Raw genomic sequence first — 115,343 nt, forward strand, 5'->3', positions numbered from 1 at the left:
GGCCGGGGACAAGGTTTCGTTGTGCGTACTGCCTGCGTGCCGATTGGCGGTGTGCCAGGCGTCGATGTTGCATTCGCCTGGCGCATTGATCGCGCCATCATCTACCACGTAGGCGCCGCCGGCAGCATTCGCCTTGGAAACCAGGGCGAGGATTAACAGCGCGCCCAGCGTCACGCCGATAAAGATCAGGTTGCGCTGCAAGGCGCGGCGCTTGGCCGGTGGCAAGAGCAGCAGGGTGGGACGCGCCCTGCGCAAATGGCGCGCGCGATATTTGGCAAACCCGTCCGTGTGCTTCGGGTTGTGTGGGTTGTGCATGATGCACCTCGCTTGAATTCAGCTTTCTACGGTCAGCACCGAAATGCCGCTGGCTTTGGCCTGGCAGACCAGCTCCGAGGTATTGTCACCGCCGGGCAGGGCGATGATCAGGTCGGGGCGGCTGTCGGCCAGCATGAAGTGGTTGCGCTGGCGTTCCGCCTGTTTGCCGTGGCGCTGCCAATTGGGTGGGTAGCGCACCACGTCGATACCGATTTCCCGCGCCCATTCCTCGATCTCGCTGCCGAGGAACTGGTTGCCGCCGTGGATCAACACCTGCACTGGGTGCAGGCGGTGGTAAGCGTCCAGCACGTGGCGGGACTTTTTGGTGTCGGCGTAATGACGACCTGCACAGATCAAGACGCGCATAGGGAGCATCCTTGTATTGCACGGCGGCGGCCGGGCGACCACCACCGTTTGAATGGCGGGGGATCAGTACCACTGCTTGAAGCGGCGGATGTAGATCGTTTTCATCAGTTGAGCGACGCAGCAGTAAGCCAGCAGGGTGCCTACCAGCCATGGGAAGTACGCCATCGGTAGCGGTTGCAGCCCCACCAGGGTGCCCAGCGGCGAGAACGGCACGTAGATGCCCAAGGCGATCACAATGCAGGTCATCATCAACACCGGCCATGCGGCCGTGCTCTGGAAGAACGGAATCTTGCGGGTGCGCAGCATATGCACCACCAGGGTTTGCGAGAGCAGCCCTTCGATAAACCAACCTGATTGGAACAGCGTCTGCATTTCCACACTGTTGGCCGAGAACACGTACCACATCAGGGCAAAGGTGGTGATGTCGAAGATTGATGAGGTCGGCCCGATCCAGATCATGAAGCGGCCGATGTTTTTCGCATCCCACTTGCGCGGTTTGGCGAGGTATTCCTTGTCCATCTTGTCCCACGGCAGAGCCAGTTGGGAGATGTCGTACATCAGGTTCTGCAGCAACAGGTGGATCGCCAGCATCGGCATGAACGGAATGAACGCACTGGCTACCAGCACCGAGAACACGTTGCCGAAGTTGGAGCTGGCGGTCATGTTCAGGTACTTCATGATATTGCCGAAGGTTTCGCGGCCCTTGAGCACGCCTTCTTCCAGCACCATCAAGCTCTTTTCCAGCAGGATGATGTCGGCCGACTCCTTGGCGATATCCGTGCCGCTGTCCACCGAAATACCCACGTCGGCATCCCGTAGCGCCGGTGCATCGTTGATGCCGTCGCCGAGAAAGCCCACCGTATGGCCGTTGGCTTGCAGCGCCTTGAGCACACGGGATTTTTGCAGCGGCGTCAGCTTGGCGAACACCGTGCGTTCTTCCACGCGGCGCAGCAGGGTGGCGTCGTCCATGGCTTCGATTTCCACGCCCAGCAGCGGCTGGCCGGGTTCGAGGCCAACCTGGCGGCAGATCTTGCTGGTGACCACCGCGTTGTCGCCGGTCAACACTTTGACCGCCACGCCAATCTGTTGCAGCGCGGCAATTGCCGGGCCCGCGGTTTCCTTCGGCGGGTCGAGGAAGGTCAGGAAGCCCTGGATCACCAGGTTGCGTTCATCGGCAGTGGTGTATTGCTGACGCGCCAATGCCTTGGGGATATGGCGGGTTGCGACCACCAGTACCCGGAAACCGTCTTCGTTGTAGTCGTTGGCAATCGCCAGCAGTGCCTCGCGACGGCGATCGTCCAGAGGCACGGCAGCGCCGTCTTCCAGGGTGTGGGTCGAGATGCTCAGCATCTCTTCCACGGCCCCTTTGCACACCAGCAACTGGTCACCGGCGGCATCCTTGACCACGATCGACAGGCGACGGCGTACAAAGTCGAAGGGCAATTCATCGACCTTGCTGTAGGCAAATGGCATCTGGAACTTGGGGTTTTGCGCCGAGAACTGCACCACGGCCTGGTCCATCAGGTTCTTCATGCCGCTCTGGTGAAAGCTGTTGAGCCAGGCCAGGGACAGCACCGCGTCGTCGCGCTGGCCGAAGGCGTTGACGTGATGCTCAAGGATGATCTTGTCCTGGGTCAGGGTGCCGGTCTTGTCGGTGCACAGCACATCCATTGAACCGAAGTTCTGGATCGCGTTGAGGCGCTTGACCACCACTTTGCGCTTGGCCATGGCTGTAGCGCCTTTGGCCAGGTTGGCACTGACGATCATCGGCAGCATTTCCGGGGTCAGGCCGACGGCCACCGCCAGGGCAAACAGGAAGGCATCGCCCCAGTCCCCCTTGGAGAAGCCATTGAGGAAGAACACGATCGGCACCATCACCAACATGAAGCGGATCAGCAGCCAACTGACACTGTTCACGCCACGGTCGAAGGCGGTTTGCACCCGCGAGCCGACAATCGCCTTGGCCAGGGAGCCGAAGTAAGTGCGCGGTCCGGTAGCCACCACCACCGCCTTGGCGCGGCCGCTCACCACGTTGGTGCCCATGAAGCAGATGTTCGGCAGGTCCAGTAGATTGCCTTGGTCGGCGGCGAGGTTGGAGGCGGATTTTTGCGTGACATCGCCCAGGGTGTCGTACTTCTCCACCGGCAAGGCTTCACCGGTCAGCACGGCCTGGCTGATAAACAGGTCGCGGGACTCGATCAGGCGGATGTCGGCGGGGATCATGTCGCCTGCCGACAACTGCACGATATCGCCGGCCACCAGATCGCGCATCGGCACTTCGCGCAAGGTGGGCTGGGCGCCGACCTGTTCGCGACGTAGCACGGTGGCGGTAGTGCGTACCATCGCCTTCAGGGCCTCGGCGGATTTGGCCGAACGGTGTTCCTGCCAGAAGCGCAGCAGGCTGCTGAGCAACACCATGGTCATGATGATGATGACTTTGGTCAGATCGACTTCTTCACCTGCCTGCAGTGGCAACCAATAGTCGGTGACAAAGCTGATGCCGGCCAGGGTCAACAGCACGTAGATGAACGGGTTGTTCAGTGCCTGCAGGAACTGGACGATGGCGTGTGGCGGCTTGTCATGGGCGACTTCGTTATAGCCTTCCCGTTGCAGGCGGGCCGAGGCGTCCAGTTCGGTCAGACCGTCCTGGGTGGCTCGTACATTGGCGAGGGTGGCCGCCAGCCCATTCTGGGCTTCACGGGCGGCGCGCATCGACAGCTTGGTGTCGGCAGCGGTGCCATTTTTCTTGTGCAGAGGCGTGTTTTTTACGGCGCTCATTGTCTGTACTCCTGTCGCCAATTCTCGACAAAACATACCCGGTACTTACCTGCATACAGGCGAGCGAAAGCATGCCGAGCCGCGGACTTCGCGATCGGTTTAAATAAAGTGTTCAGGTAACTTCTACAATGCCCGCTAACAGCGCATTAATTAACTTGCGCGCAGCGGGCTCCTACTGGACTTGTTCATAAAGAACTCCAGGGCATCAATAAGAAAGTTGTTGTTTCCAGCCAGGTCAGGCGGCGCGAGCGCTCACGTAAAGACCGAGCATCAAGCTGGCTTGCGCCAGGCGGGAAACCTTGGGTCTCTGTGGGTCTTGAGGGTCGGCGTGATCCCAGTGCTGCACCAGTTGGCCGCTGTCAGGGCAGATACGCCAGTGCGCCAGCGGCGGTACCGGGCGTACTTGGGAGGAGGGTGCAGCAAAGGCCGGGCGGGTTGGCATGAAGCCCACGGGCTCGCGGCACAGCTTGGCGCGCAAGGCTGCGGCCAGTGTAGGTACATCGGGTAAAGCAATGAGTTGGAAGGTCATAACACACCTCGGGACCGGACACGCGACCGGTGAGGCAGTTACGGTGGAGCATCAAGCTCTAGCGCAGCTTACCGGACCTGGAAGGCGAGTCCTGTCATATTCTGGGTTTGGCGCCCGATGCCCGCAGAGGCGGTGCTCGGACAGCGACTAGATACTGTGTCCATTGGCTTCTTTTGTGAGGTTTAAAAAAGGCCCCAGTTGCGGGCACGGGCAATCTACTCAGAGCGTTACAGAATGTCAACGCATGATTAACTAAATTAGTCCGCGTTCAGAGTTTGTTCAGACAAGAGGCATGTGCAAGTTGCTGACCAGATAACTTTATATACCTTGCGCGGCGAGTATCGCCAGATAGATCAATACTAAACCGCACGCCGCATAACTCACGCGTTGCCAGGTCGGTGAAGCGTTCTTGCGCAGCAGGTTCACCAACGCGGCGGTGAGAAAACACGAGAGCACCGACGCCAGCATGAATCCGGCAAAAAACGTCAGGGTCTGCCCCTGGCTGGGGGTTGCGCCGACGATGCCGGACAGGGCGCTGCCCAGGGCGCCCCAGTAGACAATATTCTTCGGGTTGGCCAGGGAGATCGCCGCGCCTACGGCCAACGCATTTTTGCCTGAGCTGGCAGGGACGTTGTCGGTTGCGGGTAACTGCCAGGCATCAATCAGGCTGCGGATGCCCAGCCAGGCCAGGTACAGCGCACAGACGATCGTCAGTGGCACTCGCACCGCATCATGCTGAATCAGCAGTGCGATACCGGTGAGGCCGATCACCGCCCAGACGGCATCGCCTACGAGGGAACCAAACTGCACCATCAGGGCCGGTGTGAAACCATGGAGCAAGCCGCGACGCAAAGTCTCTGCCAGCACCGCGCCAGGAGACAGGCAAAACACAAAACCGAATACCAGCGCATAGACAAAGATCGACAGCATGCCCGTGTCCTTTCGAGAAAGTGCGAAAGCATACGTCAGCGCAGGGTTAAGAAACCATGCAGATTTGAATGGTCCACGATCCAAATGTGGGAGGGGGCTTGCCCCCGATAGCAGTGTGTCAGTCAGCTCATCTGTAGCTGACCCTCCGCTATCGGGAGCAAGCCCCCTCCCACATTGAGGCTATACGCTCAAGTTCAGCCTTCAATTCATCCGGCGATAAATGTGCAAAGGGCAGCGCAAAAAACGCTTCGCAGCGTGCGGCGATAATGTCGAGGGTGGCCTTGAATGCAGTGTCTACTTGCGCCTCATCACCCTGCACCTCGGAAGGGTCTGCCAAGCCCCAATGCGCCTTCAGCGCCGGGCCGAAATACACCGGGCACGCTTCACCGGCTGCTTTATCGCACACCGTGATGACCACATCCGGCGGGCTGCCTTCAAAGGCGTCATTGCCCTTGCTGTACAAACCTTCGGTGCTGATGCCGGCTGCCTGCAGCGTGCTCAGGCTGCGGGGCAAAACCTGGCCCTTGGGGAAACTACCGGAGCTGATCGCTTCGAAGCCCTCAGGCGCCATGTGATTGAACATCGCTTCGGACAAGATGCTACGGCAACTGTTGGCGGTACACATGAACAGCACTTTCATTGCAGGCTCCTTTAAACGCTCAGGCGCAAGGCGAGGGCAGCGAGGGTGATCAACAGCACCGGCAAAGTCAGCACGATCCCGACCTTGAAGTAGTAACCCCAAGTGATAGTGATGCCTTTGCGTGCCAGGATATGCAGCCACAGCAAGGTGGCCAAACTGCCTATGGGGGTGATTTTTGGGCCCAGGTCGCTGCCGATCACATTGGCGTAGATCATTGCGTCCTTGACCACGCCCACAGCATGGCTGGACTCGATGGAGAGTGCGCCGATCAGCACCGTCGGCAGGTTATTCATCGCCGATGAGAGCAGTGCCGTCAGCACCCCGGTGCCCATAGCCGCGCCCCACACACCATAGGTGGCGAAAGTGTCGAGCCAGGTCGCCAGGTAGTCGGTCAGGCCGGCGTTACGCAGCCCATACACCACCAGGTACATGCCCAGGGAAAAGATCACGATCTGCCAGGGCGCTTCCTTGAGGACTTTACGTGTGGAAATCTTGTGGCCCTTGGCGGCAATCACCAGCAGCAGTACGGCGCAGACGGCGGAAATCGCACTGATGGGAATGCCCAGAGGTTCCAGGGCGAAACAGCCGATGAGCAGAATACCCAGTACCCACCAACCGGCGCGGAACGTCGCGGGGTCGTGGATGGCACTGGCGGGCTCTTCCAGGTCGGCCGGGTCGTAGGTCTGGGGAATGTCCCGGCGAAAAAACCACAACAGCACTGCCAGGGTTGCGGCCACACTGACCAGGTTCACCGGCACCATCACGGCGGCATATTCGTTGAAGCCGATCTTGAAGTAGTCCGCCGAGACGATGTTTACCAGGTTCGACACCACCAATGGCAGGCTCGCCGTATCGGCGATAAACCCGGCGCCCATGACGAATGCCAGGGTCGCCGCCGGTGAAAAACGCAGGGCCAGCAGCATCGACATCACGATGGGCGTGAGAATCAACGCCGCACCGTCATTGGCGAACAGCGCCGACACCAGCGCACCGAGCAGCACCATATAGGCAAACAACCGCCGTCCGCGGCCACGGCCCCAACGCGCCACATGCAGGGCGGTCCAGGCAAAGAAGCCGGCTTCGTCCAGCAACAGGCTGATGATGATCAGCGCGACGAAGGTACCGGTGGCATTCCAGATGATGTGCCACACCACGGGGATGTCCGCCAGGCTGATCACCCCGCAACCCAGGGCCAGCATTGCGCCCAGGCTGGCACTCCAACCCACGCCAAGGCCCTTGGGCTGCCAGATGACCAGTACGATGGTGACGAGGAAAATCGCAATTGCGACAAGCATGAATAAACGCTCCGATGGCTCAGCAGCAGGTGCTGGCCCGTTGTGGTCTGTCGCCCATTGCATCCAGACGCAGCGCGTCGTTCTGCAACCATGGCTGGTTGGCTTGCAGGGTGGTGTCCAACACCTGTGTGACCCAGGCGGGCAGTGCCGGGTTGATGCGGTAGTAGATCCATTGCCCTTGACGGCGGTCCAGCAGCAGCCCGCAACTGCGCAGTTGCGCCAGATGACGGGATATCTTCGGCTGGCTATCGTCCAAGGCATGGATCAGTTCGCATACGCAAAGTTCGCCTTCGCGCAGGATCAATAGGGTCATCCGAGCGCGGGTGGCATCAGCCAGGCACTTGAACAGGCTGGGAGGAGAGAGGAGATCCGACATGATCAGGGTATCCATATATGGTTATTCGAATATACGTATTTCCATATGTTTTGGTCAAATCCGGTTTCAGTTGATATGGGTCAAATGCCCGTGAAACAGCCACAACTGTTTGAAATTAAAATGAAACACAAAGGTCCTACAGTGCCTGCTCATTGCTCATGAAGGAAGAACCCGCGTGACCCGTGCCACTCGCAACCTGCGCAAGACCTTGGATTCCGTCGCGGAAAATAACGAAACCGCGGCGTTCGACCTGATGCGCGCCGTGGAAAAACTCGGTGACGAAGTGCTGCGCCAGCGCCTGCTCAACACCATCCACCGGCTGAACCAGGACGCGTACGAACTGCGTGAAGCGCGGGATTCGGTGGAGCAGGTTTCGGTGAGGCTCGCCTGAGCAAGATCGTTCAAGACAAGCCCCTGGTTGCGCTGGCATGCTTGTCGACTGTCCGTCGATGAGCCGTTTCCATGCCCACTGCATTACCTCATTACGCCTTCACTCGCGGCGCCATCGCCGTTATTCCCTTGTCTCTTGCCTGCGCCCCGTGGGGGTTGCTCGCCGGCTCCATGGCCATCGATGCGCAATTTACCCCGCTGCAAGCCCAAGGCTTGTCTGCCATCGTGTTTGCCGGCGCGGCGCAGTTGGTGGCCATCGGCATGGTCAAGAGCGGTGCCAGCCTGATATCCATCGTACTCACCACTTTGTTACTGACCTCCCAGCATCTGCTCTATGGCATGCACATGCGTCCCACGTTGTCGTCGCTCAATGTCCGGTGGCGCATGAGCCTGGGTTTCCTGCTGACCGATGAATTCTTTGCCCTGGTCAACCACTATGACCGCCAGACCTTCAATCGCTGGTACGCATTGGGCGTCGGCCTGACGTTTTACATCATCTGGAACCTGTTCACCCTGGCCGGCATTGTGTTGGGCAAAAGCATTCCGGGCCTTGATCAGTTGGGGCTGGAGTTTTCCATTGCCGCAACCTTTATCGCCCTGATCACTCCGGTGGTGCGCGATGTGCCGACCGTGGTGTGCGTCGCGGTCTCGCTGCTGTGTTCGGTGTGGTTGAGTTATTTGCACTGGGAGTCGGCGGTGGTGGTCTCGGGTGTACTGGGGATGAGCGCAGGTTTTGCCTGCAAGCGATTGGGAGTTGGGCAGCGATGATTTACCTGATGATTGTGGCCATGGGCCTTGTGGTGTTTTTCAACCGCTACCTGTTTATCGAGCCACGTTTGCCGGTGAGGCTTAATCGTGGCGCCCGTGAGTTCCTGGGCTTTGCCGTGCCGGGGATGCTTACGGCGATCTGCGGGCCGATTATTTTCCTGGCAGATCATCGGCTCAACCTGAGCCCGAGCAACCCTTACTTGCTCGCAGGTATCTGCGCCGTGGCCTTGATGTTCTGGACGCGCAGTGTGCTGATCACTGTGCTGTTGAGCATGGCGCTGTTCTATCTGTTTCGCTGGTGGTTCTGACGCCAGGGCAAAAAAAAACCCGCGGGAGGGCGGGCAGAAGGGAGACTTCCAAAAAATGAGCTTGGCCACTATAGACAGCAGGTTGGCCCGTCACAGTGAAACAAAGTTCATGGGCGCGTCAGTTGGCCGCGGCACAGTGGTAGAGTCACGGTTTTTCCAAGGAAGCACAGGCATGTTCAAGATGGTAATCGGCGCATTGGTACTGGCCGCACTGGCCGGTTGCGCGGGCTCGAAGATGAAAGAGGCGCGTGCAGGCAGCCCCTATAAAACCCTAGCATCGGACAAGGCCACCCTGGTGGTCGCCCAGTGCATTCAGTTCGGCTGGCAGGATGAGCGCGTGTTCGGCGTTGATGCCGGCGGTTTCAAAGAACCCACCGAGGCAGGTGGCTACACCGTCTACACCACGGCCGGCGACTACTTTGTTGACATACAAAGCACAGGAGCGGGTTCTACCGTCAAATACTATGCCGTGGAGGACAACATGCCAGCCAAACGTCGCCTGGCAGCGCTTGCCACTTGTCTGTAATACCTTGCCTTGACCCGATTCCGAAACGCCTGGCGGGACAGCCGCCGGGCATTGCCTTATGATTCAATCGCTCGCTCGACGTGATGGCTCTTTACCGGTACACGGATGTCGAGGCTTAAACGTCGAGCGAGCACCTCTTTGTTCAACCTCAACGCGGCATAAAACCCAAGTGCCAGCGCCGCGGAATCATCAATGTCGCCAGCCCCAATAACCCCGCCAATGCACCACTGACCCACAGTGCGCGCAGTCCCATTTGCTGCTCCAGCAGTGCGCCGATCACGGCACCGACAAACATTCCGGCCCACGGAATCAATTGCACGCGCCAACCATTGCGACGCTCGCCCATTACCCAGCGCCCCAGCCCGCGACCAAAGCGTGAGAGCGCCCCGGTGACGTAAGTGAGCCCCACGGGTAATCCGTTCACTTCTTCGACCGCCGCGTTGAGCATGCCCATGGCAATAATTGCCGCGAGCAACGCGGGCAAGGTGTCGGTTGCCGGCAACAGCGCCGCGCCGCAGAGCAAGGCGCCGATGCACAGCAACAACGGCAGTGCGTGGCGCTTGCTGAAACGGCTGACCACTACACCCAAGGCATTACCGACCACAAAGGTGGCAACCAGCAACACCAGACGCCCGGTGAGCCCCAGGTCACCCGCGCTGATGGCCACCGCCAGGCGCGTGGTGTTGCCGCTCATGAACGAGACGAAATCGCCGCTGGCCATAAAGCCAATGGCATCGGTCATGCCCGCCAGCACTGACAGGCAGGCCACCAGCATCAAGCCCACGCGGCCACGCCAGCGCTGGCGATGGGCGAGCGTGGCATTGGTGTAAGGCTTGCGGGACGAAGGCAGCATGGGGCTGGTTTCCACGATGAGATTATTCGGCCACTACCGTAGGACGCTTTGCGTGTATGCGCAATGACCTCAGGCACGTTCCAGTTGCCAGCCTGTGGGGTGCCAGGTCAGATGATGAGTCGGCTCGATCGCCTGCAAGAATGCAGGGTCGTGTGACACGGCCAGCATCGCGCCGGTAAATCCCTTCAAGGCCTGCTCAAAGGCAAGCACCGACTCCAGGTCCAAGTGGTTGGTGGGTTCATCCAGGAGTAACAATTGCGCCGGTGTATCACGCCACAAGGCAACGGCCATGGCGGCTTTCAAGCGCTCGCCACCGCTGAGTTGCCCGGTCGGCCGCGTGACCCGCGAAGCATCCAGCTGCAGCAGCGCCAGGCGCGTGCGCAGTTCGGCTTCGGCCAACGGCGTGTCGAGCAGGTTGAGCTGCTCGACAATGCTGCACCGGTCATCCAGCAACGCCAGCTGCTGATCGATATAAGCGCTGGGCACCGCCACTGTGCACTCGCCACTGACCGCCTGCCACTGGCCTGCAAGTAATTTGAGCAGGGTGGATTTACCGCAACCGTTCGGCCCGCGTACGGCAACGCGTGCGGCCCCCGACAGGCTGATCGTCAGGTAGGTGCCCGACGCCTTGGGGTCGAGCCAGGGCAATTGCGCATGTTCCAGCGTCAGGACCTGCCGGCCGTTGGGTACTGCCGAGCCTGGCAAGGCGAGCAGGGTCGGCGTCTCATCCACTACGCGCGCGTAGGCTTGGCGTACCTGGGCGTCGAGTTGGTGTTTGTGATCGTGGTGGGCACTGCGCACCGTGCTGACGACTTCCTTGGCAGCGCTTTTCCAGCGGGCTTTGGTAAAACGGTCGACGTTGGCGGTCTCGGCCTGCTTGCGTGAGCGCGCAGCATGACGCTGGAGGTTGTCATGGTCTTTTTGCAAGCGCCGACGCTCACGGCTACGTTCCTGGCGCGCATGTTCCCATGCGGCGATAGCGGCGTGCTGTTGGGTATCGTGTTGCTGTCGATAGGCAGCGTAGTTGCCGCCATACACCTGAACGCCAAGGGGCGATAATTCGATGATGCGCGCCATGGTGTCGAGTAATTGGCGGTCATGGCTGACCACCACCAGGCCGCCGCGCCAATCAGCCAGTTCTCGCAACAGCCACTCGCGCCCGGCGCTGTCGAGGTGGTTGCTGGGTTCGTCCAGAATCAACAACTGCGGCGCCGCCAACAGCGCTCCGATCAGCGCGACCCTGGCCAGTTGGCCGCCGCTGAGTCGGTCGGCTTGAGTGTCGGTGGCAAGTGTTGGCAAGCCTGCGGCATCCAATGCCAGGCGCAGGCGCTCTGCGAGGTCCCAGCGATCATCGATCAGTTCCAGATCGCCCAGGCGGCCGTCGCCGCGCGCCATACGCTCCAGGGCGGCCAGCGCAGGGGCGGTGCCAGTGATATGGGCGACAGTTTCTCCCGCTTGAATCGTCAACGCCTGGGGCACATAGATCAGGCTGAGTGGTCTTTTCAATGTGCCTGAAGACGGTTGCAGGATGCCGGCCATCAACTTCGCCAGGATACTTTTGCCACGGCCATTGCGCCCGACGATGCCGGTGTGGGTGCAATCAATGGACAGGTTCACGTCCTCCAGCAAGGTTTCGCCATTGGCGAACTGGAAAGACACATGTTGCAGGGAAACAAGAACGGGCAGCCGGTTGACGTCAGTCATCAGCACCTCCAAAAAAATGTCGAACAGGCCAACAAGCGCGCCAGGCGGCTCGTTGCGGATACATTCTGGAAGGCTTAGTTGTTCACGTCGGCGCTCGTCCCGTAAATCAGAAGGGGCGCAAAGGCTACCCCACCTTGGCTTTGTGCGGCAAGTCTTCGGCCAGCTTCTCCAGGAACATCGCCAGGGCGACTTCCTCGGCTTTCAGACCCTTGCGCACTCGTGGCTTGGGCAGTTTCGACAGTTCACCGAGGCTGAAATGCTCAAGCACCGCGGGGTGGATGTAGCACTTGCGGCACACGGCGGGCGTGTTGCCCAACTGCCTGGCCACGTCCTTGACCATTCCTACCACGTGCCGCTTGGCGTCTGACTCCGGCTGCCACGCCAACTCGCGCAACACCGCCAATGCCATCGCCGTGCCCGCCCAGGTGCGGTAGTCCTTGGCGGTGAAGTCTTCGCCGGTGAGTTCGTGCAGGTAAGCGTTGACGTCATGGGAACTGACGGTGTGGCGTTCACCGTCTTCGTCCAGGTACTGGAACAGGTTCTGCCCGGGCAATTCCATGCAGCGCTTGACCACGCGGGCCAGGCGTCGGTCCTTGACGCTCACTTGGTGCTCGACACCGCTTTTGCCGCGAAACTGAAACTGGATTTCGCTGCCCTTGATGTCCACGTGGCGATTGCGCAGGGTGGTCAGGCCGTAGGATTTATTCTCGCGGGCGTATTGGGTATTGCCGACGCGGATCAGCGTGGCGTCCAGCAACGTCACCACCGTGGCCAGCACCTTTTCGCGGGTAAAGCCGGGCTCGGCGATTTGGGCTTCCAGCTGTTTGCGCAATTTTGGCAAGGCGCTGCCGAATGCCTGCAACCGCGAATACTTGTCGCTGTCACGCACTTCGCGCCAGCGTGGGTGGTAACGGTATTGCTTGCGGCCACGGGCGTCGCGGCCGGTGGCTTGCAGATGACCGCGCGGGTCTGCGCAGATCCACACATCGGTGTAGGCGGGCGGTACAGCCAGCGCGTTCAGACGTTTGATTTCATCGGCATCGGTAATGCGCTGGCCTTTTGCGTCCAGGTATTGAAACTTGCCCCGCAGCTTTTTACGGCGGATTCCAGGCTGGGTGTCATCCACATAATGCAGGTCACGGGGCAGGTCGGCGGGCAACGAAGAGTCGGGCATGGTGCGGGTTCCTTGGCAACAAATCAGGCCGGTATGTCTGATTGACCGCAGCGTTTTGCGGTCGTGCCAATTGCTTAAGCCAGCACCGCCACCGCCTTGATTTGCGCCCACAGCACCTGGCCCGGATGCAGTTGCAGCTGGTCGCGGGAGAAACGTGTGATACGTGCCAGCAATGGTGTGCCGCCGGCATCCAGGCGTACCAGAACATGGGCGCTGTTATCCGCCCCCATGTCCTGGATGACCGTTACGGGCAAACGATTGAGGATGCTGCTGTGTTCGTCCGCTTGCAGGTTGAGGCTCACATCCCGTGCCTGGATCTTGACCCGCAACGGTTTACCCACCGCCACCGGCGCATGGGCCACGCGAATCTGCAATCGGCAGTCAGGCAGTTGCAGGGTGAGCAACTGATAGTGCGCGTCGTAGGCAATGACGCTGCCGGCGATCACCACGCCGGCATCGTCGCCCAGGGCCAGGGGCAAATCGAGACGCGCCAGGGTTTCGCCGATGGGGCCGCTGGCCAGGGCCTTGCCGTCGCTGAGCAGGACGATATGGTCGGCCAGCCGGGCGACTTCGTCCTGGGCATGGCTGACGTAGAGCACCGGGATATCCAGCTCGTCGTGCAGGCGTTCCAGGTAGGGCAATATTTCGCTTTTGCGCTGGCTGTCCAAGGCCGCCAGCGGTTCATCCATCAATAACAACTTGGGGCTGGTGAGCAAGGCGCGGGCGATGCCGATGCGCTGGCGCTCGCCGCCGGACAAGTGTTGCGGGTGACGCTCAAGCAAGTGCCCGATGCCCAACAGCTCGGTGGCCTGAGCCATGTCCACACGCCGTTGCGGGCGTGGAATACGCTTGAGACCGAATTCCAGATTGGCGCGCACCGACAGGTGAGCAAACAGGCTTGCCTCTTGGAATACATACCCCAAGGCGCGTTTATGCGGTGGTACGAACAGCCCGTTGCGGCTGTCTTGCCAGACCTCATCATTGATCTGTACAAAACCCTCCTCGGCGCGCTCCAAACCGGCTATACACCGCAGGCAAGTGGTCTTGCCGGAGCCGGACTGCCCATATAACGCGGTCACCCCACGCCCCGGCAATTGCAGGTCCACGTCCAGCGCGAAGGCGGAATATTTCAAGTTCAGACGTATATCAATCATCGCGATCAGCTCCAGCCCATCCTGGTTTTACGGCTGGAATAGAGCGCCAGCAATACGAGGAACGCGAACACCACCATGGCGCCGGCCAACCAATGGGCCTGGGCATATTCCATGGCTTCGACGTGGTCGTATATTTGCACCGAGACTACTCGGGTCTTGTCCGGGATATTGCCGCCGATCATCAACACCACGCCGAACTCGCCGACGGTATGGGCAAAGCCGAGGATCGACGCGGTGATAAAACCCGGGCGTGCCAGGGGCAGGATCACTGTAAAAAACGTGTCCCACGGATTGGCGCGCAAGGTCGCGGCTACTTCCAATGGGCGTGTGCCGATGGCGGAAAAGGCGTTCTGCAACGGCTGCACCACGAACGGCATGGAATAGATCACCGAGCCGATCACCAGCCCGGCGAAACTGAATGTAAGCGTGCCCAGGCCCAGCCATTGGGTGAACTGGCCGAAGTAACCGTTGGGGCCCATGGTCAACAGCAAGTAGAAACCGATGACCGTTGGCGGCAGCACCAACGGTAATGCGACCACTGCACCGACGGGGCCGCGCCACCATGAGGTGGTGCGCGACAGCCACAGGGCTATCGGAGTGCCGATGATCAACAGGATCACAGTCGTCAGTGACGCCAGTTTGATGGTCAACCAGATCGCGGAAAAATCAGCACTCGACAGGGGCATTTACAGCTCGTAGCCGTAGGATTTGATAATGGCAGCGGCTTTCGGGCCTTTCAGGTACTCAACCAGCGCCTTGGCAGCGGCGCTGTCCTTGCCTTTGTTGAGGATCACGGCGTCCTGTTTGATCGGGTCATGCATCGATGCCGGAACAATCCACGCCGAACCGCTGGTGACTTTGCCGTCTTTATAGATCTGCGACAAGGCGACAAAGCCCAGCTCGGCATTCCCGGTGGATACGAACTGATAGGCCTGGGTGATGTTCTGGCCCTCGACGAGCTTGTCCTTGACCGCGTCGGTCAAGCCTTGCTTGGCCAGCACCTGGGTGGCCGCCAGCCCGTAGGGCGCGGCTTTGGGGTTGGCGATGGACAGGTGCTTGAATTGATTGTGCTTGAGCACTTCACCTTTGGCGTCCACGTAGCCTGCTGTTGCCGACCACAGCGCAAGGGTGCCGACCGCGTAGGTAAAGCGCGACCCCTTGACCGTCTGGCCTTCGCTTTCGAGCTTCTGCGGGGTAGTGTCATCGGCGCTGAGGAACACCTCGAACGGCGCGCCGTTCTTGATCTGGGTGTAGAACTGCCCGGTAGCACCGTAAGCCGCGACCAGTTTATGGCCAGTGTCTTTCTCGAAGTCGACGGCAATTGCCTGGATCGGCGCGGTGAAGTTGGCGGCCACGGCCACCTGCACTTCATCGGCATGGGCCGAACCCAGCACGAACACGGCAAGCAGGGGGGCCAGGCGCGAGATACGGTTCATCGTGAAGCGACTCCTTGGGCTGTACGGGGCGTTCAGGTAGAAGGCTCTACCGCTATGTATGGGAATATATAGCGGTTGGCCATTGCCGGTACAGTGCAAAGTTGCCGCTGATGTCAGTGGCGCGCGAGTCGGGTCAACGCCTGCTCGGACAATTGACGCGTCAGGTCATAAGTGGACAAGTCTTTGCCAAGCCCCAGTGCCTGGCCCGCCCACAGGTTGCTGAAGCCTGCTTCATCCTTGGCCTTAAGCGGCATTAGCGCGCCACCGGCTTTGGGGAATGCCGGGGCGCTCGGGTTGATCGGGCCGAGTTCCCGCATCACGCGGTTGACGATGCCCCGCGCCGGGCGGCCAGTGAAGAGGTTGGTCAGTGCCGTTTCACTGGCCTGGGCATGGCGCAGCGCGTGGTGGTGCGAGGCGGTGATGCTGGCTTCGGGCGTGAACAGGTACGCCGTGCCAATCTGGACTGCCGAGGCGCCCAGGGCAAGGGCCGCGACGATGCCACGCGCATCACCGATGCCGCCTGCGGCAATCACCGGTACGCTGACTGCGTCGACCACTTGCGGCACCAGTGCCATCAACCCGATCTGGCTGTTCAGGTCATCGCTGAGGAATAGGCCACGGTGCCCACCGGCTTCAATGCCCATGGCAATAATTGCGTCGCAGCCGTGTTTTTCCAGCCAGATCGCTTCCTCAACGGTGGTGGCCGAGGACAGCACTTTGGCGCCCGTGGCTTTTACCCGATCGAGCAAGGACTTTTCCGGCAGGCCAAAATGAAAGCTCACGACTTCCGGGCGCAGTTGTTCCACCAACTGGCACGCCGCGTCGTCGAACGGTGCGCGATTGGACACGGGGGTGGGCGCATCAAAATCGGCACCAAGTTCGTGATAGTAGGGTTGCAGCACATCCTTCCAATGGCGGTCACGCTCTTCATCAGCTACAGGCGGCTGATGGCAGAAGAAGTTCAGATTCAACGGCCGTGTACTGGCCTGGCGGATGACAGTGACCGCTTCACGCAGTTGCTCGATACTCAGCGCTGCGGCAGGCATGGAACCCAGCGCCCCGGCGCGTTGGGCAGCGATGACCATGGCGGTGGTCGTCGCGCCGGCCATTGGCGCCTGGATGATCGGCACGTCGATGCCCAGCAGGTCGAGAATTCGGGTGTCTGGCCAGGTGCTCATGGGATGCGTCTCCAGCGTTAGTAGGGCATTTCGCTGTTTTAGCAGGGCCGTTGGCGCCGGGCCACTCTGTTTTATTCACTGGACGAGTAGGGCGTTTTATGAAGGCGGGGTTTCGCGCTTCAGCAACTCACGTTTGCGTTCCACCCCCCAGCGGTACCCCGAAAGCTCACCATTGCTGCGCACCACACGATGACAGGGAATCGCCACCGCCAGGTGGTTGGCACCACAGGCCTGGGCCACGGCGCGAAAGGCGGTGGGCGCGCCGATGTGCTCGGCTATCTGGGCATAGCTGGCGGTACTTCCTACCGGGATTTCGCGCAATGCCTGCCATACCCGTTCCTGAAAGGCAGTGCCGCGCAGGTCCAGAGGCAGATCCAGGCCCAGGGCAGGGGCTTCGACAAAGCCCACCACCTGGGCGACCAGTTGTTCGAAATCCTGATCCGCGCCAACCAACTCGGCCTTGGGAAACTGATCTTGTAGATCGTGCACCAGCTTATCCGGATCATCCCCGAGCAAAATCGCACACACGCCACGCTGACTCTGCGCCACCAGAATTGCGCCCAGCGAGCATTGGCCGACGGCAAAGCGAATGGTGTTATTGACGCCTCCGCCTTTGTAGTCCTTGGGTTTCATGCCGAGTAGCTGGTCAGCCGCTTCATAAAAACGGCTGTTGGCGTTAAAGCCTGCGTCATACAGGGCGTCTGTCACCGACTGCTGCCCCTTGAGGCCATCGCGGACCTTGCGTGAGCGCAGGGCGCTGGCGTAGCGCTTGGGGGTCAAGCCGGTGCCGGCTTTGAACACACGATGGAAGTGGAACGGGCTCAACCCGGCCTGGCCTGCCAGTACATCCAGGCTCGGGGGCGTTTCAGCCTGTTCGATCAGCCGGCAGGCGTCGGCGACTAACTGCGCATGGTAAGCCGCCAGTTGCGTCTGATCGCCCGCAGCGCGTTTGCTGGCACGATAACCCGCGGCTTCGGCCTGGGCCGGTGTGTCGAAGAACTCGATATTCTCAGGGCGTGGCAAACGCGAAGCACTGCTGGGGCGGCAATATACGCCCGTGGTTTTCACGCCGTAGACAAACAGGGTATCTGCCTTGGCATCGCGGGCAATGATGGCGGCCCAGCGCGGATCGTGTTCGTTGTTCATGGCCTGCACTCCAGACGGTTCAGGGGCAGATTAAGCGGGTCGCCCACCGGTAAAACTCCGAAGCTTGCGGTCAAATTAGCCGGCGGTGCGAAAGGTCAGGTTGATGCGTTGCGCGCCCATGACCGGATGCTCGCCGGCCTTGATCGGCATCACCCCATGAAAGCGCAGGCGATCAACCCCGCCCCACACCAGCACATCGCCATGGAACAGCGAGACTTTTTGCGTTTTGTCACTGCGCTCATGGCCGCCGAACAGGAAAATCGCCGGCAGGCCAAGGGACACCGAGACCACCGGCGCGCTGTAGCTGCGCTCGTTCTTGTCCTGGTGCAGGGACATCTTTGCCCCTGGCACGTAACGGTTGATCAGGCAGGCGTCAGGCAGAAAGTCGCGGAAGCCGGCCTCGGTTGCCGCCGCCATGGCCAGTTGGCGCAACGCATCCGGCATGGCCGGCCAGGGTTGCTGGTTGCGCGGGTCGAGTGGGCTGTAGCGGTAGCCGCGGGTATCGGTGGTCCAGCCCAGTGCGCCGCAACTGCTCAGCGCTGCCGACATGGTAAAGCCACCGGGCGTGACCATTTGCCGAAAGGGGGACTGGGCCAGCACGCGCCGCAACTCAGGTAGCAACCGCTCAATCCAGGGCAGGGCATAGCCCCTTAGAACGTAGGATTCTTCACCGATCTGCTCGCGCCCGGCAGGTTGTTGCAGGGCAGCATCGGCGAACAAATCGGCAGTAGGGCCCGGCATGACTTACAGCGCCTTGCTCACGGTGATGTCGGTAATCACGTCGCTGGCATCGTGAATTTTCGCCAGGGCTTGCTTGGCTTCTGCGACGCTGTTGGCGGTCAACTGGGCAAATTCGAAGCGGCGTTCGCCGTTGAGCTTGTACTTGATGACGTATTTGGTCGTATGGGTCACTGCTTTTTTCCTGTCAGTTGCTGGTTCAGCTCAGCTTGGTGCTGGTGCGACGAACGATGCGGATCTTGTGGGACAGCGCTGGCTTGCGGGTCACGCTGATGGCGCGACGGGTGACCACATCAAGGGTGATGTTCCAGAAGCCGGTGCTGGGTGCAGTGATCTTGGCCGGGAATTTATCGAATGCACCGCCGTGGTAGGTATGGCGCCCGCCATTTTTGAAGCTGCGAAAGTTCGCATCGCTCATCAAGCGGATGTTGCAGGTCTGTGAACATTCGATAACGACAATGTCTCCCTCGTTGAGGTGCTCACGCTGGTGAATGAATTTCATGCGGGTGTCTCCAGAAGGGCTTTTTCTGAAAAATCAGAACGATACGTAGGTTAAGATGGAGTTTATCAGCCCCAGCGCGTTTATTATCGGGCCGTCGTCGACGACTTCGACAATTAAAAACAGTTATTTACCGTGTTATCAGAGATAAATCCTACGTTGCTGGGAGAAATTTACCATCCCCGCTGTCGTAGGGTCTTTATCGGAGGTTTTTGTATGAAGTGGAGTGTGTTGGTGCTGGCCTTGGCAATTGCTGGGTGTGCTTCGGTTGCAGATATCAAGCAGACCCCGCCAACGTTGGTGGTCATCTCAGGGAAGAAACCGCAGGAATATGCGGCGTGTGTTGTGCGCAAACTGGAGGCGACCCGTCGGCCGCCGCAGATCGAACCCCATAAAGACGGTATCCAGGTCATCGTGCCGCAGAAGTTTTCGGCGGACCCTTCTGCGATCTTCGAAATCGAAGACCGCTCCAGTGGTAGCAGCATCAAGCTCTATGAAAGCATGTCCAACGTGCCGATCCGGCCGGGCGACGTGAAGAAAGCCGGGGAAGAGTGCATTTCCGGCTGAGGCCGAGGCTCATCCTGAGCTACGAACCCGATAAAAAGTCCAACACCGCGCAGGCGCGGTATGCATCCAGGGCAGGGCATCCGTTAAACTGCCGGGCATTCACTACAAAGATGCCGCTCCAATCTTGGGATTGAGCGGCATTTGTTCTTTCTGGAAAGCCTGTTATGAAACGAGAAATCGTCAAAGCCCGCCACGCCGAAGGTCAGATTGCAGCGACCCATGTCATCCAGAACCCCGCCGACTTGGGCGAGTGGATCGTGTTCTTCAAGAAAAGCGGCGGTCGCAGCTACTTCCTGGTAGACGATCAGGATGAGGTCGAGTCATTCCCGCGGCTGGATGACCTGATTGAAATATTGCGTGGCCTTGGGATCAAGTTCGCCGAAGTGCATCTATAGCGCAACGGCTTACTTGCACACGACCACCACACTGCGACCTTTAAAGTTGCCCACGTCCTGGCCCAGGGTCTTGTCGCTTTCCTTGAGGGCTGGGGTGCCATTGGTGCCGACGATGCGGTAACCGGTGCCGGCACAGGAGGCGTCGGCTTTCTCGTAGCAACTGGCCCATGAGTTGGCCTCGCCCGAGCAGTCGATGGTCAAGCCTTGCTCGCCATTTTTCAGCAGGGTGTCTGAAGTGGTGGTGCAACCGGCCAGTGCCAGTACTGCGGTCAGTGCCAGGATTTTGTTCATAGAAGTCATCATCGAGAAGAAGTGGAGGGCGCTGACACTGTCGTGGGGCGTTGGCGCGGATTATAGCGAACTGCCACCTGGTGCGCAGTCCCAGATACAAGATCTTCGACTGCTCACTCCAGAGTGCCTCAGCCTCGCACCTGTATCATGGCACGCCCATCACGAGCACTCCGCTGCCGCTTGTGGCCCCGGGGGTGGGGAGGGATCCCGCGCGCCGAGCCAGGGAAAACGTCACGTCATCGCCGCCCACGCTGTTGGTAATCCGGGTCAGGAACGAGCCATTGACTGGCACTGCGGATCCGCCTCGTACAAGGGCAGTACCCACATTCGGATTGGTCATCATCAGGAGCCGATTATCGAACGACGACGGTATCCCTTTGTAGGTAATGGTGATGGGCGTGGTAATGCCGCCATCCGGGCAGGAATAGGTGAGCCTGCGGTTGACGCGGATGGCGCTCGTGAGGGGGTCGCTGCCGATCGCCCGCTGATTGACGTCACCAAAGTTGATCTCGATCGGGTTGTTATTGTTGATGGTGCAGGTTGACGGTGAGATGGAGAAGTTGTTGGCAGCGGTATAAGTCAGTGCGAGCGCCGTACCGTAGGCGTTGTAATTGTTTGTCTGGTAGAGACGCAAGACCCCTAGGGTGTCTCCGATTCGAATGTCGATAGGGTTTGTCGGATTGTTGCGTATCAAAATATACGGGGTTACGTTGATCGGAACTCCCAGGCTGTTATTGGGCATTGTTGACACACGAATACCATAGGGGACCGGGGTGTTCTGGAATGTCCCGTTTATCCGTAGGCCCGTACCCTGGTTGACGAACTTTGGCCCAGGCGTCCAGGGGGCACCGGCTTGTACACCGGTTGACCAGTAGTCCGTGAGATGAGGCGGGAAACCGGGGTAAGGCGTGAATCGGCATTCCAGGTTCGCCCCCTCAAGAAGAATGCGGGTGGCATCCGAGCCTAGGCGTACGTCTACCGGGACCTGCAAATTCAGGGTTCCGCCGATGTCTATTTGTATCCACGGCCCGCCGTTCACACGGCATTGAGCTGCTTTCACATTCATGGTGATACCAAGCAGTGCAAGAAACACAATGGCGCCATGTAGTCGTTTCATTTTGATCTCTCGTTGATTCTTTGTCCGAGCTCTACCCCGGCGAGCGTTCAGCCCGCCTGTCAACGCGAGCTCGGATAAAGTGGGGATTTGCCAGGCAGGTTTACGGATAGTCCAGCGTGAACGTGGACGTCACTGTGTAGGCACCATGTCCGATGGTCTGGTCCTGGATAGCCCGTGGCTCGCCCTGCACATAGGCCTTGAGCTCGATCACATTATTGCCATCGCTCAACACCTGCCTGTCGCTGACGGTATTAAGTGGCAGGGGGTTGTTAGCCGGCGTCTCCAGGCCCACCGCAATGCCGGAGGCGCCGCTGCCGCCATCGAGCGCGAGCAATCCGGGGAGCTCGGGGTTTTCCCTGCCGCCGAACGTGATCGTGACTGTGTTGCCAACCGTGGTGTCGCAGTCCTCCAGGTGCAGCTTGAAAACCTTTCCGAGTGAGCGGGTGTTGAGGTAGAGGTACTTGCTGGTCAGGTCCCAGAGTTCCAGGGTAATGGCTTCGTCGCCGGGACGAATCGTGCAGGCTTCTTCAACCAGATTGCCTCTGAAACTCAGGTTGTCCGCTGCGTTACCTTCGGCGATCAAGCCCAGGCTCAGTACCAGCGCGGCACAGGCCCAGACCGGGTGGATGCGTTTATATCCCATGGACTCAACTCCTACTGGTATTCGGCCAACAACGTGGCCACCGCGGTAAACCGGGCGGGTGTCAGGGTTGCGCCAGGTTGTTTGACCGGAACCACTTCCAATACCGGTGGCGACGACAGGCTGATTTCCAGCGGGGAGTTCAGGACAAATGGCTGGTTGTTCTGGAAAACCCGGATACCCAGTGCCGGTACGCTGGTCTGTACCGCCGAACTGTCAAACGTTGTCGCGGTACCGTTGACGCTCAACTTAAGCTCCCAAGGCAGCGTGTCGGTGCCACAGTTGATGGTGTAGCCGACGCTCTGGCGGTATTTCACTCCATCGACGCGCTTTACGCCGACATCGCCAAAATCCACTTCAATGGTATTGCCGGCGTCGATGGTGCAGGGCGGGGGCTCGTTCAGTGTTCCGCTGAAGGTCAGGTTGGCCGACACGCCGCTGCAAAGGCTGATGGCGCACAAGGCGAGCAATGCTTTCTGCGGCCAAAAGGTCATGGATCGTTTCTCTTCATGGGTAATCGACTTCATTGGTAATCCACCACCAGAGTGGCGGTCGCATCGAAGGCCCCGCCTGTCAACGTACTGCCGACGCGCTTGACCGGTACCGCCTGAACCACCGGTAAATTGGGATAGGTAAAGTTCACCGCCGTGTTCAAAGGCCAGTCAGTGCCATTGACGAACAGCTTCACCCCAAGGTCTGGTTTGCGGGTCACGAGCACACGACTGTCAAACGCAGCCCCGGTGCCCTTGAGTTCCAGTGTCAGCGCGTTGCTGTACGGCGCATTACAGGTAACGGTGTAGGGCACACCACGGCGGTAGTTGATTCCGTCGATCCTTGAGGTCAGCAGGTCATTGCCGAATGGCACATCAAGCGTACTGCCGCTGTTGATGACGCACGGCGGCGGCGCAATGATCACCGCACGGATGGTCAGGCTGGTCTCGGCCAAAACCGCCTCGCTGACGGCCCACATCAGGGCGCCTATAAACACGGCCCACGAGCCGTTTGACTTCGCCATTTTTCTGCCCTTACTCATAATTGAGCCTGAAATCCACCACGGCCCGGAATGCCCCGCTGGTCAACGGCGCGGAGGTGCGTGTGGGCCGAACGTTCCAGGTCTGGGTGGCGCCACCCAGGGGCAGGAACAAAGGTTCTCCCCGCTGCCCCAGGTTTACATCCCGGCCACGCACATCCGTTAATTGCAGGCCCATCCCGGTAATGCCTTGCACTTTGACCAGGCGTGGATCATCGGCATCGGCCGGAGCGAGGAACGCGACCGACAGCACCGGTTGAAAGGCACTCCACGTCAGATTGCCTGTGCGTTCACTGCGGATGCTGCCGGCGGTGCGGTGGCAATCGGTGAAGCGCAACTGGAATGCCACTGACCTTGCCTGATCGCCAGGACGACGCAGTTCGCTGGTGGAGACGTCGCCCAAGTCAATGGTTTGATGCACCGACGTCATCTCCAGGTTGCAGGGGGTTTCATGCATTGATCCGGAGATATTCAGTCGTCCGCTCATGCCTTCTATATCGTCTCCATCCTGGGCCTGCGCGCTCCCGACAAGGGCCAGTAGCAGGCCGCCCAAGACCTTCACATAGTGCGATTTCATGGCTGACTCCGGTCGGTATTACTGTGTGAGCGGGGCTGCTTGCAGGTTCACCTTGCACGTCTCGCCACTGCAGGTGAACGCCAGCAGCGGCCGCCCGCCGTAGTCATTCACGTAGGCCAGATAAGGCGATGTTCCGAGGGCCTTGGCGGTCGGGCCCAGGGTCAGCGAGCTTTTGGGTGGCACCATCAGCGGTTCGAAACCTGACACGGTCTTGCCATCCTTGGTGCTGCGTGCATCCACCAGGGTCACGAAATACGGCGTTGGGTTGTTCACCTGGTAATGTTCGCCCTGCCGTGAAAGGGTCAGCTTTTCCTGCCAGGGGTTGGACAGATCTTGCTGGGTCGGTGTGATGGCTTGCGGTCGATAGAACAATTTGATCCGGGTTTGCAGCGCGATTTGCAGCGTGTTGGCCTTGTCGCTGCGCGGCGGAATTTCCCGCAGGTTGAAGTAGTAGACCGTCTCCCGATCCTGCGGCAAGGATTTGGCCGCGGGCAGGGCCTGGACCTTTACCTGGCTTTGTTTGCCGGGCTCCACACGCTGCACCGGTGGCAGCACGATCAAGGGCGCGGTGATTTTCTGACCCTGTTCATCCTCAATCCATCCTTGGGCCAGGTACGGCAACTGCGTGTTGTTGTTGGTGATATTCACGCTGGTGGCGTCCTTGCCTCCGTCAAAGATCACGCGTGTACGGTCCAGGGCAATCGCGGCGTGGGCGCTTTGGCTCAGGCTGAAGGCCAGCAATGCGATGGACGAGAGGGTGAGGCGTGTATTGAGCATCATGAGGATGTGTTCTCCGTGGCGGTGTGCTGGCCGGTCAGCTCGGACGGCGCGGGCGAGGTTTGATCAGTGGCTACCATTCGGCAATCCAGTTGCAGGGCATGGGTCAAGCCATCAGCCGGCAAATCCAAAGGCAGCGTAAGAATGCAGCGCGAACTTTCTCCCCAGGTGACGAACATCTGCTCACCCGCCTGGATACCGCTGAGGTACACACTGCCGCCATCATTCACAATGCCGGTGTCCTGCTGCTTGGCGTTCTTAACCATTGCGCCGAAGGGCGGTGTACTGCCATCCGGCAGGCGCAGTACCGCCATGGCTTTCTCACCGGAAATCACTTCCAGGGATCGGTAGCCGATGGCACCTTCGGTGAGCGTCACTTGCGTGACAGATTGTGTGGCTTCGACGTTTTTCGGCAGGCGCTCCAGATCCACGCTGGCCGCCGTACGCTGGTAGCTGCTCAAATCGGAAATCACTGCTTTACCAAAGGCGTTGCTGCGCGTCGGCGTGCCGTAACCGCGCACTGGCACATCGGCTACACCGCCGGTATCGACCATCAGACGCGTGCCGCCCATGCTGCTGGTTCGATGCAGTGCTGCGCCGTGGGGCGTGAGGGTGCCGCCACCGCGGGCCGACATGCTCAGGCTGGTGTTGCCCTGTTGACGGCTGGCGGCCAGCGTCAAGTCAGCCTGATCACCCATGTGGCTCAGGTAACCGCTGGCGGAATTGTCACTTGCACTGAGCTGGTAGTTGTTGCGTTCATCCAGGCGATCGCTGTAGCGCGTTGAAAAGCCGCTCTTGCCTGCAGTTCTATTTGCGTCCAGCGATAACGTGCCACTGCGTCCCAGCGGCAGGCTGACCGTCAGCGCCATGCCGTTATCCTTATAGTTGTAGTCCTGGGTGCGATAGACATTCAGGGACAGGCTCAGATTCTTGACGGTGCCGACATTGAAGTAGCGAGACACCGACAAGTTCCAACGCTGGCTGGACGGCCGCGACCAGTAAGTTTGTTTGTTGTAACTGGCGTACACCGTGGCACCCAGGTCGCGAAACTGTTTGTTGATCGTGGCGGTATACAGCGCCTTACTGCCCCCTATAGGTTTGAATTCGCCAGCGTATTGACCCAACTCGTCGTATTTTCCGCGCCCTGCGAGTTCGCCGTTCATTCCATAATGACGAGCATCCAGGTATTCGCTCATGCTTAAGAAGTTCTTATCGGAAAACCGATAACCTGCGAAGGTTATTTGGCTGTCGTATTGTTCGAAGTTCTTGGAGTATTGCAGGCGATAGGACTTACCCGAGAGGGTCTGATTCCACACGTTCGCATGGGACTGGGTCACATCCAGGGATAATGCTCCTAACACCAGCAAGTCACGACCTGCACCGACAGTGGCCGCATGGTAGTTGTTATCGGTAATGGCGCCGCCGAACAACGACCAGCCGTTGCTGATCCCCCAGGAGAATTCGCCGGTGCCGAAAAAGTCACCGTCAGCCCCGTATTGAAGATCGGAAGGCCGTCCGGTCGCGAGTTTGTAGCGGATTTGCCCGGGGCGCGTCAGGTAAGGAACACCGGCGGTGTTGAGCTTGAAGGTTTGCACCGAGCCGTCCTGCTCTTCCACACGCACATCCAGCGTACCCGTGACGGCGTCGTTGAGGTCCTGAATGCGAAAGGGGCCGGCCGCCACCAGGGCTTCATACAGCACGCGGCCTTGCTGGCTGACGACGACCCTGGCGTTTGTCTTGGCAACCCCGACAACCTCCGGCGCATAGCCGCGCAAGTTCGGTGGCAGTTGGCTTTCGTCCGAATTCAGCGCGGCACCGGTAAAACGGAAGCTGTCGAACAGGTCCGAGTAAAGGTAGTTCTCGCCGACCACCAATCGGGCCTTCAGCGAAGGAATGGCACGGTAAGCGTAGTAGCGGCTCCACTCCAGCTTCTGCTCCCCGGCGGATCGGTCCCTCGCGCTGTCGACGCGTCCCTGCCAATCGGCACGCAGGCGCCAGGCCCCGGCATTGGCCCCCAGGGTTCCGTTACCGCTCAGGTGATTGCGTGTACTTTGGTTTTTCTGGGCGTTGGACTGTGCCGTCAGGTTGTAGTCAACCAGTAATCCTGGCACTCCCTCATCCCAGCGCGCGGGTGGATCCCAGTTGAGGGCGCTGTATTCAAGGTAGGCATGGGGCAGGTTGATGTTCAGCGTGGAGGTGGCCAGGTCAGCACTCACCTCTGTGCCTGGCAGGCCTTGGGTATCCAGGCACTCGCCGTTTTTCCACGCGATGAGTTTGGTAGCATCCGACGCCTTCAGCCCCAACAGTTCCACCAGGCCAGGGGACAAGCATGCCTGGCTGCCCTTGGGATCATGCTCGGGAGGGTAGAAAGCCACCGTTTGCTCGGAAACAGGCTGGCCATTGATCTGCACAAGCATCGTGTAGGTGCCGGGCAGAATGAAACCGCTACGGGCGAAGCGGGACAAATCAATATTGGTGCGATCATTCAAATCAAGCACGTCGGTATTGAATTCGATATCCCCGGCGCCCAACGCGGTTCCGGCCAGCGACATCAGCCCGCCTACCAGGCTGGGGCGAAGCGTATTTTTGATCTTCGACGTATTCAGCATGAAAGCAACCCATCAATGTTCAAAAGTATTCCAACCTGAACCGCACTGCGACCCGGTGAGCCCCCGGTGCCAGTGGCAGCCCGTTGCCGACCAGCCGAAGCGTGTAGTGCAGTGTCATGTCACCTTCAGCCAGGGGGTGCGGAGCCATGGGCTCGCCCGGCACACTCTCTTGGCCAGCCGAATCCCAGATATGAAAGGCAGCCCCCTGTGAGTCTCCAAAGGCGGCAAAGGAGCGGCCGTCCCTGTCGCGAGGGCCGTCGAAGGTCACCCGCAGATGCTCCCAATCAGGCAGCGTGGCCCCGGGCCGCGATGGGTCCGGGCGCGTCAAGGAGCAATTGACCAGGCGTAATTCGAAGGGGTGTGGCTCGCCCAATGCATTGCGCAATAGCCTGCCTATGGGCTCGGGTGTCATCTCGATGGACTGATCGGCACTGACCAGTTCCAGCCCGCATGCGGAGTCGACGATCACGCCACCCAGCGTGACAATGCCTTCGCCCTGAGCAGGTGGCTGGGCGAAACTCCAAGGACTGATGAACATCGTCAACGAGGAGGTGACTACGAGATTCAAGAATGTTTTCACCGGTATCTCCCACCCGTCCCCCCGTCACCCTCAGGTGGCGGGGGGAACAACTTACTGATAGGCCAAGGTGAAGTTGGTGACGGCGCTGAAATCACCGGGGACGATGTCGCCGGTAGCCGCGCCTTGAACGTAGGCACCGAATTCCAGGGTGTTATCACCCGTGGAAATGGCTTGCGGGGTTGTCGCGACGCCCAGCTCAACGGGTTTGCCGCCGTGGGTCATCATGATGCCGATGAGGCCTGCACCACCGACGGTACCGATTGCACCTGGGACATCGTTTGAGGGGGCGGCAGTGAAGGTGGTGGTTACCGTGTTATCGGTAAGGTTCGTCAGGTCGCAGCCCTCCAGTTCGATTTTCACGCTTCGGGCTTCCGACTTGCCGCCGGCCTGCAATTGATGCTTTGCGATGGCGCCGAGGTTAACGGTCTGGTCGATGGATTCAGGCTTAATGGAGCAAGCACCCGAGTGGACCGATCCGAGGAAGGTGACTGTTCCATCTGCGGCATGAGCTCCTGAGATCGAGCCGGCGAACAGCCCAAGGGTAAACAGCGCAGTTTTAAACTTAGTTTTCATTTGCAGACGCCCACATAAAAATGTCATTGAAAAGTCCCGCCGCTATTGGGTCTGGGACTGACGGTTTCACCGCAAAAGTGGCGCCCGGTAAATCCCGATGTCGTCAGCCGAGTCGGCCTTCTGATAATCAGGTTTTCCAATTAATTGCATTGCAATCAGGCGGCACGTTTGAGGCGGAAATGATTGTGTGGCTTTGCACTGTTGAAGTAAGTCGGCGCATTCGTTTAGTGATGTAGCCGTAACGTGTAGTGATATATAGGAAGGATATGGCAATTTGCCAAAAGTTTTATTTTGACTGTAAGAGTTGGACTACATGCCGCCAAATGAGAATGCTTTAGTTGGGGTTTTGGATGTAAGAATGGGATTACGCGAATTGAAAAACAATAGTCGTTTACCAGGCGAAACAACTAAGTGTCGGGGGCGCAGAGGTCGCAGGGCGCCGACAAAAACAGACGTCCACAAAAAAGCCCCGTCGACCGGGGCTTTTTTGTGGCGGTGTGGCGAGGCTTACTTGTTTTTCGGACGCTTGCTCGACGCGTGGCCTGCTTCATCCACAAACACCTCGGCTACTGCAATGGCTTGGCTTTCGGTCGCGAATGCTCCAGCAACGCTGTCGCCGTGAAAATTGATCAAGTGCCAGCCGTCTGCACGCTGGGTGATCAGGTAGCCGTTTACACCTTTGGGTTCTGACATCTATTGGGAATCTCATGGTCTGGTACAAGGCGCCCATGATACCGCCAAAAGCCTGGGGTAGCGCGCACGTTGTTGCAGGTCCGTGCTGGCAGGCGAAAAGCGTGCTAAAACAATTGCAGATGTTATAAGCAGGGTGCGTTCTGCCTGACCGTTGATGAAGCCCTTTGCAGGATCAGCGGAACTTACTGCGCCATTTTTTCTCTATGATGACATCGCAACGCCAGCAGGAGCCATTGTAAGGTGACTGCGGCCTGATTAGACTGCGCCGAATTCCGTACGCACAGCCCTTTGTAAGGACTCATATGATCAAGAAATGCTTGTTCCCAGCAGCCGGTTACGGCACTCGCTTCTTGCCAGCGACCAAAGCCATGCCCAAAGAGATGCTGCCGGTGGTGAACAAGCCACTGATTCAGTACGGCGTGGAAGAAGCCCTGGATGCCGGCCTGAACGAGATCTCCATCGTTACCGGCCGCGGCAAACGCGCCCTGGAAGACCACTTCGACATCAGCTATGAGCTGGAAAACCAGATCAAAGGCACCGACAAGGAAAAATACCTGGTCGGTATTCGCAAACTGCTTGACGAGTGCTCGTTCTCCTACACCCGTCAGACTCAGATGAAAGGCCTCGGCCACGCTATCCTTACCGGTCGCCCGCTGATCGGTGACGAACCGTTTGCCGTGGTTCTGGCGGATGACCTGTGTGTGAACCTGGAAGGTGATGGTGTGCTGACCCAGATGGTCAAGCTCTACCAGAAATACCGCTGCACCATCGTTGCGGTGATGGAAGTCAACCCAACCGAAACCAACAAGTACGGTGTTATCGCCGGCGACGATATTGGCGATGGCTTGATCCGCGTGCGTGACATGGTCGAGAAGCCAGCGCCGGAAGATGCTCCGTCGAACCTGGCGATCATCGGTCGTTACATCCTCACCCCGGACATCTTCAAACTGATCGAAGAAACCGAGCCGGGCAAGGGTGGCGAAATCCAGATCACCGATGCGCTGTTGAAGCAAGCCAAAGACGGTTGCGTAATTGCCTACAAGTTCAAAGGGCAGCGTTTTGACTGCGGTGGCGCCGAAGGCTACATCGAAGCAACCAACTTCTGCTACGAGCACTTCTACAAGACTGGCAAGGCCTACTGATTTACACTTGCCGCACTGTTTCAAGAGAAAGCCACCTTCGGGTGGCTTTTTCGTTTTTCAGCCCCATGTAAGTCGGTATGCTGGTGTTCTGCCGAGGAGAGTGAAATGGCCTACGATTTTGATCTGTATGTAATTGGCGCCGGTTCCGGCGGTGTTCGTGCGGCGCGCTTTGCCGCAGGCTTCGGTGCCAAGGTGGCTGTTGCGGAAAGCCGCTATCTGGGCGGCACCTGTGTGAACGTCGGCTGCGTGCCGAAAAAGCTGTTGGTGTACGGCGCGCATTTTGCCGAAGACTTCGAGCAAGCCAGTGGCTTTGGTTGGTCATTGGGCGAAGCGAACTTTGACTGGGCAACCCTGATTGCCAACAAGGATCGCGAGATCAACCGTCTTAATGGCATCTATCGCAACCTGCTGGTCAACAGCGGGGTGACCCTGCATGAAGGTCATGCGCGTCTGGTAGATGCGCATCAGGTAGAGATCAACGGCGAGCGCTTTACTGCCAGGTACATCCTGATCGCTACCGGCGGCTGGCCGCAGATCCCGGAAATTCCAGGGCGTGAACACGCGATCGGTTCCAATGAGGCGTTCTTTCTTAAAGAGCTACCCAAGCGCGTACTGGTGGTGGGTGGTGGTTACATTGCAGTGGAATTCGCCGGAATTTTCCATGGTTTGGGTGCCAACACCACCTTGCTGTATCGTGGCGACCTGTTCTTGCGCGGCTTCGACGGTTCGGTGCGCACCCATCTGAAGGAAGAACTGACCAAGCGCGGGCTGGACCTGCAGTTCAATGCCGATATCGAGCGTATCGACAAGCAAGCCGATGGCAGCCTCAAGGCCACCTTGAAAGATGGCCGCGTGCTGGAAGCCGACTGTGTGTTCTATGCCACCGGCCGCCGCCCGATGCTGGACAACCTGGGGCTGGAAAATACCGGCGTGAAGTTGGACGAGCGCGGCTTCGTTGAGGTGGACGATCTTTACCAGACCGCCGAACCATCGATCCTGGCCATTGGCGATGTGATTGGTCGGGTGCAACTGACGCCGGTTGCTCTGGCTGAAGGCATGGCTGTGGCGCGGCGCCTGTTCAAGCCGGAGCAGTACCGTGCGGTGGATTACGCCAACATCGCAACGGCGGTGTTCAGCCTGCCGAATATCGGCACCGTCGGGCTGACGGAAGAAGACGCGCGCAAGCAAGGCCACAAGGTGCAGATCTTTGAAAGCCGTTTCCGGCCGATGAAGCTGACCTTGACCGACTGCCAGGAAAAGACCCTGATGAAACTGGTGGTCGATGCCGACACCGACAAGGTCTTGGGCTGCCATATGGTCGGTCCGGATGCAGGCGAAATCGTGCAGGGGCTGGCGATCGCGCTCAAGGCGGGCGCGACCAAACAGCATTTTGACGAGACCATCGGCGTGCACCCGACGGCGGCCGAAGAGTTCGTCACCATGCGCACGCCTGTGGCCGATTGATCAGGATGGTTGTGCTGTTTCTGGCGCCGTTGCAACGGCGGCGGCCAGGCGCAGCGCGTCGATGCTGGCCTGGGCCTTGATCAGGTCCAGTTCCAGTGCCTTGTTGCGCTGCTGATTTTCAAGTAGCGCCTCCTGGCGTGCCTGACTGTCCAGTGCTGCAACCCGCAGGCGCTCCTGAAGCAGGGCGCGCTCGCTGTCGATCTTGCTCAGATGCTCGTTGAGCTTGAGTTGTGCGGCCTGATCTTTGCGGCTCTGATCCTGCAATGCGTTCAGTTCCTTGGTGGTTACTCGCTGCTCAATCAGCAGGCGTTCATTATCGCGATGCAGTTGGGTGATTTCATCCTGGCGTACGAGTGCGCTTTGCTGAGCCTGACGCAATTCGGCTTGAATCTGCTGCAGCTGGCCTTCATGGCGACGCTGCTCTTGCTCGCGCTGTTCTTTTATCGCGTTGCGGTAATGCTCAAGCGCGTCGCGTGCGTGCAGGTGTTTCTCTTCCAGTGAGCGAATCTGCTCGTCTTTGTCGTTGATCCGCAACTCGTAATCACTGCACGCCTGGCTCAACCCGGCGTTACGGGTTTGCTCGGCTTGCAGGCTGGTGCTGGTGGTTTGCAGCGCAGCGCTTTCTTCCGCCAGGGCTGCGGCCTGGATATCAAATTGCTGCTTGAGCTGAGTGTGTGCCTCTTCAAGCGCCTCAACCTGGGCGAGCAGGGCGGTTTTCTGCTGTTCGAATTGCGCCAGCGCCAAGTCAATCGGCTCCTGAGCCTTCTCTTTCAAGCGCTGGGCCAGGCGTGCGACCAGCTCGCCGAGCTCGTCGTCAATCGGCGCCTCGGTAATGGTCAGCCGGGTTTCACTTTCGTCCAACTCTTTCAAATAGCGATGAATGGTGGTTTTCGAGCCGGTATTACCCATCTCGATCCGTACTGCGTCGATGCTGGGGTTTTCACCGCGGGCAAGGATTGCCAGGCGTGCCGTCTGAACTACTGCTTTGTTTATGCCGCCGCGAGCCATGGAGTCTCCGTCGATTTAGTACTGTGGTACATGGTATGTATATACGTACTATAACACGTATAAAAACTCGTTGAGATTCATGATTTAAGAGATGGGATATTGGCGTATTATCCCGTGTCATAACGGTTTTAACCGCCACTTCCCCTGACAGCAGTACGAAACGACACCCATGAGCGACCTGGATCGATATATCAACGCTGCGACCCGCGATAACACGCGCCGCAGCTACCGTGCGGCGATCGAGCACTTCGAAGTGAGTTGGGGAGGGTTCCTGCCGGCCACCAGCGACAGCGTGGCGCGTTATCTGGTGGCGCACGCCGGAGTGTTGGCGGTAAACACCTTGAAACTGCGGCTTTCGGCACTGGCGCAGTGGCACACCAGCCAGGGCTTTGCCGATCCGACGAAAGCGCCCGTGGTGCGCAAGGTGCTCAAGGGGATTCGTGCCGTGCATCCAGCGCGCGAGCGGCAGGCTGAGCCTTTGCAGCTACAGCATCTTGAGCAGGTCGTCACTTCACTGGCGCTTGAAGCAAGCCTGGCCCGCGAAAACCAGGACCCGCCCCGCTTGCTGCGCGCCAAGCGTGATACTGCGCTGATCCTGCTGGGCTTTTGGCGGGGGTTTCGCAGTGATGAGCTGTGCCGATTAAGTATTGAACACGTCCAGGCTGTGCCCGGCGCCGGGATCAGCCTGTACCTGCCGCGCAGCAAAGGCGATCGGGAAAACCTGGGCAAGACGTACCAGACGCCGGCGCTGCTGCGCCTGTGCCCGGTGCAAGCTTACAGCGACTGGCTCAGCGCCTCGGCGCTGGTTCGCGGCCCGGTCTTTCGCGGCATCGACCGGTGGGGCAACCTGGGCGAGGAGGGGCTGCATCCCAATAGTGTCATCCCATTATTGCGCCAAGCCCTGGAACGCGCAGGCATCCCCGCCGAGCAATACACCAGCCACTCCCTGCGGCGCGGCTTTGCCACCTGGGCCCATCGCAGTGGCTGGGACTTGAAGTCGCTGATGAATTACGTCGGGTGGAACGACATGAAATCCGCCATGCGCTATGTTGAAGCGACGCCATTTCTCGGCATGACCCTGGCGACCCAGCCGCTGATTTGAAATTTCTTCTATTAATACCGCCACTTGATAGAGAAAGCCAATCGTCAGCATCAGGTTTGCCAATGGGCCATCGACCGAAAGAGTCGGTAGGATTCATCTCATCAACTTCTTAACCCCTGACGGAGAGTCAACGATGCCTATCATCAACAGCCAAGTAAAACCGTTTAAAGCCACCGCTTTCAAAAACGGCAGCTTCCTGGATGTGACCGACGCTGACCTGAAAGGCAAGTGGTCGGTAGTGTTCTTCTACCCAGCCGACTTTACCTTCGTTTGCCCAACCGAACTGGAAGACCTGGCTGACAACTACGCCGAATTTCAGAAGCTGGGCGTCGAAATCTACAGCGTGTCCACCGACACCCATTTTGCCCACGCTGCCTGGCACAACACTTCGCCAGCCATCGGCAAAATTCAGTACACCATGATCGGTGACCCAACCCTGACCATCTCCCGCAACTTTGACGTGCTGATCGAAGAAGCTGGCCTGGCTGATCGCGGTACTTTCGTGATCAACCCGGAAGGTCAGATCAAGATCGTCGAACTGAACGACGGTGGTGTTGGCCGTGATGCTTCCGAGCTGCTGCGCAAGATCAAGGCTGCTCAATACGTCGCTGCCCACCCAGGCGAAGTGTGCCCAGCCAAGTGGAAAGAAGGCGAGGCTACCTTGGCTCCGTCCCTGGACCTGGTCGGCAAGATCTAAGTCTGTGAAGACGTATCAAGGGCGGGAATCCGCACCTCAGTAAGCTGCATCCGCCCTCGAAACGCCCGGGCGAGATTCGCTCGGGCGTTTTTTTGTCTGCAATAAACCGAATGAACAGGAAATCGCCCGTATGTTGGACGCCAATCTTAAAGCTCAGTTGAAGTCATACCTGGAACGGGTCACCCAGCCGATCGAGATCGTCGCCTCCCTCGACGACGGCGCGAAATCCCAGGAAATGCTCGCTCTTTTGCAGGACGTTGTCAGCCTGACGACGTTGATTACCTTGAAAACCGATGGTGATGATGCGCGCAGGCCATCGTTCTCCATCAACCGCCCGGGTGCCGATATCAACCTGCGTTTCGCCGGCATCCCCATGGGCCATGAATTCACTTCGCTGGTGCTGGCTCTGTTGCAAGTCGGTGGCCACCCGTCGAAGGCCAGTGTCGAAGTGATTGAACAGATCCGCGCCCTTAAAGGCGAGTTCAGCTTCGAGACATACTTCTCGCTGTCGTGCCAGAACTGCCCGGACGTGGTCCAGGCCCTGAACCTGATGGCGGTGCTGAACCCCAATATCCGTCACGTGGCCATCGACGGCGCGCTGTTCCAGGCCGAAGTCGACGAGCGCCAGGTCATGGCGGTGCCCAGTGTCTACTTGAATGGGGTGAACTTCGGCCAGGGCCGCATGGGCCTGGAAGAAATTCTTGCCAAGCTCGACACTAGCGGTCTCGAAAAAGCCGCCGAGAAAATCAGTGCCAAAGAGGCGTTCGATGTATTGGTTGTCGGCGGCGGCCCAGCCGGTTCCTCGGCGGCCATCTACGCAGCCCGTAAAGGTATCCGTACCGGTGTAGCGGCTGAACGTTTTGGTGGCCAGGTGCTGGACACCATGTCCATCGAGAACTTTATCTCGGTACAGGAAACCGAAGGGCCGAAACTGGCCATTGCGCTGGAAGCGCATGTGCGTCAGTACGACGTGGACATCATGAACCTGCAACGCGCCAGCAGCCTGGTGCCGGCGAAAAATGCCGGTGAGTTGCATGAGATTCGCTTCGAAAGCGGTGCGACCCTCAAGTCCAAGACCGTTATCCTGGCCACTGGCGCCCGCTGGAGAGAGATGGGTGTGCCGGGCGAGCAGGAATACAAGGCCAAGGGCGTGTGCTTCTGCCCGCACTGCGATGGGCCGCTGTTCAAGGGCAAGCGCGTTGCGGTGATCGGCGGCGGTAACTCCGGTGTGGAAGCGGCTATTGATCTGGCCGGGATCGTCAACCATGTCACGCTGCTTGAGTTTGACAGCAAGTTGCGCGCCGATGCGGTGCTGCAACGCAAGCTTTACAGCTTGCCGAACGTGGATGTGATTACCAGCGCGCTGACCAGCGAAGTCAAAGGCGATGGCCAGAAAGTCACCGGCCTTGCCTACAAGGATCGCGACAGTGGTGAGTTCAAGACTATCGACCTGGAAGGTATCTTCGTGCAGATCGGTTTGTTGCCCAACACCGACTGGCTCAAAGGCACGGTGGAGTTGACGCCTCGCGGCGAGATCATCGTGGATGCCCGTGGCGAGACTTCACTGCCGGGTGTATTTGCGGCCGGTGACGTCACTACCGTGCCCTACAAGCAGATCGTCATTGCGGTGGGCGAGGGTGCCAAGGCCTCCCTGAGTGCATTCGATCACTTGATTCGCACATCAGCCCCGGCATAAGTGACACGCGAAAAACCAAAAAAGCCCCATGAGCAATCATGGGGCTTTTTTATTCCTGCGTACTGCGCGAGACGCGCCGCGTGTTACATCGGCGCCGGCTGGATGATCTCGACCCAGTAACCATCCGGGTCCTTGATGAAGGCCAGGCTCTTCATGCGGCCATCCGTCAGGCGCTTCTGGAAATCGCAGCCCAGCGCTTCGAAACGCTCGCACGCAGCGACGATATCCGGTACCGAAATACAGATATGGCCAAAGCCACGCGGGTCGGTATTGCCGTTGTGATAGGCAAAGTCGGCGTCGTTTTCGGTACCGTGGTTATGGGTCAGCTCAAGGATGCCCGGAATCGATTTCATCCACTGGGTGCGCTCGGCGGCGTCGGCCGGGATTTGGGCCTTGTCCACCAGGGCGAGGAAATACAGGCTGAATTCGGCTTCCGGGAAGTCGCGCTTTTCAACCAGGGAGAAACCCAGCACGCGCGTGTAGAAGTCCAGCGATTTGGTGATGTCCTTGACCCGCAACATGGTGTGGTTAAACACAAAGTTTGCAGTGGCGGTGTCAGGCTGGGCAGTGACGCCCGGGAAGGTGTTCAGTTCGTGCAGGCTCATGGGCCCTCCAGAAAAATGGGGCAAAGCGGTCCCTTGGCGTGCGGCAAGCATCCGTGCTGCCGGCTCATGATACGCAAGGGCTACCTGCCGCGCCAAATGAAAAAACGCACGCGGCCCTTGCGAGCGGCGGGTCTGGGGCCGCAAACTTTGCGGCTTGAACCCTGGGCGTTTTTCATAATGATCGAGTTTCGTAAATCGCTGTTGAGTACGTTGTGCCTGATGCTGGGGAGTTCGTTCGTATTGGCGGCCGACCCGGAGATTCATTGGCCCAGCGGCTGGCAGGTCGAAGAAGTCATACCTGACGACGAAGTCCCCGCGAAGGCTCAAACAGTGTCTCGCCAGCGCGCGATCAAAAATGATGAAAACGGCGCAACCCTGATGGTCATGGAGTTGACCGGCACGCCAATTGAGCCCGGGCATAAAGTTAATCTTCCAAGCGTGTTACTGGAGATGCGCAAATCGATTCAGAAAGATTTCGCCCGGGGCGGTTATCAAAGCGTGTGCAGCAAGATGCATCCTACGACACTGAGTCGCCTTGAAGCGTTGGAGACTACTTGCGTGATAACCGAAAACGGACGGCACGTGTTGTCACAAACATTAGTCGGCGCGGTGGATACAGATAAGGCCTATGTATTTTCTTACGCGGGCCAGGCGCAAGCCTACGAGGCGAGCAAGGACGAAGTCAGTTCGGTGCGTAACAGCCTGAAACTTTGAATCGACCCATTTTAGTGGTTTTGAACAAAATGAACGGCTGGTTAAGTTCGATTTCGAACCGTCAACTGCAAAAAAGCCCCGCATGTGCGGGGCTTTTTTAGTGTGGGGTGATTAGCCGCGCAGCCAGGAATCTACTGTGGCAGCGCCGTACTCTTCTTTCCACGCTTTCAGGCCGCGGTGGTTGCCGCCTTTGGTCTCGATCAGTTCACCGGTATGCGGGTTGTGGTAAACCTTGACGACCCGTGCACGGCGCTGCTTTGGCGCTGCGGCGATGGTTGCACCCGCCTTGCGCGGGGCTGGATCAAGAATGGCGATGATATCGCGCAGACTTTTGCCGTAGCTGTCCATCAGCTTTTTGAGCTTTTCTTCGAATTCGATTTCTTTCTTCAAGCCTGCGTCGTTCTTCAAGGATTCCAGCTGGGCCAGCTGCTCTTGAAGGGCTTTTTCTGCTGCGCGAAATTCGGCGAGTCTGGACAAAATCTGTACTCCAATAGTGTAGTGGCTGATATCAACTGCAGACAAAGCTATAAGCCAGGAACGTTAACACGACGTCAACGAAGAAGACCCTTCTGCGAGTTCTGCACAGGCAGAAAAATTGTAGTAGTTAATCCCTCTGGAGTAAATCATGTCTTCTGTCCAAATAACAATCTTTCATCGGCTGCCTAACGATTTAATGAACTCATCGCAGGGTAGCGGCTTGCCGAACAGGTAACCTTGTAAGAAATCCACACCTTGGGCGACGAGGTATTCACACTGTTCTGCTGTTTCCACGCCTTCGGCAACAATGCCAAGGTCAAGCTTGGCTGACAGTTCTATGATGCTGTCCAGAATATGCCGTGACAGTGCATCCACCCCAATCATGGCGACAAAGCTCTGATCAATCTTCAAGTAGTCGACATTGAAGTTGCGCAAGTAACCGAGGCTGGAATGGCCGGTGCCGAAGTCATCGATCGCGATCATCACCCCCAACTGATGCAGGGCGTCAAACAGGCTCCGGGTGGTCTCGGTGGGCTCGATCAGTTCGCGTTCGGTCAGCTCCAGTACCAGGGTGACCTGGCCGGCCGGGAAGGCCGCGAGAAACTCCTGGCAATCGTTCACCAGTTCAAGGTCCTGGCAATGCCGCGCGGTAATGTTCACGCCAATATGAAAACCGGGGTTGAAGCGTTCGGCATGGGGCGCCAGTTGCGCGGCGGTCTGGCGCAGCAGGGCGCGGGTCATCGGCACGATGAGGCCGGAGTCTTCGGCCAGGGGAATAAACAAATCTGGCCGCACCAGGCCCTCTTTGGGATGTTTCCAGCGCATCAGCACTTCGCAACCGGCCCACTGACGCGTATCACCGCGCACCACGGGTTGGAAATACGGGATAAATTCGTTGGCGCTTAATGCACGTTGCAGTTCGTGGGTGGGTGCCGACGAGCGTTTTTGCAGCCAATGGGCGAGGATGCCAGCCAGCACACCAAAGAACGCCACCAGGCTGAACACCGCCGGATAGCGGGCCTGCATATAACGCCAGGTTTCTCCGGCAGGCATCCCGGCCTCGACGCTGTAGTGATAGCGCGCGGATGCAAGGTGATGATGGGCTACGGCAAACACGGGCACTGCGTCGTTATGCACTTTGCCGTCGGCATCCAGCCAATTGGGCCCGACTTGCAAGATCAGGTGGGCGTAACGACTGATCAGGCGCAAGGCATTGGTGAGGTGGTAGCTGTCGATCGAGGCAAACGCGCCTCGCTCACCCTCCACCAGGCGGTAAACCAGTAACGCAGTATCTGGCGTGACAGGGTTGCCATTCATCAACCACAACCGGCCATCTACATAGTCGTCCGGGTTGACCGGCGATTGGTAGTCGCCGCCAAACAGTGAGCTGCAATAAATGTTTTTCTGCCAGGACAACGTGGTGGCGCGTACGAACGGCCGGCGCGTGACTTGTTCGCGCAGCGCCAGTTTCGCCGCGTTATCGCACGGCTTACCTGCCAATGGCAGCAAATCCCGGGCGGCGAGGGCGGTATTGTCGAGCATCAAATCAAACTGGCGCACTGCTTCCTGAGCTGTTTGTGTGGTGCTTTGTTCAAGTGTGCGTTCAGCTTGCCAGTAAAGAATCGCGACCCCCAGCAGAATCGGGAGCAGTCCACAGGTTGCGCTGATGACGTAACGTGTGGCTCGGCCTCGTGGGCCTTTGGAGGTCAGGGGCATAGGGACAGTCAGTCGCTGAAAAAAGAAGGGTATGTGCCGATGATAGATGGCATTGCCCAAGTACGCTCGCCACCGATTGTTGATTCTGGGCTGAGGGCCTATTCACGCGTGTCCCGGGTGCTCAACCAGCCGGCGCGCTTGCTACAAACCTCTTGCACGAAACAGGGCAATGGGGATTTGATAAGAGTACGGACAAATCTGTTTACGCTGTGTAGAATCGGTTTACGCATACAAGAATATGGACTTGCGCTCACGCAAGCCTCGGCCGTCAGAGACTGATGACACCATGAAGCTACTCGGCTCCCCCCTCATCTTTGGTGACTTCCTCGCCCGCAGCGTGCGGGGTCTTTCCTGTGCGCCACCCTCGAACCTCATCCTTGCTCGCAACTGATCAATTGCTACCTACAAGAATGATGAGGCATCGAAATGACCGACCAATATGAAAACCCAATGGGCCTGATGGGCTTTGAATTTATCGAATTCGCATCGCCGACGCCTGGCACACTGGAGCCGATCTTCGAGATCATGGGCTTCACCAAGGTGGCGACCCACCGCTCCAAGGACGTGCACCTGTATCGCCAGGGCGAGATCAACCTGATCCTCAACAACGAACCCGGCAGTCTCGCCGCCTACTTCGCGGCCGAACATGGGCCGTCGGTGTGCGGCATGGCATTCCGCGTCAAGGACTCGCAAAAAGCCTACAACCGGGCCCTGGAACTGGGCGCCCAGCCGATTCATATTGAAACCGGGCCGATGGAGCTGAACCTGCCGGCGATCAAGGGCATCGGCGGTTCGCCGCTGTACCTGATCGACCGCTTCGGCGAAGGCAACTCGATCTATGACATCGATTTCGTCTATCTCGAAGGCGTTGACCGCAACCCGGTAGGCGCGGGTCTCAAGGTCATCGATCACCTGACCCATAACGTCTATCGCGGACGCATGATCTACTGGGCCAACTTCTACGAAAAACTGTTCAACTTCCGCGAAGCGCGCTATTTCGACATCAAGGGCGAATACACCGGCCTGACCTCCAAGGCCATGAGCGCACCGGATGGCAAGATCCGCATCCCGTTGAACGAAGAATCGTCCAAGGGCGCCGGGCAGATCGAAGAGTTCCTGATGCAGTTCAACGGCGAGGGCATCCAGCACGTGGCGTTCCTCACCGACGACCTGGTCAAAACCTGGGACGCGTTGAAGAAGATCGGCATGCGTTTTATGACCGCACCGCCAGACACTTACTACGAAATGCTGGAAGGCCGCCTGCCGAACCACGGCGAGCCGGTGGACCAGTTGCAATCGCGCGGCATCCTGCTGGATGGCTCCTCGGTTGCAGGCGATAAGCGCCTGCTGCTGCAGATCTTCTCGGAAACCCTGATGGGGCCGGTGTTCTTCGAATTCATCCAGCGCAAGGGCGACGATGGATTTGGCGAAGGCAATTTCAAGGCGCTGTTCGAGTCGATTGAGCGCGACCAGGTGCGTCGCGGCGTACTGACTGCCGAGTAATTCAATGGATAACGAAAAAGCCCGGTTTTTACCGGGTTTTTTTGTGTCGGTTATATCGGGTTGCAATTGCCGGGCGGTGGAATAGGAACAGATGTTTTTTCAAGTATCACACAGAGGCGAGGAGCGCAGAGAAACCTGCGCTTCCATTCCGAAGAGGTCCGCTTATGAATGTGAATTCTCCTACCCATCAACGCCCGATCGAGCCCAGCCTACCAGCGGAACAGGCCGCGCCAGTTCGTAATGTGCGTTCATCCGATGATGCAGACCCGGTCAATCAGGCGCGTAAGAAGTTTCTGGATGATGGTGAAACCGAGTTCCTGGGCGACACCCTCAGCGCCGAGGGTTATCAGTTGGTGAAGGCTGTGGTCTCACCCAACAAACCGGGTGCGCCTGGGGTGCAGGTCTCGACATTCGCGGTTGATGGCGCTCAGTCCAATGACATGATGGTGATCAAGCGGGTGCCGCCTACCGAAGATGGGCCTAATTTCGTGCTGTATATGCCGGAAGATGACGTAACCTCGTTTCATGAGTTCAAGAATGCAGAGGAAATGACGGCCTGGCTCAAGGACGTAGCCAATGACCTGACTGAGCGAAAGCGATTTACCCAGCATTTTTCCAATCCTGAAGCACCCAAGCAGCAGGAACGGGTCAACAAGCAGTTCGGCGAGTTCGCGGCTGGTGATATTAATGCGGTCGTGGGTAGTTTCGGCCATGAGCGGGGGGATATTTTCGAGCGGTTGAACAAAGACGCTTCGGTCCCACCCGCTCAGGTCGACGAGCTGGTGCGAACGCAGCTCTATAAACTGGAACCAGATGGCAAGGCGTTTTATGTCGGGTATCGGCCAGATGGTGAGGCCATCGTCTATAGCTACGACGCTTATGGAAACTTGCAAGGCGGCGGCCAAAAAAAGGACGCCAAGGCGAGGAGATTTTATTTCGTCCAAAACGGGTTGAACCAAAACCAACCGCTTGAACCCATGACCTTCAATGAGTTCCGCAAGAAAATAACCAGTGTCTCCCTGAACAACGTGCGCGCTAATGACCTAATGGGTCTTTACGACGAGTTCCTGAAGCAACTCCGAAGTCCTGGGCATGGCCTGGCTACCGCGTTGAAAGCGCTGAGTGTTCCTGACAACATGGCGAATTCCATCGAAACCATCCTGAAAGACCCCATCAAAGGAACACTGCTTGAATTGAATCACGATAATCGTATCGGCAAGCTGTTTGGTGTTGATAAGGCAGAGATGGATGCCAACTTGGAAAGGGTGGGCAGTCAAATCCAGAGCAACATCCCCTATTACGGTAAGTGGAGGGAAAGGCTGGAGAGCACAGCCGACGTTATTGAACAAAGCGTAGGTAAGCCTGAATTACCGACGACCGAAGTCAGGACCTGACTCGACAAAGGGGAATGGATACCCCCACGCCATTGCGCCACTTCCATCCAGCCATTCAAGCTCGGTGCTGACGCACTAGATGTTTGAACCCTTCATACACCAGTACCATCACCGCCAGCCAGATCGGGATATAGGTCAGCCATTGCCCGCCTTGGATGCCTTCGCCCAACAGCAGAGCCACCGCCAGCAGCAGCACCGGTTCTACGTAGCTCAGCAGCCCGAACAGACTGAAGGCCAGCAAGCGACTGGCAATAATGTAGCTCACCAGCGCCGAAGCGCTGATCAAGCCCAGCATCGGAATCAACCCGTATAGCTTGGGATGCACATCGAGCACAGCAAAGCCCTGTTCACCGCTCTGAACAAACCACCAAGCCACCGGCAGCATCAGCGCCATATCCAGCCACAGCCCGCCCAAATGGTCGGTGGTCAGGTATTTGCGCACCACGAAATACACCGGGTAGCCGATGATCACCACCAGCGTTGCCCAGGAAAAACCACCAGCCTGATACAACTCGTTCAGTACGCCCAGCGCGGCAAACACCACAGCGATCTGTTGCAACCGTGACAACCGCTCGCCGTAGACCAGGCGCCCGGTGAGCACCATGGTCAGCGGCAGCAGGAAGTACCCAACGGACACGTCCAGGCTGCGCCCATTCAGCGGCGCCCACATAAACAGCCACAGTTGCACGCCGAGCAAGGCAGAAGACACCAGCACCCCGGCGATCAGGCGCGGCTTGGCCGCCAATATCCGCAACAGTTCCCACACCCGCCGCCACTCGCCGCTGACGATCATGAACACCGTCATGCAAGGTACTGTAAGCAACATGCGCCAGCCGAAAATCTCCAGACCACTCAACGGTGTGAGCAGTGACGTGAAGTAATACATCACGGCAAACAACACCGAGGCCAAGACCGATAACACCACACCTTTAGACACACTGTCCTCGCGAAAGCCGATTCATATCCAGTTCCAGGAGGGGAGTATGGCGTTTTTTGCGAGAAATAGAATGTGGGCGGGAGTTTGCTCCCACCCACATTTTAATCTCCATGCTATCAGGCAGATTTCAGCCCGCTCGCAACGCCACGCGGCCGGAAACAAAATGGCCCACATCGTTGAACCCCGGAGTGGACGAGTGCCCAGGCGTGACCAGCGAATCAATGAAGGCCTCATCCTCAGGCGTGATGTTTACGTCCAGCGCGCGAGTGTAGGCATCCCACTGCGCCTCGGTACGGGGGCCCACAATCGCCGAACTCACTGCCGCATTGTTAAGCACCCAGGCAATTGCGAACTCTACAATCCCCACGCCACGTCCCTGAGTGTATTGCTGGATCAGTTGGGCGATGCGCAGCGACTCCACCCGCCATTCGGTTTCCAGGATGCGCTTGTCCTGGCGCGCGGCACGGCTGCCTGGCTCGGGTGTAACGTCAGGTGCGTACTTGCCACTGAGCACCCCTCGGGCCAGCGGACTGTAAGGCACCACACCCAAACCATAGGCTGCCGCCGCTGTGATTTGCTCGACTTCGGCCTGGCGGTTGACGATGTTATACAGCGGCTGGCTGATAATGGGTTTATCTACCCCCAGGCGCTCGGCCACGCGAATCACTTCAGCGATGCGCCAACCGCGATAATTGGACAGGCCCCAGTAGCGGATCTTGCCTTGGCGGATCAGGTCGCCAATGGCCGACACGGTTACCTCCAGAGGCGTGTCGTGATCTTCACGGTGCAGATAGTAGATGTCCAGGTAATCGGTATCCAGGCGCGCAAGGCTGGCTTCCAACGCATTGAAGATGCGCTTGCGGTTCAACCCGCTGCGGTTGGGCAAACCATCGGCGGGGCCGAAGCCGACCTTGGTGGCCAGCACCCAATCCTGGCGATTGCGCGCAATGGCTTCGCCGACGATCTCTTCGGAGCGCCCGCCGGTGTAGACGTCGGCGGTGTCGATAAAATTGATACCCTGGTCCCAGGCCTTGTCGATGATACGCAGCGAGTCTTCGGTGCTGGTTTGTTCGCCAAACATCATGGTGCCGAGCGTCAGTGCGCTGACCTTCAACCCGGACTGGCCCAATGTGCGGTAAATCATGCAAAGCTCCTCATGGCAGGCAAATGTGAGTCATGCAATACCAGACCCGACGGCTCTGGAACAAGCCCTGGGTGCATTTCTTCATCCGCGCAGCAATGTCTGGCAGCGTGCCTGTAAAAAGCGATGCAGCACTTTCACCCGCTCCGACACTTGCAGGCGGTGAGGGCACATCAGGTTGAACGGCGTGGGTTCGCCTTGCCAGTCGGGAAGCAACTGCACCAGCCGCCCGGCCTGGATGTCCCGGGCCACATCCAGGTTGGCTTTATAGACAATGCCATGGCCGGCCAGCGCCCAGCGCCGAACGATTTCGCCGTCATCGCTGAGGTAGTCACCGCTGACTTCGACCTCCTGCAGCAGTGTGCCCTGGCGGAAATACCAGGTGCTATTGGCCTGCCCGCGGCGCATGTAGCGCAGCGTACTGTGCTGCGCCAAATCTGCAGGTACCTGCGGTGCGCCGTAGCGCGCCAGGTAGTCGGGGCTGGCGCAGACGATGCGCTGGTGGCCGGGCACCACCGGCAGCGCCACCAGGCTGGAATCCCTCGGCACGCCAAAGCGCAGGGCGATGTCGACGGTGTCGCGAAACAAATCGGCATTGCTGTCGTTGAGTAACAATTGCAGGCGGATGTTCGGGTGCTCGAGCTTGAACTCATCCAACCAGCCCAGCAGCACATTGCGGCCAAAGTCCGAGGGAGCGGCCAATTGCAATAAACCACTGAGGCTTTGGCCTTGTTGCTTGATGGCATGTTCGCCTTCGGACAGGGCTTCCAGCGCCACTCGCACGCTGTCCAGATAACGCCGGCCTTCTTCGGTCAGGCGCATGCTGCGGGTGGAGCGAGCAAGCAGGCGGATGCCGAGCCGGGTTTCAAGGCGCTTGAGGGCGATACTGGCTGCTGCTGGGGTAAGGCCGAGGCCACGGGCGGCGGCCGTCAGGCTACCGGTGTCGGCGCTGCGTACAAAGACTTCAAGGTCGAGAATCGAGCCCATTGATAAAAATCCTTTAAAGATCTTGTCGTTTTACCCGGATTTTTCGCCGATTGCCAAGCTGGGAAGATGAAGGCTCACTTTCTTGTCCAGGTAGTTTCCTCATGATTTCTTCTCTGAGCGGTAAAACCGTCATCGTTATTGGCGGCAGCAGCGGTATCGGCGCGGCAGTGGCCCAGGCGGCCATCGCTCGCGGCGCGCACGTGGTGCTGGCCGGGCGTCGCTTGACCTCCGGCATCGAGAACGGCGTACGCAGCGAACCGGTAGACGTCACCGATAGCGCGTCGTTGCAGCGATTGTTCGAAACGGTGGGGCACTTTGACCACCTGGTCTACACCTCGGGCCCTTCGGTGCGGGCCAAGCCCCTGATCGAAACCGACCTTGGCGAAGCCCAGGACAACTTCAATGTGAAACTCTGGGGCGCGCTGCGTGCGATTCAACAAGCGCTGCCGTTCCTGAATGAACACGGCAGCATCACCCTGACTTCCGGTCAGTTGGGGCGCAAGCTGGCAGGGGGGCAGTTCATCAAGACCGGCATCAACGCTGCGACCGAGGCATTGGGCAAGCAACTGGCCAAGGAACTGGCGCCACGTCGGGTCAATGTTATCAGCCCGGGCGTGATTGACACCCCGGCCTATGCCGGGTTGGCGCAAGAGCAGCGCGTGGCGATGTTTGCCAACGCGGGCGGGGCATTGCCGGTTGGCCGGGTAGGGCAGGCTGAAGACGTGGCGGCGGGGTATGTGCTGGCCATGGAGAACAGCTTTATAACGGGAAGCATCATCGATATCGACGGCGGCGGACAACTGTAACCGCCCACCGCCGGTGCCCTTTGGTTAATGACGGGCCTTGTCCAGTGTAAACGTCCCTATGGCAGTAAACTCAGGCCCGTCATTTCTTCGAAAGGAACAGGCAAACTCACCCGAGCCATGCTCGTCAGTGACTTCTTCGTTCAGTTTCAGCACCCCAGCATGGGCTGTCACCGTCCCATAGCTGTCGAGTCGTTGAAACTGAACGCGGACGTCATTGTTGCCGGCCAGGTCATGGATCAATCCCTTCGCGTCGTTATAGACCACGATGGCAAAAATATTCCGAGTCCGCGGCAAGCCGTCATGGTAATAGTCGCCCATGAAGATTCGGCGATCTGGGCGGTGGCCCCCGAAGTCGGAGCTATCAATCCGCAGGTCGGTTTTGAAAGAGTAAGAACCCGGTAGTGGTCCCCCCTCGAAGGTCAGGTTCAGTTCGCCTTTTGCCGGATACTGGGCGCTGTGAACCATTGACACGCCTGTCAGGTCGACATCACCTTTTGTCAGCGTTATCTGTTTATCGCTACCAAACTGCGCTTTACCCGAGAAAGACGCCTGCATCCGTTCACCGTCGAATGACACTGTTATCTCCCCGGCAGTTGCCCAATAGGGAGAAATACCCGAGTTTTCATGCGCAGAAAAGAGCAACCTGGCGCGCCCATCGGCAAAGCTATAGCTGTGTTGGGTCCCGTCACTCGGTAGCTCAGCGGGAAGATAAATATCAATGCCATAAAAATGGTTGGGCTCTGGCGAGAGCCGTTTTGTCGCCACCAAATGCCATATTCCATTTGGCTCCTGGTACATATCCATTTTATCCGCGTCACCCTGGAAGGTCAGGTTGTGCGCGCCTGCTACTGTGACTGCTAACGTACCTTGAGTGCCCTGTGCCGTTTTACTGATCATCTCGATAGCCCTTCAAGAAGTGAAATGAATTCACCAAGAAGGCTAAACGCGATCCAGGAATTTGAATACTGTCAAAAGTGACAGGTATAAAAGGCAAGCCTTTAATTCCATTCAAGGCACCGTGTGCCGACGCAAACACCCTCACGCCTTCCAAGAGCATCTGCGCCGTCCCGTGGAGGTTAAACCTTGAGCGTACGCGTCATCCTCAAAGCCAGCACACTCCCACCCACAATCACCGCCGCCAGCAGGTACAACGCCACATCCGTGGACCCAGTGGCATCCTTCACAAACCCCACGATATACGGGCTGAGAAACCCCGCCATCTGCCCCATGGAGTTGATCAACGCCAAGCCACCCGCTGCGGCACCGGCACTGAGCATGGCCGTGGGCACCGGCCAGAACATTGGCAGGCCGGTCAGGGCGCCCATGGTGGCGATGGTCAAGCCAAGGATGGCGATGGCCGGGGTGGTGGCGAAGTTAACCGCAATCACCAGGCCGATGGCGCCCATCAGCATCGGCACTACCAAGTGCCAGCGACGTTCCTTGCGCAAGTCGGCGGAGCGGCCCACCAGCAACATGAACACCGCCGCCAGCAGATACGGGATCGCGCTGAGCCAGCCAATCACCAGGTTGTCGCTGAAGCCCAGGTTCTTGATGATCGACGGCAACCAGAAGTTGATGGCGTACACGCCGCTCTGGATGCAGAAGTAGATCAGGCCGAACGCCCAGATCGCCGGGTTCTTGAAGACTTCAGCCAGCGAATCGCTGGTGGTTGCGGGCTTGTTCGCCAGGTCCGTGGCCTGGTCGGCTTCCAACACTGCGCGTTCATGGGGCTTGAGCCACTTGGCATGGGCGAAGCTGTCACTGAGCAGGAAGTAGGCGAGGGCACCGAGGATCACAGTCGGGATGCCTTGCAGCAGGAACATCCACTGCCAGCCGGCCAACCCGCCTTGGCCGGCAGCGAAGTGGTTGAGAATCCAGCCGGAAAACGGGCTGCCGAGCAAGCCGGACACCGGAATGGCCGACATGAACAGCGCCATGATCCGCCCACGGCGGAAGGTCGGAAACCACTGTGAAAGGTACAACACCACCCCTGGAAAGAAGCCGGCTTCAGCGGCACCGGTAAACAGGCGCAAAGTGTAGAAATGCGTGGGCGTAGTCACGAACAGCAAACACGTGGAGAGCGTGCCCCACACGATCATCATCAACGCGATCCAGCGCCGTGGGCCGAACCGGGTCAGCGCCAGGTTACTCGGCACGCCGCACAGCACGTAGCCGATAAAGAAAATCCCGGCGCCCAGGCCGTACACGGTTTCGCTGAACTTCAACGCATCGAGCATCTGCAACTTGGCAAAGCCAACGTTGACCCGGTCGAGGTAGTTGAACAGGTAGCAGATAAAGATGAAGGGGATCAGGCGCAGGGTAATGCGCTTGTAGATGGCGTTTTTATCGTCATCGCTGGCCAGTGCGGCAGTAGCGCTCTGTGACATGGGGATTCTCTCTTTATTATGATTTTTCGCGGCGCGAGGGTAACGTTGACCGCCCCAACAGTCTCAGCGACGTGATGGGCGACTGTCTTTGTGCCGGCGCACAGCGAAGCCACCTTTGCGCTGTGCCGGTGAACAACCCGTCTTTTCAGGAAATTAGCCCCATGTTCGAGTTGGATCATGACTTGGCGCAGGAGATTGTCGATCGCACCATGGCAATCCTGCCCTATAACGTCAACGTCATGGACAGCCAGGGCCTGATCCTCGGCAGCGGTGAGCCGGAGCGTATCAATACTCGTCACGAAGGGGCGCAGTTGGTCCTGGCCAATGGCCGGGTGGTGGAAATCGACGGGCAGACCGCCAAGCATCTCAAGGGCGTGCAACCGGGCATCAACCTGCCGCTTATGCACGATCAGCGGCTGATCGGCGTGCTGGGCATTACCGGCGAACCCGATGGCCTGCGCACCTATGCCGAACTGGTGCGCATGACGGCTGAAATGTTGGTCAGCCACCGCCATCAGCAAGCCGAGCAGCAATGGCGACGCCAGCGTTGTGATGATTTGCTGGCCTTGCTGCTGGCCGACAATGGCGACTCCCCCCGTCTGGTGGACGAAGCCCGGCAACTGGGCCTCAAACCGCATCTGGCGCGCACGCCATACCTGTTCGAACTGGGCCCGGGCCAATCGGCAGAAGCCTTGAGTGCCTGGCTCACCAGCCGCTATCCCGACAGTTGGTGCGTCAGCCCTGCGCAGTTCTCCCTGCTGTGGTGCCGGCCTGCCGCTGTGCAGGTCGATAATCCGCGTTTGCTGGAAAAGCTCGACGGCCTGGGTTGGACTATCCTGCGTGTTGCGGTTGGCGGGCAAGCGGATGGCTTGCCAGGGCTGCGCCGCTGCTACCGCCGTGTCGGTGATCTGCTTGCCTATGGCCGCGATCTCCTGCCGCAGACACGCCTGTTGACCCTCACCCGTTATCGTCTGCCGGTCATGCTCTGGCGTCATCGCAACGACGACGCCCTGGACGAGTTGCTCAACCCCTTGCGCAAGGTGCTGGCCAAGGACAGCAACGGGCAACTGCTGGCCACCTTGCGCAGTTGGTGCGAGCACGACGGGCAAAGCCAGGCGTGTGCCGATGCCTTGGGCATCCACCGCAACAGCTTGCGTTACCGCATGGAGCGTATTGCCGAACTCAGCGGCGTCGACCCGCTGACCCTCGACGGTATGCTTACCTTATACCTGGGCGTGCAGTTGTTGCCTCAGCCTCTGGAGGCGCAGGCTTTGTAGAAATGACCAACAAACCCCACCTGCACTTGTGCATCGGACCGGCGTCATTGCCCAGGCCAACTGGCAGCATGGGCATCATAAAAACCGGAGAAAGCCCATCATGAAGATCATCATCGCCCCCGACTCGTTCAAGGACAGCCTCAGTGCCGCAGGCACGGCCCAGGCCATTGCCGAAGGGTTGGCCCAGGTCTGGCCGGATGCGCAGTTGGTCGAATGCCCAATGGCCGATGGCGGTGAAGGCACGGTGGATGCGGTACTTGCCGCGTGCAATGGCCAGTTGCGCCGGCAAACCGTGCGAGGCCCACTGGGAGACGAAGTCGAGGCACGTTGGGGCTGGTTGGCCGACAGCCATACCGCGATTATCGAGATGGCCGAGGCCAGTGGTTTGCAACTGGTCGCGCCGGGCCAGCGCGACGCGTGTTCGACGACAACATATGGCACCGGGGAGTTGATCTGCGCCGCCCTGGATGCGGGGGCGCAGCGCATTATCCTGGCGATTGGCGGCAGTGCGACCAACGATGGCGGGGCTGGTGCGATGCAGGCCCTGGGTGTGCAACTTTTTGACGCAGAAAGCCAGCCGCTGTCCCCGGGTGGGCTGGCGTTGGCGCGCCTGGCGCGTATTAGCCTTGAAACGCTCGACCCGCGTTTGGCGCAGGTGCGCTTTGAGATCGCTGCCGACGTCAATAACCCCCTGTGCGGTCCTCACGGCGCCTCAGCAATTTTCGGCCCGCAGAAAGGTGCGAGTCCCGAGCAGGTGGCACAACTGGACGCCGCCCTTGACCATTTCGCCCACCACTGCGCCCAGGTGCTGCCCAAGGATGTGCGCGACGAACCGGGCAGTGGTGCTGCCGGTGGTCTGGGCTTCGCCGCCAAGGCATTCCTCGGTGCACAATTTCGTCCGGGCGTGGAGGTGGTCGCCGAACTGGTTGGCCTCGAACACGCCGTACGCGGCGCCGACCTGGTCATCACCGGCGAAGGCCGCTTCGACGCTCAGACCCTGCGCGGCAAGACCCCGTTCGGGGTAGCGCGCATCGCCAGCCAGCATGGCGTACCGGTCATTGTGATCGCAGGCACCTTGGGCGACGGTTACGAGCAGATGTATGCCCACGGTGTGGATGCGGCGTTTGCCCTACCGTCGGGACCAATGAGTCTGGAGCAAGCCTGCAGCGAGGCCCCTCGCCTGTTGCGCGAGCGCGCCGCGGATATTGCGCGGGTGTGGCGCCTTGCTGCTAATCACTGACCCCCTGCGCCAACCGCTCCACCCACTGTTGCTGAAACGCTTGCAGAGCCGCACCGGGTTGCTGCAATTGCACAAACTCCAGCATTGGGTCTTGCACCGCGGTGCGCACGCCGCTTAATTCCTCCAGAGTCGCCAACCCGCAAAACGGTACGTAGGCTTCGCTGTAACCGCCTTCATGCACCAGCACCAGGCGGCCCTGGCACAAACGCTCGGCTGCCTGGCGCAGGCTGCGGGTCATCAGCCGGAACGATTCGCTGTGCAGCAACATGCGCGCCAGTGGGTCGACGGCATTGGCGTCATAGCCGCAGGCGACGATGATCAGCTCTGGCTCGAAACGCTCAAGGGCGGGCAACACGATGCGTTCCATCGCATGCGCATAGGTTGCGTGACCACTGCCCGGCGGCAGCGGGATATTGATGTTGGCGCCCAGGCCAGGACCCCGGCCACGATCCTGTTCGCCGCTGTAGCCCGGTGGGTAGCAAGCGTCCTGATGCAGTGAAACCGTCAACACATCGGCGCGCTCCTCGAAGATTGATTGCGTGCCGTTACCGTGGTGCACGTCCCAGTCGATCACGGCGACTTTGCCGAGCCCGTTATGGACCTTGGCCGCTTCGATGGCAATGGCAATATTGGCGAGAAAGCAGAAGCCCATGGCGCTGTCTGCCAGGCAGTGATGCCCAGGTGGCCGGGACAGGGAATAGGCATTGTGCGCCTGGCCCTTGAGCACCGTGTCTACGGCGGCGATGGTCAAGCCCGCAGACAGTTTCGCGATCTCGTAGCTGCCCGGCCCAATCGGCGCCTGCGGGCCGAGCTCGCCGCCGCCAGCATCGCTCAGGGCCTTGAAGCGTTGCAGATAAGCGCTGCTGTGCACCCGTAGCAGGTCTGCTTCACTGGCCGGCGGTGCGCTAAGCAGGTGCAGATGACGCGTCAATCCAGACACATCCAACAAGCTTTTCAAGCGGCGTTTGGTCTCCGGGGATTCGGCATGACCGCTGCCAGCCGGCGGTTGTACCCAGCCGCCTACGGGTAATGTCAGCGCGTGCGCACCTGCGCTGTGCCACAGGCTCATTTCATCGAAGAAAAATGCGGTGGTTCGGTTCATACCGGCTCCAGTTCGGTGAGGTGGTTGGGACGGCTGGTGAGGATCATCACCAGGGAAAGCAACGTGATAACGGCAGCGCCCAGCAGCAGGAGGGTGAACCCGCCGCTGGCCTCGATCAGGCGGCCGGCAATCGCCGGGCCGATGGCCAGGCCACCGCCGATCACCAGGTTGGAGGCGTTCATGAGTTTGCCGCTGTGATCAAGATCGGCCAGGCAGGCCAGCACCAACGGCAGGATGAACGTCCAGATGAACTTGAACAGCAGCGCCGCCAGGGCAAAACGCAGCAGCGCTGGCTCGCCGAGCAAAAGCAGCACAGCCGCCACCATCAGCGCATAACCCCCGAGCAACAGCATTGCTCGGGGCAGTCGCCCGCCAATCAGCGACGCGCTCGCGGCGCCGGCAATGCCCATTACGGTTGCGATGGCGAGTACCTCACCACTGTGTTGCGGGGAAATCCCGACACTGGCGCCCAAGGCACCGATAAAGGTCCAGACACCGCCCAAGCTGATGTAAAAGGCCAGGACCGCGCCGAGCCCCAGCGCGGCTTTCCAGCGCGAGCCAGGCAATGAAGGGCCGTGGCTTGCCGGTGCCGTGGCATTGCCAGCGGGAAACGCCCGGGCCAGAGGCAGTAACAGGGTCATCAAGCCCGCAAGGATCAGGTAACAGGCGTTCAGTCCAAACCGCTCGAACAAGCCCGGCAGTACGATCAGCCCGAGTGCACCGACGACTAATTGGCCCATCACCCACAGCCCGTAGACACGGCTGGGATTGGCGGTAGTGGCGGCGCTGGCCAGGCAGAGGATCATCAATGAGCCGCCGGCCAGGGCGCTGGTACAGCGCAGCGCCAGTAACGCTGCATAGGTGTCGGCGCGCATCGACAACAGATTGGCCACGATAAACAGCAGCGCTGCAATCAGGGCCGCGGCGCGCCAGTCAACGCGCTTGAGCCACCACCAGGCAGGCAAGGTCGCCAGGCTCATCGCGCCCAGCTCCACGGAAAACAAATCGCCAATGCGTGCCGGGCTCAGTTGCCATTCGCTGGCCAACTGCGCGGCCACGGCGGGTGCGGTCATCAGGATGGTTGGGGTGATGGCGGCAAACAGCACGATTGCTGCCAGCCGTGCCTTTGCCGCAGAGGGTTGAGTAGGCATTTTCAAACTCCAGGAATGGGGATCAGAACACATGGACCAGGCGCAGCAAGGCCTCGGTCCCGGCATAGCCGTTGGAGGCAGCGACGTTTTGCGAAAGGCTGACCATCAGTTGGTTCTGGGTGTCGAGCCAATGCCCCAGTTCCAGGCCCAGTTGCGTGTAGCGTTTGTGGGTATCGTCGATACGGCGATTGTTGATGCGCAGCGCACCACCATCCGCCTGGATCAGGCGCAGTGCCCCGTAAGTGGCGGCGCTGAAGTCATAGGACGCGAAGGCTTGCAGGCGGTACAGCGGGGCTTGCTTGAGTTCGCTGCCAAAATAGTCGTCATTCCTGGCGTAAAGCTGGGCTTCGAGGTTGGCTTCCAGCACCCAGTTGTCGCCGATGCCCTGGGTGTAGTTGTAGACAAAGGTGGCGCCCCAACGGTTGGCACCCGGGGACACATCCGGGTTATGGCTGTGGTACTCACCTAGCGGCACGGTGATCAGGCTCAACAGGCCGCTGTAGGTGCGCGATGCCGGGTCGTTGATGAAAAACAGCGTGCCGCCCACTTGTGGATCGCCCAGGCCGCGCTCGCGGGTGCGCTGCTCAGTGCCGGGCAAGCGCGCCGTAATATCGGCAAATGGCAGGATGAACTGCGGCGTACACAGCGTGCCGCAGGCGTCGGTGAAATACACCTGGCGGTAGGCCAGGGCGTTGACCTTGAGGTCGGCCTTGCCGGTGCTGTCGGCGGGCCCATGGAAATCGCCGGCACGGGTGGCGGGCAGGTACACCACCCCCAGGCTGGTGCCCGGCGGTGCGCCGAAAAAGTCCCGGGCGTTAAGGTCGGCGGCCTGGCTGTCGAGGCTGAGCAGCGTGCCGCCAAGCAGCACTGTGATCTTGCATAGAGGTGAATGAATCATGGCAAGGCATCTCTTGTAAGCGGCAGCCAAAAAACGGGCAACAGCTGCCCGCGACCGTGAAAACGAGCGTGGCAAAGTCTTAAGTTGAAAGGGCGAGGATCAGTCGGGAGGGGCGTGCACCAAGTGCGCTATACGCGCCTTGTCGTTGACCCCGAGCTTGGTGTAAATGGCGCGCAGATGGTGGCGCACCGTATTGGGTGAAAGGCCAAGGTCGCGGGCCACTTGCTTATAAGTCTTGCCCTCGCCAAACCCCTGGGCCACGTCGTTCTCTCGCGGGCTCAACTGGGGCAGTGCACGGTTGAGGCGCGCCGCCAGCAGCAACTGGTCGCCCACTGCCGAAACCTGGATGTGAATGTGCTTGCCGGCATGGCCGCGTTCATCCAGTTGTACCGGCAGGGTAGGGCCGCTCCAGCGCGGCCACTCACTGAGCAAAATGTCGATAAAGCCGCGCTCGGCGCATTGCAATACGCCTCGAGGGTCGCATACGGCCAAGGCGAGGTTGCGTGGGCTGGTCAGGGTTTCACGCATGGCCACCAGCGTGCGGATCTGGTTCGCGGACACTGCCGCCACCAGATGCAACATCAGATTATTGAGCAGCAGGCAGTCATGGGTGTTGAACCTGGGCGCACCGGGTTTGCGGTACAGCGTCAGGTGGTCGCTGAGGTGGGTTTGCGGGTCGATATGGATCACGCACAGCAATTGGTCCAGGCCGTGGCGCTGCCCCAGCCAATTCAAGGCGCTGCCATTGGCCGGGTCGCGCATGTCGATGATCACGGCCTGGCCGGGTGTTGCATGAACTCGGCCGACGGTCACGTCCAGATGGCGGATCGACTGCCAGTCCGCCAGGTAGTGTGGTGGCAAATGGTACAGGTAACTGTTGTGCTCCTCCGGCACCCCCTCAATCACCGCCGCGCGCCCCCACCAGGCACTGTCAAATGCCAGCAACTGGCTCAGCCGCGCCAGGGCATGGTGCTGGAAATGTTCGATGTCTTGATGTTGAGCCAGGCGCTGCAGATCCAGGGCCAGGGTACTGAAGGCCTGCAACAGGCCATTGGAATCAAGGCGACTCATAGGTATTCCTCTGTGGGACTTTTTTTGTTGTTCTCGTCACAGGGTGAAGGCCGGGACCTGGGTTCAGGGGGCAGGGCCTGGGTTGAGTATCGATGTTGCACGGCTGGACTGCCATCGTTCAGATGCAGGATGGCGCTGGTTGATGTGTGGGAAAACGCCGGGCTCGTCAGGCGCCTGACTTTGCCCCTACACTGGTCCGCCATTGGTCTTTCAAAGGATGAAACACAATGCACGCACCTGAGCCCCATATCGTGATCCAGCGCTTTACCGAGGCCCACCTTGAGGGCGTCGCCGCGCTCTACAACGAACCGGCGGTCTGCCGTCAGGTGCTGCAAATGCCTTTCCAATCGGTGGAAGCCTGGCGCAAGCGTTTGGTGATGGATAACGAGCGGCGCTTGCAGTTGGTGGCGGTACATGGCGGTGAAGTGGTTGGCCAACTGGGCCTGGAGCAGTACCTGCGCGTGCGTCAGAGCCATGTCGGTTCGTTCGGCATGGGCGTGGCGACTGCCTGGCAGGGCAAGGGCGTCGGCTCGCGGCTGTTGACCGCCGCGCTGGACGTCGCCGACAACTGGATGAACCTGCACCGCGTGGAACTGACGGTGTATGCCGACAACGAAGCCGCGCATCACCTGTATCGCAAGTTCGGCTTCGAAGTGGAGGGGCGGTTGCGCGATTACGCCCTGCGTGACGGTGCGTTTGTCGACACCCTGAGCATGGCGCGCCTGCGCAAGTCGGCTTAATCCGCTAGAGCAAACGCCACCGCCGCCTGTGCATGCAGCGCGGTGGTGTCCAGCAGCGGCAGGGCGCTGTGTTCGGGCTGGATCAACAGGCAGATTTCCGTGCAGCCGAGGATGACCGCCTGGGCGCCGCGCGCGGCGAGCGCCTGGATCACCCGCTGATACACCTGGCGCGAGGCGTCGCTGATGACCCCCACGCACAACTCTTCATAAATGATTCGGTGCACTTGCTTGCGCTCATCCGCGTCCGGTATCAGCACGGTCAGGCCCTGGGCGGCGAGACGGGATTTGAGGAAGTCCTGTTCCATGGTGAAACCGGTGCCGAGCAGACCTACCTTCAAGGTACCGGCCTCCAACGCCGCGGCCGCCGTGGCGTCGGCAATATGCAGGAATGGAATCGACACCGCCGCCTCGATACGCGGCGCCACCAGGTGCATGGTATTGGTACACAGCACCACGCACTCGGCGCCCCCTGCCTGCAAACGGCGCGCGGCGTCCTCCAGGATCAGCGCGGTATCGTCCCAGCGACCGGCGTGCTGGGCCTGCTCCACCGGGCCGAAGTCCACGCTGTACAGCAAAATCTGCGCGCTGCGCAAAGGGCCAAGCTGGTCACGTACGCGCTGGTTGATGAGGCGGTAATACTCGGCGCTGGATTCCCAGCTCATGCCGCCGATAAGGCCGATGGTGCGCATGCAATGCTCCGGACAAGGGGATGAGGCTTCACCTTACCCAATGAAGGCGGTTCGTTACAGCTGTCATCTGTACCTGGGGTTACATCCTTTGAAGGCCGGACGCCGGCGGGAGTTTTTGCCAACGCTACCAGGCGAGCCGCGCCTCAAGTGCCAAGTCAGTTTTGGAACTGTCTTGTGTAGGAATACCACTGATACGCAGGTCACTAATCTGCCGTCAGACGAGTAGACAAATTCCCAATTCCCTTAGGACTACCTCATGAATATTGATCCGAACATTGCTTTGACAAGGTTAAACGCCACCAGCGTGGCACACAGGACTGTCGTCGAAATTGATCATGCAGGCGACCGCGGCAATCAAATTAAATATCGCCAAGTTTCATTGTCCACGGACCAAGTATTAGAGAGGTCAAAACATGCCAGCGGATTTGCGGGTTCACTGCGTCCCGGGGACCCCGCGGAGGTGACGTATGAGTTCTCCAATCGTGCCGAAACGGGCGCCACGACCAGCCGGTTCACAGAAACACAAAAAGGCGTCATCCGTGAGACTCTGAATAATTTCAGCGATGCTGCAAATATTCGGTTCAAAGAGTCTGTCAATGCAAAATCCCATCATATGCAGTTTAAGGTTGATGGCAGTAGCTTCAAGTGGCAGGCCCCCTGGTATGCACCCGTGTCCGATGATCAGCCCGGCAGGGTGCTGGTAACGCTGAGCCAGGGCCATGTCGATGGGCTGGAAAAACCCAATAATTTTGGGCGTCACGTCATTGCAAAGGCGACGGCCTTTAAATTAGGGCTTCCTGACCCGGCGCCCACAGCATCGCAAAGCAAGTACGCGGAAAATACGCTGGCTTACACGCTAAGAAGTCCTTTTCTGGAAAACCGCTCAGACCATCGCTTTAATAAATCCCATGGTGAGGGCAATCAGTATTCAAGTACACCGATGATGGATGATATCGCTCTCATGCAAGATCGATTCGGTGTGAACCTTCAAACGCGTACGGGAGATACGACATATGGCTTTAACTCAAATGCCGATCGTGAAGTATTCAAATTGGCGTCGGGCGATGATTTACCATTATTTTGCGTGTGGGACGCCGGTGGTAAAGACACATTCGATTTCTCCGCATTCAAGCAAGATCAGGTTGTCAACTTAAGGTCGGGCAGCTTCTCTAATGTAGGGGGAGGCATAGGGAACGTTTCGATCGCCAATGGCGTCACCATCGAACGGGCTATTGGCGGTGCTGGCAATGACATTTTAATTGGCAATGACGTCGGTAACGAACTGGAGGGCGGTGAGGGCGATGACATTTTTTATGTCAAGGCGAACTCTGGCACTAACAAGCTGACAGGCGGGCCGGGTAAAAATACCTTCGTTATTGGCGCGAATGATTCATCCGTCAGCTTGGGAAGCACAACAATAACGGACTTTGTCAGCGGCAAGGATAAATTGGATACTTCCGCCCTGCGCGCAGCCCACCCTCAACTCACCGTCACCAGCGAGTATTATCGTAGCCATAAGCTCACCTTATTGCGTTTCGATTTCGATGGCGACAAAAATGAAGACTTCATAATGAGCATAAGTGGGCGAATCGCGCGTTCCGATTTCCGCGTTTGACCTCGTTCGCCCTATTCGTACGCGTTACTCGCCCCTTGAGCGGCTGCATCTGCCATGATGACGCTTCGCGACCTGGCTCACCCAAGGAAATCCGCAATGGACGATGTACAGCAACTGGGCGAGATGCTTCGTCATTACGCCGATAGCGAAGCACACAAACAGCAGCAGTTCGACCTGCAATCAGCACGTTGGGCGCAGAAGCTTGGCGAGCTGTTCGGCCAGATTGAACAGTGGCTGGAGCCGGTAAAAACCGTAGGCTTGCTGGAAGTTCAGCGCGAGGCTTACACCGCCAGCAGCCCGAGCGTGCCGGTGGAGAGTTCACCCTTCAAGAGCGAAAAACTCAGTGTGCATATCACTGGCAAAAGCGTGGAGTTCGTGCCGGATGTGATGGGCGTCGGTGGTTTGATTTCAGTGTCGGTGATGGGCCTCACCGCCGCCCGCCACGGCAGTGTGTCGCTGGTCCTGCCGGCGGATAAGCACGACTGGCTGTGGAAGAAAACCAACGGCCTGAAAGACCCGGACACCTTCGGTTTCGACGCCAACTTCCTGGCCGCTCAGCTGCAAAGCCTGATCCCTCGCGAACGCGCATGATCGGCACAGAAAAAAACAGGCTCTGCATTTAATCAGGTGCATTGCCCAAGTATTGGCTATACCTAAATCTCATTCTTACGATGATGGTCGCCAGGGAGTTCAACAATGAAGTTAAGGCTCATGATCAGCACACTGTGCGTCGCCTCGCTCGGCATGGCAGGCTGTGCCAGCAAGGTGCCGCAACCGGATGAGTATTCAGGGTTTCTCTCCAATTACAGCCAGCTCAAGGAAGCCAAGTCGCCCTCCGGGGCAGAGGTGATGCGCTGGGTCGATCCGCAGTTGGACTTGAGCCGCTACACCGCGGCGTACATCGAGCCTACCCAGTTCTATCCCAAACCCCAGGCCACCGCAAAGATTCCGGACAGCACCCTGCGGGGCATCAGCGATTATTACAACCAGGCGCTCAGGCGTGAACTGGCCAAGTCACTGCCCCTCGCCAATGCTCCAGGCCCAGGCGTGATCGTGGTGCGTGCGGCGATTACCGCCGTGAGCAGCAAGACCGAAAGCCTCAAACCCTACGAGTTTATCCCCGTGGCTCTGGTGGCCGCAGCAGTCAGCACCGGCACGGGTATCCGCGATCAGGAGACCACGCTGGGCACTGAGGCGCAGTTCCTCGATGGAGGCACGAACAAAGTGGTGGCCCAGGTGGTGCGCAAAGGCACCGGCAAGCCATTGGCCAATGACTCACAGGTGCTCAAGGCCGACGACGTGAAAGTTGTCATTGACGGCTGGGCGTCGGACCTGCATCAGTCCTACGTGAAGCTCAAAAAACATTGAGCCTCGGCAAGCCCAGGTGCTATTTCAGCGGTGTCAACGGGGGCAGCTTCCATTGACCGTTACCCACCTCGGGCTTGGGCAGGTAAATACGCAGGACCGCATAGAACGGACCGGGCGGGGCCGGCAGCCAATTGCTCTGTTCGGCTTTCGGTGGCTCGTGGTGTTGCAGCGCCAGGGTGAGGCCACCGTCGGCGTCACGCTGGAGGGCCGGTAACATCCGCGAGTTGATCAGGTAGCGCTTCTTGTGGTTGGGCACCAGCAATTTTGTCTTGGCGTCGTACAGGGTCAGCGACCAGAACGCATCGGCCGGTGGCAACTGGTCCTTGGCAAAATGCACGGTGTAGCTGTGGCGTGCGCCGTTGGCCGGCTTACCCTCACTGTCGACGATGTAGCTCAGGTGAGCCGCTTCGTCGCTGGAGTGACCGAAAATGCCTAACTCGGCACCGGCGTAGCGATACAGGTAGTTGTTTTGCAGACGGTCGCGGCTACCGAACAGATCAGCCTGGGCAACCTGATGAGTGTCGAGTTTGTCCTTCTTGAAGGCGGCAAATTCGGCCCGGCCATCGGCGATGCCTTCTTCCAGGGCCTTGCGCTGTTCTGCTGTCAATTGGTTGACCTTGAACGGCGCACCCGGCGCTATGCCGATTTTGGCAAAGCGCGCCAGCAGGTCTTTTTCGCTGTCCTGTGGGGCGGCGAAGGCCAGCATGAAGTTCAGGTAGCGAAACAGTTGCGGGCCTTCGGTCATGGTCGCCGTCGGCTTGGGCCATTCGATCTTCGGCACCTTGGCCGGGGCAGGCTGCTTCACATAGCTGCTCAGGGGTTGCACTTTATAGCCGCTCTGGATTTGCTTGACCTTGCCCAGGTCCTTGTCATCGAACAGCTGCGTGCGGTACAGGGCGTAGGCGATGTTGCTTTCGCTGTAGACCACTCGGTCGATGTCCACCGGTTGCTGACCTTTCCAGTCAGGCCCGGCGATCATGTAGTGACCGCCGTTGTTGCCGGTGCTGCGGGTGCCCAGGTAAGCAATGTTCTGGGAATAGAGGTCGATCAACTGCACCGAGTAGTAGCGCTCGTCTTCAATCCTGGGCAGGGTCAGTACCAGAGGCTCTTTGCGCAGGTCCATCCATACGAATGAGTAGGGTGTGTCGGCGTTCGGGCTAGGGAGCGCGGTGTCCTTGGGGGTCAATACCTGCGCGGTATTACCGATATGGTTGAACGGCGCCTTGAAGTGGGCGCCGCCCTTGTCAACGGCCTGGGTGTAGAGCGTCTTGTACATTTGCACCACCGGGAAACCGTACAGGTAGGCTTCCTTGGCGATTGCCCGGGCTTCACTCGGGCTGGCGGTGAAGTCAGCCCAGGCGCCGGTACTCATAAATATCGAGAGGCTCGCCAACAGCAGGCGCGTCGGTTTTCCAATCATGTTGTTGCGTCCTTCCTGAGTTCTGTCTAAGAGCGTGAGGTGAAGGCGCAGAGTTTCCAGTTTTATTGGCTGAACGTCACGTTAATCCCTTCGTCGACGCGGACAGATCCTAAAGGAGGTGTCAGGCTGGAAGCATTGATTTGACTTTGTCACGTAGTTGGTCGATGGAAAATGGCTTGGCGATCACCTGCATGCCGGACGTCGCATCAATATTTTCGGCATAGCCACTGGCAAATAGAATAGGCAGGGTGGGGCGCAGTTCGCGGACCTTGGTCGCCAGCTCCTTGCCATTCATGTCTGGCAGGCCGACGTCGGTCATCATCAAGTCGATCACCTGGCTGGTGTCTTGCACCCTTTCGAGTGCCTTTTCGGCGTCAGCGGCCTCAAGCACCTTGAAATCCAACTCTTCGAGTACATCCACGATCAGCATGCGCACGATGGCATCGTCTTCGACTACAAGGATGGTGGATGCTTCAGCGGGCATAAGGGAGATTCCTGAAAAATAAAGGGCGTGTCTTCAACGCTTGAAAGACCATTCTCTAATGAGTCGCGTCGATCTCGGCAAGTTCCGTTGCGGTGGGGTATTGTGAAGGGAATAGAGGCAAATGTCGCGTTGAGAGCGATGCATCGTGTTCTTGGCGTAATGGAGTAACGCCCTACTGTTGAGATACCACGTCTTCGACGTAGAAGGCGCCAATGGCACTGCCCAAGAATGCCATTGACGCACGTGATCGTACGAAGGTTAAAGATTTGCGTTGATCAGGGCATGCGGGTTGTTGTAGGGCACGGTATGGGTAAAGCTTTCTTCGGTGAAATAGCTGGCGTTGAATGCCGGTACGCCGCTTGCAACGTCGACAGGATTGAGCGTGCCGGCGCTCCACCCGCTGTTCAAAGAGACTTCCAGCCCCCGGCGCATTGAGGCCTCATCCGGGAAGGTCGCCAATCCGAAGTTGGGGTTAAAGAAAAACCATTCTTTCTCGTTGTTTGGGGTCAGGGTGACGCCTGCGAGCAGCCCATGATCTTTGGTACTGATCCTCAAGAGTGTCGGACGTGTTGCGTTGGTGAGTTCGTCGATGATGCCGGTGTACGCTAACTGGCTGAAGGGTTGTGTGCCGTGATAATTACTACTCAGAACCTGATGCATTTGGTTCAGCTGGTTACGAAAAGCCTTTACGTTCTTGTCGTCAGTATGCTCAGCTGCTTTCATAAAGTTATTGATGAACTCATCCCTGCGGCCGCGCAAAATAGCCAGCGCCATAGTATTCACAATGGCTGCGCACTCTCCATTTGAAGCCAGGTCCGTTTGGCTGAGGTAGAGGTTTTGCGGCATCTCGTAGGTCCTGCCCCCTTGGGCAACCATCTCTTTTTGAAAGATTTTGTAGTGTTCACGGCTAGTGTCCGCCATGCGTTTTTGTATCTCCTTGGCCAAAGTGCCTACCGCTTCGGGATCATTGACCTTCGTGACCGCCAGATCCCTCACCTCTGATTGCTTCATCGTCGGGTGGTAGCCTGGGACATCTTCGGCCACGCCCGAGTCAAAGCCTTGTTTGTACCCCGCGCTATCATTTCTCTGGACGGTCTCTAGTACTTCTCTGAATTTATCGCGGGTGGTTGTTGGATTGGGTGCAGCATACCTGGCTAACCAATCGATAAAGTTGCTGTTTATCTGACCATTGGCGGCAACCGTTGCAGGTGTGAAATCAACCAGCGCAGCTCCGTAAGGCTTCTGCGTGATCGGGTCGTAGGCGTACCACTTGCCCTCTCGAAATACAGCACCACCTTCGACCGTCTGCTCTGTAATCTTGTAGGTACCGGTTGCGACGATGCCCTCCTGTTTACTGGCGGCTTTAAGCAGGTCATAACTACCGGTTGTGCCTTTGAGCATGTTCACGCATTCGAGCCCCTTGGTCGCAATTTTATGGATCAGGGTCCCAACCCCGGTTATCCCGCCGACCAGACCGCCGAGTACGTTGAGTGAATCAATTGCCATTGCACCGAAGAGCTTTGCTGTCTTCACGGCCCTGGCGCCAGCACTAAAGGTCCGCACGCCCCTGAGGGCGGCATTGCCGGCTTGCGCAGCTTTGCCCACGCCAAAAGTGAGGAATCCGAGGATATCGAAGGCCAGGTCAGATACCGCCTCGCCGTAGTTGCCTTGCCGAACGTTGTTAACGGCAGACCGAAATGGGATCAGATTGAGCAGGAACTCACCCACCTGACTATCGCCCATCCGATCATGTTCGAAGGAAGTAACGCTCTTGGCGTAATTGAGTAACTCCTTGCGGTCGAGGTCCATTTTTTCCAGGTAGAAACTGGCAATCGCATTGGTTCGGCTGGAGTCGAAGCTATTGGGAATCGCATCACTGCCAGGTTTTTCTGCAGAGTCAGGGGCCGGCGAGTTGGTGAAAGGGTGATAAGGCCTTGATATCGCGTGGAGTTGTTCCCCGGCCTTATTGGTTTTTTCTAGGGTGAGCAGGCCAGGGAAATTTGAGATCAGCTCGTTTTTTTTCTCGATACTGCCGGTGCTGGTGTTGATGTGGTAGAGATTTTCCACGCCCTCTCGGGTGGTTTTCACATACAAGGTACGGTCACGTTTGACCAACTCTAATCTACCGTTCTTTGTTTTGCGGTATTCATCGCTGTAGAAGTATTCAAGTTTGCCGAATTCAAAGTTTTTGCGATCTTCCAATGGCTGCTCGCCAATCAGATGTTTGACCATCCCATGGTGGCCTTTCTTTTGTGCCGCTATAGCCTTTTCATATTGATCCATGAAGTTTGCGGTGATGTCACACTCTTCGGTGCGTGCAAAGCGATTGAATGCAGTGATCGGAATCCGTTTGTCGTTGGTGATCCATGCGTATTTTTCCCCTAGACGCTCCCCCTCCAGCAGAATATCGAGCATGGAGCGCATTCTCGGGTCACCGCTGGGAGCGCGGCCATCACCGGTGTAACGCTTGGCCAATACTCGAGCTTCGAAAACCGCCGGATCAACGTCGGGAAACTCAGCTTTCAGGCAGTCAAGCGCCATCTCCGTGCGATTGGGGATAGGCACTTGTATGGAAGAAGAGATATCCGTCAGCGATTTCAGATGGTTGTTGTAAGCCACCCTGACCTGTTCGATTTGTGAAGGTGCAGGTTCGCTGTTATGGGGGGACAGCAGGTTTCGGGTTATCCCCCAAAGTATCAAGGCATCGCGCTGGGCCGTTTGAACGGCGTAGGTATTGGCCGGTAAGGATTCTGCTGCTATCAGCACTTCGGCATAGGTCATGCCGGGAACCCGACCAGGTGTGTGGGCTTCGATTTTTGCGGCGGCGATGGTCAGTTGGGCCCACAGGGCACTGCCGACTTTCACGCTGGAAGGGATGTCCTTGATCAGGTACTCAGGCGCGCGGCCGGCCAACAGCAGGTAGGCCCCCACCTTGGCCATTTCCGGGGACGTTTTGCCTTTATCGATCAGCCAATTGGACAGGTTATCGATGATAGCGGACGCAGGCTTACCCCAGTGCTGGTTGCTGGCCAGATCGAAACCGGCGATTTTATCGCGATGAGGAGCGGTGATCGACTCCGGGTCCAACTGCAATGTGATGCCCGCCAAGAGGTAGTCTGTCACGCTGCTGTCGCTGGCAAGGCCTTGCATTCGCTCCTGCAGGTCTTTGCCCATCAACTGTGCCTGCGGGGTACGGATCAGTGCCTGCAGTATTTTAGCCGGATCATCCTGAGGCCCTGTGGTAATGGGTTGCTGGTAGCGCAGAAACTCCAATACACCGCCTTTGGTTTGCATCAATAACGGCTTATCACCCAGCGCATGTTCTTGATTCAGGGTGATGTTACGCAAGCGTCGTTGTTCATCTTCGCTCAAGGGCACCGGCCAGGACAGCGCGCCGCTCAGGTTGCCCAGCGGGTTTTCCATCGAGCGGCTGGTCACCGTGGACGCGAGGCCCGTGAGTTGGACATGGCTACTGGGCAACGGCAACCCCAGGAACTTCTTGATGAAGGTCTCCAGGGTCACACTGCCACCCGCTTCTTCAGCGTAGGAAGATCCAGGGTGAATATCCAGCGGGGTGTTGCCAAGCGCGGCGAGGACGGCTGAGGGCTGCGCCTCTTCACCCAGTTTAGCCGCAATCTGCTGGAGCTTTTGGCCCAGTGACTTCAAATTTTCTTTGTCTGCCAACTGGGCGGCCAAACCGGTTTTCCGGGGAGGTATCAGGCTGGTGCGCGCAGGGGGGGATAGGGTCGATTGAGTTTTAGGGGTGTCGGGGGCTTGTGTTTCTTCAGGGAATGGAATGGCGCTTGACACAGAGGACAAAGCACGTGGCTCGATATTCAACATGATAGATAAACCTTAAATGTGGATAGGAAATGCGCCCTCCTAATGGAGCCTCCTTGTCCCGAGACGCCCTCCTGAGTGGGGGGGTGGATGGGGCAGGTTCCGATACTTCCTACTCCGCTGTGTGAGAAATAACGTCAATAACCGAATGTAAAATAGGCAAAGCCATGGCGTACTTTTTGCTCGCGGGTGATGATTCCTGTGTATTTCGGCCGTAGAAAAATAGCGTTCAAGCGCCACTTTGGGGCAAACTCCCGGTTTTTCCGCACTTGGCCAAGGCATGCCCATGACTCCCGCTTCGTCCGTCGATGAAAAGAGCTTTCGTACTCTGTTGAGCCGAAACGTGGCCCTACCGTTGGGCGTGGGTGTGCTCAGTGCGGTATTTTTCGTCTGCCTGATCACCTATTTACTGTCGGTGATCCAGTGGGTGGAGCACACCGACCGGGTCATCAATAACCTCAATGAAACGTCCAAGCTGACCGTGGACCTTGAAACCGGCATGCGCGGTTTTCTGATCACCGGTGACGAGCATTTTCTCGACCCTTATGAAGTGGCCAAGCCGCGAATCATTGCCGACCTGCGTAATTTGCAAGACCTGGTGGCGGACAACCCCCAGCAGGTCGACCGCCTCAAACGCCTGGAAGCCTTGCAGAACGAGTGGAACACCTACGCCCAGTCGATGATCGATATGCAGCGCCAGAACGGTGACTACCGTGGCGCCGTCAAGGCTGGCCGTGGCAAACGCCTGACGGACGAGATTCGCCGGGAGTATGAGGACGCGGTGGCGATGGAGCAGCAGTTCCGCATCACCCGTAACCAAGAGGTCACCCGCACGACGGTGCTCAGCGTCACCCTGTACCTGGTGTTCGTACTGGGACTGAGTGGTTTTCTTGCTTATATCGGTAGAAAGAATTTAGTTTCACTTTCAGATAGTTACAGTAGAAACCTCGCGTCACAACAGAAGATTGCGCAACGCCTCGAACAGCAAGCCTGGCTACGCAATGGCCAGACCGAACTGGCTGAACAGGTGCTTGGCCAGCTGACCCTGAACATGCTCGGGCGCAACATCCTGCAGTTCTTCGCCCAGTACATGGGCTCGGCCGTTGCCGCTCTATATGTGCGCGAAGAGCACGGCGGCCTCAAGCGCGTGGCCACTTATGGGTTCTCCCGCGAGCAAGAGCAGCAGGAGCAGTCGATCTATAGCGACGAAGGCATCGTCGGGCAGGCCGCCCAGCTGGATCGCCTGATTCGCCTGGACGATGTGCCGGTGGATTACTTCAAGGTCAGCTCCGGCCTGGGCGAAGGCGCTACCCGCAGCGTGCTGGTGATGCCGACCAGCGATGAAGACCGCGTCAACGGCGTGGTTGAACTGGGCTTCCTGCGTGCGCTGGATGAGCGCGATGTTGAACTGCTGGAACTGATTGCCGGCAATATCGGCACCTCTATCGAAGCCGCTCGCTATCGCCAGCGCTTGCAGGAAGTACTGGCCGAAACCCAACAGCTCAACGAAGAGCTGCAAGTGCAGCAGGAAGAACTCAAGACCGCCAACGAAGAGCTGGAAGAACAGTCGCGTATCCTCAAGGAATCCCAGGCCCACCTGGAAACCCAGCAGGCCGAGCTTGAGCAGACCAACGAGCAACTGGCCGCGCAGACCCAGACCCTGGCCGAGCAGCGCGACGCCATGGATCGCAAGAACATCCAGCTCAATCAGGCCCAACTGGAGCTCGAAGACCGCGCCGATGAGTTGCAACGCTCCAGCAAATACAAGTCCGAGTTCCTTGCCAACATGTCCCACGAGCTGCGCACCCCGCTGAACAGCTCGTTGATCCTGGCCAAGTTGCTGGCAGAGAACCCTCAGGAAAACCTCAGCGCCGAGCAGGTCAAGTTTGCCGAGTCGATCTATTCGGCCGGCAATGACTTGCTCAACCTGATCAACGACATTCTGGATATTTCCAAGGTTGAAGCCGGCAAGCTGGAAGTGCGCCCGGAGAACTCCAGTGTGGTACGCCTTGTCGACGGCCTGCGGGGCATGTTCGAGCCGCTGGCGGCAGATCGCAAGCTGGGCTTTGAGGTGGACGTGCAGGAGGGTGCACCGACTTTGCTGTTTACCGATCGGCAGCGTCTGGAGCAGATCCTCAAGAACCTGTTGTCCAACGCCATCAAGTTCACCGAACAGGGTGAGGTCAGCCTGACGGTCTCCAGGGCGCCAGGGGAGGGCATTGCCTTTACCGTGCGCGACTCCGGCATCGGTATCGCCCTGGACCAGCAAGAAAGCATCTTCGAAGCCTTCCGCCAGGCTGATGGCACCACTAATCGCCGTTATGGCGGCACCGGCCTGGGCCTGTCCATTTCCCGCGACCTGGCGGCGTTGCTCGGCGGCTACATCAGCGTGACCAGCGAACCAGGCAAAGGCAGCATTTTCACGCTGGTATTGCCGGAGCAGTACGTGGAGCGTGAGGAAGACGCAGCACCTATCGAGCAACCGCGCCAAGCCGTGGTCGCGCCAAACCCTGCACCGGTGAAGATTTCTCCGCTGCCAGTCACTGATACCCAGCAGATCCCACGTTTTGCCGATGACCGTGAAAAGGCCCCTTTCAGCACCCGCTGCATCCTGGTGGTGGAAGACGAACCCAACTTCGCGCGCATCCTGTTCGACCTGGCCCACGAGCTGGGCTACCACTGCCTGGTCGCCCACGGCGCCGACGAAGGCTACAGCCTTGCCGAGGAATACATCCCGGACGCGATCCTGCTGGACATGCGCCTGCCAGACCATTCCGGGCTGACCGTGCTGCAGCGTCTCAAAGAGCACGCCAACACCCGGCACATCCCCGTGCACGTGATTTCCGTGGAAGACCGCGTCGAAGCTGCCATGCACATGGGCGCCATCGGCTATGCGGTCAAACCCACCACTCGAGAAGAGCTCAAGGACGTGTTCGCCCGCCTGGAAGCCAAGCTGACCCAGAAGGTCAAGCGCGTGCTCCTGGTAGAGGACGACGATCTGCAACGTGACAGCATTGCCCGCCTGATCGGCGACGATGACATCGAGATCACCGCCGTAGGCTTTGCCCAGGAAGCCCTCGACCTGCTGCGCAACAACATCTACGACTGCATGATCATCGACCTCAAGTTGCCGGATATGCTCGGCAATGAGCTGCTCAAACGCATGGCCACCGAAGATATCTGCTCATTCCCGCCGGTAATCGTCTATACCGGGCGTAACCTGACCCGCGATGAAGAAGCTGAGCTGCGCAAGTATTCCCGCTCGATCATCATCAAGGGTGCACGCTCACCTGAACGCCTGCTGGATGAAGTCACACTCTTTCTGCACAAAGTCGAATCCCAGCTGTCCGATGACCGCCAGAAGATGCTCAAGACGGCCCGCAGCCGCGACAAGGTCTTTGAAGGGCGCAAGATCCTGCTGGTGGACGACGATGTACGCAATATCTTCGCCCTGACCAGCGCCCTGGAGCACAAGGGCGCCGTAGTGGTTATCGGGCGTAACGGACGCGAAGCTATCGACAAACTCAACGAAGTCGAAGATGTCGACCTGGTATTGATGGACGTGATGATGCCCGAGATGGACGGTTACGAGGCCACGGCCTTGATCCGCCAGGACCCGCGCTGGAAAAAACTGCCAATCATTGCGGTGACGGCCAAGGCCATGAAAGACGATCAGGAACGCTGCCTGGCGGCCGGGTCCAACGACTACCTGGCCAAGCCGATTGACCTGGACCGTCTGTTCTCGCTGATTCGCGTATGGCTACCGAAGATGGAACGTATTTAAGTGGAGCAGTGTTTTTTGGACAAAAGCAGCGACATTGAGCTGCGCCTGTTGATTGAGGCGATTTACCTCAAGTACAGCTACGACTTTCGTGACTACTCCGGTGCGTCGGTCAAACGGCGCGTTGCCCACGCGTTGCGCCAGTTCGACTGCGCGACTATTTCGGCGCTGCAGGAGCGGGTGCTGCACGACCCGGCAGCGTTCATGCAGTTGCTGCAATTCTTGACGATCCCGGTGAGCGAAATGTTTCGCGACCCGTCGCACTTCCTGGCCATCCGCCAGGAAGTGGTACCGCTGCTCAAGACCTACCCGTCAATCAAGATCTGGATCGCCGGCTGCAGCACGGGCGAGGAGGTATACTCCATGGCCATCCTGTTGCGCGAAGAGGGGTTGCTGGAGCGCACGATCATCTACGCCACGGACATCAATCCGGCATCGCTGGAGAAAGCCAAGCAGGGCATCTTCTCCCTTGAGAACGTTCGCGCCTACACAGCCAATTATCAGCAGGCAGGCGGGCAACGTTCATTCGCCGACTATTACACCGCAGCCTACGATTATGCGATCTTCGACAAGACGCTGCGCGAGAACGTGACCTTCGCCGACCACAGCTTGGCGACCGACAGCGTGTTCTCAGAAACACAATTAATTTCATGCCGTAACGTATTGATTTATTTCAATAAAAAGTTGCAGGATCGCGCATTCGGATTGTTTCATGAGTCGCTGTGTCATCGTGGCTTTCTCGTCTTGGGCAGCAAGGAAACCCTGGATTTTTCTGCCTACAGCAAGCAATTCGAACCCTTGGTCAAACAGGAACGGATCTACCGAAAATCATGAGCGAGGCGCATGACCCCCCGATGCGTGGGATTGAAGCTATCGTTGTCGGCGCTTCCGCCGGCGGCGTTGAGGCCCTGCTGAGCATTTTTGGTGAACTGCCTGTGACCTTCAGCCTGCCGATCATCGCCGTGCTGCACCTGCCGGATGAGCGTCGCAGCCAGTTGGCAGAAGTCTTTGCGCGGCGCTTGAGCATTCCGGTCAAGGAAGCCCGGGACAAAGAGGCGGTCGAGGCGGGCACCTTGTATTTTGCCGGGCCTGGTTATCACTTGTCGGTGGAACATGACCGCAGCCTGTCCCTGAGCCAGGAAGACCGTGTGCACCACTCACGGCCGGCCATCGACTACCTGTTTGCCTCGGCTGCCGATGTGTACGGGCCGCGCCTGCTGGCGATCCTGTTGACCGGCGCAAACCAGGACGGCGCGCAGGGGCTGGCCCACGTCAAGCAATCCGGCGGCACCACCATCGTGCAGGACCCCAAACAGGCACGGATCGCCGTGATGCCCCTGGCGGCCCTGGCCTTGCATACACCTGACCATATTCTTTCCTTGAGCCAGATCGGCTCATTGCTGGCTTCCCTGGAACCCTTCCCATGTTAAGTACTGTCCAGGCCAAACTGCTGATCGTCGACGATCTGCCGGAAAACCTGCTGGCCCTTGAAGCGCTGATCAAGCGCGAGGATCGCCAGGTCTTCAAGGCATTGAGTGCCGACGAGGCGTTGTCCTTGTTGCTGGAACACGAATTCGCCATGGCGATTCTCGACGTGCAGATGCCCGGCATGAACGGTTTCGAACTGGCCGAACTGATGCGCGGCACCGAAAAGACCAAGAACATTCCCATTGTGTTCGTCAGTGCCGCCGGCCGCGAACTCAACTATGCCTTCAAGGGCTATGAAAGCGGGGCGGTAGACTTCCTGCACAAGCCGCTGGACATCCACGCGGTCAAGAGCAAGGTCAATGTGTTCGTCGACCTGTATCGCCAGAGCAAGGCGATGAAGCTGCAAGTCGAGGAACTGGAGCGCAGCCGCCGCGAGCAGGAGCTGTTGCTCACGCGCCTGCAGGCTACACAGGCCGAGCTGGAACAGGCGGTGCGTATGCGTGACGACTTCATGTCGATTGTCGCCCACGAAGTGCGTACGCCTCTGAACGGTCTGATTCTGGAGACCCAGCTGCGCAAGATGCACCTGGCCCGTGACAACGCTGCCGCGTTTACCCTGGACAAGATGCATGCGATGGTCGACCGCGATGAGCGCCAGATCAAAAGCCTGATCCGCCTGATCGAAGACATGCTCGATGTGTCGCGCATCCGCACCGGCAAACTGTCCATACGCCCGGCGCATTTTGATCTGGCGCAACTGGTGCGCAACCTCGTACATAACTTCGAACCACAGGTCGCCGCTGCCGAGTCGTCGATGCAGTTGGTGGCCGACGAGGCTGTGGAAGGCAACTGGGATGAGTTTCGTATCGAGCAGGTGATTACCAACCTGCTGACCAATGCCCTGCGCTACGGGGCCAAAAGCCCGGTGGATGTGCGGGTGTATACCGAGCATGGCGAGGCGCGTGTGGAAGTGCGCGACCGTGGCATTGGTATCAGTGAAGCCAACCAGAAGCGCATTTTTCAGCAGTTCGAACGGGTTTCTGCCAACCATGCCGCCGCTGGCCTGGGCCTGGGGTTGTTTATTTCCGAGCAGATTGTTGCCGCCCATGGCGGCACCATTGAGGTCGAGAGCCAGATAGGCGAGGGCGCCCTGTTTCGGGTGTGCCTGCCCCTTGAGGCGGCTGCGTGAAATCAATCGTCAGCTCAACGCAACCTCTGCGTGACCCCATGGTCGTAACTGCAGCAATTGACCGGACAAAGGCTTCCCATGAGTGAAGATGCGCAAGATGTCGTACTGATCGTCGAGGATGACGAATCCATTATGTTTGTGCTGGGTGAATACCTGGCAGGTTTGGGCTACCGGGTCTTGAAGGCGATCGATGGGGAGCAGGCCTTTGAAATCCTTGCGACCAAGCCGCACCTGGACCTGATGGTCACCGATTATCGCCTGCCTGGCGGGATTTCCGGGGTGCAGATTGCCGAGCCGGCGCTGAAGCTGCGACCGGAACTGAAAGTGATTTTTATCAGCGGCTACCCGCAGGAAATTCTCGACTGCAACAGCCCGATCACGCGCAATGCACCTATCCTCGCCAAGCCGTTTGATTTGGATACGTTGCAAGAGCATATCCAGCGGTTGTTGGCCTGAAGCAAGCGGCGCCATATCGGGCGCCGCGCATTTCATTCAATCAAGGCTGGGCCTTCTTAACGTTTGCGTTTAGTTCACTCGCAGGGGTGTAAGCATATTGTCGCTTGACATTTTCCCCAAGTCCGTCGATGAAATCTTGAAGACCTTTGTGGTTGCCATCGCTAATTTTATAGACGCTGATTCCGGCGCTGGTCTGTGGAAGATTGCCACTCTTGATCATCGCCGCATCAAAGCTCAGGTTATTAGTATTGAAAAGGAATAACTCATTATTGCTGGTTTTTTGTATATACACCGTGTGAGAGAAATCCCCTCCTTCATTGGCATACTTGAAGTTAATAAATCCCGACTCTGTAATGTCAGCGGGATTGAAGGTGGTTTTCAGGCTGTCGGGCTTGATGCCCATGAGTTCAAGGTAGCCGGCTGAATAGTTATTACCGCCTTTGCGATTTGTGGCGGCTACAACGGTGTCGAATACCTGAGGCGAAAGGGTTTTTTCAGCTTGCCCCACGCGTATGGAAGCTTCGTAACAAATCAGCCATCGGTTGCCAGGGTGCGCATGCAGCTTCTCCAAGTTGAGCCTCAGTTCTTCGTTAGTGAGGTTGCGCGGTCTACCCGAAGGGGTCAGTGGCACGTCATATAATGGCTTCACCTCTGAGCTGAGTACACTGTTTTTTTGCAGCCAGGTGTCATCATGATCAAAAACCTTAAACTCAAGAGCGTTCCTGTCAAGGCTGTGAGTTTTATATTGAACATTCAGTTTTTTATCATGGAAAAGTTTCTTCAAGCCACCTTCCATGGCCTCGGCGCTTGAAAACGTTGCCACACCGAAATTTGGGTCATAAAACCAGAATAGCTTTTCGCCCTCTGTTACCTTGATCCCAGCTGACACTGCATGGCCCGGCGTATCGATCATTATCGATTTTTGAACCGGCGAATCGCTCAATTCTTTTATCATGGCTTGATAGGAAAGCTGCCGAGGAGTTTTCCCAGCGTGGAAAGCGGTCTGGCCGCCTACTTGAGTCTGAAGTTTGGTTAGAGCTTGAATGAACTTGCGTGAGGCTGGGTCTGTAGGAAACGCCGCAGCGGTGTAGAGATTTTTAATGAGTTGTGCCTCCTTTCCTTCCTCCATTGCCATCGCCATTACACGGGACAGCGCAGCACACTGCCCGTCAGACAGCTGTAATGTCTCAGTCAGGTAGACAACTTGCGGCACAGGGATCACGTTGCCGAAGCGAGGTTCTATATTGTCAATGAATCGCGCCGAACCGGAGCGCCCAAAACCGTACGCAATATCATCGTATTTTTTTGCAATAATGCCTACTTGCTCAGCAGTGAGTGTGCTGTCGCCAGCCAACTTCATAATGTCTTCTATTTTTTTAGCTCTGTCCAGTCCAGGCACCTTGCTATAAGCGCCGATATAGTAACCATTATCAAACTCCGCTGTTCCTCGATGCTTTATAACGCTTCCTTTCCACTTGTTGACTATCTCATCGCTTATTTTCTTTTTGGGGTCCGCCGCACTCGCCCAGTTCCCAAATTCTTCCACATTTATTCGCGGAGAGGGTAAGAAGTCTTTGAGGGGAAGCCCGTAGGGTTGCCGGGTAACTGTATCGATGGCATACCATTTGCCATTCTTCTGTGCTGCGATAGTTTCAACGAGTTCTCCATGAATTCTAGCGGTTCCTATCGCGCCGGAATCAAAACCTTTCAACGCTTTTATCGCCTTATAGGTTTCCGGCATAGTCCATTTGATGACTTTTCGGGTGGCTAGTTTGGCCAGGTTTTTTCCGGCAGTTGCAACGCCGCTCACTAGCGTGCCAACGCCGTCCAGTGGATTAAGTGCACCGATGATGCCACGACGGAAAATCTTGGCACCATACTTGAAGTATCGGGATGCGGATGATCCTATCTTCAGGGCTTTTACGCCCTTTGCGGCCGCGTTGAACGAAACGAAAAAACCGAACACATCAAGGGCCAGGTCAACGATACCTTCGCCAACGTTGCCCTTCGCAAAATTATTGACCGCAGAGTAAAACGGAACAAGGTTCAGGAAAAAATCACCTATTTTTTTATTGGTCGATACTTCTGTATCGAACGTCGTCATACCCTTGGCTATTTCTTTATACGACTGAATGTCGGCAATTTTCAACTTTGCATCCGCGATGTAGCGTGTTCGCTCGCTAAAGTAACTCCTGGGTATCTTGGTGTCGTTTTTTTCATCAAGCAGTTTGTCTGTATAGTTACTGGCAGGGGCAATGGGTGTAAGCAGGTCGAAGCTGTCTCCAGGCTTCATTCCGGGTGGAATAGGCGAACTGCTTGTAGGGGGCGAGCCGATTTTTGCGTCATTCAAATCATCGCGTTTTATAATGGTGTTCTTATGCCAGTCTATTTCATAGGTGTGCGTTTTTTCATCGAGCCTACTACGCAAAAATATTTTTCCCTCATTCCTTGGATGACTCTTTAATTGCCCTGTGGTAGCGGGAAGATTAACGACAGAATGTTGAGCAACGGTGAGCTGCCCATATTCAATCATTTTCCGGTCAGACAGGGGCAGCGATGAAATCAAGTTTTTGGTTTGCGCACTGATTGCCGCTTCATGGTCATCAACGTAAGCGGAAAACTCATGTTCAAATTCAGCCTTTAGAGCTGATACTGACGAAGTTTCCGTGCTCAGTCTTGCTCGAATGGCGGGCAGGCTTATTTTGCTATTACTTGACCGCCATTGTATATCGTCCGGTTTGAGCCTGTTCGTCAGGTACAAATCCACCACCGAATAAGGACCAGGGGAGTCATGATGAGCGGTATCACGAGTGATGCATTTATCTTGAAGATCTTCCAGAGATAAATGTGGTAGAAGCGATTGCAAGTATTTCGCCACTTTTTTCTGAAACTGGGGCATCTGCGTTGCAAGCGTAGTCGACGCTGCGCTCAACTCAGCCACCTGTTTATTAAATGCGTTGCGCACCTCATCCATCTGAGCGCCTGTATACACATCCTCGCCGTTGACGTCCAAGATGCCGTTTACGATACCCCAGTCTTTCAGCGCGTCACTTTGTGCAAGCTGTTCAACGAGCTTTTCCTGAGGATAAAGTGGTATTTGTTCAGCACGGGTCATCACCTGTGCAAATGTCATTTTACTGGTGGAACCAGGTGCCTGGGCTTCGATACGCGCCACCGCAGTGCTGAAACTGACCCATGTGTGCGAGCCAAATTTAACTTCCTCAGGTATATTTTTAACCAAAAGTTCCGGCGCTTTGCGAGACAACAGTACAAACACAGCGAGAGGGGCGGTTCGGGCCGTGGCTTTTCCCTCACGGATCAAGTGTTCACTCAGGGCGCTTCGTATAGCGGATGCACTTTTCCCTCCAAGGTGGGGGGTGGCCAAGTTGAATCCAGTGACCGTGGTTCTCGTTGAAGCGTTTGGGTTCGTGAACACGCTTTCGCTGTCCAAGGAAGTTTGGAGCGCGGCAAGCATCCACTCCATGATAGTGTCAGGCGAAGCTATTTCGCCCAGCTCTGACCTCGCTCTCATGCCCAAGAGTCGTGCTTTGGTGGACTTGAGAAGGTCGTTAAGCACTTGATGAGGATTATCGTTGAGGGCGCTGGCGTCCCAGTGAACGTTACGGGTCCAATGAGCGAGCAAATTGTTGTCTTGCGTATCTTTCAAGTCGTGGCGAATGACAGAGTGGAGCTTGCGCTGATCTTCGTTGCTTAGCAGCGTTGGCCAGGAAAGCGCACCGCCCAGATCTCCGAGAGCAGGCTTAACCGGGGGGACACCCATCAGTGCTTTGGCCACCCCCACAAGTTGATCATAGCTTGTGGGAATCTCTATACCTTGATCTTCCATAAACTGATGCAGGCTTACAGTCGCCCCTGGCATCAGGTTGTGTTCTCGAAAATAGGATGAGGCGGGGTCTACAGTGAATACCGTATTTTTCAACGCCTCCCGTTGGTCCGGTCCAAAAGGCTGTGCGCGTTCTTCCTGAGTGCTATAGGGAATTGCGGAGTTCGATAGCCTTCCCAGCTTTGCAACAAGACTGGCGGTTATCTGGCCACTCACGGCCCTACGATTATTAAAGTCACCCAGTTCGGTCTGTTGCAGACTGAGGTTCTCCCTGAAAGGGCTATGCAAATCTGCTGGTTCGAAAGGGGGCCCCTCCAGCACTTGATCAGCATACTCTTTCAAGATTTCTTTTTGAGCGGGCTTGGGGGTGGAGCCATCAAAGGGAACATGCTTGTGATAAAAGAAACCGATGTCTTGCGCCTGTGCGGTATCTTTCTCCCCGATCGTAACAACCCCGCCGTACGGCGTCAGCGCTTTGACGGCACTCATGAGCAGAGGCCAGCCAGGAAAGTCGTATACGCTTACAGCGCCGCCGGCCCAGTCGGAAATGATGGTGCCATTGCGGGCATCAATCTTGATGGGGGAGGATAGGTCAATGTTCTTATCGGCTGCCCAATCCTTCATTGCGCGGCTTTCAATAATATCATGCAGATGCCTTCGCCATTGTCCGAAGGAAGAGTTTGGCGGGATGTCTATCTTTAACTTTTTATAGTCCAGATTCTGCTCTTGAATGACCGGACTTTTTAGTGCATTTGCGTACCTCCTGGTTAGGGTCCAGTCCCCCGCTGCCTGAGGTGTTTCATCAGAGGACTCGCTAACCACGGGAGCCTCTTCCATTGGAGACGGAGAGGCGGTGAGCGCGCGTGCGTCGTGCCCAACAGGTAGGGTTTCGATCTGGACAACCAACGGGCTTGCGGTGGAAGAGGACGTTATCACTGACGGAATTCTCTTAGTCGATGCTGATTGAAGTATTTTTTCATACGAAACTCGCTATCGTTTCGTGGAAAAAAACAGGCATCGATTCCATCTGTTCAACATCGATCCATGACAATTCGTTACATAGCGGCGTGCATGTCTACGCCTGGATCATCTCCCGCACCTTGGCCGTCAGTAAATCAAACGTGAACGGCTTGGTGATCAGCTGCATTCCCGGGTCCAGGAAGCCACCCCGTACGGCCGCGTGCTCAGCGTATCCGGTAATAAAGAGCACCTTCAGCTCTGGACGAGCCTGGCGGCCAATTTCGGCCAGTTGCCGGCCGTTCATTCCCGGCAGACCGACATCGCTGATCATCAGGTCAATGCGCTGCTCGGACTCAATGATCGGCAACGCCGTATCCGCGTCACCTGCCTCGACGAACCCGTAACCCAGTTCTTTGAGCACAGTGCTGACCAACACCCGTACCGCGGGGTCATCCTCGACGATCAATACAGTCTCACCCGTCGTAGCAAATGGTAGCGACGTTGGATTGAGCGGCTCCTGGGGCTTCATCTCGCCGACAAATCGCGGCAGGAACAAACTCACCGTGGTGCCTTTACCAATCTCGCTATGAATCGTCACATGACCGTGGGACTGGCGAGCAAAGCCATAGATCATCGACAGCCCAAGCCCCGTGCCCTGGCCGATCGGCTTGGTGGTGAAGAACGGATCAAACACCCGACCCATCAGGTGTTCCGGGATACCACAGCCGGTATCACTGACGCTCAGTTCTACATAATCACCCGGCTTTAACGTGCCGTAAGCGGCAGTGAACACGCTGTCCAGGTGCCGATTGGTGGTTTCAACCGTCAGGCGGCCGCCGCCGGGCATGGCATCGCGAGCGTTGATCACCAGGTTGAGCAGGGCGCTTTCCAGTTGATTGGGGTCGGCTTCGGCGGTCCACAAGGCACTGTCCAGACGCATGTCCAGGGCGATGCTTTCATTGATGCTGCGTTGCAGTAACTCGCCCATGGAACTCACGAGCTGGTTGATCGCCACAGGCTTGGAGTCCAGGGACTGGCGACGCGAAAACGCCAGCAGGCGATGGGTGAGGCTCGCAGCACGGTTGGCAGAGGTCACGCCCAGGTCGATCAGGCTGTCCAGGTCATCCAGCTTGCCGCGGGACACGCGCCTGCGCAGCAATTCCAGGCTGCCGATAATTCCGGTGAGCATATTGTTGAAGTCATGGGCGATACCGCCGGTCAACTGGCCGACGGCTTCCATTTTCTGCGATTGGCGCAACGCTTCTTCGTTGTTGCGCAGTTGCGCAGTGCGTTCTTCCACTTGCTGTTCGAGGGTTTCCAGGGTGCGCTGCAAATGCAATTCACTCTGGCTCAAGTCGATCAGTCGGTCGCGCGCTTCGTATTGGCGTCGACGACCGCGCAGGGCAGTGCTGACCAGGCTGATCAGCGTCACAGGATGAAACGGGCGTTCAAGGAACGTGACGTTGCCCAGTAGCCCGCTCAAGTGTGAAGAGCCGTTTTGTTCACTGCCGCCGTGATGGGTCATCAACACAATGGGCAGGTCCGACCAGGCCGGCTGTTGGTGCAGGAACTCCAGCAAAGGTTCCAGGTTCACGCCACGCAAGGCTTCAGCCGCAATGATGAGCAGGCCGGCACCCTCGTTCAGCGCTGCGCACAAATCTTCAAGACTGCCGGCAACCACACCTTGGTAACCGGCTTCATTGAGCATCATCAGCGCGAGTGAGCTGTCTCGTCCCAGGGGCGCAAGGATGATGGCTCGTTCGAAGGCAGAAGGAGGCGGAGTCACACGTCCTCTTCCTTGAGCAGGGGTGAACCGGCGCCCATGTAGGTCGGAATGCCGCGCAACACGCCCTGGAAATTATCCAGTGGTTGGCCGACGGTCATGCCGCGACTGCTGATACGGTACTCACGTATGGTCGACTCGTGGGAACCCGTGCGTTTCTTGATAATGGAAATCGCGCGGCGGACCTTGCCCAGTGCTTCGAAATAACGCAGCAAGATAACGGTGTCGGCCAGGTAGGTGATGTCTACCGGGGTTTGCATATCGCCGACCAGGCCATGCTGGGCAACGGTCATAAAGGTCGCAGCGCCGCGGCGGTTGAGATAGAGCAGCAGTTCGTGCATATGCAGGATCAGTGCGTTTTCTTCCGGCATCGCCGCTTGATAACCATTGATACTGTCGATTACCACCGTCTTGATACCGCGTTCGTCCACACAACGTCGTACCCGATGGGAAAACTCACCCGGGGACAACTCGGCCGCGTCCACCTGTTCGATCAACAGATTGCCGGTCGCTTGCATAGCCTCCAGGTCAATACCCATGTTCTTCATGCGCTCGAACAGCAGACCCATCTCTTCGTCAAAGATGAACAGTGCGGCCTTTTCTCCGCGCTCTACGGCGGCGGCGGCAAAAATCATCGAGATCAAGGATTTGCCGGTACCGGCCGGACCGAGGATCAGACTGCTGGAGCCAGTCTCGACACCGCCGCCCATCAAGGCATCCAGTTCGGCAATGCCGCTGCTCATGGTTTGCCGTACATAGCCACCACGGTGCTCGGCCGCCACCAGACGCGGGAACACATGTACACCGTCTCCCATGATGGTGAAGTCGTGGAAGCCGCCCCGGTATTTCTGCCCGCGGTACTTAACGATTCGCACACGACGGCGTTCGGCGCCGTAGTCAGGGGTCAACTCTTCCAGGCGGATGACGCCGTGAGCCACGCTGTGCACGGTTTTGTCGAGAGACTCGGTGGTCAGGTCATCGAGCAGCAGTACCGTGGCGTCATAACGCACGAAGTAGTGCTTGATCGCCAGGATTTGCCGGCGATAGCGCAGCGAGCTTTGCGCGAGCAGACGGATCTCCGACAGACTGTCGACCACCACGCGGGTCGGTTTGACGCGTTCCACCACTTCGAAAATCTGCCGGGTGGCTTCGCCCAGCTCCAGGTCGGAGGAATACAGCAAGCTCTGCTGATGCTCTGCATTGAGCAAGCTTTCGGGCGGGGTCAATTCGAAGATATGGATATTGTCGTCCAGGTCCCAACCGTGGGATTTGGCACCTTGGCGCAGTTCCCGCTCGGTTTCTGACAAGGTGATATACAGCGATTTTTCACCTTTTTTCGCCCCTGCCTGCAAAAAGTGCAGGGCGACGGTGGTTTTACCAGTGCCCGGCTCACCTTCAAGGAGAAACAAATGGCTACGTGATAGCCCGCCGGAAAGAATGTCATCAAGACCTTCGATGCCGGTGGCCGCCTTTTCACTTAAAAGCGCATTGGATGTAGACAAGAAGTGCCCTCAGGTCACGTACAAGTTGGGTGCACGCCGAAGGGGCGCGCCATATTCACTTGACCGTAACGGCATGTGGCGGTTCAACGTTTCTTAATAATTGCAGCTGTGTAGGAGCGCGCAAGCTCGTTCCTACAGGCCTTGCTGCAAGGCCGGATCATCCGGGTTCTGCTGCTCCAACTGTGCCAGCAGCACCTGGACGTTCTGCAATTGGCCGCTCTCTTTCCAGTAATTGACCAGCAGTACCCGTGCTTTGCGATTGGCCGGGTGGCGCTGAACGATCTCTTCCAACTGACGCTGGGCCGCCTCCAGTTCATCCTGGTCGTGCAGTGTGGTGGCCAGGTCAAAGCGATAATCCTGGTTGTCCGGCTCAAGCTCCACCGCCTTGGACAGGCCGAGCAAGGCATAGGGGCGCTCGCCGTGGTGCAGCAACCACATGCCCAGCGCGTGTTGCAGGTAGGCCGACTCCGGATGCGCCGCCAATTGCTGCGCCAACAGTTGGCGCGACTCCTCGGTCTTGCCTTGCTTGTCCAGCAGTTCGATTTGCGCCACGCCTGCTTGCAGGTTGTCCGGCTCCAGGCGCATTGCCTGTTCCAGAGCGTCTTGCGCCGGTGCCAGCATCGCGCTGTGGATGTACAGGCGCGCCAGTTGGATCCAGCCTTGCGCGGTTTCGGGCTGGGCCTTGAGGGTTTTTACAAATTCGTCGAGTACCTGCTGCAAGGGGCCGAAATACAAGCCCAGGGTGTCTGGCGACAGACCGAGCAGGGCATTGGCCGCAGCAAAGCGCACAGCCTGTTCGGGATCATCCAGTACCGGACCGAGCAACAGGGTGCGCTGGCCGCTAGGTACCAGGCCGACGATGCTGTGGATCGCCGCTTCGCGAACCATTGCAGATTCATCGGCCAGGTCTTTATCCGCCAGCTTCAGCGCTTGGGGGCTGGGGTAATTGGGCAATTGGGCGTGCAGGGCGGCACGGCGCTCAGGCGACAGATCAGGCCGTCCCAACTGTTGGTACAACACGCGCGCAGCGCCCGGCTCACCGTTTTGGGCCTGTTTCAACGCCTTGGAATAACCGTGGGCAATGGCGGGCGCCACGGTGACTTGAGGGGTGCGAGAGAAAAACCAAGTGATCGACACGATCAACAACAGGGCGCACAGGCCGATGATGGAGTTACGGCGTGACTTTGACATGCGGGCGTCCGAAAGCTGTGGTTGCTAGTGCAAAGCCATCAGCTTCGGTCAGTGCAGGGCCAGTGTCAAACCGGCGTCAGGTCAGCACGTACTCCACCGGTTGCGGCGCAGCAGGCAAGTCGACTTCACCGAGGGCCGCCAGGATCTCGCGCTCCAGGGTTCGCAGGATGGCATCGCACGGCAGGTCGTTTTCGTCAAAGCCAAACGGGTCTTCCAATTCATCGCCGATCGCATCCAGACCAAAGAAGGTGTAGCTGACGATCGCGGTGAACACCGGCGTCAACCAGCCCAGCGGTTCGGCCATGGCGAAGGGCAACAGGATGCAGAACAGGTAAATGGTGCGGTGTAGCAGCAAAGTGTAGGGGAAGGGCAGCGGAGTGGTCTTGATACGCTCACAGGACGCCTGCACCTGGCTGAGGCCGACCAACCGAGCTTCCAGCTGGGTGTAGCGCCATTCACTGATCACACCCTGCCGGGCCAGCACGCACAACCGCGCACCGAGCATCTGCAGCACGCTGTCAGGCAAGTTGGGGTGGCTCGCGCGCACGGTAACCCAGGGCTGCATGGCGCGCACCTCATCTTCATGGCGCAAATGCGCGATCAAGCCATGGGCAAAACCGCATAGCTCACGCAGCAACTCGGCCCGCTCGGGAGTATCGCCGAGCACCTGGGTTTCACGAATCAGCGAGCGTACCTCGATGATCATCTGCCCCAGTTGCTTGCGGCCTTCCCACCAGCGGTCGTAGCAGGCGTTGTTGCGAAAACTCATGAAGATCGACAACGACAAGCCCAGCAAGGTAAAGGGCGTAGCGTTGACCTTGGAAAAATAGGCGGGGTGCAGGGTTTCCACCAGCACGATGACCGAGGCCAGCAGCGTGACCATCAGGCTGCGCCAGGCAATGCGCTTGGCAATCGAGCCCTTGAGGGAAAACAGGATGCCCAGCAGGTTGGGCTTGGGGCGAACGATCATGGCAGGCTTCTGTGAGGGTGCAGGCATCAGGGTAGAAGCTGGCTTGCAGAGCGTCCAATCACTTGGATCGACCGTTTGATCGGTGGGATCAATGATCGGCGTACCCGCCGGTAGCAGGATTGGCCAAACCAGTCAGCCAAGTTGAAGGCTTTGACCATTGCCCCTGCAGCGCTCTGGAGCGACTATTTCAGCCGATTTATCCAGTTAAAAAGTCCTGAAAATAAAAATACAGAAGGATTGAAACGATGCGTGAGTATTTGGCCGCCACCACCGAGTTTGATTATCAGCGCACTGTCGATGCCGCACTGGCTGGCAACCTGCAGGCGCTCAATGCCTGCGTGGAGTGCTGTGACCGCCACGCGCTGCCAGGGCGCATCGCGTTGTTCTGGGAGGGTCGGGACGGGCGCAGCGCCACGTCGACCTTTACCGAATTGCAGGATCAGGCCGCACGCTTCGCCAACTTCCTCCTGGCCCAGGGCGTCAAGCGCGGCGACAAGGTGGCGGGCCTGCTGCCACGTACGGCCGAGTTGCTGGTGGTGGTGTTCGCAACCTGGCGCATCGGCGCGGTGTATCAGCCGCTGTTTACTGCCTTCGGCCCCAAGGCCATTGAACATCGCCTGACCAGCTCCGGCGCGGCGCTGGTGGTCACCGACGCGGTGAACCGCCCGAAGCTGGCCGATGTCGCCGGCTGCCCGACCATTGTCACGGTCACCGGCGCCAAGGGCGAGGGCATCGTGCGTGGCGACTATAGCTTCTGGGCTGAGCTGCCCAACTACTCCAACGTCTGCGAGCCGGTGTTGCTGGGCGCGGAGGATCCGTTCCTGCTGATGTTCACTTCGGGCACCACCGGTCCCTCCAAAGCACTCTCGGTGCCGCTCAAAGCCATTGTCGCGTTCCAGGGCTATATGCGCGACGCCGTGGACTTGCGCCCTGAAGACGCGTTCTGGAACGTCGCCGACCCCGGTTGGGCCTATGGCATCTATTTCGGTGTGACCGGGCCGTTGTCCATGGGGCATCCGATTACCTTCTACGACGGCCCGTTCACCCTGGAAAGCACCTGCCGGGTCATCAATAAGTACGCGATCACCAACCTGACCGGCTCGCCCACGGCGTATCGATTGCTGATTGCCGGCGGCGAGCAGTTCGCCCGTTCAATCAAGGGCAAGCTGCGCATCGTCAGCAGTGCCGGCGAGCCGTTGAACCCGGAGGTGATTCGCTGGTTCGCCGACAACCTGGAGGTGACCATCCACGACCACTACGGTCAGACCGAACTGGGCATGGTCTTGTGCAATCACCACGGCCTGACGCATCCGGTGCATGTGGGCTCGGCGGGGTTCGCTTCGCCCGGGCACCGCATCGTGGTGCTGGATGACAACCACCAGGAACTGCCAGCCGGGCAGCCCGGCATTCTGGCCATCGACCGCGAGCAATCGCCGATGTGCTGGTTTGCCGGCTACGACGGTGTGAAGACCAAAGCCTTCGTCGGCAAGTACTACCTCAGTGGCGATACGGTGGAATTGAACCCCGACGGCAGTATCAGTTTTGTCGGGCGCAGCGATGACGTGATTACCACTTCCGGCTACCGCGTGGGGCCATTCGATGTCGAAAGCGCCCTGGTCGAACACCCGGCGGTGGTCGAGGCCGCCGTGGTCGGCAAACCTTGCCCTGAGCGTACTGAACTGGTGAAAGCCTTCGTGGTGATCAGCGAGCAATACCGCGCCACCCCGGAACTGGCCGAAGAGCTGCGCCTGCATGTACGCCAGCGCCTGGCCGCCCATGCTTACCCACGGGAAATCGAATTTGTCAGCGACTTGCCCAAAACCCCGAGCGGCAAGCTGCAACGCTTCATTTTGCGCAATCAGGAAATAGCCAAGGCCCAGGCGGCCGTGGCTTGACCCCTTTCAAAGGAAACAACGATGCAGATTGAAAACAAGGTATTTCTGGTCAGCGGCGGTGCTTCTGGCCTCGGCGCGGCCACGGCTGACATGCTCATCGCGGCCGGCGCCAAAGTCATGCTGGTGGACTTGAACGCTGACGCCGTTGCCGCCAAGGCCACGCAACTGGGCGACAACGCTCGTAGCACCGTGGCAGATATCTGCCAGGAAGCCGCTGCTGAAACTGCCGTGAAGGCAGCGGTGGAGGCGTTTGGTGGTTTGCATGGCCTGATCAACTGCGCCGGTGTCGTGCGCGGCGAGAAAATCCTTGGCAAGAACGGCCCGCATGGGCTGGCCAGCTTTGCCCAGGTGATCAACGTCAACCTGATCGGCAGCTTCAACCTCTTGCGCCTGGCCGCTGCGGCGATCGCAGAAACCGAAGCGAATGCCGACGGCGAGCGCGGTGTGATCATCAATACCGCCTCGGTGGCGGCATTCGATGGGCAGATCGGCCAGGCCGCGTATGCCGCGTCCAAAGGTGCGATTGCCAGTTTGACGTTGCCCGCCGCACGGGAACTGGCGCGTTTCGGCATCCGCGTGATGACCATCGCGCCGGGCATTTTCGAGACCCCGATGATGGCCGGCATGACCCCGGAAGTTCGCGACTCCCTGGCCGCTGGCGTGCCGTTTCCACCGCGCCTGGGCAAACCCGCCGAATATGCCGCGCTGGTGCGACATATCCTTGAAAACAGCATGCTCAATGGTGAGGTGATCCGTCTCGACGGTGCCTTGCGTATGGCCGCCAAGTAAGGAATGCCTGTATGAACGACCCTATTGTGATTGTCAGCGCTGTGCGCACGCCCATGGGCGGGTTCCAGGGCGACCTCAAAAGCCTGACCGCACCGCAGCTGGGCGCTGCAGCGATTCGTGCCGCCGTTGAACGCGCCGGTATCGCCACCGATGCGGTGGACGAGGTGTTGTTTGGCTGCGTACTGCCGGCCGGGCTCGGGCAGGCACCTGCACGCCAGGCGGCCCTGGGCGCCGGGCTGGACAAGGGCACCCGCTGCACCACCCTGAACAAGATGTGCGGCTCAGGCATGGAGGCGACGATTCTCGCCCACGACTCATTGCGCGCCGGCAGCGTCGATGTGGTGATCGCCGGCGGCATGGAAAGCATGTCTAACGCACCGTACCTGCTGGATCGTGCACGCAGCGGCTATCGCATGGGCCACGGCAAGGTACTTGACCATATGTTTCTCGATGGCCTGGAGGATGCCTACGACAAGGGCCGCCTGATGGGCACCTTTGCCGAAGACTGCGCCGAGCACAACGGCTTTACCCGGGAAGCTCAGGATGCCTTCGCCATCGCCTCGCTGACGCGCGCGCAGGAGGCCATCACCCACGGCAGCTTCGCCAGCGAGATCGTCCCGGTGCAGGTCACCGTGGGCAAGGAACAAAAAACCATCCTGCACGATGAACAACCACCTAAAGCCAGGCTGGACAAGATCGCCAGCCTGAAGCCGGCGTTCCGTGAAGGCGGCACCGTCACCGCGGCCAACTCCAGCTCGATCTCCGACGGCGCCGCGGCATTGCTGCTGATGCGCGAGTCGGACGCCCATAAACGTGGCCTCAAGCCGTTGGCGGTGATCCACGGGCACGCCGCGTTTGCCGATGAGCCGGGGCTGTTTCCGGTGGCGCCGGTGGGGGCGATTCGCACGTTGATGAGCAAGACCGGTTGGCGCCTGGAAGACGTCGACCTGTTCGAAATCAACGAAGCCTTTGCCGTGGTCAGCCTGGTGACCATGAGCAAGCTTGCGATCCCTCACGACAAGGTCAACGTGCATGGCGGTGCCTGCGCCCTGGGCCATCCTATTGGTGCTTCGGGTGCGCGGATCCTGGTGACACTGCTCTCGGCCCTGCGCCAGAAGGGCCTCAAACGTGGCGTCGCGGCCATTTGTATCGGCGGCGGTGAAGCCACGGCCATGGCCGTTGAATGCCTCTACTAAGGATGACTTATGCTGCCCAATGACGAACAACTGCAAATCAGCGACGCCGCCCGGCAATTTGCCCAGGAACGCTTGAAGCCGTTCGCCGCCGAATGGGATCGCGAGCATCGCTTTCCCAAGGAAGCCATCGCTGAAATGGCCGAACTAGGCTTTTTCGGCATGTTGGTGCCGGAACAGTGGGGCGGTTGCGACACCGGCTACCTGGCCTACGCCATGGCCCTGGAAGAAATCGCCGCAGGTGACGGTGCGTGCTCGACCATCATGAGCGTGCACAACTCGGTGGGCTGCGTGCCGATCCTCAAATTCGGCAATGACCAGCAAAAGGCCCAATTCCTCACGCCCCTGGCCAGTGGCACCATGCTCGGTGCCTTTGCATTGACCGAACCCCAGGCCGGTTCCGATGCCAGCAGCTTGAAGACCCGTGCACGCCTCGAAGGCGATCACTATGTGCTCAATGGCTGCAAACAGTTCATCACCTCCGGGCAAAACGCCGGGATCGTGATTGTGTTTGCCGTCACCGACCCGGCAGCGGGCAAGCGCGGGATCAGTGCCTTCATCGTACCCACTGACTCTGTGGGCTACACCGTGGCGCGAGTCGAAGACAAGCTCGGGCAACATGCTTCCGACACGTGCCAGATCCTGTTTGAAGACGTGAAGGTGCCCGTGGCCAATCGCCTGGGCGAGGAGGGCGAGGGCTACAAGATCGCCCTGGCCAACCTTGAGGGTGGCCGTGTCGGCATCGCATCCCAGTCGGTGGGCATGGCCCGCGCCGCCTTCGAAGCAGCCCGCGACTATGCCCGTGAGCGGGAAAGCTTCGGCAAACCGTTGATCGAACACCAGGCCGTCGCCTTTCGCCTGGCGGACATGGCCACGCAAATTGCCGTGGCCCGGCAGATGGTGCATTACGCCGCGGCCCTGCGTGACAGCGGCAAGCCGGCGTTGGTGGAGGCGTCCATGGCCAAGCTGTTTGCTTCGGAAATGGCCGAGAAAGTCTGTTCGGCCGCCTTGCAAACCCTGGGCGGTTACGGTTACCTGAGCGACTTTCCCCTGGAGCGGATCTACCGCGATGTGCGGGTCTGCCAGATTTACGAAGGCACCAGCGATATTCAACGCATGGTCATCTCACGCAATCTATAAGGAGCCGATACATGAGTTATGAAACCATCCTGCTTGACGTCCAGGGCCGCGTCGGGCTGATTACCCTCAACCGCCCGCAGGCGTTGAACGCCTTGAACGCGCAACTGGTCAGCGAACTGAACCAGGCGCTGGATAAGCTGGAGGCCAACCCAGAGGTCGGCTGCATCGTGCTCACCGGCTCGAAAAAAGCCTTTGCGGCCGGCGCCGACATCAAGGAAATGGCCGAGCTGACTTACCCGCAGATCTACATGGACGACCTGTTCAGCGACAGTGACCGTGTGGCCAACCGCCGCAAGCCGATCATTGCGGCGGTGAATGGCTTTGCCCTCGGTGGCGGCTGTGAACTGGCGTTGATGTGCGACTTTATCCTGGCCGGTGACAGTGCCAGGTTCGGCCAGCCGGAAATCAACCTCGGCGTGCTGCCGGGCATGGGCGGCACCCAGCGCCTGACCCGCGCCGTGGGCAAGGCCAAGGCTATGGAAATGTGCCTGACCGGGCGCTTTATCGACGCCGTCGAAGCCGAGCGTTGCGGGATCGTGGCGCGTATCGTGCCGGCCGATGAGTTGCTGGACGAAGCGCTGAAAGTCGCTGCCCTGATCGCCAGTAAGTCAGTGCCGATCAGCATGATGGTCAAGGAGAGCGTGAACCGCGCCTTTGAAGTCAGCCTGTCCGAAGGCGTGCGTTTTGAGCGCCGGGTGTTCCACGCGGCGTTCGCGACCCAGGATCAGAAGGAAGGCATGGCCGCATTCGTGGCCAAGCGGGCGCCGGAGTTCAAGGATAAGTAAAACGCTGTGGGAGGGGGCTTGCTCCCGATGGCGGTGGATCAGTCAGCACATCAGCTACTGAACCACGGCCATCGGGAGCAAGCCCCCTCCCACATTTGAACTGCAGCGTTTGACACAGTTTTTTGCAGTGTGTCAGTCAGAGCTGGTAGTGCTTGAGCTCCCTGGCAATCACCATCCGCTGGATCTCGCTGGTGCCTTCGTAAATCTGCGTGATCCGCGCATCCCGGTAGTAACGCTCCACCGGATAGTCTTCCAGATACCCATACCCGCCATGAATCTGCATCGCCTTGGAGCAGACCCGCTCGGCCATTTCCGAGGCAAACAGCTTGGCCTGGGACGCTTCGGACAAGCATGGTTTGCCGGCACTGCGCAGGCGCGCCGCGTGGAGAATCAGCAAGCGTGCTGCGTTCAGCTGCGTTTGCATGTCAGCCAACAGGTTGGCCACGCTCTGATGTTCGATGATCGCCTTGTCGAACTGCACGCGATCCCGGGCATAAGCCAGCGCTGCTTCAAAGGCGGCGCGGGCGATGCCCAATGCCTGGGCGGCAATACCGATGCGCCCACCTTCCAGATTGGACAGGGCGATTGCCAGGCCCTTGCCGCGCTCACCCAGCAGGTTGGCTTGCGGCACGCTGCATTGGTTGAGCGTAACGGCACAGGTGTCCGACGCACGAATGCCCATCTTGTGTTCGGTGCGGTCGACCACAAAACCCGGGGTGTCGGTAGGCACCAGAAACGCTGAAATACCCTTCTTGCCCAATTCCGGATCGGTCACCGCAAACACGATGGCCAACCTGGCGCGCTTGCCATTGCTGACAAATTGCTTGGCGCCGTTGATCACCCACTGGCCGTCTTTCAATTCTGCACGGGTGCGCAGGTTGTGGGCTTCGGAGCCGGCCTGAGGTTCGGTCAGGCAGAAGCAGCCGATGGCCTGGCCGCTGGCGAGTTCGGCCAGCCATGTGTGTTTTTGCTCAGCTGTGCCGTAGTTGAGGATAGGCCCGCAACCCACTGAATTATGGATACTCATCAAGGCGCCCGTGGCGCCGTCACCCGCAGAAATTTCCTCCACGGCCAGCGCGTAGGCCACGTAGTCCACATAGGTGCCGCCCCATTCTTCAGGGACAACCATGCCGAGCAGGCCCAGTTCGCCCATCTTTGCCACCAGTGCGTCGTCGATCCAGCCGGCTTTCTCCCAGGCTTGGGCATGGGGGGCAATTTCGCCACGGGCGAAGTCCCGCGCCATGTCGCGGATCATGATTTGTTCTTCTGTGTATTCAAGATCTTGCATGGCTTATTTCTCAATCTGCGCGAAGCTGTGGAAGAAGCTCTCGACGTGGCTGGCATCCAGCGCATTGAGCGTGGGCGGGTTCCAGCGCGGGGCTTTATCCTTGTCGATGATCAGGGCGCGAACGCCTTCAATCAGGTCGCCACGTTCGAACCATTGACGGTCCAGGTGCAGCTCCAGAGCAAAGCACTGTTCCAGCGGGAGGTGCCGGCCACGACGCAGCATTTGCAAGGTCACGGCCATGGCCAGGGGTGAGCGGGTCTGCATCAGATGGGCGGTAGTCAACGCCCATTCGTGGGTGTCGGCGACCGTAACTGCCTGCAATTGCTCGACGATGCTGGGTACATCCGGCAGGGCGAAGAAGTGATCAATGACCGGGCGCAGGGCCGCCAGCGGCGCATCGGGCAATTGCTGCACCGCCAGTTTGGCGAGCACACCTTGCAAATCCTTGAGGGGGGAGTCGCTCCATTGCAACTGGTCGAGCTTGTTGTCCAGGGCGGGGAGTCTGGCGCTGTCGATAGACCAGTCGGCCAGCCCGCAATACAGCGCATCGGCGGCACGTATCTGCACCCCGGTCACACCAAGGTAAGTCCCCAGCTCACCGGGAATACGCGACAGGAAATAGCTGCCGCCTACATCAGGGAAGTAGCCGATAGCCACTTCCGGCATCGCCAGGCGACTGCGTTCAGTGACGACCCGCAGATCCGCGCCTTGTACCAGGCCCATGCCGCCGCCGAGGACGAAGCCGTCCATCAGTGCCACGACCGGTTTACGGTAATGGTGGATGGCCAGGTCAAGGGCATATTCCTCCACGAAGAAATCCTGGTGCAGGGTGTCGCCGTTCTTGAAGCTGTCGTACAGCGAGCGGATATCGCCGCCAGCGCAGAAGGCTTTTTCGCCGGCGCCACGCAGCACCACGGCATAAACCTGCGGGTCATCCGCCCACGCCTGCAGCTGCGCCGTCAACTGGCGGACCATGTCGAGGGTGATGGCATTCAAGCCGGCGGGGCGATTGAGGGTGAGGTGGCCGATATGGTTACGCACTTCACTCAGTACTTCCTGCTGAATATCGGCGTGGCTTGCTTCGGATGAAACCTGAGCAGTCATCACTAACTCCCTGCTTTTATTGTTCTTTGTATAAATGTTCGCGGACGAACCATCCCGTGATCGTACCAGTGCAAATTTGCCCCGTACAACCCGGAATCATGCAGGTCGTTTTTGCATTTATGCCGTAGGGATCAAGCCACGCGATTGGCCAGGACCTCACCGATACTGCGACGTCGTGCATGGCCTTCTGCTGCGTGAATCAGTTGTTCCAGCTCGGTGGGCTCGACATCGTAAAATTGCTCCATTTCGGCCAGCGCCAGCTTGAGGTCGGCCGCTGTAATCGATGGATCGCTCACGGGCTGAATGCCGAGGACGACAGGAGCAGGTTCGGCCAGCCCCTTGGGATAACGTGTGCGCGTGGCATTGTTATAGAGCAGTGCGCATCCCAGCAGAGCGCCGGCACCCAGCATGACCGGCGCCAGTTCATACCAGCCCAGGGTAATGGACGCAGGGTCGGCCAACACCAGGGTCATGGCCAGGCCACCGGCCGGTGGGTGCAGGCAACGCAGCCAACAGATCAGTATTACCGTCATGCCCGCCGCCAGGCACGCGCTACCCAGGGTTCGCCCCAGTACCCGTGCCACCAGCAATGCAACGATGCCGGCACACAGGTAACTGCCCATGATCGACCATGGCTGGGCCAGCGCTCCCGATGACACCGCAAACAGCAACACGGCCGAAGCGCCAAGGGGGCCGAGCAAATGCAGGGCAACCTCCATGCCGAATACCTGGGCGCAAGCCCAGACACTGAACATTGTGCCCAAGGCCATGCCGATGCCGGCACGACTCCATTCAGCGGGGCGGGTGTTGATTGCAGCGGGTAACCAGCGAGCGAGCATTAAAGACGATCCATAAACGGCGGGCGAAAAAAAAGGCCTGCCTGGTTTCCCGGTGCAGCCCTTTGAACGTTCCAACATTTGGGGGAGGAACCCGTGCAGTGTGCCGAGGTTGGTCTGATCGCACCACTGCATATTAATGAGGGTTAAACGCAAATATTATGCAGTTAAAGGGTGTCTCCGAACGTAATGGGGCCTGCCACAGTGGACGCTGGTGTGCAGATTTTGCCCAGCACCCGGTTATTGGCCTCTTCATTGAACAAGCGCTCATGCAGGTCTTCGCGCAATTTGGCGTCGTTGGCCAGTGGCCCTTTCAACGCCACCAGCGCGTCGCGCAATGCCATCAAACGATCCAGTCTTGGTAAAGGTACATTCAACAGTTCCTCTCGCACGGCATTGTCCTCTCAATGAAGTAAGCCATCGCGCGTGGGCAGCCTACAGAGTCCTTGTAGTTATGGCGTGCCTTGACCCAAGCGCTTTCGGGACAGCCCTGACGATCGGGTGGTAGATACTTAATGCACGTGGCAGCGAGTCTACCGTCGGGTTCCAGGCACAGGAAGGGAAAGTGCACCAGCTATTACGCAAAGGAATGTAGGCGTTTTCTTGGTGCCTGTGATGAAAGACGCCCACCGGTTAACGAGTCGACGTTCTTTCTTACAACGCCCCTAGAAAAGTGCTCATGGCACCGTGGTTTTTACCAAATGCAGCAATACGTAAGGGTTCTTGTCGAACTCGCCGGTCAGCGTGGGCGTGATCGAACGCAAGCGTGGATCGTCCAGCCCTTCGAAGTCGGCCTGGCTCATGACCAACCATGCCGGGGCCTGGATCGGCTTCAATTCAATGGGCAATTGGGTAAACAGCGGGACCTTGTCACAATCGAAGTTGACCATGAACTTGATGGCTTTGGCGTCTTTACCCAGCGCGTGCAGCACCACGGGCGCCGGTTGCTGCAGGACTTGAGCCTTGACGGCGAGGCTGAACGTGCGGGTGTCGTATAACCGACGCTCCAGGGGTTCGACCACCAGGATGTAGGTTGTCCAAAGGGCCAGCACTGCAGCCAGGGCCGGGCCATACGTACGCAGCCGGGACTTGAGCAGTGTCAGCAGCGCCAGGATCTGAAGCAGACCAAGCACGGCGAAGATCACTTCAAGGTGGGCCAGCGGCTCCGGATAACGCCGCCGTGCGGCTAGCAGGCCAATCACCAACAGCGTCGGCAATAGCGTCCAGACGCCCAGCATCAGGCCGCGCAGCCAGGCAAACAGTCGCCCCTGTGTCGCCTGGAACGGATACGCGGCAATGATCGCTGCCATCGGCAACATCGGCAGGATATAGCGCGCTTTTTTTGCCTGTGGCACCGACAGGCCCACCATCACCAGCACACCCGCGGCTGCGCAATACAACACCAGCTTCAATGCCGGATCCGGTGTGCGCCGCCCGCCGATCATGACAGCCGCCAGTACCAACACTGCCAGCGGATAAGCCAGCGCGTAGTTACCCATGGAGCTGGTGAAGTAATACAGCACACCGCCGGAGCCTTCGCTGCCATCCATGCGCCCCAGGAACTGCATACGAATCACGTCATGCATGAAGTCTTCGCCGCCGCTGAGCTTGGCCAGTAGCAGCAACAGACCGACGCACGCCGCCAGCAGCGCCAACGCCAGCAGGCCGAAACTGAACAGGCGGCGCCACTGGCGGTTGATCAGGTAATAGCTGCACAACACGCCTGTGGGGATCACCAGGCCAATCGGCCCACGCAGTGCAAACCCGAGCAGTAGCAACACAAACACCCAATGCAAGCGCTTGGCAGCAGCGAAGTGATCATGGGCATAGCCCAGATAGAACACCGCCAGGGTCACGGCGGCGAGCATCTGGTCCAGGGAGACCGCGCGGGTTTCGCTGACAAAGGTGCTGCTGAGCAGCAACATTGCCAGGCTCAACAGCCCCCAGCGCGGGGAGTAGGGCGCAGTCAGGCGGTAGACCAGCATTACGATCACTGCTGACGCGACCGCGGTGGGCAGCCATGCCGTCAGGCTGGTGACCTGGCCCAATGGCAACGACAGCAGCCAGGTCAGCAGCGTTGAAGTCGCCAGGTAGTCGGCATACGGTTGGCCGTAGGTCGTGGGGAAGAAACCTGGTCCGTGGCGCAGCATTTCCTGGGCAAACACCACGAAGCGTGAATCAAAGCCAATAATTGCCTGGTGCCAGTTGCCGGCGATAAACAGCACCAGCGCCAAGAGCCCAAGCCCCAGTGACTGGCGGCGGATTGTGGCGCTCTGCATGGATGGGAAAGCCTTGTTCACCTAGCCGACATCCCTGACCTGTTCCACCCAGTTTTGCTGGGGAATCGGCAACTCGCAGGAATCGCCACGGCCAATGGGGAAATACTTGAAGCCTTTGCGTGTCAGGCGTTCGCCGTCATACAGGTTGCGGCCATCGAAGATCACCGGGGTTTTCAAGCGCTGGTGAATCAGGTCGAAGTCCGGCGCCTTGAATTGCTGCCATTCGGTGCACACGATCAGCGCATCGGCGCCGCCCAGGGTGGACTCCGGGGTGCCCATCAGCATCAGGCGCGGGTCGTCGCCATAGATCCGCTGGGTTTCCTGCATGGCTTCCGGGTCGAAGGCGCGCACATTGGCACCGGCGGCCCACAAGGCTTCCATCAGCACGCGGCTGGGAGCGTCGCGCATGTCATCGGTGTTGGGCTTGAAGGCCAGGCCCCACAGGGCGAAAGTCTTGCCCTTCAGATTGCCTTTGAAGAACGCATTGATGCGCTCGAACAGCTTGCTCTTCTGGCGCTGGTTGATGGCTTCCACTGCTTCGAGCAGGTCGCTGGAGCAGTTGGCTTGCTTGGCGCTATGGATCAAGGCACGCATGTCTTTGGGGAAGCACGAGCCGCCGTAGCCACAGCCTGGGTAGATGAAGTGGTAGCCGATTCGCGAGTCGGCACCAATGCCCAGGCGCACCGATTCAATATCGGCGCCCAGGTGCTCGGCCAGTTCGGCAATCTGGTTGATGAAGCTGATCTTGGTGGCCAACATGCAGTTGGCAGCGTACTTGGTCAGTTCGGCGCTGCGCAGGTCCATAAAGATGATGCGGTCGTGGTTGCGATTGAACGGCGCGTACAGGTCGCGCATGACCTCACGTACTTCCTCGCGCTCGCAGCCAATGATGATGCGGTCCGGGCGGCGGCAGTCGGCAACGGCCGAGCCTTCCTTGAGGAATTCCGGGTTGGAGACAATATCGAACTCCAACTGACGGCCAGCGGCATTCAGGTTCTTTTGGATATGAGCGCGCAGGGTGTCACCGGTGCCGACCGGCACGGTGGATTTCTCCACCAGAATCACCGGCTGCACGCGATGGCGGGACACGGCGTCACCCACCGATAGCACGTATTTCAGGTCGGCAGAGCCGTCTTCATCCGACGGCGTACCCACGGCGATGAACAACACTTCACCGTGCTCGACAGCGAGTTTTTCGTCGTAGGTAAAATGCAGGCGTCCGCTTTCCAGGTTGTCCTTGACCATCGCGGCCAGGCCCGGCTCGAAGATGGTCACGTGACCTTTCTGGAGCGACTCGACCTTGCTCTTGTCAACGTCCATGCAAATGACATCGTGACCGACTTCGGCTAATACAGTGGCCTGTACCAGACCAACGTAACCACTACCAAATACGCTGATTTTCATGGGGTATTCCTGGGACTTGAGGTGCAAGCACGACGAGAGTTGATAACCAGTACGCCGAGGATGACCAAGGCCACCCCCAGGGTTTTTGAAAGCGAGAAAGCTTCGTTGAACACCGGCAGGCTGGCGGCCAGCAGGTAGACCAACGCGTAGCTGATGCTGAGCAGCGAGTAGGCACGGCCCAGAGGCAAATGCTTGAGTGCGCCAAGCCAGCAGAGCATCGACAGCGCGTAGGCAATGATCGCCAGGATCACCACGCCCAGGGCACTCAGGTCGATGCTGTTGCGGGTGAAGGCGGCCAGCCACTCGGTGGGCAAGGGCAAGCGCGTCATGCTCCAGCGCATGCCCAGTTGGGCGACACTCACCAGGCCGACACTGCCCAGGGCCAGGGCGAAACCCTTTATGCGGCTCATACCTGGCGCCCCAGCAGCACGATGCCGGCAATCACCAGCCCCACACCCAGCCAGTGGCGGCCATCAATGGGTTCGTGAAATACAAAGCGCGCCATCAGCGTGACCAGCACAAAATTCAGGCTGAGCATGGGGTAGGCAATCCCCACTTCCAGGCGTTGCAATACCAGCAGCCACACCAGCAGGCCCAGGCCCAGGCACACCAGCGCTGACCATAACCACGGCGAACGCAGCTTCAATGCCCAGCCTTGAGGCAGGTTCCGCCAGCTTTCCACGGCGAACTTTTGCGAGACCTGGCCCATGCAGGTGAGCAAGCAGGCTGTGAGCAACAGCAGCAGGGTGGTCATGGCGCGACCTGCGGGAAAATCAGGATCACGATCTTGCCTTGGGCATAACGCTTGCCATCGGTGGGCAGCAACGCGAGCTCGTCCTTTTCGCCCTGGCTGTTGACGCGCATCACCACACCCACGGCCCCGGTGCGGCGGGTTTGCGCCATCCACGCCTGGATCGCGTTACGGTCGACCAGCCGATGGGCCGTGTCGGCGTAGGCCAGCCCGTACTTGACCTCGCCCGAGGTGTTGTAAAGCGTGATATCCGGTCGTTTGAGGCGCCAGGACAGTGCAGAAGCAGCGCCCAGATCATTGCTCAACAGGGCGACAGTGGGCTGTAATTCCTCGATGTGATCGATGATGAACTGGTCCGGGGTCTTGTTATAAACCACCGAATGGGGCAATGCCGCAGGCACCAATACCACGAGTAGCCCACTGCCAATCAGGGGCGCGGCCCACAACGTCAAGGGCCGTGCCGCTTGTAGCAGGTTGACCACGATCCAACCGAACAGGAAGATGAACACCAGCACCAGGCTGAAGGTTTCCTCACCCGGCTCGTACACCGGTTTTTTCAACTGGAACCAGCTGAGGGCCAGCAATACCAGCACACCGATCGCCAGGTTCAGCCAGCCATTGATGCGCAGGACGCGACCGTGGCCTTGCTTGAGCTTGTCGCTCAAGGTCGAACCCATCAGCAACGCCAGGGGCAGCATGCAAGGCATGATGTAGGAGGGCAGCTTGCCCTTGGCCAGGCTGAAAAACGCCAGCGGCATCAACAGCCATAGCAGCAGGAATGCGGTTTTCGGCGCGCGCTTTTGCAGCCATGCCTGCTTGAGCGTGGACGGCAACAGGGCTACCCACGGTAGCGCGAACGCTATCAGCAGCGGCAGGTAATACCAGAACGGCTCAGCGTGCTGGGCATCTTCCCCGGCAAAGCGCTGGATGTGCTCGTGCCAGAAAAAGAAATGCCAGTAGTCCGGTTCTTGCAGGTGCACAGCCAATGCCCACGGCACGCTGACAGCAATTGCAACCACCACGGCCACGCCGCCAAACGTGCACAACTCACCCAGGCGTTTTTGCCAGAGGGCGTAGGGCAGGGCGATCAATACCGGCAGCAACCAGGCCAGGAAGCCCTTGGTCATGAAGCCCATGCCGCACGCGAAACCCAACAGCGCCCAGGACCACAGTCGGCCGCGCCGCGTGCTGCTGTCAAAGCAGAACCACAACGCCACGCCGGTCAGGTTGACCCAGAAGGTGAACTGCGGGTCCAGGTTGGAATAACCACCGAGGGCCGCCACGCTGACGAAGCTCATGTACAGCAGGGTGCTGACCAGGCTTTTGTGCGGGTCGTTCCACAAGCGGCGGGATACCAGGTAAACCAGCACAATGCTCAAGGCGCTGCTCAAGGCCGAGGCAAACCGCACGCCGAACAGGTTCTGCCCGAAAATCGCCTGGCCCAGCGCAATCATCCAGTAGCCCGCGGCGGGTTTTTCGAAGTAACGAATGCCCATGAAGTGCGGTGAGGCCCATTTGCCGGTCAGCAGCATTTCCTGGCTGATCTGCGCATAGCGGGTTTCATCGGGAATCCACAGGCCATGGGTGGCCAGCGGCAGCAGGTAAAACGCGGCAAACGCCAGCAGGAGCAGGGGCAAGGCCCAGCGACGAATCATGCCTGCTGTACTCCCAACCAACCCTCGCGGCCGCTCAATGCGCCGCGCACCAGTTTTTGTTGGGGCAGGGTGGTTACATCTGCGGGCAGAAGATCACCCAAGGGTTTGAAATCAATGCCGCGTTGCCCTGCCTGGGCGAGCAACTGGCGAAAATCATTGGCCATCAGAATCCCTTCAACTTCTGCGTGGATTGTGTAGACGTTCAGCTTCGCTGCGCTGAACCGGTCCAGGATGAAGCGGTTGAAATCATTGGCAGCCACCACCGGCCCGACGACTTCGTCGAAGGTCGGCAGGTCTACCGGAATTTGTGGGGTGCCCGCGCTGCCATCGGCCAGTGTCGGTCGAAACAGGCTGCTGCCCCGGCAATCACTGTTGTAGCGAAAATTGAAGCCTTGCTTGGCTTGCACCACGCGTTCGTCGGCGCGCCACCCTGCGGCGGCTGAACAGTCCACGCGCTCGCCTAGGATGTCGCTCAAAGTCTGCACACCACGCCGAATCTGCTCGACCAGCTGTGCCTCGCTCCAACGCCCAGTGTTGGCCTGCCAGCCATGGTGATCCCAGGCGTGCAGGCCGACTTCATGCCCGGCGGCCTTGGCCTGGCGCATCAGATGCCCCAGGTCGCGGCCGATCGGCTTGCCGGGCCAGGCGGTGCCGGCCAGCAAGATGTCCCAGCCATACAGGCCGGCGGCGTTGGAACGCAGCATCTTCCACAGAAACTGTGGCCGAATCAGGCGCCACAGATGGCGGCCCATGTTGTCCGGGCCGACACTGAAGAAGAACGTCGCCTTTACCCCGGCTTCATCCAGGGATTCGAGCAGCCGCGGCACACCTTCACGGGTACCACGGTAGGTGTCGACGTCGATGCGAAGACCTGCCTGCATTACTTTTTATCCGCAATTTCAAGCATGGCTTCATGCAGGAAGAAATCCAGGGTGTTGCCGATGGTTTCACTCATCTGCACGCTCGGTTCCCAGTTCAGCAGGCGCTTGGCGTTTTCGATGCTCGGTTTGCGGTGCGCCACGTCCTGGTAGCCTGTGCCGTAGAACGCCTTGCTCTCGACGTCGCGGAAACCGGCGAACGGCGGGAAGTTGTGGCGCAGCGGGTGAGCCTCGAACTGACGCAGCAGCTCTTCGCCCAACTGGCGGATGCTGGCTTCGTTTTCCGGGTTGCCGATGTTGATGATCTGGCTGTCGCACACGCCATTGTCGTTATCAATGATGCGCGCCAGCGCTTCGATGCCGTCGGCAATGTCGGTAAAGCAACGCTTCTGCTCACCACCGTCGAACAGACGGATCGGGGTGCCTTCCACCAGGTTCAGGATCAATTGGGTAATGGCGCGGGAGCTGCCGATACGCGCAGAGTCCAGGCGGTCCAGACGCGGGCCCATCCAGTTGAACGGACGGAACAGGGTGAACTTCAGGCCCTTGTCGCCGTAGGCCCAGATCACTCGGTCCAGCAGTTGCTTGGACACCGAGTAGATCCAGCGCTGCTTGTTGACCGGGCCGACCACCAGGTTGGAGGTGTCTTCATCGAAATACTGGTCCTGGCACATGCCATAGACTTCGGAGGTCGAGGGGAAGATCACACGCTTGTTGTACTTGACGCAGTAGCGCACCAGCTTGAGGTTTTCTTCGAAGTCCAGTTCGAACACACGCAGTGGGTTACGGGTGTATTCGATTGGCGTGGCGATGGCAACCAATGGCAGGACCACGTCGCATTTCTTGATGTGGTACTCGATCCACTCGGTGTGGATGCTGATATCGCCTTCCACATAATGGAAATTCGGGTGGCTGCGCAGGCGCTCGATGGCGTCGGAGCCGATGTCCAGGCCATAGACTTCGTAACGGTCGTCACGCAGCAGGCGCTCGGACAGGTGGTTACCGATAAAGCCGTTTACGCCCAGGATCAACACGCGGGTACGACGTGGCTTGCGGCCAGACTCGGCGCCGCGCAGTACTGAGCCATCCACCAGGCCCAGTTCATCGGCCAGGGCCGGACCGGCCAGGTACAGGCCGTTTTCGTTACGCTGGCCAAACTTGATGACCAAGGAGTCTTCACCGCAGGCAATACGCAGCGGGTTGACGCTGATCACACGGCCTGGCGCCAAACCGTCGTTACCCTTGACCACGTCGGCTTGCCATACGATCAGCTTGTGCTCGCCCACTGCGCAGAAGGCGCCCGGGTACGGCTGCGTCACCGCGCGCACCAGGTTGAACAGTTGTTCGGCAGGCTTTTTCCAGTCCAGCTTGCCATCGGCGGCAGTGCGGCGGCCAAAATAGGTGGCTTGGTTTTCGTCCTGGGCGGTTTCGGTGAGCTTGCCCAGGGCCAATTGTGGCAGCGCGTCGCGCAGCAAGGCTGTGGCCGCATCACGCAACTTGGCGTGCAGGCTCAGGCCGGTATCGGTGCGGTCGATGCTGACTTTCTGCTGGGCGAGGATGGCGCCGGCATCGGCACGCTTGACCATGCGGTGCAGGGTGACGCCGGTTTCGGTTTCGCCGTTGACCAACACCCAGTTGGCCGGGGCGCGGCCACGGTATTTAGGCAGCAACGAACCGTGCAGGTTGAACGCGCCTTTGCGAGCGATGGCCAGCAGCGGTTCGCTCAGCAGGTTGCGGTAGTAGAAGGAGAAGATGTACTCCGGGTTCAACTTGGCGATGCGCTCGACCCACAGCGGGTGGTTGGCGTCTTCCGGGGCGTGCACCGGGATGCCATGGCGTGCGCAGAGCTGGGCCACGGAGCCGTAGAAATTGTTTTCCTTGGGGTCATCGGCATGGGTGAACACGGCAGCAATGTCGTAACCCGCACCGAGCAGGGCTTCAATGCCTGCACAGCCGATATCGTGGTAAGCGAAGACAACAGCTTTTGAACTCATGACTGAACCTGATCGGAAGGAGAAGTAGAAGTATGGGAAGACACCAGGCCGTCAACGACGACGACTGGAGTCGGTGCTGCCGGCTGGTTGCGCAGCACTTTTTCAATAAAGAAGCGCGGGCGGGCGCGTACATCGCTGTACATGCGGCCCAGGTATTCGCCCAGCAGGCCCATGCCGATGAACTGGCCACCGGTAAACACGAACAGCACCGCAAACAGCACGAACAGACCATCACCCGCCCAATCGGCGCCGAAGGCCAGGCGCATGACGATCAGCGCAAAGGCGAACAGCACGCCCAACGCCGCGAGGCTGAAACCGACGATGGACAGCAGGCGCAATGGTGTGGTGGTCATGCAGGTCAGCAGGTCGAACATCAGGCTGATCAGGCGCATGGCGCTGTATTTGGACTCGCCGTGCTCACGCTCGGCGTGGTGCACGAGGATTTCCGTGGTATGGCGGGCAAAGCCGTTGGCCAGGATCGGGATGAAGGTGCTGCGTTCACGGCAGGCGAGCATGGCGTCGACGATGGTGCGGCGGTAGGCACGCAACATGCAGCCGTAGTCGGTCATGGCCACGCCGGTAGAGCGCTGCACGGCCAGGTTGATCAAGCGCGACGGCCAGCGACGGAACGCCGAGTCCTGGCGGTTGTTACGCACCGTGGCGACCACGTCGTAGCCCAGGGCAGCTTGCTCAACCAGGCGCGGGATCTCTTCCGGCGGGTTCTGCAAGTCGGCGTCGAGGGTGATTACGACTTCGCCACGGCACTGTTCGAAGCCGGCCATGATAGCGGCGTGCTGGCCGTAGTTGCGGTTGAGGATCACCGCTACAACATGGCTGCCTTCTTCGGCGGCGGCGTCTTCGAGCAGTTGGGCCGAATTGTCGCGGCTACCGTCATCCACCAGGATGATTTCGTATTCGTAGGCCAGCTGCTTGCAGGCTGCCGTGGTACGACGCAGCAGCTCCGGCAGGCTCTCTTGTTCGTTGTAGACCGGGATAACGATCGACACGCAATGAATAGGGTAGGGTTTCAAAGTTTCATGACCTCGGCTGGAGCAACTTGACGCGTGAAAACAGCAGCAATTATTGGGCAGAACTACAGCCCGCAGATGACAACGCGGCGCTAAAGATAAAGCGTAATCAACAGGTTAGTCGATAAATCACGGAATGCCCTGAAGTACTGCTTACAAGGTTAAGCGCAAATGTGTGCAACGAATATGAAAGGCGGATGAAAAACTCGTTTATTTGACAGGTAGACAGCTAGGGTTCAGCTAAGTAATCAAGGCGTTACATGTGCAGGCCGGATGGTCAGATCGGAACGCTGTGCTGGGCGTTTGGTTCAATTCGGGCGCTCCCGCTAGGCCAATGCCAGTGATTGAACAATCTTCTCTGCATTGGCGCTCAAGTGCCGGTAAAGTAAGCCATCTCTTGCCAGGGTACTCGGATGAATAGCGTGCAGCTTTTGCGCGGCCAGTTGCGGCCTGCGTTGATGGGATTATTGATGACGATGGCCTGTGTCACCAGCGTACGCGCTGATGAAGGGATCGCACTGACCAGCATCGAACAGGTGCCGGAAGGTGTGGAAGTGCCCGGCAAGCAAGTCGCTGCTTATACCTGGGATGACCTTCAGGGCAAGAACCTGCTGGTACTCGCCGAGCAGGTCAGCGAGCGGGAGGATGATGGCACCCAGTCGGCGTTTGTTTACGCAGCGCAGTACCTGCTTAAGGGCGATCGCCCCAAGCGCGTCTGGATGCTGCACGACGACGTGCAACGCTGCGAGTTCGACGCCAGCCTGCGCTTTGATCAGGCGGCCACCAAAGTCACCGACCTGCTGCGCGACGGCAATACCCAGGTCACGGTCGGTTATTCGCGCACCTGTACCAGTGATGTGAGCCCCAATGAGTTCAAGCTGATCATGCGGGTCGGCAAGTCCGGCAAGTATCGCCTGCGCGGCCTCGATCGCGTCGGCGCCAGTTGGTGGGACGAAGATGCCGGTGCCCTGCGCGGCATGCCGTTGCCCACTGACTGCAGCGTCGAGGCCCAACAGAAGTTGGTCAGCCAGTACAAGGAGCAGGGCACCGAACTGCCACTGCCAGGCTGCTATGGCGACGAGAAGGACTTTGCCAAGGCCCCGGCTGGCTACCTGACGTTTATGCGTGGGCATTGGTTTGCGCTGATGCAGCGACAGGACGCTGACTGGAGCCAGTCCCTGGCGCAACCGCAGGAACCGGCAGAGGAAGTCGAATTGGCGCCGTGATTTTGTGCCAGGGCCGCGCCTGGGTTAGACTCAGTCTTCGCCAACCCACTAAATACATCGATTAATCAATGAGTTGATTGATGTATTTAATCCAAAGGCTGATCCCTTGACCGAGACTATCCGCAACCCGCTGACCCTCTACCTCACTCGCCTGGCGCCCTCCAGCCAACTGACCATGCGCTACGTGCTGCAGGATGCCGCCGACCGCCTGGGTTTCGAAGACCTCAACCTCGAAGACATTGACTGGCATCTACTGCAACCCGAACACGTCGTCGCGCTGGTGGCCGCATTGCGCGAGGACGGCTATGCGCCGAATACCTCATCGCTGTACGTGAATGCGGTACGAGGAGTGATGAATGAAGCGTGGCGCATGAGCTTGATCAGCCAGGATCACCTGTTGAAGATGCGCTCGGTCAAGGCTGCCGCCGGTACGCGCCTGGGGCAGGGCCGTAATCTGCGTCGTACACTGATCCGCGAGATGCTCGATGTATGCGCCGCCGATCCTCGGCCCCAGGGCCTGCGGGATGCCGCAGTGATCGGCCTGTTGTATGGCTCCGGGATGCGCAAGTCGGAATCGGTCAATCTCGACCTCGCGCAGATCAATTTTGATCAGCGCAGTCTGCGGGTGATCGGCAAAGGTAATAAGGAACTGATCAAGTACGCGCCGGACTGGGCGTTTGCAAAACTGCGGGCGTGGCTTGAGTTTCGTCGTGAACAACTCAAGGAAGGCGAGCAGGACGACACCTTTTTGTTCAACCGTATCCGCCGGGGCAGCCACATCACCCGCGAACGCATTACCAAACATGCGATTTATTACATTGCTCGGCAGCGTGGTGATCAGGTAGGGGTGAAAATCATGCCCCATGATTTCCGCCGTTCGTTCATCACCCGGGTGATCGAAGAACATGATTTGTCGATTGCCCAGAAACTGGCGCATCACACCAATATCCAGACCACCGCCAGCTATGACGTACGCGACGACAACGAGCGGCGCAGGGCAGTGGACCGCTTTGATCTGTGAGCTGGACGGGGTAGGGCAAGCCTCAGGAGGAGGGCGGGACGCTTGAGGCCAGGTGCGCCGGCAACCGGCGCAAGGTCCACAGCGTGGTGAGCATCGCGGCAAGCGCACATAGCGCAATGCCGATCAACATCGGTGCAGGAGTATGGTCGGCGAACACGCCCACCAGGGTCATCGAAACGGCCGCGGTAACCATCTGGATCGCGCCAAGCAAGGCAGATGCAGAGCCTGCCACCGCGCCATGATCTTCCAGCGACAGCACACCTGCCGCCGGCAGCAACAGGCCGAGAAAACCGAACCCGACAAACAGCAGGCCCATCATCAAGGACAGGCTATCACCCCAGAATGTGGTGGCTGCCAACAGGGCCATGACCGTGGCTACTGCGACCACCGACCAACGAATAAGCGGCGCCAGACCAAACCGTGCGCTCAGGCGTGCGGTCAGTTGGCTCATGGCAAAAAACGAGGCGGCGTTGAGGGCAAAACACAGGCTGAACTGCGTCGGTGTCAGGCCGAAATATTCGATGTATACGAAGGGCGCGCTGCCGATAAATACAAAGAAGGTCGCAAGGCCAAACCCGCACACCACCGATAACCCGGTGAATACCGGGTCGCGCAACAGCGCTCCATAACTGCCGAATGCATTGCCCAGGGTCTTGCCCAAACGGCGTTCGGCCGGGTGGGTTTCCGGTAGTTGCACGATGGTCATGACCAGGCACAGCACGGCGACCACCGCCAGCACAGCAAATACTTCGCGCCAACTCCAGATCGAAATCACCAGGCTGCCGGCCAGCGGCGCGAGGATTGGCGAAACACTCATCACCAGCATCAGCAAAGCCATCAGGCGCGCTGCCTCATGGCCGGTGTACAGGTCGCGCACGATCGCCCGCGGGATCACCATCCCCGCACAGGCACCGAACGCCTGTATGGCACGAAATCCAATCAATACTTCGATGGTCGGCGCCAATGCGCAGCCGATACTGCCAACGGCAAAGATCACCAAACCCGCATAAATCGGCAGTTTGCGCCCGAACACATCGCTGATCGGCCCGTAGAACAACTGGCACACACCAATGACCATGAAAAACACGGTGAGGCTCATCTGCACCGCCGCCGGTGAGGCCCCAAGGCTTGCGCCCAGGGTTGGCAGCGCGGGCAGGTAGATGTCGATGGCAAACGGGCCGACGGCGGTGATCAAGCCCAGCAGCAGGGCGAGATGGGCGATACTTCGAGACATTTGGCAGGTCCGGCTGGAGCAAAGGACGGCCAGCTTAAGTGAAACGCGCAGATCCGCAAACTTAGGCTTCACTAACAAGGAGTTGTTGCCGATACAGCTAACAGTGAGCACTTGAACGGTTGGATTCCCAACCGATGGTCCTGGCACGGGGATACCAGCATGACGATCAAATTACGCTTGATGCTGTTGATTGGGACCGGATTGCTCACCGCCTTGATCATGAGCCTGGCCAGCTATTTGGGAAATACCCGGATGGGCGATGCGGTACAGGAAAATGACGTCAGCATGACCGTGCTGCGCAATCACATGGAAGCCGACATGATGCACGACGCCCTGCGTGCCGACGTGCTGTCGGCCATGTTGGTGGGGCTAGGCAAAAGCACCAGCACACCGGCCCAGGTCAACAGCTCGCTCAAGGAACATGCCGAACACTTTCGCCAGGTGCTGGCGGACAACTTCAAGCAGCCGTTGGACGATGCAATCAAGGCGAGCCTGGAAAACATCAAGCCCAGCCTGGATACCTATATCAGCGCCGGTGAGCGTATCGTCGCGCTGGCCCTGGACAACCCCGAAGCCGCCCGTGGGGAGCTGGAGACCTTCAATGCCGCGTTCAGTCGGCTGGAAGATCAAATGGCGGCCTTGAGCGAACTGATCGAAAACAAAACTCAACTGACCAGTATCGGTACCCGACAAACCATCAGCCACGCCAATTGGACCCTGGCCGTGGTATTGATCGCCAGCCTGTTACTGCTGCTGGCACAAGGGCGCTGGGTGATCCTGAGCATCATGGGGCCACTGCGTACCGCCAGCCGCATTGCCGACAGCATTGCCCATGGCAACTTGAGCGAACCGATTATCGAGCCCAGAAATCACGATGAAGCCAGTGCGCTGATTCGCAGCCTGGCCACCATGCAGCGGGATTTGCGCGGCATGATTGAAGTGGTTCGCAGCAACGCCCACGGCGTCAATGGCATGAGCGAACAACTGAGCCAGGGTTGCCATGAAGTCGCAGGCAGCAGTCAACAGCAAAGCGCCGCCGCCAGCACCATGGCCGCCGCCGCCAGCGAAATGACTGCCAGCATCGAGGAAATCACTCGCCACGCCCAACGCGCTCTCGACATGGCTAACCAGGCAGAAACCCTGGCCAAGGACGGCGGCCGCGTCATTCACCAGGTTGTCAGCGACATGGATGGCATTGCCCGTTCAGCGCAGCAATCGGCCCAAGTGATCCGCACACTGGACAAGGAGTCCGAGGCGATCTACAGCATTATTCAAGTGATCAAAGGCATCGCCGACCAGACCAACCTGCTGGCCCTGAACGCCGCCATCGAAGCCGCCCGTGCAGGTGAGCAGGGCCGCGGCTTTGCAGTCGTCGCCGATGAAGTACGCAGCCTGGCCGGACGCACCAGCGCATCCACGCAGGAGATCGCCAGCATGGTCGGGCGCATCCAGCAGAACACCCGGGAAGCGGTGACCAGCATGGAGGAGGGCGTTGCTCAAGTGGACAAGGGCATGGCCGTTACCGCCGAAGTGGAACGCGCCATTCGCGAGATCCTTCAGGCCACACTCAGCACCACCGAATTGGTCAACGATATTTCCCGCACCATCAGCGAGCAAAGCCTGGCCAGCAATGAAATTGCTCACCAGGTGGAGATGATTGCTGGTATGTCGCAAAACAACAGCCGCGTGATTGGAGACACGGCGTCGACGACGGATGAATTGTCGAGTCTGGCGGGGAAGCTTTCGCAGTCGGTGGATCGGTTCAGGTTGTGAATCGATCTATCTAGTTATAACTCAACTAAATAGTCATTTAGTTTAGTTATATACATTGGTTATATTGTGAGGGCAGAGCCAGCTCATCTTTCACGCTAGTGTGGGTACATGCACGATACTTCACATTTGAGCATCATAAAGGGACGGTCTATATGCGGGGAAGGCTTACGTCAGGTCTATGGGTGGCATGTTTCGTGATCAGTGCCCCGGCGCTGGCGGATGAACTGCCGCGTAGCGAGCAGATAAAAGCTTTCCGCGCTGCAGGATTTAACCAAGAGACGTCGGAGTGCGAAATCGAGACAACAGGTAACTACACGCCGGCAACCATGGAGTTGATTGAGGACCTGAACGGTGACGGTCGGCCGGATGCGTTGATTACCGAAGGCAGCACTGACTGTTATGGGCAAGCGGGTACTGGATTTTATCTAGTCAGCCAGCAGCCTGACGGTCACTGGAAGCTCATGCTCAAAGAAAGCGGCGTCGCGGAGTTTCTCGCTAGCAAAGGCAGTAATGGTTGGCCTGATGTCGAGGTCGGCGGCCCGGGCTCTTGTTTTCCAGTAATGCGTTATGACGGCCAACGTTATCGATTTCACCACAGCGTGGGTGAACAGTGTGCCGACTTGCCGTAAATGCCCGGTGGCCCAAGGGTCAAACGGAGGCAGGTCAGCGAGATGGCTGCTTTTTAAATCTGGCGCGCTGTGGTCTAAGTCGCTTCGTGAAATGCGCCGAACAGAGGCCCTGAAGGATAGTTCATTTGTTCGCATAATGTATATTATGTTAAATAAAGGATCATGTCATAGAGTGTTATGAGTTACCTAAGGCACTGATTCGACAAAACCGCTTCTGCTGTGACCCCCACTGATTTATCGGAAACGTGGACGACTTAATCGGAAAGCATTCCACGCCAACCAGTTAGGTTGCACAACTGACGTACTATCTCAACCCGGCTACGCCTTTTCTGTCAGTACTAAATTGGAAAAAACCGCTCTGTAGCCCCTGATTTTTGGTGCCCACCGCCTGCGACCAAATCTCTCCTTGGTGTGCCGCGTGACGAAAGTAAATTGGAAAATGGAACTCAGCCATACTGGCCCCAGCGCAAATCCTTGTTCTCAATGAACTTATTCTCGCGCAAATATTAAAGCTGCTCCTGTACTCTGGGCGATTGACGAAAGTTAATCGGACAAAAATTCGTCTGCACGGCTGACGCCGCCCAGATGTTTGCTTTCATAGCACCTGCTGTATAGATTCAGATGCTGAGATCTCTAAGGCTCAAGGCTGTTAGCCGTTCGCAATGGCCGGCCTACATTTGGATGCATATATGGTTCTGATGTTTCATGGACTGCTGACGCAGCCTGACTCGCATGCCGAGGGCTCCAGCGAACGGTCTTGTGCAGAAAAAGAGCTGGTGCGTATTTACCTCCAAAGTCTTCCGTCGGCTTTACGTGCTCAGGAAAGCTATGCGTTGATGACTGATTATGCGCTGGCCACCAGGGCTCAGCCCGCTCAGGCGCGCTGGGATCAATCAGTTTTAGAAAAGTTTTTGCTTTGGAGCTTCATTGTTAAAACGAAGCCCCTGGCGGAACTAAATAATAGCGATGTGCAAGATTTTTTGAGCTTCTGCAATACCCCTCCTGAGTCATGGATATCAAAGAGCAACGATAGATTCGTAAAAGAATTTGGCCTTCTAAAAGCCAACCCAGAATGGCGTCCATTTCACTCTCCCTTATGCGAGCATGGGGTCAGGTGGGTTATTAACCGATTTTTTAGTTTTAACTCTGAAGCCATCGGTCTTGTCATTTGTCCTGCTAGTAGACCCGAAACTCCTCATGTGAATACATGCAGTTGCACTGATGCAGAGCCGTTGTGCTGCGAATACCTTGATGCGTTAAAAGAAATCACGAACGGAAAGAAAGGACTAGAGCTCGGCTTGTTTATGTTCGCCACCTCGTTTTATCTTAAAATACCCTTGAGGGATTGCCTTAACTATTTAACTTTCGATTGCTTTGATTTTTCGGACAAAACCAATGGAAGATTCAAAGTCAACACAGGTAACGGATCTATTTCCGGAAGAGTCCCTGAACATTATATGGAATATTTTTTGCGCTGGAGACAGATTTCCCAACTGCTGCCCTACCCTACACCTGATGAAATGCAACCATTGTTTCATCGGCGAGCAAAAAATTACCCGACAGCTTATCTTCCAAAAATTGACGTAAATGGTTTGCTTCCCACGAAACTCTTAAGAGCTTTTAATGAGGGTTGCGCACGGTGTCGTAAGCCGGAAGGTCAACTCCTGAGTAGTTTTGATAGAAGCAAAAAATACAGAAATAAAGTCGCTAATAAACAGGAGGCTTTTTCTACTATTGAACGGCTCTACCAAGAGTCTAATAACATTAACCATGACACCTCTGCTACTGCAGTCCCTTTATACCTTGTAAAAGAAGGAGTCACGGCGCAATTGCCTGAAAAAGTAATAACTCACTTTTTAACCTCCTTTAATCCAGCTAGCAGTAAGGAGATTTGCTCGGCTGGAGCGTCACTGTTTTGTTTGTTTGTTCGGGGGGAGCCGAACTATCTGAATCTTCGCGCGTTTGAAAAGCTTACTCTTTGGTCGATCCTGGTAGCTGGTAAGAGCCCGGCAGATCTAGATGCGTCAGATGCTAAATCGTTCTATCTATTCTGCTTGAATCCTCCAGCGCAGTGGATCAGCACGAGGATATATTCCCGATCAAGCATATTGTGGCGGCCGTTTCTTAAGCTTCGGCCGGGCAAAGCTAACAATGTGCCTCGCGCCGGCATGATCGTGAGATGGTGCAATGCTTGCTACATCCAGCTGGTGCAGGCTGGTATTCAGCTGAGCCTGCCGGTGCTGCCGGCACCACGAGGTTGTGAGCTGGGCTAGAGGTTGTGGTCAGTGCGGCACCTCCGGTTGCGTACTCGATCGCGTGGACAACATAAGTGGGCAGCAGCCCACGCAGCGTCGTGGCGTCCAGGGTTTTGTTTTCAAACCGCTGGTCGATCAAATCGATCAGGTGCTGGGCTGCGATCGCTTTAGAAGCTCTTTTGAACAGTTTGTAGATCGCGGAACACCGAGCATCCTCGGTGGTATAGGTGGTCTGGATCTTGTCGAAAGCTGTCCGCGCCTTCTTCAGCAGCGTGATCTTGGTCTCCTTGCCTTCGTCGATCTTTTCCTCATTGATGGCAAGGTATGCGGCATGGTGGACTTCCTGCGAAAGACCCTTGAACGCTAGGTCGTACTCAAGCGTCCAGTGATCTGCAACGTATGTGCGCACGCATTGCCCGTCACTTTCTGCTCGCTTGTCGCGGTGCTCCTTGAGGCCTTTTTCAAGGTCAGGCGCAGTGGCACCGAAGTCTTTCATCGCGCGCCAGCGTCGATCGGATTTGTCTGGCCATACAGCCCCTTTTACTCCCTTCAGGCTCAAAATCTCGGGTGCACAGTCCGGCATCACGTCCATGTCTGTAATGCAGGCGGTAGGCACCGATATCTCCCCCTTAGAAGTGTCTTTCCGCTGCAGGATTTTCGAATACCGGCGCAGGCCGACGCCGCCCACGTTGATAATCGATACACCATGCTTGGTGAGATCTTTGCCAAGTCGCCGAGCGAGTGACGGCAGCAGAATGGCCTCGGCATCACCTTCTACGACCAGTAGCCCCTTCGCGAAGAACAGGCCCGCTTTGGTAACGTCCAGGAAGCGGCTGAGGAAGCGATAGTCGTCAGGAGCAAGGCAGGTTTGTTCTTCCGCAAGGGAGAACGCTTGCTGCCGCTGCATCAGAACCAAGTTCTGCAACGGAATTTTGGAGCTTAGGTTGGGGCTGTGCGTGGTCAATATGACTTGAACCGGCCTCAAACCTGTAGCTGGCTGAGCCGCAGCCTCAAGAAACTCCATCAATTGGAGTTGGCGCTGAGGATGTAGGTGCGCTTCTGGCTCTTCGATGAGGAGCAACGGAAGTCCGTCGGGCTCTTTGCCGAGCAACAGTAGCTCACAGGCCATGAACAGCACGTTGTTCGAGCCCAGCCCATAAACGCCGCGGGCTTCACCTGTGGCGTGATCCAACAGCCCCAGCTCCAAACGCTCTAGGATCTGTTTGAGTTTGGCGGGATCCGTTCCCGCCTCCCCGAAACCAATGCGACTTGTCAGTGGCTGACCAGCAAGGGAGAGCGGACGCAGGTAGGTGTCGTTGATTTCTTTCTGCGCGGAGACGATGGCGCCGTGGCTGTTCACCAGGTGGCGAAGATAGTCGCCCATGCCTGCAATGCTGAGGGCCTCAGCGTCAGCAAGGTCAGCTGGAAGCGCTGCAGGATCAAAGGCGCTGCCGGCGTCAATGTTCGGGAAACTACTGAGTACCTGAGACAGGCGGGAGTTTCTACCCGGCGACATCTCTCGTTCTGCGTCGCGTAGCGGTTTCAGGTACGCGGTGGCCAGTAGTTGCCGTACACCCACGTCCAACGACGGGCCTTCTCCGTTTTCACCCGAGCGAACCGAGATGTCGACCCATTTACGGGTGGAGGCGGAGGCAACGATGCGGCGAGCCGACCAGTGAACGTATAGCCTCCCAACGCCACCCTTGTAGGTCACATACTCAGCGAAAGCGCCGAGTTCCGCGGGGCTCAGTCCTTCCAGCGTACACCTGAGGGTGATGGCTTCCGCCTGGGTGCCATCGTTGGCGATGTGAAAGTCCTCGATCTGTAGCCTGAGATACTCAGCATCACGTGTCTGCAGAACGTAGCGAATCGCATCGATGACTGCGGTTTTGCCCGCGTCGTTTTCACCTACGAGGGCTGTCACGCCTTCGTTGAACTGGATGTTCAACGCATGACCGCCTTGGCCGAACTGGCGGAAGTTTTCGATTTTCAAAGCCGAAAGGTACACAGCGCTATCCTCACCTGATTCAGTGGCAGGGAGAGGGTCGCTGAGCGTCAACCTGACCGATGCTATCCCTCCCTGGATGCGCTAGCTATATGCCATGAAAAAGCCATTGATGCTAGACGATTCATCCGGTTGCTGCCGGATCGTGATAATTCGGCATACTCGCGTGGGCGTATAGCCGCTGCGAGTATCAGTGCGGCACAAATTGATGGCGGCGTAGCCCGCGCAAGACGTCAAGGTTCATTTACGATGCTGTCGGCCCAGGCCGGTCGCGAACAGGCCGAAAGCATCAATACGCACAGGAGCTTTTCGTTTGGCAGCAAAAACACTAACAGCCCGCGAGGCCTATCAAATCCTGCGAGACATTGCCCAAGGGGTTCGCACCATGCGCCGCATTGGCCAGCAGTCGTGGGCTGAGATCTGCTGTGGCTTGATGACTGTCGAGGCCGACGGCTGGGTGTTCACGTTCTACAACGATTGCGACACCCTCGATTACTGCGACAGCTGCTAAAGCCCCGAGGGACGTGCTTACGTTTTCGACTCGCTGCAGTCGTACAGTACCGACCCTGTGGAGCTGTTGAGCACTAGGGAGCAGGTCACGTTAGAAAAGTTGCTGAGAGACGCCTAGACGCCCCGCACTCAGCATAGATCGAGAAGGAACTAACCTCACCCAGGGCGACTCAGGAGGCGCACGGCCAATTCGCCCGATGGGCATATGGAGGTTTACATCATCAGGGTGTGGCTGGCTTGGCAGCCCTGAGCCGAATCAGGCTCGACATCTGACACGCCTCTAGAGCGCTGTTCGCTGACAATCAGGCGACAAACCCGTGATCCAAGCGCCTGATTAACTCGATAGCCATGTCCGTCTCCAGCCTGGTCGTGACCATAGCGGCAGGAGCTTTGCCGCCAAATGCTTTTACCGGACGTGACATCCAGTGCATGGCTGCGTCGATATCGCCGCTATACAAACGCTTCGCTGCGTCGAGCACTTCTAAATAACGGGCCTGTTGATCGGGGGGCAAAGTGCTCATGAGTACGCTCCTTCTGCGGTCTGATCCTAGACTACACCATCGCCATCCGCTCACTGTCTCCCCCTTATAGGCGAGCCTGGTGTCAGTTTCAGGCGTGCCTATTACTACGATCCCGGCATGTGGTTACGGTGGCCTGAGGCTGGCGTTTCAGGAAATGTGTAAACCAGTTTTTTGACGTGTAAAGCGGGGTGATTTACACATCAAAAAATTGGTTTACACACCGGGTCGAGGGCGGTTTCAAGCTAGATCTTCACTTCTCTCCCGGATTCCCTCCCCTTATCCCACTGCGTATCAGCACGCATTGACTCAAGCCCACAACACCATGGTTTTGTCATTCGCATGCTCGCTGCAATTGCTCAGCAAACAGAGGCAGATAAAGCTCAGACTCGGCTGTTTGCCACCAAACCTTGTTCTCATCCTTGTCGGTGAAGGCCAGCAGATCGTGCGCCAGAAAGACCTCAAAGCCCGCCCTGGCGACCTTATCTTCGGCGGTGAACGCGTAAAGCCCGACTTGGGAAAGTAGCTTTTTGACGATCAGCGGCAGCAACCAGGCGGAGAAAATGAGATGGTTATGGCGAGGCCAGATGCTTCCCTTCTCACCATTTGCGGGGCCATGAGCTGCGGCGTTACGAGCGGCACAGAAATCGTGAACCCAGGCGTCGAGCGGGCGATTTACGTGCTTGTCCCAGTGCTTGCACCACCACTGTTCGTCCTGGCTCCCTTTATGCCAGATGGGCTGGTTCGGTAGCTCGTCGAAGTGTTCGTTGATGGCCCTGCGGAAGGCAGCTTTGTCATGCGGAACGTCAAGCAGTGTGTCTATGGCGACCCGCATCAGGATCAGTTCGGATCGTTCATCTATGGATGGCGCATCGGTATTGGCTCTGAGGAAGGAAACGACCGCCTCGTCGATACGTTCCTTAAGTTCCCCAACAGGTAGCCTGAGTAGTGCTTCAAGCAACGGGATGTCGAGCGTAATCCGCGAGCTGTTGTCGACGTGGTACGGCCGAATGAACTTCAGCCCTCCCCTATCCATCCTGATAATGAATGGGCATGAAGCGCACAGGAGAGGATGATCATGACTGGGCTTACGCGGGAAAACCCTACGACCATTGCCTACGTAGTGAAATGCTATCTGAGCAACGCGATCAGTACGCTGGAGCTACAAACGTGGGCGGCTGATGTTGCAGGATCAGGGGCAGCGCATCCCGACTACTTACTAGATCTGACTACTTTTGACGCTCCGCGCTTCCACGTTTATGAAGCCTTGGGTTTTAGCCCTAGCCGAACATTTTCAGCCGAAGAAAACGATGCGATTTATGGCATTGCATACCTCCGTGACCGCGAGGTATATGAATCCGTAGATAAGGCCCGAGCGTTACAGGCCTTGCATCAAAACCCGAGTGTTCGTACGTAATTTGCAGCCGTTTTTCCGTTCCTGCTTCGCGGGTAAACCCGCTCCCACAGCGTTCTTGCCAGCCTCGAAAATGAGCAAGAGCAGCACTTTCGCAATGGTCATTAACGGTCAGTCGCGAATGGCTGCTAACGCCCCATTGCGGACATTCATCCCAAGGCTGTGGGTTCACAGTTTGCCCAGGATTCGGGGCGCTCGTTATGACGTTTTCAACGTGAGCGCGCAACCGTCCTCACAGAGTGCTTTGACTCGACCGTGCTTTACTGCGTTGACAAGAGCAGAATGCATCCACTAAGAATGGTATCATCGGGCCTACTTGTATGTTTGCTTCTTTAGTTTTTGGCGCCCCTCTGCCTTCAGCCCCAACTGACAGCAACAGCGGCGGGTCAAATCTACAGACAGACTGCACCAACAATTAAAGTATCTGGCTAGGTAGCCGAAAACTGCTTAAGCACCACGGATTGGAATCTCTCATGAGCATGTTCGACGACGTCATTGAAGCAATTCTCTCGCCTTTCACAATTATAACTGACGCTTGGGACAAGATCGTAATCAAGATTGCGGGGAAGCGAATCGCCGTGCTTGGAGCTAGGGGTGCAGGAAAAAGCACTTTGCTACATTTTCTGAGCACTGGCACCCTCAATACAGTGAATGCCCAAACAGTTTCGACTGAGAGAGTTGCGTCCAATCGACTTTCTTTGCAAGATTTAAAATTCGAACTCAAAGCAACGCTTGACGTCCCTGGTGGCGCAGATGCTAAAGAGGATTGGCATAGGCTATACAACACAGCTGACTACGCCCTGTACCTAATCAAAGCCTCTTCTATTGATGTTAGTCGCGTCCAGCGAGACCTAGGGCTTGCTGAAGTGTGGCAGAAAGCGCTGAAGGATAGCGGCAAGAAGGCACCGATTCTTATAGTGATAGTCACTCACATGGATAAAATTGATGGCTATCTTACTGCCAGTTCTGCCGTCAAGGGAGACTTTAGAGATAACTTCATAAGGGTGCAGCT

105 protein-coding genes and 1 pseudogene (2 of these 106 cut by a window edge) are annotated in these 115,343 nt (G+C 58.3%); 38 read left to right on the forward strand and 68 right to left on the reverse strand.

Features of this window, described 5'->3' with window-relative positions:
• From IH404_RS14330 to IH404_RS14365, 8 genes are all read right to left on the reverse strand, one after another.
• On the reverse strand, positions 1–315 hold the 5' portion of the coding sequence (locus IH404_RS14330; protein WP_194438150.1) for a hypothetical protein. Its footprint begins 507 nt before the window's first position; only the first 315 of its 822 coding nucleotides appear in the window; it begins with the start codon at positions 313–315; its stop codon lies off the left edge, out of view.
• Between the two features lie 18 nt (positions 316–333).
• On the reverse strand, positions 334–681 hold the full coding sequence (locus tag IH404_RS14335; RefSeq protein ID WP_194438152.1) for a DUF2493 domain-containing protein: 348 nt from the start codon (positions 679–681) through the stop codon (positions 334–336).
• A 63-nt stretch (positions 682–744) separates the two neighbouring features.
• Positions 745–3,459 (reverse strand): magnesium-translocating P-type ATPase, encoded by a 2,715-nt coding sequence (mgtA, locus tag IH404_RS14340; protein WP_194438154.1) that lies wholly within the window; start codon positions 3,457–3,459, stop codon positions 745–747.
• A gap of 235 nt (positions 3,460–3,694) precedes the next feature.
• Positions 3,695–3,988, reverse strand: a complete 294-nt coding sequence (locus IH404_RS14345; RefSeq protein ID WP_005788159.1) for a hypothetical protein — start codon at positions 3,986–3,988, stop codon at positions 3,695–3,697.
• Between the two features lie 318 nt (positions 3,989–4,306).
• Positions 4,307–4,918 (reverse strand): LysE family transporter, encoded by a 612-nt coding sequence (locus IH404_RS14350; RefSeq protein ID WP_005788161.1) that lies wholly within the window; start codon positions 4,916–4,918, stop codon positions 4,307–4,309.
• Between the two features lie 148 nt (positions 4,919–5,066).
• Positions 5,067–5,558 carry an arsenate reductase ArsC gene (locus tag IH404_RS14355; RefSeq protein WP_194438156.1) on the reverse strand — a complete coding sequence of 164 codons (492 nt, stop codon included), beginning with the start codon at positions 5,556–5,558 and terminating at the stop codon, positions 5,067–5,069.
• Between the two features lie 11 nt (positions 5,559–5,569).
• On the reverse strand, positions 5,570–6,853 hold the full coding sequence (locus IH404_RS14360) for an arsenic transporter (protein ID WP_005788165.1): 1,284 nt from the start codon (positions 6,851–6,853) through the stop codon (positions 5,570–5,572).
• Between the two features lie 19 nt (positions 6,854–6,872).
• Positions 6,873–7,229 (reverse strand): metalloregulator ArsR/SmtB family transcription factor, encoded by a 357-nt coding sequence (locus IH404_RS14365; protein ID WP_005788167.1) that lies wholly within the window; start codon positions 7,227–7,229, stop codon positions 6,873–6,875.
• Between the two features lie 175 nt (positions 7,230–7,404).
• Between IH404_RS14365 and IH404_RS14370 the strand changes: the two genes are divergently transcribed.
• From IH404_RS14370 to IH404_RS14385, 4 genes are all read left to right on the forward strand, one after another.
• Complete coding sequence (locus tag IH404_RS14370) at positions 7,405–7,620, forward strand: hypothetical protein (RefSeq protein WP_005788169.1); 216 nt, start codon at positions 7,405–7,407, stop codon at positions 7,618–7,620.
• Between the two features lie 71 nt (positions 7,621–7,691).
• Positions 7,692–8,387, forward strand: a complete 696-nt coding sequence (locus IH404_RS14375) for an AzlC family ABC transporter permease (RefSeq protein WP_005788171.1) — start codon at positions 7,692–7,694, stop codon at positions 8,385–8,387.
• Entirely contained in the window at positions 8,384–8,695 is a 312-nt protein-coding gene (locus IH404_RS14380) for an AzlD domain-containing protein (protein WP_005788173.1), read from the forward strand. The genes IH404_RS14375 and IH404_RS14380 overlap by 4 nt, the downstream gene beginning before the upstream one ends.
• Before the next feature lie 172 nt (positions 8,696–8,867).
• Complete coding sequence (locus IH404_RS14385; protein WP_005788175.1) at positions 8,868–9,221, forward strand: hypothetical protein; 354 nt, start codon at positions 8,868–8,870, stop codon at positions 9,219–9,221.
• Between the two features lie 148 nt (positions 9,222–9,369).
• Here IH404_RS14385 and IH404_RS14390 read toward each other — a convergent pair whose 3' ends face one another.
• The 11 genes from IH404_RS14390 to IH404_RS14440 form a co-directional block, all read right to left on the reverse strand.
• On the reverse strand, positions 9,370–10,074 hold the full coding sequence (locus tag IH404_RS14390) for a YoaK family protein (RefSeq protein WP_005788178.1): 705 nt from the start codon (positions 10,072–10,074) through the stop codon (positions 9,370–9,372).
• 69 nt (positions 10,075–10,143) lie between these two features.
• Positions 10,144–11,778, reverse strand: coding sequence for an ABC-F family ATP-binding cassette domain-containing protein (locus IH404_RS14395; RefSeq protein WP_194438158.1), 1,635 nt, complete (start codon positions 11,776–11,778; stop codon positions 10,144–10,146).
• 124 nt (positions 11,779–11,902) lie between these two features.
• Positions 11,903–12,952 carry a DNA topoisomerase IB gene (locus tag IH404_RS14400; RefSeq protein ID WP_005788182.1) on the reverse strand — a complete coding sequence of 350 codons (1,050 nt, stop codon included), beginning with the start codon at positions 12,950–12,952 and terminating at the stop codon, positions 11,903–11,905.
• A gap of 74 nt (positions 12,953–13,026) precedes the next feature.
• Complete coding sequence (gene modC, locus IH404_RS14405; RefSeq protein ID WP_005788184.1) at positions 13,027–14,106, reverse strand: molybdenum ABC transporter ATP-binding protein; 1,080 nt, start codon at positions 14,104–14,106, stop codon at positions 13,027–13,029.
• Between the two features lie 5 nt (positions 14,107–14,111).
• On the reverse strand, positions 14,112–14,792 hold the full coding sequence (modB, locus tag IH404_RS14410) for a molybdate ABC transporter permease subunit (protein WP_005788186.1): 681 nt from the start codon (positions 14,790–14,792) through the stop codon (positions 14,112–14,114).
• The gene (modA, locus tag IH404_RS14415; RefSeq protein ID WP_194438160.1) at positions 14,793–15,542 is read right to left on the reverse strand and encodes a molybdate ABC transporter substrate-binding protein; all 750 of its coding nucleotides are present in this window, start codon (positions 15,540–15,542) and stop codon (positions 14,793–14,795) included.
• A gap of 113 nt (positions 15,543–15,655) precedes the next feature.
• Positions 15,656–16,720, reverse strand: coding sequence for a nitronate monooxygenase (locus IH404_RS14420; protein ID WP_194438162.1), 1,065 nt, complete (start codon positions 16,718–16,720; stop codon positions 15,656–15,658).
• A gap of 96 nt (positions 16,721–16,816) precedes the next feature.
• Positions 16,817–17,866 (reverse strand): bifunctional DNA-binding transcriptional regulator/O6-methylguanine-DNA methyltransferase Ada, encoded by a 1,050-nt coding sequence (gene ada, locus IH404_RS14425; RefSeq protein ID WP_194438165.1) that lies wholly within the window; start codon positions 17,864–17,866, stop codon positions 16,817–16,819.
• 75 nt (positions 17,867–17,941) lie between these two features.
• Positions 17,942–18,607 carry a DNA oxidative demethylase AlkB gene (alkB, locus tag IH404_RS14430; protein WP_194438167.1) on the reverse strand — a complete coding sequence of 222 codons (666 nt, stop codon included), beginning with the start codon at positions 18,605–18,607 and terminating at the stop codon, positions 17,942–17,944.
• 3 nt (positions 18,608–18,610) lie between these two features.
• Positions 18,611–18,778 carry a hypothetical protein gene (locus tag IH404_RS14435; RefSeq protein ID WP_194438169.1) on the reverse strand — a complete coding sequence of 56 codons (168 nt, stop codon included), beginning with the start codon at positions 18,776–18,778 and terminating at the stop codon, positions 18,611–18,613.
• Between the two features lie 25 nt (positions 18,779–18,803).
• Positions 18,804–19,106, reverse strand: coding sequence for a DUF1883 domain-containing protein (locus tag IH404_RS14440; RefSeq protein WP_003173824.1), 303 nt, complete (start codon positions 19,104–19,106; stop codon positions 18,804–18,806).
• Positions 19,107–19,319: 213 nt separating this feature from the next.
• Here IH404_RS14440 and IH404_RS14445 point away from each other — a divergent pair, with 213 nt between their 5' ends.
• Entirely contained in the window at positions 19,320–19,670 is a 351-nt protein-coding gene (locus tag IH404_RS14445) for a hypothetical protein (RefSeq protein WP_005788197.1), read from the forward strand.
• A gap of 164 nt (positions 19,671–19,834) precedes the next feature.
• Positions 19,835–20,065 carry a hypothetical protein gene (locus tag IH404_RS14450; protein ID WP_005788199.1) on the forward strand — a complete coding sequence of 77 codons (231 nt, stop codon included), beginning with the start codon at positions 19,835–19,837 and terminating at the stop codon, positions 20,063–20,065.
• Between the two features lie 9 nt (positions 20,066–20,074).
• On the opposite strand, the gene IH404_RS14455 is transcribed toward IH404_RS14450, so the two are convergent.
• The 11 genes from IH404_RS14455 to IH404_RS14505 form a co-directional block, all read right to left on the reverse strand.
• Positions 20,075–20,356 carry a hypothetical protein gene (locus IH404_RS14455; RefSeq protein ID WP_005788201.1) on the reverse strand — a complete coding sequence of 94 codons (282 nt, stop codon included), beginning with the start codon at positions 20,354–20,356 and terminating at the stop codon, positions 20,075–20,077.
• Positions 20,357–20,501: 145 nt separating this feature from the next.
• On the reverse strand, positions 20,502–21,473 hold the full coding sequence (locus tag IH404_RS14460; protein WP_005788202.1) for a fimbrial protein: 972 nt from the start codon (positions 21,471–21,473) through the stop codon (positions 20,502–20,504).
• A gap of 100 nt (positions 21,474–21,573) precedes the next feature.
• On the reverse strand, positions 21,574–22,116 hold the full coding sequence (locus IH404_RS14465; RefSeq protein ID WP_194438171.1) for a fimbrial protein: 543 nt from the start codon (positions 22,114–22,116) through the stop codon (positions 21,574–21,576).
• 11 nt (positions 22,117–22,127) lie between these two features.
• Positions 22,128–22,607, reverse strand: a complete 480-nt coding sequence (locus IH404_RS14470; RefSeq protein ID WP_032803882.1) for a fimbrial protein — start codon at positions 22,605–22,607, stop codon at positions 22,128–22,130.
• 29 nt (positions 22,608–22,636) lie between these two features.
• Positions 22,637–23,128: a fimbrial protein gene (locus tag IH404_RS14475; protein WP_032803532.1), complete on the reverse strand. Its 492-nt coding sequence runs from the start codon at positions 23,126–23,128 to the stop codon at positions 22,637–22,639.
• Between the two features lie 10 nt (positions 23,129–23,138).
• Entirely contained in the window at positions 23,139–23,720 is a 582-nt protein-coding gene (locus IH404_RS14480; RefSeq protein WP_005788208.1) for a fimbrial protein, read from the reverse strand.
• Between the two features lie 18 nt (positions 23,721–23,738).
• On the reverse strand, positions 23,739–24,500 hold the full coding sequence (locus IH404_RS14485; RefSeq protein ID WP_005788210.1) for a fimbria/pilus periplasmic chaperone: 762 nt from the start codon (positions 24,498–24,500) through the stop codon (positions 23,739–23,741).
• On the reverse strand, positions 24,497–27,106 hold the full coding sequence (locus IH404_RS14490) for an outer membrane usher protein (protein ID WP_194438173.1): 2,610 nt from the start codon (positions 27,104–27,106) through the stop codon (positions 24,497–24,499). The genes IH404_RS14485 and IH404_RS14490 overlap by 4 nt, the downstream gene beginning before the upstream one ends.
• 19 nt (positions 27,107–27,125) lie before the next feature.
• Positions 27,126–27,686 (reverse strand): hypothetical protein, encoded by a 561-nt coding sequence (locus tag IH404_RS14495; protein ID WP_005788213.1) that lies wholly within the window; start codon positions 27,684–27,686, stop codon positions 27,126–27,128.
• Positions 27,687–27,737: 51 nt separating this feature from the next.
• Entirely contained in the window at positions 27,738–28,259 is a 522-nt protein-coding gene (locus IH404_RS14500) for a fimbrial protein (protein WP_005788215.1), read from the reverse strand.
• Between the two features lie 507 nt (positions 28,260–28,766).
• Entirely contained in the window at positions 28,767–28,952 is a 186-nt protein-coding gene (locus tag IH404_RS14505) for a hypothetical protein (protein WP_005788216.1), read from the reverse strand.
• A 302-nt stretch (positions 28,953–29,254) separates the two neighbouring features.
• Between IH404_RS14505 and galU the strand changes: the two genes are divergently transcribed.
• Complete coding sequence (gene galU, locus IH404_RS14510) at positions 29,255–30,094, forward strand: UTP--glucose-1-phosphate uridylyltransferase GalU (RefSeq protein ID WP_003173830.1); 840 nt, start codon at positions 29,255–29,257, stop codon at positions 30,092–30,094.
• A 105-nt stretch (positions 30,095–30,199) separates the two neighbouring features.
• Positions 30,200–31,558, forward strand: coding sequence for a glutathione-disulfide reductase (gorA, locus tag IH404_RS14515; RefSeq protein WP_005788220.1), 1,359 nt, complete (start codon positions 30,200–30,202; stop codon positions 31,556–31,558).
• Here the strand turns inward: gorA and IH404_RS14520 are convergent, their stop codons facing one another.
• A complete protein-coding gene (locus tag IH404_RS14520) occupies positions 31,559–32,566 on the reverse strand; it encodes a DNA-binding protein (protein ID WP_005788222.1) in 1,008 nt (335 codons plus the stop codon).
• A gap of 169 nt (positions 32,567–32,735) precedes the next feature.
• On the opposite strand from IH404_RS14520, the gene IH404_RS14525 reads away from it, so the two are divergent.
• From IH404_RS14525 to ahpF, 3 genes are all read left to right on the forward strand, one after another.
• The gene (locus IH404_RS14525; protein WP_194438175.1) at positions 32,736–33,668 is read left to right on the forward strand and encodes a site-specific integrase; all 933 of its coding nucleotides are present in this window, start codon (positions 32,736–32,738) and stop codon (positions 33,666–33,668) included.
• Positions 33,669–33,801: 133 nt separating this feature from the next.
• Positions 33,802–34,365 carry an alkyl hydroperoxide reductase subunit C gene (gene ahpC / locus IH404_RS14530; protein ID WP_005788226.1) on the forward strand — a complete coding sequence of 188 codons (564 nt, stop codon included), beginning with the start codon at positions 33,802–33,804 and terminating at the stop codon, positions 34,363–34,365.
• Between the two features lie 130 nt (positions 34,366–34,495).
• Complete coding sequence (gene ahpF, locus IH404_RS14535; RefSeq protein ID WP_005788228.1) at positions 34,496–36,061, forward strand: alkyl hydroperoxide reductase subunit F; 1,566 nt, start codon at positions 34,496–34,498, stop codon at positions 36,059–36,061.
• Positions 36,062–36,144: 83 nt separating this feature from the next.
• Here the strand turns inward: ahpF and gloA are convergent, their stop codons facing one another.
• Positions 36,145–36,666, reverse strand: a complete 522-nt coding sequence (gene gloA, locus IH404_RS14540) for a lactoylglutathione lyase (protein WP_005788230.1) — start codon at positions 36,664–36,666, stop codon at positions 36,145–36,147.
• Positions 36,667–36,843: 177 nt separating this feature from the next.
• Here gloA and IH404_RS14545 point away from each other — a divergent pair, with 177 nt between their 5' ends.
• Positions 36,844–37,380, forward strand: coding sequence for a DUF4946 domain-containing protein (locus IH404_RS14545; RefSeq protein ID WP_005788232.1), 537 nt, complete (start codon positions 36,844–36,846; stop codon positions 37,378–37,380).
• A gap of 111 nt (positions 37,381–37,491) precedes the next feature.
• On the opposite strand, the gene IH404_RS14550 is transcribed toward IH404_RS14545, so the two are convergent.
• Positions 37,492–37,857 (reverse strand): histone-like nucleoid-structuring protein, MvaT/MvaU family, encoded by a 366-nt coding sequence (locus tag IH404_RS14550; protein WP_005788234.1) that lies wholly within the window; start codon positions 37,855–37,857, stop codon positions 37,492–37,494.
• Positions 37,858–38,031: 174 nt separating this feature from the next.
• Positions 38,032–39,573, reverse strand: coding sequence for an EAL domain-containing protein (locus IH404_RS14555; protein ID WP_194438177.1), 1,542 nt, complete (start codon positions 39,571–39,573; stop codon positions 38,032–38,034).
• A 426-nt stretch (positions 39,574–39,999) separates the two neighbouring features.
• Between IH404_RS14555 and hppD the strand changes: the two genes are divergently transcribed.
• Both hppD and IH404_RS14565 read left to right on the forward strand, forming a co-directional pair.
• Positions 40,000–41,076, forward strand: a complete 1,077-nt coding sequence (gene hppD, locus IH404_RS14560) for a 4-hydroxyphenylpyruvate dioxygenase (protein ID WP_005788238.1) — start codon at positions 40,000–40,002, stop codon at positions 41,074–41,076.
• 164 nt (positions 41,077–41,240) lie between these two features.
• On the forward strand, positions 41,241–42,470 hold the full coding sequence (locus tag IH404_RS14565) for a DUF6543 domain-containing protein (protein WP_194438179.1): 1,230 nt from the start codon (positions 41,241–41,243) through the stop codon (positions 42,468–42,470).
• A 55-nt stretch (positions 42,471–42,525) separates the two neighbouring features.
• On the opposite strand, the gene rarD is transcribed toward IH404_RS14565, so the two are convergent.
• The 3 genes from rarD to IH404_RS14580 form a co-directional block, all read right to left on the reverse strand.
• Positions 42,526–43,407 carry an EamA family transporter RarD gene (rarD, locus tag IH404_RS14570; protein ID WP_005788242.1) on the reverse strand — a complete coding sequence of 294 codons (882 nt, stop codon included), beginning with the start codon at positions 43,405–43,407 and terminating at the stop codon, positions 42,526–42,528.
• Positions 43,408–43,534: 127 nt separating this feature from the next.
• The gene (locus IH404_RS14575) at positions 43,535–44,551 is read right to left on the reverse strand and encodes an aldo/keto reductase (RefSeq protein WP_005788244.1); all 1,017 of its coding nucleotides are present in this window, start codon (positions 44,549–44,551) and stop codon (positions 43,535–43,537) included.
• Positions 44,552–44,632: 81 nt separating this feature from the next.
• Entirely contained in the window at positions 44,633–45,535 is a 903-nt protein-coding gene (locus IH404_RS14580) for a LysR family transcriptional regulator (protein WP_005788246.1), read from the reverse strand.
• A 101-nt stretch (positions 45,536–45,636) separates the two neighbouring features.
• Between IH404_RS14580 and IH404_RS14585 the strand changes: the two genes are divergently transcribed.
• Positions 45,637–46,341, forward strand: coding sequence for an SDR family oxidoreductase (locus IH404_RS14585; RefSeq protein ID WP_194438181.1), 705 nt, complete (start codon positions 45,637–45,639; stop codon positions 46,339–46,341).
• Between the two features lie 24 nt (positions 46,342–46,365).
• On the opposite strand, the gene IH404_RS14590 is transcribed toward IH404_RS14585, so the two are convergent.
• Positions 46,366–47,238, reverse strand: coding sequence for a hypothetical protein (locus tag IH404_RS14590; protein ID WP_194438183.1), 873 nt, complete (start codon positions 47,236–47,238; stop codon positions 46,366–46,368).
• A gap of 179 nt (positions 47,239–47,417) precedes the next feature.
• On the reverse strand, positions 47,418–48,728 hold the full coding sequence (locus tag IH404_RS14595; RefSeq protein WP_005788253.1) for an MFS transporter: 1,311 nt from the start codon (positions 48,726–48,728) through the stop codon (positions 47,418–47,420).
• Between the two features lie 161 nt (positions 48,729–48,889).
• Between IH404_RS14595 and IH404_RS14600 the strand changes: the two genes are divergently transcribed.
• Both IH404_RS14600 and IH404_RS14605 read left to right on the forward strand, forming a co-directional pair.
• Complete coding sequence (locus IH404_RS14600) at positions 48,890–50,005, forward strand: sugar diacid recognition domain-containing protein (RefSeq protein WP_005788254.1); 1,116 nt, start codon at positions 48,890–48,892, stop codon at positions 50,003–50,005.
• 100 nt (positions 50,006–50,105) lie between these two features.
• Entirely contained in the window at positions 50,106–51,245 is a 1,140-nt protein-coding gene (locus tag IH404_RS14605) for a glycerate kinase (RefSeq protein WP_194438185.1), read from the forward strand.
• Here the strand turns inward: IH404_RS14605 and IH404_RS14610 are convergent.
• The 4 genes from IH404_RS14610 to IH404_RS14625 all read right to left on the reverse strand — a co-directional run bounded on the left by IH404_RS14610 (position 51,235) and on the right by IH404_RS14625 (position 55,467).
• Positions 51,235–52,347 (reverse strand): class II histone deacetylase, encoded by a 1,113-nt coding sequence (locus tag IH404_RS14610; RefSeq protein ID WP_194438187.1) that lies wholly within the window; start codon positions 52,345–52,347, stop codon positions 51,235–51,237. The two genes, IH404_RS14605 and IH404_RS14610, sit on opposite strands and share 11 nt — an antisense overlap.
• Positions 52,344–53,498, reverse strand: a complete 1,155-nt coding sequence (locus tag IH404_RS14615; RefSeq protein ID WP_005788260.1) for an MFS transporter — start codon at positions 53,496–53,498, stop codon at positions 52,344–52,346. The genes IH404_RS14610 and IH404_RS14615 overlap by 4 nt, the downstream gene beginning before the upstream one ends.
• A 22-nt stretch (positions 53,499–53,520) precedes the next feature.
• The gene (locus IH404_RS14620; RefSeq protein WP_194438189.1) at positions 53,521–54,396 is read right to left on the reverse strand and encodes a transporter; all 876 of its coding nucleotides are present in this window, start codon (positions 54,394–54,396) and stop codon (positions 53,521–53,523) included.
• A 99-nt stretch (positions 54,397–54,495) separates the two neighbouring features.
• Entirely contained in the window at positions 54,496–55,467 is a 972-nt protein-coding gene (locus IH404_RS14625; protein WP_005788263.1) for a LuxR C-terminal-related transcriptional regulator, read from the reverse strand.
• 227 nt (positions 55,468–55,694) lie between these two features.
• Here IH404_RS14625 and IH404_RS14630 point away from each other — a divergent pair, with 227 nt between their 5' ends.
• Positions 55,695–56,207 (forward strand): GNAT family N-acetyltransferase, encoded by a 513-nt coding sequence (locus IH404_RS14630; protein ID WP_005788265.1) that lies wholly within the window; start codon positions 55,695–55,697, stop codon positions 56,205–56,207.
• On the opposite strand, the gene IH404_RS14635 is transcribed toward IH404_RS14630, so the two are convergent.
• Positions 56,204–56,896, reverse strand: coding sequence for an aspartate/glutamate racemase family protein (locus tag IH404_RS14635; protein ID WP_005788267.1), 693 nt, complete (start codon positions 56,894–56,896; stop codon positions 56,204–56,206). The genes IH404_RS14630 and IH404_RS14635 overlap by 4 nt on opposite strands.
• A 256-nt stretch (positions 56,897–57,152) precedes the next feature.
• Here IH404_RS14635 and IH404_RS14640 point away from each other — a divergent pair, with 256 nt between their 5' ends.
• The 3 genes from IH404_RS14640 to IH404_RS14650 all read left to right on the forward strand — a co-directional run bounded on the left by IH404_RS14640 (position 57,153) and on the right by IH404_RS14650 (position 59,879).
• Positions 57,153–58,511, forward strand: coding sequence for a M10 family metallopeptidase C-terminal domain-containing protein (locus tag IH404_RS14640; RefSeq protein ID WP_194438191.1), 1,359 nt, complete (start codon positions 57,153–57,155; stop codon positions 58,509–58,511).
• A 96-nt stretch (positions 58,512–58,607) separates the two neighbouring features.
• Entirely contained in the window at positions 58,608–59,102 is a 495-nt protein-coding gene (locus tag IH404_RS14645; protein ID WP_005788270.1) for a hypothetical protein, read from the forward strand.
• Positions 59,103–59,207: 105 nt separating this feature from the next.
• A complete protein-coding gene (locus IH404_RS14650) occupies positions 59,208–59,879 on the forward strand; it encodes a DUF3313 domain-containing protein (protein ID WP_005788271.1) in 672 nt (223 codons plus the stop codon).
• A gap of 19 nt (positions 59,880–59,898) precedes the next feature.
• Here IH404_RS14650 and IH404_RS14655 read toward each other — a convergent pair whose 3' ends face one another.
• The 3 genes from IH404_RS14655 to IH404_RS14665 all read right to left on the reverse strand — a co-directional run bounded on the left by IH404_RS14655 (position 59,899) and on the right by IH404_RS14665 (position 65,626).
• Entirely contained in the window at positions 59,899–61,299 is a 1,401-nt protein-coding gene (locus IH404_RS14655; protein WP_194438192.1) for a DUF1254 domain-containing protein, read from the reverse strand.
• Positions 61,300–61,420: 121 nt separating this feature from the next.
• The gene (locus tag IH404_RS14660) at positions 61,421–61,783 is read right to left on the reverse strand and encodes a response regulator (RefSeq protein ID WP_005788275.1); all 363 of its coding nucleotides are present in this window, start codon (positions 61,781–61,783) and stop codon (positions 61,421–61,423) included.
• A gap of 258 nt (positions 61,784–62,041) precedes the next feature.
• Entirely contained in the window at positions 62,042–65,626 is a 3,585-nt protein-coding gene (locus IH404_RS14665; protein ID WP_194438194.1) for a hypothetical protein, read from the reverse strand.
• Positions 65,627–65,909: 283 nt separating this feature from the next.
• On the opposite strand from IH404_RS14665, the gene IH404_RS14670 reads away from it, so the two are divergent.
• The 5 genes from IH404_RS14670 to IH404_RS14690 all read left to right on the forward strand — a co-directional run bounded on the left by IH404_RS14670 (position 65,910) and on the right by IH404_RS14690 (position 72,477).
• Positions 65,910–69,407: a response regulator gene (locus IH404_RS14670; protein ID WP_194438196.1), complete on the forward strand. Its 3,498-nt coding sequence runs from the start codon at positions 65,910–65,912 to the stop codon at positions 69,405–69,407.
• A gap of 15 nt (positions 69,408–69,422) precedes the next feature.
• Positions 69,423–70,238 (forward strand): protein-glutamate O-methyltransferase CheR, encoded by an 816-nt coding sequence (locus IH404_RS14675; protein ID WP_005788281.1) that lies wholly within the window; start codon positions 69,423–69,425, stop codon positions 70,236–70,238.
• A complete protein-coding gene (locus tag IH404_RS14680) occupies positions 70,235–70,834 on the forward strand; it encodes a chemotaxis protein CheB (protein ID WP_005788283.1) in 600 nt (199 codons plus the stop codon). The genes IH404_RS14675 and IH404_RS14680 overlap by 4 nt, the downstream gene beginning before the upstream one ends.
• A complete protein-coding gene (locus IH404_RS14685; RefSeq protein ID WP_005788284.1) occupies positions 70,828–72,021 on the forward strand; it encodes a hybrid sensor histidine kinase/response regulator in 1,194 nt (397 codons plus the stop codon). Before IH404_RS14680 ends, IH404_RS14685 begins: the two co-directional genes overlap by 7 nt.
• 78 nt (positions 72,022–72,099) lie before the next feature.
• Positions 72,100–72,477: a response regulator gene (locus IH404_RS14690; RefSeq protein WP_005788286.1), complete on the forward strand. Its 378-nt coding sequence runs from the start codon at positions 72,100–72,102 to the stop codon at positions 72,475–72,477.
• Positions 72,478–72,517: 40 nt separating this feature from the next.
• Here IH404_RS14690 and IH404_RS14695 read toward each other — a convergent pair whose 3' ends face one another.
• From IH404_RS14695 to IH404_RS14715, 5 genes are all read right to left on the reverse strand, one after another.
• Complete coding sequence (locus IH404_RS14695; RefSeq protein ID WP_194438197.1) at positions 72,518–77,143, reverse strand: YopT-type cysteine protease domain-containing protein; 4,626 nt, start codon at positions 77,141–77,143, stop codon at positions 72,518–72,520.
• Positions 77,144–77,396: 253 nt separating this feature from the next.
• Entirely contained in the window at positions 77,397–79,067 is a 1,671-nt protein-coding gene (locus IH404_RS14700) for an ATP-binding protein (protein ID WP_005788290.1), read from the reverse strand.
• Positions 79,064–80,566 carry an ATPase domain-containing protein gene (locus tag IH404_RS14705; RefSeq protein WP_005788292.1) on the reverse strand — a complete coding sequence of 501 codons (1,503 nt, stop codon included), beginning with the start codon at positions 80,564–80,566 and terminating at the stop codon, positions 79,064–79,066. Before IH404_RS14705 ends, IH404_RS14700 begins: the two co-directional genes overlap by 4 nt.
• Positions 80,567–80,698: 132 nt before the next feature.
• Positions 80,699–81,757 carry a HEAT repeat domain-containing protein gene (locus tag IH404_RS14710; RefSeq protein WP_005788294.1) on the reverse strand — a complete coding sequence of 353 codons (1,059 nt, stop codon included), beginning with the start codon at positions 81,755–81,757 and terminating at the stop codon, positions 80,699–80,701.
• A gap of 76 nt (positions 81,758–81,833) precedes the next feature.
• On the reverse strand, positions 81,834–82,727 hold the full coding sequence (locus IH404_RS14715; protein ID WP_005788297.1) for a bestrophin family protein: 894 nt from the start codon (positions 82,725–82,727) through the stop codon (positions 81,834–81,836).
• A gap of 245 nt (positions 82,728–82,972) precedes the next feature.
• Between IH404_RS14715 and IH404_RS14720 the strand changes: the two genes are divergently transcribed.
• The 5 genes from IH404_RS14720 to IH404_RS14740 are packed head-to-tail and all read left to right on the forward strand — an operon-like array spanning position 82,973 to position 88,529.
• Complete coding sequence (locus tag IH404_RS14720) at positions 82,973–84,622, forward strand: AMP-binding protein (protein WP_005788299.1); 1,650 nt, start codon at positions 82,973–82,975, stop codon at positions 84,620–84,622.
• A gap of 21 nt (positions 84,623–84,643) precedes the next feature.
• A complete protein-coding gene (locus IH404_RS14725) occupies positions 84,644–85,411 on the forward strand; it encodes an SDR family NAD(P)-dependent oxidoreductase (protein WP_005788301.1) in 768 nt (255 codons plus the stop codon).
• Between the two features lie 11 nt (positions 85,412–85,422).
• A complete protein-coding gene (locus IH404_RS14730; RefSeq protein WP_005788302.1) occupies positions 85,423–86,607 on the forward strand; it encodes an acetyl-CoA C-acyltransferase in 1,185 nt (394 codons plus the stop codon).
• Positions 86,608–86,616: 9 nt separating this feature from the next.
• Positions 86,617–87,744, forward strand: a complete 1,128-nt coding sequence (locus IH404_RS14735; RefSeq protein ID WP_194438198.1) for an acyl-CoA dehydrogenase — start codon at positions 86,617–86,619, stop codon at positions 87,742–87,744.
• 11 nt (positions 87,745–87,755) lie between these two features.
• Positions 87,756–88,529, forward strand: a complete 774-nt coding sequence (locus IH404_RS14740; protein WP_005788307.1) for an enoyl-CoA hydratase — start codon at positions 87,756–87,758, stop codon at positions 88,527–88,529.
• Between the two features lie 136 nt (positions 88,530–88,665).
• Here IH404_RS14740 and IH404_RS14745 read toward each other — a convergent pair whose 3' ends face one another.
• The 12 genes from IH404_RS14745 to arnC form a co-directional block, all read right to left on the reverse strand.
• Positions 88,666–89,817, reverse strand: a complete 1,152-nt coding sequence (locus IH404_RS14745; protein WP_005788309.1) for an acyl-CoA dehydrogenase family protein — start codon at positions 89,815–89,817, stop codon at positions 88,666–88,668.
• 3 nt (positions 89,818–89,820) lie between these two features.
• Entirely contained in the window at positions 89,821–90,921 is a 1,101-nt protein-coding gene (locus IH404_RS14750; RefSeq protein WP_005788310.1) for an enoyl-CoA hydratase/isomerase family protein, read from the reverse strand.
• Between the two features lie 131 nt (positions 90,922–91,052).
• Positions 91,053–91,760 carry an HPP family protein gene (locus IH404_RS14755; RefSeq protein WP_194438199.1) on the reverse strand — a complete coding sequence of 236 codons (708 nt, stop codon included), beginning with the start codon at positions 91,758–91,760 and terminating at the stop codon, positions 91,053–91,055.
• A 164-nt stretch (positions 91,761–91,924) separates the two neighbouring features.
• Positions 91,925–92,113, reverse strand: coding sequence for a type VI secretion system contractile sheath small subunit (locus tag IH404_RS14760; RefSeq protein WP_269745282.1), 189 nt, complete (start codon positions 92,111–92,113; stop codon positions 91,925–91,927).
• A 321-nt stretch (positions 92,114–92,434) separates the two neighbouring features.
• On the reverse strand, positions 92,435–94,057 hold the full coding sequence (locus tag IH404_RS14765; protein ID WP_005788316.1) for a phospholipid carrier-dependent glycosyltransferase: 1,623 nt from the start codon (positions 94,055–94,057) through the stop codon (positions 92,435–92,437).
• Positions 94,058–95,440, reverse strand: coding sequence for a UDP-glucose/GDP-mannose dehydrogenase family protein (locus tag IH404_RS14770; protein ID WP_005788317.1), 1,383 nt, complete (start codon positions 95,438–95,440; stop codon positions 94,058–94,060).
• Positions 95,437–95,850 carry a 4-amino-4-deoxy-L-arabinose-phosphoundecaprenol flippase subunit ArnF gene (arnF, locus tag IH404_RS14775; protein WP_005788319.1) on the reverse strand — a complete coding sequence of 138 codons (414 nt, stop codon included), beginning with the start codon at positions 95,848–95,850 and terminating at the stop codon, positions 95,437–95,439. The genes IH404_RS14770 and arnF overlap by 4 nt, the downstream gene beginning before the upstream one ends.
• Positions 95,847–96,194: a 4-amino-4-deoxy-L-arabinose-phosphoundecaprenol flippase subunit ArnE gene (gene arnE, locus IH404_RS14780; protein ID WP_194438200.1), complete on the reverse strand. Its 348-nt coding sequence runs from the start codon at positions 96,192–96,194 to the stop codon at positions 95,847–95,849. The genes arnF and arnE overlap by 4 nt, the downstream gene beginning before the upstream one ends.
• A complete protein-coding gene (arnT, locus tag IH404_RS14785; protein ID WP_005788322.1) occupies positions 96,191–97,846 on the reverse strand; it encodes a lipid IV(A) 4-amino-4-deoxy-L-arabinosyltransferase in 1,656 nt (551 codons plus the stop codon). The genes arnE and arnT overlap by 4 nt, the downstream gene beginning before the upstream one ends.
• Positions 97,843–98,727: a 4-deoxy-4-formamido-L-arabinose-phosphoundecaprenol deformylase gene (gene arnD, locus IH404_RS14790; RefSeq protein ID WP_005788324.1), complete on the reverse strand. Its 885-nt coding sequence runs from the start codon at positions 98,725–98,727 to the stop codon at positions 97,843–97,845. Before arnD ends, arnT begins: the two co-directional genes overlap by 4 nt.
• The gene (gene arnA, locus IH404_RS14795) at positions 98,727–100,718 is read right to left on the reverse strand and encodes a bifunctional UDP-4-amino-4-deoxy-L-arabinose formyltransferase/UDP-glucuronic acid oxidase ArnA (protein ID WP_005788327.1); all 1,992 of its coding nucleotides are present in this window, start codon (positions 100,716–100,718) and stop codon (positions 98,727–98,729) included. The genes arnD and arnA overlap by 1 nt, the downstream gene beginning before the upstream one ends.
• Entirely contained in the window at positions 100,715–101,749 is a 1,035-nt protein-coding gene (gene arnC / locus IH404_RS14800) for an undecaprenyl-phosphate 4-deoxy-4-formamido-L-arabinose transferase (RefSeq protein WP_005788328.1), read from the reverse strand. Before arnC ends, arnA begins: the two co-directional genes overlap by 4 nt.
• Before the next feature lie 410 nt (positions 101,750–102,159).
• Here arnC and IH404_RS14805 point away from each other — a divergent pair, with 410 nt between their 5' ends.
• Together IH404_RS14805 and IH404_RS14810 are read left to right on the forward strand one after the other, a co-directional pair.
• Entirely contained in the window at positions 102,160–102,972 is an 813-nt protein-coding gene (locus IH404_RS14805; protein WP_005788330.1) for a hypothetical protein, read from the forward strand.
• A gap of 106 nt (positions 102,973–103,078) precedes the next feature.
• Positions 103,079–103,993, forward strand: a complete 915-nt coding sequence (locus tag IH404_RS14810) for a tyrosine-type recombinase/integrase (RefSeq protein ID WP_032875314.1) — start codon at positions 103,079–103,081, stop codon at positions 103,991–103,993.
• A 22-nt stretch (positions 103,994–104,015) separates the two neighbouring features.
• Here the strand turns inward: IH404_RS14810 and IH404_RS14815 are convergent, their stop codons facing one another.
• A complete protein-coding gene (locus IH404_RS14815; RefSeq protein ID WP_194438202.1) occupies positions 104,016–105,227 on the reverse strand; it encodes a multidrug effflux MFS transporter in 1,212 nt (403 codons plus the stop codon).
• Between the two features lie 159 nt (positions 105,228–105,386).
• On the opposite strand from IH404_RS14815, the gene IH404_RS14820 reads away from it, so the two are divergent.
• Entirely contained in the window at positions 105,387–107,000 is a 1,614-nt protein-coding gene (locus tag IH404_RS14820; protein WP_194438203.1) for a methyl-accepting chemotaxis protein, read from the forward strand.
• Positions 107,001–107,194: 194 nt separating this feature from the next.
• Complete coding sequence (locus tag IH404_RS14825; RefSeq protein WP_005788339.1) at positions 107,195–107,629, forward strand: hypothetical protein; 435 nt, start codon at positions 107,195–107,197, stop codon at positions 107,627–107,629.
• 2,145 nt (positions 107,630–109,774) lie between these two features.
• Here the strand turns inward: IH404_RS14825 and IH404_RS14835 are convergent.
• Positions 109,775–111,892 carry an AAA family ATPase gene (locus IH404_RS14835; RefSeq protein WP_242462607.1) on the reverse strand — a complete coding sequence of 706 codons (2,118 nt, stop codon included), beginning with the start codon at positions 111,890–111,892 and terminating at the stop codon, positions 109,775–109,777.
• A gap of 310 nt (positions 111,893–112,202) precedes the next feature.
• Between IH404_RS14835 and IH404_RS14840 the strand changes: the two are divergent.
• Positions 112,203–112,517: pseudogene (locus IH404_RS14840) on the forward strand (hypothetical protein).
• 184 nt (positions 112,518–112,701) lie between these two features.
• On the opposite strand, the gene IH404_RS14845 reads toward IH404_RS14840, so the two are convergent.
• Both IH404_RS14845 and IH404_RS14850 read right to left on the reverse strand, forming a co-directional pair.
• Positions 112,702–112,920, reverse strand: a complete 219-nt coding sequence (locus IH404_RS14845; protein WP_008373002.1) for an antitoxin Xre/MbcA/ParS toxin-binding domain-containing protein — start codon at positions 112,918–112,920, stop codon at positions 112,702–112,704.
• A 331-nt stretch (positions 112,921–113,251) separates the two neighbouring features.
• Positions 113,252–113,878, reverse strand: a complete 627-nt coding sequence (locus IH404_RS14850; protein WP_232005414.1) for a hypothetical protein — start codon at positions 113,876–113,878, stop codon at positions 113,252–113,254.
• A gap of 117 nt (positions 113,879–113,995) precedes the next feature.
• Here IH404_RS14850 and IH404_RS14855 point away from each other — a divergent pair, with 117 nt between their 5' ends.
• Positions 113,996–114,334 carry a hypothetical protein gene (locus IH404_RS14855; RefSeq protein WP_147283338.1) on the forward strand — a complete coding sequence of 113 codons (339 nt, stop codon included), beginning with the start codon at positions 113,996–113,998 and terminating at the stop codon, positions 114,332–114,334.
• Positions 114,335–114,804: 470 nt separating this feature from the next.
• Positions 114,805–115,343, forward strand: the 5' portion of a protein-coding gene (locus IH404_RS14860) for a Rab family GTPase (protein WP_194438207.1). It continues 118 nt past the right edge of the window; 539 of the gene's 657 nt are visible here — the first part of the coding sequence; the start codon lies at positions 114,805–114,807; the stop codon falls past the right edge of the window.

This window comes from Pseudomonas sp. OST1909 (assembly GCF_015277575.1).
Classification (GTDB): Bacteria; Pseudomonadota; Gammaproteobacteria; order Pseudomonadales; family Pseudomonadaceae; genus Aquipseudomonas; species Aquipseudomonas synxantha_A.

Coding starts and splice junctions, on each gene's coding strand:
- IH404_RS14335 (WP_194438152.1), bottom strand. CDS start 681: ATGCGCGTCTTGATCTGTGCAGGTCGTCATTACGCCGACACCAAAAAG.
- mgtA (WP_194438154.1), bottom strand. CDS start 3,459: ATGAGCGCCGTAAAAAACACGCCTCTGCACAAGAAAAATGGCACCGCT.
- IH404_RS14345 (WP_005788159.1), bottom strand. CDS start 3,988: ATGACCTTCCAACTCATTGCTTTACCCGATGTACCTACACTGGCCGCA.
- IH404_RS14350 (WP_005788161.1), bottom strand. CDS start 4,918: ATGCTGTCGATCTTTGTCTATGCGCTGGTATTCGGTTTTGTGTTTTGC.
- IH404_RS14355 (WP_194438156.1), bottom strand. CDS start 5,558: ATGAAAGTGCTGTTCATGTGTACCGCCAACAGTTGCCGTAGCATCTTG.
- IH404_RS14360 (WP_005788165.1), bottom strand. CDS start 6,853: ATGCTTGTCGCAATTGCGATTTTCCTCGTCACCATCGTACTGGTCATC.
- IH404_RS14365 (WP_005788167.1), bottom strand. CDS start 7,229: ATGTCGGATCTCCTCTCTCCTCCCAGCCTGTTCAAGTGCCTGGCTGAT.
- IH404_RS14375 (WP_005788171.1), top strand. CDS start 7,692: ATGCCCACTGCATTACCTCATTACGCCTTCACTCGCGGCGCCATCGCC.
- IH404_RS14380 (WP_005788173.1), top strand. CDS start 8,384: ATGATTTACCTGATGATTGTGGCCATGGGCCTTGTGGTGTTTTTCAAC.
- IH404_RS14385 (WP_005788175.1), top strand. CDS start 8,868: ATGTTCAAGATGGTAATCGGCGCATTGGTACTGGCCGCACTGGCCGGT.
- IH404_RS14390 (WP_005788178.1), bottom strand. CDS start 10,074: ATGCTGCCTTCGTCCCGCAAGCCTTACACCAATGCCACGCTCGCCCAT.
- IH404_RS14395 (WP_194438158.1), bottom strand. CDS start 11,778: ATGACTGACGTCAACCGGCTGCCCGTTCTTGTTTCCCTGCAACATGTG.
- IH404_RS14400 (WP_005788182.1), bottom strand. CDS start 12,952: ATGCCCGACTCTTCGTTGCCCGCCGACCTGCCCCGTGACCTGCATTAT.
- modC (WP_005788184.1), bottom strand. CDS start 14,106: ATGATTGATATACGTCTGAACTTGAAATATTCCGCCTTCGCGCTGGAC.
- modB (WP_005788186.1), bottom strand. CDS start 14,792: ATGCCCCTGTCGAGTGCTGATTTTTCCGCGATCTGGTTGACCATCAAA.
- modA (WP_194438160.1), bottom strand. CDS start 15,542: ATGAACCGTATCTCGCGCCTGGCCCCCCTGCTTGCCGTGTTCGTGCTG.
- IH404_RS14420 (WP_194438162.1), bottom strand. CDS start 16,720: ATGAGCACCTGGCCAGACACCCGAATTCTCGACCTGCTGGGCATCGAC.
- ada (WP_194438165.1), bottom strand. CDS start 17,866: ATGAACAACGAACACGATCCGCGCTGGGCCGCCATCATTGCCCGCGAT.
- alkB (WP_194438167.1), bottom strand. CDS start 18,607: ATGCCGGGCCCTACTGCCGATTTGTTCGCCGATGCTGCCCTGCAACAA.
- IH404_RS14440 (WP_003173824.1), bottom strand. CDS start 19,106: ATGAAATTCATTCACCAGCGTGAGCACCTCAACGAGGGAGACATTGTC.
- IH404_RS14445 (WP_005788197.1), top strand. CDS start 19,320: ATGAAGTGGAGTGTGTTGGTGCTGGCCTTGGCAATTGCTGGGTGTGCT.
- IH404_RS14450 (WP_005788199.1), top strand. CDS start 19,835: ATGAAACGAGAAATCGTCAAAGCCCGCCACGCCGAAGGTCAGATTGCA.
- IH404_RS14455 (WP_005788201.1), bottom strand. CDS start 20,356: ATGAACAAAATCCTGGCACTGACCGCAGTACTGGCACTGGCCGGTTGC.
- IH404_RS14460 (WP_005788202.1), bottom strand. CDS start 21,473: ATGAAACGACTACATGGCGCCATTGTGTTTCTTGCACTGCTTGGTATC.
- IH404_RS14465 (WP_194438171.1), bottom strand. CDS start 22,116: ATGGGATATAAACGCATCCACCCGGTCTGGGCCTGTGCCGCGCTGGTA.
- IH404_RS14470 (WP_032803882.1), bottom strand. CDS start 22,607: ATGACCTTTTGGCCGCAGAAAGCATTGCTCGCCTTGTGCGCCATCAGC.
- IH404_RS14475 (WP_032803532.1), bottom strand. CDS start 23,128: ATGGCGAAGTCAAACGGCTCGTGGGCCGTGTTTATAGGCGCCCTGATG.
- IH404_RS14480 (WP_005788208.1), bottom strand. CDS start 23,720: ATGAAATCGCACTATGTGAAGGTCTTGGGCGGCCTGCTACTGGCCCTT.
- IH404_RS14485 (WP_005788210.1), bottom strand. CDS start 24,500: ATGATGCTCAATACACGCCTCACCCTCTCGTCCATCGCATTGCTGGCC.
- IH404_RS14490 (WP_194438173.1), bottom strand. CDS start 27,106: ATGCTGAATACGTCGAAGATCAAAAATACGCTTCGCCCCAGCCTGGTA.
- IH404_RS14500 (WP_005788215.1), bottom strand. CDS start 28,259: ATGAAAACTAAGTTTAAAACTGCGCTGTTTACCCTTGGGCTGTTCGCC.
- IH404_RS14505 (WP_005788216.1), bottom strand. CDS start 28,952: ATGTCAGAACCCAAAGGTGTAAACGGCTACCTGATCACCCAGCGTGCA.
- galU (WP_003173830.1), top strand. CDS start 29,255: ATGATCAAGAAATGCTTGTTCCCAGCAGCCGGTTACGGCACTCGCTTC.
- gorA (WP_005788220.1), top strand. CDS start 30,200: ATGGCCTACGATTTTGATCTGTATGTAATTGGCGCCGGTTCCGGCGGT.
- IH404_RS14520 (WP_005788222.1), bottom strand. CDS start 32,566: ATGGCTCGCGGCGGCATAAACAAAGCAGTAGTTCAGACGGCACGCCTG.
- IH404_RS14525 (WP_194438175.1), top strand. CDS start 32,736: ATGAGCGACCTGGATCGATATATCAACGCTGCGACCCGCGATAACACG.
- ahpC (WP_005788226.1), top strand. CDS start 33,802: ATGCCTATCATCAACAGCCAAGTAAAACCGTTTAAAGCCACCGCTTTC.
- ahpF (WP_005788228.1), top strand. CDS start 34,496: ATGTTGGACGCCAATCTTAAAGCTCAGTTGAAGTCATACCTGGAACGG.
- gloA (WP_005788230.1), bottom strand. CDS start 36,666: ATGAGCCTGCACGAACTGAACACCTTCCCGGGCGTCACTGCCCAGCCT.
- IH404_RS14545 (WP_005788232.1), top strand. CDS start 36,844: ATGATCGAGTTTCGTAAATCGCTGTTGAGTACGTTGTGCCTGATGCTG.
- IH404_RS14555 (WP_194438177.1), bottom strand. CDS start 39,573: ATGCCCCTGACCTCCAAAGGCCCACGAGGCCGAGCCACACGTTACGTC.
- hppD (WP_005788238.1), top strand. CDS start 40,000: ATGACCGACCAATATGAAAACCCAATGGGCCTGATGGGCTTTGAATTT.
- IH404_RS14565 (WP_194438179.1), top strand. CDS start 41,241: ATGAATGTGAATTCTCCTACCCATCAACGCCCGATCGAGCCCAGCCTA.
- IH404_RS14575 (WP_005788244.1), bottom strand. CDS start 44,551: ATGATTTACCGCACATTGGGCCAGTCCGGGTTGAAGGTCAGCGCACTG.
- IH404_RS14580 (WP_005788246.1), bottom strand. CDS start 45,535: ATGGGCTCGATTCTCGACCTTGAAGTCTTTGTACGCAGCGCCGACACC.
- IH404_RS14585 (WP_194438181.1), top strand. CDS start 45,637: ATGATTTCTTCTCTGAGCGGTAAAACCGTCATCGTTATTGGCGGCAGC.
- IH404_RS14590 (WP_194438183.1), bottom strand. CDS start 47,238: ATGATCAGTAAAACGGCACAGGGCACTCAAGGTACGTTAGCAGTCACA.
- IH404_RS14595 (WP_005788253.1), bottom strand. CDS start 48,728: ATGTCACAGAGCGCTACTGCCGCACTGGCCAGCGATGACGATAAAAAC.
- IH404_RS14600 (WP_005788254.1), top strand. CDS start 48,890: ATGTTCGAGTTGGATCATGACTTGGCGCAGGAGATTGTCGATCGCACC.
- IH404_RS14605 (WP_194438185.1), top strand. CDS start 50,106: ATGAAGATCATCATCGCCCCCGACTCGTTCAAGGACAGCCTCAGTGCC.
- IH404_RS14610 (WP_194438187.1), bottom strand. CDS start 52,347: ATGAACCGAACCACCGCATTTTTCTTCGATGAAATGAGCCTGTGGCAC.
- IH404_RS14615 (WP_005788260.1), bottom strand. CDS start 53,498: ATGCCTACTCAACCCTCTGCGGCAAAGGCACGGCTGGCAGCAATCGTG.
- IH404_RS14620 (WP_194438189.1), bottom strand. CDS start 54,396: ATGATTCATTCACCTCTATGCAAGATCACAGTGCTGCTTGGCGGCACG.
- IH404_RS14625 (WP_005788263.1), bottom strand. CDS start 55,467: ATGAGTCGCCTTGATTCCAATGGCCTGTTGCAGGCCTTCAGTACCCTG.
- IH404_RS14630 (WP_005788265.1), top strand. CDS start 55,695: ATGCACGCACCTGAGCCCCATATCGTGATCCAGCGCTTTACCGAGGCC.
- IH404_RS14635 (WP_005788267.1), bottom strand. CDS start 56,896: ATGCGCACCATCGGCCTTATCGGCGGCATGAGCTGGGAATCCAGCGCC.
- IH404_RS14640 (WP_194438191.1), top strand. CDS start 57,153: ATGAATATTGATCCGAACATTGCTTTGACAAGGTTAAACGCCACCAGC.
- IH404_RS14645 (WP_005788270.1), top strand. CDS start 58,608: ATGGACGATGTACAGCAACTGGGCGAGATGCTTCGTCATTACGCCGAT.
- IH404_RS14650 (WP_005788271.1), top strand. CDS start 59,208: ATGAAGTTAAGGCTCATGATCAGCACACTGTGCGTCGCCTCGCTCGGC.
- IH404_RS14655 (WP_194438192.1), bottom strand. CDS start 61,299: ATGATTGGAAAACCGACGCGCCTGCTGTTGGCGAGCCTCTCGATATTT.
- IH404_RS14660 (WP_005788275.1), bottom strand. CDS start 61,783: ATGCCCGCTGAAGCATCCACCATCCTTGTAGTCGAAGACGATGCCATC.
- IH404_RS14665 (WP_194438194.1), bottom strand. CDS start 65,626: ATGTTGAATATCGAGCCACGTGCTTTGTCCTCTGTGTCAAGCGCCATT.
- IH404_RS14670 (WP_194438196.1), top strand. CDS start 65,910: ATGACTCCCGCTTCGTCCGTCGATGAAAAGAGCTTTCGTACTCTGTTG.
- IH404_RS14680 (WP_005788283.1), top strand. CDS start 70,235: ATGAGCGAGGCGCATGACCCCCCGATGCGTGGGATTGAAGCTATCGTT.
- IH404_RS14685 (WP_005788284.1), top strand. CDS start 70,828: ATGTTAAGTACTGTCCAGGCCAAACTGCTGATCGTCGACGATCTGCCG.
- IH404_RS14690 (WP_005788286.1), top strand. CDS start 72,100: ATGAGTGAAGATGCGCAAGATGTCGTACTGATCGTCGAGGATGACGAA.
- IH404_RS14710 (WP_005788294.1), bottom strand. CDS start 81,757: ATGTCAAAGTCACGCCGTAACTCCATCATCGGCCTGTGCGCCCTGTTG.
- IH404_RS14715 (WP_005788297.1), bottom strand. CDS start 82,727: ATGATCGTTCGCCCCAAGCCCAACCTGCTGGGCATCCTGTTTTCCCTC.
- IH404_RS14720 (WP_005788299.1), top strand. CDS start 82,973: ATGCGTGAGTATTTGGCCGCCACCACCGAGTTTGATTATCAGCGCACT.
- IH404_RS14725 (WP_005788301.1), top strand. CDS start 84,644: ATGCAGATTGAAAACAAGGTATTTCTGGTCAGCGGCGGTGCTTCTGGC.
- IH404_RS14730 (WP_005788302.1), top strand. CDS start 85,423: ATGAACGACCCTATTGTGATTGTCAGCGCTGTGCGCACGCCCATGGGC.
- IH404_RS14735 (WP_194438198.1), top strand. CDS start 86,617: ATGCTGCCCAATGACGAACAACTGCAAATCAGCGACGCCGCCCGGCAA.
- IH404_RS14740 (WP_005788307.1), top strand. CDS start 87,756: ATGAGTTATGAAACCATCCTGCTTGACGTCCAGGGCCGCGTCGGGCTG.
- IH404_RS14745 (WP_005788309.1), bottom strand. CDS start 89,817: ATGCAAGATCTTGAATACACAGAAGAACAAATCATGATCCGCGACATG.
- IH404_RS14750 (WP_005788310.1), bottom strand. CDS start 90,921: ATGACTGCTCAGGTTTCATCCGAAGCAAGCCACGCCGATATTCAGCAG.
- IH404_RS14755 (WP_194438199.1), bottom strand. CDS start 91,760: ATGCTCGCTCGCTGGTTACCCGCTGCAATCAACACCCGCCCCGCTGAA.
- IH404_RS14770 (WP_005788317.1), bottom strand. CDS start 95,440: ATGAAAATCAGCGTATTTGGTAGTGGTTACGTTGGTCTGGTACAGGCC.
- arnF (WP_005788319.1), bottom strand. CDS start 95,850: ATGAGCCGCATAAAGGGTTTCGCCCTGGCCCTGGGCAGTGTCGGCCTG.
- arnE (WP_194438200.1), bottom strand. CDS start 96,194: ATGACCACCCTGCTGCTGTTGCTCACAGCCTGCTTGCTCACCTGCATG.
- arnT (WP_005788322.1), bottom strand. CDS start 97,846: ATGATTCGTCGCTGGGCCTTGCCCCTGCTCCTGCTGGCGTTTGCCGCG.
- arnD (WP_005788324.1), bottom strand. CDS start 98,727: ATGCAGGCAGGTCTTCGCATCGACGTCGACACCTACCGTGGTACCCGT.
- arnA (WP_005788327.1), bottom strand. CDS start 100,718: ATGAGTTCAAAAGCTGTTGTCTTCGCTTACCACGATATCGGCTGTGCA.
- IH404_RS14805 (WP_005788330.1), top strand. CDS start 102,160: ATGAATAGCGTGCAGCTTTTGCGCGGCCAGTTGCGGCCTGCGTTGATG.
- IH404_RS14815 (WP_194438202.1), bottom strand. CDS start 105,227: ATGTCTCGAAGTATCGCCCATCTCGCCCTGCTGCTGGGCTTGATCACC.
- IH404_RS14820 (WP_194438203.1), top strand. CDS start 105,387: ATGACGATCAAATTACGCTTGATGCTGTTGATTGGGACCGGATTGCTC.
- IH404_RS14845 (WP_008373002.1), bottom strand. CDS start 112,920: ATGAGCACTTTGCCCCCCGATCAACAGGCCCGTTATTTAGAAGTGCTC.
- IH404_RS14855 (WP_147283338.1), top strand. CDS start 113,996: ATGACTGGGCTTACGCGGGAAAACCCTACGACCATTGCCTACGTAGTG.